The 112,982-nt window shown below is 61.6% G+C and carries 107 protein-coding genes, 2 tRNA genes and 5 pseudogenes (1 of these 114 only partly in view); 65 read left to right on the forward strand and 49 right to left on the reverse strand.

Annotated features, from left to right (window positions below):
* The 4 genes from NDO75_RS07140 to NDO75_RS07155 form a co-directional block, all read right to left on the reverse strand.
* Positions 1-758, reverse strand: the 5' portion of a protein-coding gene (locus NDO75_RS07140; RefSeq protein ID WP_310905466.1) for a sugar phosphate isomerase/epimerase family protein. 91 nt of this gene lie to the left of the window's left edge; only the first 758 of its 849 coding nucleotides appear in the window; it begins with the start codon at positions 756-758; its stop codon lies beyond the left edge, outside the window.
* 416 nt (positions 759-1,174) lie between these two features.
* Positions 1,175-2,074 carry a UbiA family prenyltransferase gene (locus NDO75_RS07145; RefSeq protein ID WP_345784895.1) on the reverse strand — a complete coding sequence of 300 codons (900 nt, stop codon included), beginning with the start codon at positions 2,072-2,074 and terminating at the stop codon, positions 1,175-1,177.
* A gap of 79 nt (positions 2,075-2,153) precedes the next feature.
* Positions 2,154-2,984 (reverse strand): sugar phosphate isomerase/epimerase family protein, encoded by an 831-nt coding sequence (locus tag NDO75_RS07150; protein WP_310905468.1) that lies wholly within the window; start codon positions 2,982-2,984, stop codon positions 2,154-2,156.
* 1 nt (position 2,985) lies between these two features.
* Entirely contained in the window at positions 2,986-3,786 is an 801-nt protein-coding gene (locus NDO75_RS07155; protein WP_310905469.1) for a TatD family hydrolase, read from the reverse strand.
* Between the two features lie 300 nt (positions 3,787-4,086).
* Here NDO75_RS07155 and NDO75_RS07160 point away from each other — a divergent pair, with 300 nt between their 5' ends.
* The 3 genes from NDO75_RS07160 (at position 4,087) to NDO75_RS07170 (ending at position 7,004) form a co-directional block, all read left to right on the forward strand.
* Entirely contained in the window at positions 4,087-5,301 is a 1,215-nt protein-coding gene (locus NDO75_RS07160; protein WP_310905470.1) for an inositol-3-phosphate synthase, read from the forward strand.
* Between the two features lie 35 nt (positions 5,302-5,336).
* Complete coding sequence (locus NDO75_RS07165; RefSeq protein ID WP_310905471.1) at positions 5,337-6,728, forward strand: alkaline phosphatase family protein; 1,392 nt, start codon at positions 5,337-5,339, stop codon at positions 6,726-6,728.
* Between the two features lie 201 nt (positions 6,729-6,929).
* Positions 6,930-7,004, forward strand: a tRNA-Glu gene (locus tag NDO75_RS07170).
* Positions 7,005-7,110: 106 nt separating this feature from the next.
* Here the strand turns inward: NDO75_RS07170 and NDO75_RS07175 are convergent.
* Positions 7,111-7,845 (reverse strand): MBL fold metallo-hydrolase, encoded by a 735-nt coding sequence (locus NDO75_RS07175; protein ID WP_310905472.1) that lies wholly within the window; start codon positions 7,843-7,845, stop codon positions 7,111-7,113.
* A 1,102-nt stretch (positions 7,846-8,947) separates the two neighbouring features.
* Between NDO75_RS07175 and NDO75_RS07180 the strand changes: the two genes are divergently transcribed.
* Together NDO75_RS07180 and NDO75_RS07185 are read left to right on the forward strand one after the other, a co-directional pair.
* Positions 8,948-9,886: a twin-arginine translocation signal domain-containing protein gene (locus tag NDO75_RS07180; protein WP_310905473.1), complete on the forward strand. Its 939-nt coding sequence runs from the start codon at positions 8,948-8,950 to the stop codon at positions 9,884-9,886.
* A gap of 15 nt (positions 9,887-9,901) precedes the next feature.
* Entirely contained in the window at positions 9,902-11,899 is a 1,998-nt protein-coding gene (locus NDO75_RS07185; RefSeq protein WP_310905474.1) for a PQQ-binding-like beta-propeller repeat protein, read from the forward strand.
* 110 nt (positions 11,900-12,009) lie between these two features.
* Here the strand turns inward: NDO75_RS07185 and NDO75_RS07190 are convergent, their stop codons facing one another.
* The 3 genes from NDO75_RS07190 to NDO75_RS07200 form a co-directional block, all read right to left on the reverse strand.
* Positions 12,010-14,256, reverse strand: coding sequence for a PQQ-dependent sugar dehydrogenase (locus NDO75_RS07190; protein WP_310905475.1), 2,247 nt, complete (start codon positions 14,254-14,256; stop codon positions 12,010-12,012).
* A 281-nt stretch (positions 14,257-14,537) separates the two neighbouring features.
* Complete coding sequence (locus NDO75_RS07195) at positions 14,538-15,620, reverse strand: sodium:calcium antiporter (protein WP_310905476.1); 1,083 nt, start codon at positions 15,618-15,620, stop codon at positions 14,538-14,540.
* 59 nt (positions 15,621-15,679) lie between these two features.
* Positions 15,680-16,918: a sodium:proton exchanger gene (locus NDO75_RS07200; RefSeq protein WP_310905477.1), complete on the reverse strand. Its 1,239-nt coding sequence runs from the start codon at positions 16,916-16,918 to the stop codon at positions 15,680-15,682.
* Positions 16,919-17,121: 203 nt separating this feature from the next.
* On the opposite strand from NDO75_RS07200, the gene NDO75_RS07205 reads away from it, so the two are divergent.
* Positions 17,122-17,277, forward strand: coding sequence for a DUF2080 family transposase-associated protein (locus NDO75_RS07205; RefSeq protein WP_007540613.1), 156 nt, complete (start codon positions 17,122-17,124; stop codon positions 17,275-17,277).
* Between the two features lie 45 nt (positions 17,278-17,322).
* Positions 17,323-17,688, forward strand: a pseudogene (locus NDO75_RS07210) (zinc ribbon domain-containing protein); the annotation flags it as partial.
* Positions 17,689-17,766: 78 nt separating this feature from the next.
* Here the strand turns inward: NDO75_RS07210 and NDO75_RS07215 are convergent.
* On the reverse strand, positions 17,767-18,054 hold the full coding sequence (locus NDO75_RS07215) for a winged helix-turn-helix domain-containing protein (RefSeq protein ID WP_310905478.1): 288 nt from the start codon (positions 18,052-18,054) through the stop codon (positions 17,767-17,769).
* Between the two features lie 171 nt (positions 18,055-18,225).
* On the opposite strand from NDO75_RS07215, the gene NDO75_RS07220 reads away from it, so the two are divergent.
* Entirely contained in the window at positions 18,226-18,531 is a 306-nt protein-coding gene (locus NDO75_RS07220) for an amphi-Trp domain-containing protein (protein ID WP_310905479.1), read from the forward strand.
* Positions 18,532-18,536: 5 nt separating this feature from the next.
* Here NDO75_RS07220 and NDO75_RS07225 read toward each other — a convergent pair whose 3' ends face one another.
* Positions 18,537-19,853, reverse strand: coding sequence for an ABC transporter substrate-binding protein (locus NDO75_RS07225; protein ID WP_310905480.1), 1,317 nt, complete (start codon positions 19,851-19,853; stop codon positions 18,537-18,539).
* 254 nt (positions 19,854-20,107) lie between these two features.
* On the opposite strand from NDO75_RS07225, the gene NDO75_RS07230 reads away from it, so the two are divergent.
* The 3 genes from NDO75_RS07230 to NDO75_RS07240 all read left to right on the forward strand — a co-directional run bounded on the left by NDO75_RS07230 (position 20,108) and on the right by NDO75_RS07240 (position 22,555).
* A complete protein-coding gene (locus NDO75_RS07230) occupies positions 20,108-21,223 on the forward strand; it encodes an SMP-30/gluconolactonase/LRE family protein (protein ID WP_310905481.1) in 1,116 nt (371 codons plus the stop codon).
* A gap of 218 nt (positions 21,224-21,441) precedes the next feature.
* The gene (locus NDO75_RS07235) at positions 21,442-21,696 is read left to right on the forward strand and encodes a HalOD1 output domain-containing protein (protein WP_310905482.1); all 255 of its coding nucleotides are present in this window, start codon (positions 21,442-21,444) and stop codon (positions 21,694-21,696) included.
* An 85-nt stretch (positions 21,697-21,781) separates the two neighbouring features.
* Positions 21,782-22,555: an MOSC N-terminal beta barrel domain-containing protein gene (locus tag NDO75_RS07240; RefSeq protein ID WP_310905483.1), complete on the forward strand. Its 774-nt coding sequence runs from the start codon at positions 21,782-21,784 to the stop codon at positions 22,553-22,555.
* A gap of 3 nt (positions 22,556-22,558) precedes the next feature.
* Here the strand turns inward: NDO75_RS07240 and NDO75_RS07245 are convergent, their stop codons facing one another.
* Positions 22,559-22,888 carry a hypothetical protein gene (locus tag NDO75_RS07245; protein ID WP_310905484.1) on the reverse strand — a complete coding sequence of 110 codons (330 nt, stop codon included), beginning with the start codon at positions 22,886-22,888 and terminating at the stop codon, positions 22,559-22,561.
* 147 nt (positions 22,889-23,035) lie between these two features.
* Here NDO75_RS07245 and NDO75_RS07250 point away from each other — a divergent pair, with 147 nt between their 5' ends.
* From NDO75_RS07250 to NDO75_RS07260, 3 genes are all read left to right on the forward strand, one after another.
* Positions 23,036-23,833, forward strand: coding sequence for a transcriptional regulator (locus tag NDO75_RS07250; protein WP_310905485.1), 798 nt, complete (start codon positions 23,036-23,038; stop codon positions 23,831-23,833).
* 309 nt (positions 23,834-24,142) lie between these two features.
* On the forward strand, positions 24,143-24,370 hold the full coding sequence (locus NDO75_RS07255; protein WP_310905486.1) for a DUF5795 family protein: 228 nt from the start codon (positions 24,143-24,145) through the stop codon (positions 24,368-24,370).
* A gap of 117 nt (positions 24,371-24,487) precedes the next feature.
* On the forward strand, positions 24,488-25,477 hold the full coding sequence (locus NDO75_RS07260) for a hypothetical protein (protein ID WP_310905487.1): 990 nt from the start codon (positions 24,488-24,490) through the stop codon (positions 25,475-25,477).
* A gap of 111 nt (positions 25,478-25,588) precedes the next feature.
* Here NDO75_RS07260 and NDO75_RS07265 read toward each other — a convergent pair whose 3' ends face one another.
* The gene (locus NDO75_RS07265) at positions 25,589-26,461 is read right to left on the reverse strand and encodes a UbiA family prenyltransferase (RefSeq protein ID WP_310905488.1); all 873 of its coding nucleotides are present in this window, start codon (positions 26,459-26,461) and stop codon (positions 25,589-25,591) included.
* Between the two features lie 382 nt (positions 26,462-26,843).
* Here NDO75_RS07265 and sucC point away from each other — a divergent pair, with 382 nt between their 5' ends.
* The 3 genes from sucC (at position 26,844) to NDO75_RS07280 (ending at position 29,199) form a co-directional block, all read left to right on the forward strand.
* Positions 26,844-27,992, forward strand: a complete 1,149-nt coding sequence (gene sucC, locus NDO75_RS07270; protein ID WP_310905489.1) for an ADP-forming succinate--CoA ligase subunit beta — start codon at positions 26,844-26,846, stop codon at positions 27,990-27,992.
* Positions 27,989-28,861, forward strand: coding sequence for a succinate--CoA ligase subunit alpha (sucD, locus tag NDO75_RS07275; protein WP_310905490.1), 873 nt, complete (start codon positions 27,989-27,991; stop codon positions 28,859-28,861). Before sucC ends, sucD begins: the two co-directional genes overlap by 4 nt.
* A gap of 185 nt (positions 28,862-29,046) precedes the next feature.
* Positions 29,047-29,199 (forward strand): hypothetical protein, encoded by a 153-nt coding sequence (locus tag NDO75_RS07280; protein ID WP_310905491.1) that lies wholly within the window; start codon positions 29,047-29,049, stop codon positions 29,197-29,199.
* A gap of 111 nt (positions 29,200-29,310) precedes the next feature.
* On the opposite strand, the gene NDO75_RS07285 is transcribed toward NDO75_RS07280, so the two are convergent.
* Positions 29,311-30,153, reverse strand: a complete 843-nt coding sequence (locus NDO75_RS07285; protein ID WP_310905492.1) for a hypothetical protein — start codon at positions 30,151-30,153, stop codon at positions 29,311-29,313.
* Positions 30,154-30,427: 274 nt separating this feature from the next.
* Between NDO75_RS07285 and rbcL the strand changes: the two genes are divergently transcribed.
* Together rbcL and NDO75_RS07295 are read left to right on the forward strand one after the other, a co-directional pair.
* On the forward strand, positions 30,428-31,678 hold the full coding sequence (gene rbcL / locus NDO75_RS07290; RefSeq protein ID WP_310905493.1) for a type III ribulose-bisphosphate carboxylase: 1,251 nt from the start codon (positions 30,428-30,430) through the stop codon (positions 31,676-31,678).
* 161 nt (positions 31,679-31,839) lie between these two features.
* Complete coding sequence (locus NDO75_RS07295; protein ID WP_310905494.1) at positions 31,840-32,295, forward strand: hypothetical protein; 456 nt, start codon at positions 31,840-31,842, stop codon at positions 32,293-32,295.
* A 42-nt stretch (positions 32,296-32,337) separates the two neighbouring features.
* Here NDO75_RS07295 and NDO75_RS07300 read toward each other — a convergent pair whose 3' ends face one another.
* Positions 32,338-33,249 carry a haloalkane dehalogenase gene (locus tag NDO75_RS07300; protein ID WP_310905495.1) on the reverse strand — a complete coding sequence of 304 codons (912 nt, stop codon included), beginning with the start codon at positions 33,247-33,249 and terminating at the stop codon, positions 32,338-32,340.
* A 194-nt stretch (positions 33,250-33,443) separates the two neighbouring features.
* Between NDO75_RS07300 and bioB the strand changes: the two genes are divergently transcribed.
* The 4 genes from bioB to bioD all read left to right on the forward strand — a co-directional run bounded on the left by bioB (position 33,444) and on the right by bioD (position 37,745).
* Positions 33,444-34,547 carry a biotin synthase BioB gene (bioB, locus tag NDO75_RS07305; RefSeq protein WP_310905496.1) on the forward strand — a complete coding sequence of 368 codons (1,104 nt, stop codon included), beginning with the start codon at positions 33,444-33,446 and terminating at the stop codon, positions 34,545-34,547.
* Positions 34,548-34,572: 25 nt separating this feature from the next.
* Positions 34,573-35,676, forward strand: a complete 1,104-nt coding sequence (locus tag NDO75_RS07310) for a transcriptional regulator (protein ID WP_310905497.1) — start codon at positions 34,573-34,575, stop codon at positions 35,674-35,676.
* A gap of 150 nt (positions 35,677-35,826) precedes the next feature.
* A complete protein-coding gene (locus tag NDO75_RS07315; RefSeq protein ID WP_310905498.1) occupies positions 35,827-37,050 on the forward strand; it encodes an 8-amino-7-oxononanoate synthase in 1,224 nt (407 codons plus the stop codon).
* Positions 37,047-37,745, forward strand: coding sequence for a dethiobiotin synthase (gene bioD, locus NDO75_RS07320; protein ID WP_310905499.1), 699 nt, complete (start codon positions 37,047-37,049; stop codon positions 37,743-37,745). Before NDO75_RS07315 ends, bioD begins: the two co-directional genes overlap by 4 nt.
* A 15-nt stretch (positions 37,746-37,760) precedes the next feature.
* Here bioD and NDO75_RS07325 read toward each other — a convergent pair whose 3' ends face one another.
* Both NDO75_RS07325 and NDO75_RS07330 read right to left on the reverse strand, forming a co-directional pair.
* Positions 37,761-37,958 carry a hypothetical protein gene (locus tag NDO75_RS07325; protein ID WP_310905500.1) on the reverse strand — a complete coding sequence of 66 codons (198 nt, stop codon included), beginning with the start codon at positions 37,956-37,958 and terminating at the stop codon, positions 37,761-37,763.
* A 126-nt stretch (positions 37,959-38,084) separates the two neighbouring features.
* Entirely contained in the window at positions 38,085-39,587 is a 1,503-nt protein-coding gene (locus tag NDO75_RS07330) for a replication factor C large subunit (protein WP_310905501.1), read from the reverse strand.
* A gap of 53 nt (positions 39,588-39,640) precedes the next feature.
* Between NDO75_RS07330 and NDO75_RS07335 the strand changes: the two genes are divergently transcribed.
* The 8 genes from NDO75_RS07335 to NDO75_RS07370 all read left to right on the forward strand — a co-directional run bounded on the left by NDO75_RS07335 (position 39,641) and on the right by NDO75_RS07370 (position 45,376).
* Complete coding sequence (locus NDO75_RS07335) at positions 39,641-40,006, forward strand: hypothetical protein (protein WP_310905502.1); 366 nt, start codon at positions 39,641-39,643, stop codon at positions 40,004-40,006.
* Positions 39,993-41,003 carry a tyrosine-type recombinase/integrase gene (locus NDO75_RS07340; protein WP_310905503.1) on the forward strand — a complete coding sequence of 337 codons (1,011 nt, stop codon included), beginning with the start codon at positions 39,993-39,995 and terminating at the stop codon, positions 41,001-41,003. Before NDO75_RS07335 ends, NDO75_RS07340 begins: the two co-directional genes overlap by 14 nt.
* 373 nt (positions 41,004-41,376) lie before the next feature.
* Positions 41,377-41,580, forward strand: coding sequence for a hypothetical protein (locus tag NDO75_RS07345; RefSeq protein WP_310905504.1), 204 nt, complete (start codon positions 41,377-41,379; stop codon positions 41,578-41,580).
* Entirely contained in the window at positions 41,573-41,800 is a 228-nt protein-coding gene (locus NDO75_RS07350; protein ID WP_310905505.1) for a hypothetical protein, read from the forward strand. The genes NDO75_RS07345 and NDO75_RS07350 overlap by 8 nt, the downstream gene beginning before the upstream one ends.
* A gap of 1,368 nt (positions 41,801-43,168) precedes the next feature.
* Positions 43,169-43,342 carry a hypothetical protein gene (locus tag NDO75_RS07355; RefSeq protein WP_310905506.1) on the forward strand — a complete coding sequence of 58 codons (174 nt, stop codon included), beginning with the start codon at positions 43,169-43,171 and terminating at the stop codon, positions 43,340-43,342.
* A 289-nt stretch (positions 43,343-43,631) separates the two neighbouring features.
* On the forward strand, positions 43,632-44,237 hold the full coding sequence (locus NDO75_RS07360; protein ID WP_310905507.1) for a hypothetical protein: 606 nt from the start codon (positions 43,632-43,634) through the stop codon (positions 44,235-44,237).
* Between the two features lie 194 nt (positions 44,238-44,431).
* Positions 44,432-45,070, forward strand: coding sequence for a site-specific integrase (locus NDO75_RS07365; protein WP_310905508.1), 639 nt, complete (start codon positions 44,432-44,434; stop codon positions 45,068-45,070).
* Positions 45,071-45,238: 168 nt separating this feature from the next.
* The gene (locus tag NDO75_RS07370) at positions 45,239-45,376 is read left to right on the forward strand and encodes a hypothetical protein (protein ID WP_310905509.1); all 138 of its coding nucleotides are present in this window, start codon (positions 45,239-45,241) and stop codon (positions 45,374-45,376) included.
* A gap of 95 nt (positions 45,377-45,471) precedes the next feature.
* On the opposite strand, the gene NDO75_RS07375 is transcribed toward NDO75_RS07370, so the two are convergent.
* From NDO75_RS07375 to NDO75_RS07385, 3 genes are all read right to left on the reverse strand, one after another.
* A complete protein-coding gene (locus tag NDO75_RS07375; protein WP_310905510.1) occupies positions 45,472-47,727 on the reverse strand; it encodes a DUF262 domain-containing HNH endonuclease family protein in 2,256 nt (751 codons plus the stop codon).
* Positions 47,728-47,799: 72 nt separating this feature from the next.
* Positions 47,800-48,249, reverse strand: coding sequence for a hypothetical protein (locus tag NDO75_RS07380; RefSeq protein ID WP_310905511.1), 450 nt, complete (start codon positions 48,247-48,249; stop codon positions 47,800-47,802).
* Between the two features lie 91 nt (positions 48,250-48,340).
* Positions 48,341-48,652, reverse strand: a complete 312-nt coding sequence (locus tag NDO75_RS07385) for a hypothetical protein (protein WP_310905512.1) — start codon at positions 48,650-48,652, stop codon at positions 48,341-48,343.
* Positions 48,653-49,674: 1,022 nt separating this feature from the next.
* Here NDO75_RS07385 and NDO75_RS07390 point away from each other — a divergent pair.
* Positions 49,675-50,889 carry a hypothetical protein gene (locus tag NDO75_RS07390; RefSeq protein ID WP_310905513.1) on the forward strand — a complete coding sequence of 405 codons (1,215 nt, stop codon included), beginning with the start codon at positions 49,675-49,677 and terminating at the stop codon, positions 50,887-50,889.
* A gap of 288 nt (positions 50,890-51,177) precedes the next feature.
* On the opposite strand, the gene NDO75_RS07395 is transcribed toward NDO75_RS07390, so the two are convergent.
* The 3 genes and pseudogenes from NDO75_RS07395 to NDO75_RS07405 all read right to left on the reverse strand — a co-directional run bounded on the left by NDO75_RS07395 (position 51,178) and on the right by NDO75_RS07405 (position 52,353).
* On the reverse strand, positions 51,178-51,378 hold the full coding sequence (locus NDO75_RS07395; RefSeq protein WP_310905514.1) for a hypothetical protein: 201 nt from the start codon (positions 51,376-51,378) through the stop codon (positions 51,178-51,180).
* A gap of 371 nt (positions 51,379-51,749) precedes the next feature.
* A pseudogene (locus NDO75_RS07400) lies at positions 51,750-52,122 on the reverse strand (hypothetical protein).
* Positions 52,123-52,353, reverse strand: coding sequence for an AbrB/MazE/SpoVT family DNA-binding domain-containing protein (locus NDO75_RS07405; protein ID WP_310905515.1), 231 nt, complete (start codon positions 52,351-52,353; stop codon positions 52,123-52,125). It abuts the pseudogene before it with no gap.
* 161 nt (positions 52,354-52,514) lie between these two features.
* Between NDO75_RS07405 and NDO75_RS07410 the strand changes: the two genes are divergently transcribed.
* Entirely contained in the window at positions 52,515-54,029 is a 1,515-nt protein-coding gene (locus tag NDO75_RS07410) for a hypothetical protein (protein WP_310905516.1), read from the forward strand.
* A 51-nt stretch (positions 54,030-54,080) separates the two neighbouring features.
* Here the strand turns inward: NDO75_RS07410 and NDO75_RS07415 are convergent, their stop codons facing one another.
* Both NDO75_RS07415 and NDO75_RS07420 read right to left on the reverse strand, forming a co-directional pair.
* Positions 54,081-55,442 carry a hemolysin family protein gene (locus NDO75_RS07415; protein WP_310905517.1) on the reverse strand — a complete coding sequence of 454 codons (1,362 nt, stop codon included), beginning with the start codon at positions 55,440-55,442 and terminating at the stop codon, positions 54,081-54,083.
* Positions 55,436-55,609: a hypothetical protein gene (locus tag NDO75_RS07420; protein ID WP_310905518.1), complete on the reverse strand. Its 174-nt coding sequence runs from the start codon at positions 55,607-55,609 to the stop codon at positions 55,436-55,438. Before NDO75_RS07420 ends, NDO75_RS07415 begins: the two co-directional genes overlap by 7 nt.
* A gap of 170 nt (positions 55,610-55,779) precedes the next feature.
* Here NDO75_RS07420 and NDO75_RS07425 point away from each other — a divergent pair, with 170 nt between their 5' ends.
* Complete coding sequence (locus NDO75_RS07425) at positions 55,780-56,541, forward strand: molybdopterin-binding protein (RefSeq protein ID WP_310905519.1); 762 nt, start codon at positions 55,780-55,782, stop codon at positions 56,539-56,541.
* Positions 56,542-56,734: 193 nt separating this feature from the next.
* A complete protein-coding gene (locus NDO75_RS07430) occupies positions 56,735-57,700 on the forward strand; it encodes a M48 family metalloprotease (protein ID WP_310905520.1) in 966 nt (321 codons plus the stop codon).
* Positions 57,701-57,760: 60 nt separating this feature from the next.
* Here NDO75_RS07430 and NDO75_RS07435 read toward each other — a convergent pair whose 3' ends face one another.
* Together NDO75_RS07435 and NDO75_RS07440 are read right to left on the reverse strand one after the other, a co-directional pair.
* Entirely contained in the window at positions 57,761-58,405 is a 645-nt protein-coding gene (locus NDO75_RS07435; RefSeq protein ID WP_310905521.1) for a metal-dependent hydrolase, read from the reverse strand.
* A gap of 59 nt (positions 58,406-58,464) precedes the next feature.
* Positions 58,465-60,033, reverse strand: coding sequence for an AarF/UbiB family protein (locus NDO75_RS07440; RefSeq protein WP_310905522.1), 1,569 nt, complete (start codon positions 60,031-60,033; stop codon positions 58,465-58,467).
* Between the two features lie 184 nt (positions 60,034-60,217).
* Between NDO75_RS07440 and NDO75_RS07445 the strand changes: the two genes are divergently transcribed.
* Positions 60,218-60,928 carry a helix-turn-helix domain-containing protein gene (locus tag NDO75_RS07445; protein WP_310905523.1) on the forward strand — a complete coding sequence of 237 codons (711 nt, stop codon included), beginning with the start codon at positions 60,218-60,220 and terminating at the stop codon, positions 60,926-60,928.
* A gap of 52 nt (positions 60,929-60,980) precedes the next feature.
* Here NDO75_RS07445 and gcvH read toward each other — a convergent pair whose 3' ends face one another.
* Both gcvH and gcvT read right to left on the reverse strand, forming a co-directional pair.
* A complete protein-coding gene (gene gcvH, locus NDO75_RS07450; RefSeq protein ID WP_310905524.1) occupies positions 60,981-61,367 on the reverse strand; it encodes a glycine cleavage system protein GcvH in 387 nt (128 codons plus the stop codon).
* The gene (gene gcvT / locus NDO75_RS07455; protein WP_310905525.1) at positions 61,367-62,464 is read right to left on the reverse strand and encodes a glycine cleavage system aminomethyltransferase GcvT; all 1,098 of its coding nucleotides are present in this window, start codon (positions 62,462-62,464) and stop codon (positions 61,367-61,369) included. Before gcvT ends, gcvH begins: the two co-directional genes overlap by 1 nt.
* Positions 62,465-62,680: 216 nt before the next feature.
* Between gcvT and NDO75_RS07460 the strand changes: the two genes are divergently transcribed.
* Positions 62,681-64,162, forward strand: a complete 1,482-nt coding sequence (locus NDO75_RS07460) for an aldehyde dehydrogenase family protein (RefSeq protein ID WP_310905526.1) — start codon at positions 62,681-62,683, stop codon at positions 64,160-64,162.
* Between the two features lie 54 nt (positions 64,163-64,216).
* On the opposite strand, the gene NDO75_RS07465 is transcribed toward NDO75_RS07460, so the two are convergent.
* Positions 64,217-65,842, reverse strand: coding sequence for a S8 family serine peptidase (locus NDO75_RS07465; RefSeq protein WP_310905527.1), 1,626 nt, complete (start codon positions 65,840-65,842; stop codon positions 64,217-64,219).
* A gap of 273 nt (positions 65,843-66,115) precedes the next feature.
* On the opposite strand from NDO75_RS07465, the gene NDO75_RS07470 reads away from it, so the two are divergent.
* Entirely contained in the window at positions 66,116-66,592 is a 477-nt protein-coding gene (locus NDO75_RS07470) for an NYN domain-containing protein (RefSeq protein ID WP_310905528.1), read from the forward strand.
* On the opposite strand, the gene NDO75_RS07475 is transcribed toward NDO75_RS07470, so the two are convergent.
* Together NDO75_RS07475 and NDO75_RS07480 are read right to left on the reverse strand one after the other, a co-directional pair.
* A complete protein-coding gene (locus NDO75_RS07475) occupies positions 66,589-66,861 on the reverse strand; it encodes a TRAM domain-containing protein (RefSeq protein ID WP_310905529.1) in 273 nt (90 codons plus the stop codon). The two genes, NDO75_RS07470 and NDO75_RS07475, sit on opposite strands and share 4 nt — an antisense overlap.
* Positions 66,858-68,411: a Na+/H+ antiporter NhaC family protein gene (locus NDO75_RS07480; RefSeq protein ID WP_310905530.1), complete on the reverse strand. Its 1,554-nt coding sequence runs from the start codon at positions 68,409-68,411 to the stop codon at positions 66,858-66,860. The genes NDO75_RS07475 and NDO75_RS07480 overlap by 4 nt, the downstream gene beginning before the upstream one ends.
* A gap of 249 nt (positions 68,412-68,660) precedes the next feature.
* Here NDO75_RS07480 and NDO75_RS07485 point away from each other — a divergent pair, with 249 nt between their 5' ends.
* From NDO75_RS07485 to NDO75_RS07520, 8 genes are all read left to right on the forward strand, one after another.
* On the forward strand, positions 68,661-69,512 hold the full coding sequence (locus NDO75_RS07485; protein ID WP_310905531.1) for a TatD family hydrolase: 852 nt from the start codon (positions 68,661-68,663) through the stop codon (positions 69,510-69,512).
* Positions 69,513-69,701: 189 nt separating this feature from the next.
* A complete protein-coding gene (locus NDO75_RS07490) occupies positions 69,702-70,280 on the forward strand; it encodes a DUF2150 family protein (protein WP_310905532.1) in 579 nt (192 codons plus the stop codon).
* A gap of 78 nt (positions 70,281-70,358) precedes the next feature.
* On the forward strand, positions 70,359-71,912 hold the full coding sequence (locus tag NDO75_RS07495; protein ID WP_310905533.1) for a hypothetical protein: 1,554 nt from the start codon (positions 70,359-70,361) through the stop codon (positions 71,910-71,912).
* A 120-nt stretch (positions 71,913-72,032) separates the two neighbouring features.
* Positions 72,033-73,370 (forward strand): hydroxymethylglutaryl-CoA synthase, encoded by a 1,338-nt coding sequence (gene hmgB, locus NDO75_RS07500; protein ID WP_310905534.1) that lies wholly within the window; start codon positions 72,033-72,035, stop codon positions 73,368-73,370.
* Positions 73,371-73,536: 166 nt separating this feature from the next.
* Positions 73,537-74,769, forward strand: coding sequence for an AI-2E family transporter (locus NDO75_RS07505; protein ID WP_310905535.1), 1,233 nt, complete (start codon positions 73,537-73,539; stop codon positions 74,767-74,769).
* A gap of 156 nt (positions 74,770-74,925) precedes the next feature.
* Positions 74,926-76,263, forward strand: coding sequence for an aminomethyl-transferring glycine dehydrogenase subunit GcvPA (gene gcvPA / locus NDO75_RS07510; RefSeq protein ID WP_310905536.1), 1,338 nt, complete (start codon positions 74,926-74,928; stop codon positions 76,261-76,263).
* Positions 76,260-77,795: an aminomethyl-transferring glycine dehydrogenase subunit GcvPB gene (gcvPB, locus tag NDO75_RS07515; protein ID WP_310905537.1), complete on the forward strand. Its 1,536-nt coding sequence runs from the start codon at positions 76,260-76,262 to the stop codon at positions 77,793-77,795. The genes gcvPA and gcvPB overlap by 4 nt, the downstream gene beginning before the upstream one ends.
* 130 nt (positions 77,796-77,925) lie before the next feature.
* Positions 77,926-78,390 carry a hypothetical protein gene (locus tag NDO75_RS07520; protein WP_310905538.1) on the forward strand — a complete coding sequence of 155 codons (465 nt, stop codon included), beginning with the start codon at positions 77,926-77,928 and terminating at the stop codon, positions 78,388-78,390.
* Between the two features lie 97 nt (positions 78,391-78,487).
* On the opposite strand, the gene NDO75_RS07525 is transcribed toward NDO75_RS07520, so the two are convergent.
* Positions 78,488-78,664, reverse strand: coding sequence for a hypothetical protein (locus NDO75_RS07525; protein ID WP_310905539.1), 177 nt, complete (start codon positions 78,662-78,664; stop codon positions 78,488-78,490).
* 138 nt (positions 78,665-78,802) lie between these two features.
* Here NDO75_RS07525 and NDO75_RS07530 point away from each other — a divergent pair, with 138 nt between their 5' ends.
* Positions 78,803-79,336 carry a cob(I)yrinic acid a,c-diamide adenosyltransferase gene (locus tag NDO75_RS07530; RefSeq protein WP_310905540.1) on the forward strand — a complete coding sequence of 178 codons (534 nt, stop codon included), beginning with the start codon at positions 78,803-78,805 and terminating at the stop codon, positions 79,334-79,336.
* Here NDO75_RS07530 and NDO75_RS07535 read toward each other — a convergent pair.
* Positions 79,333-81,093: an adenine deaminase C-terminal domain-containing protein gene (locus NDO75_RS07535; protein WP_310905541.1), complete on the reverse strand. Its 1,761-nt coding sequence runs from the start codon at positions 81,091-81,093 to the stop codon at positions 79,333-79,335. The genes NDO75_RS07530 and NDO75_RS07535 overlap by 4 nt on opposite strands.
* 149 nt (positions 81,094-81,242) lie before the next feature.
* Here NDO75_RS07535 and NDO75_RS07540 point away from each other — a divergent pair, with 149 nt between their 5' ends.
* The 3 genes from NDO75_RS07540 to NDO75_RS07550 all read left to right on the forward strand — a co-directional run bounded on the left by NDO75_RS07540 (position 81,243) and on the right by NDO75_RS07550 (position 82,929).
* Positions 81,243-81,521 (forward strand): hypothetical protein, encoded by a 279-nt coding sequence (locus NDO75_RS07540; RefSeq protein WP_310905542.1) that lies wholly within the window; start codon positions 81,243-81,245, stop codon positions 81,519-81,521.
* Between the two features lie 40 nt (positions 81,522-81,561).
* Positions 81,562-81,636: transfer RNA gene (locus NDO75_RS07545), tRNA-Val, on the forward strand.
* Between the two features lie 495 nt (positions 81,637-82,131).
* Positions 82,132-82,929 (forward strand): hypothetical protein, encoded by a 798-nt coding sequence (locus NDO75_RS07550; RefSeq protein WP_310905543.1) that lies wholly within the window; start codon positions 82,132-82,134, stop codon positions 82,927-82,929.
* 4 nt (positions 82,930-82,933) lie between these two features.
* Here the strand turns inward: NDO75_RS07550 and NDO75_RS07555 are convergent, their stop codons facing one another.
* Positions 82,934-83,209 (reverse strand): PadR family transcriptional regulator, encoded by a 276-nt coding sequence (locus NDO75_RS07555; protein WP_310905544.1) that lies wholly within the window; start codon positions 83,207-83,209, stop codon positions 82,934-82,936.
* A 189-nt stretch (positions 83,210-83,398) separates the two neighbouring features.
* Between NDO75_RS07555 and NDO75_RS07560 the strand changes: the two genes are divergently transcribed.
* On the forward strand, positions 83,399-83,719 hold the full coding sequence (locus tag NDO75_RS07560; RefSeq protein WP_310905545.1) for a hypothetical protein: 321 nt from the start codon (positions 83,399-83,401) through the stop codon (positions 83,717-83,719).
* Between the two features lie 200 nt (positions 83,720-83,919).
* Here NDO75_RS07560 and NDO75_RS07565 read toward each other — a convergent pair whose 3' ends face one another.
* A complete protein-coding gene (locus tag NDO75_RS07565; protein WP_310905546.1) occupies positions 83,920-84,354 on the reverse strand; it encodes a TRAM domain-containing protein in 435 nt (144 codons plus the stop codon).
* 100 nt (positions 84,355-84,454) lie between these two features.
* The gene (locus NDO75_RS07570; RefSeq protein WP_310905547.1) at positions 84,455-84,730 is read right to left on the reverse strand and encodes a PadR family transcriptional regulator; all 276 of its coding nucleotides are present in this window, start codon (positions 84,728-84,730) and stop codon (positions 84,455-84,457) included.
* A 602-nt stretch (positions 84,731-85,332) separates the two neighbouring features.
* On the opposite strand from NDO75_RS07570, the gene NDO75_RS07575 reads away from it, so the two are divergent.
* Entirely contained in the window at positions 85,333-86,229 is an 897-nt protein-coding gene (locus NDO75_RS07575) for an SDR family NAD(P)-dependent oxidoreductase (RefSeq protein WP_310905887.1), read from the forward strand.
* Between the two features lie 25 nt (positions 86,230-86,254).
* Here NDO75_RS07575 and NDO75_RS07580 read toward each other — a convergent pair whose 3' ends face one another.
* Positions 86,255-87,628 (reverse strand): S8 family serine peptidase, encoded by a 1,374-nt coding sequence (locus NDO75_RS07580; protein WP_345784891.1) that lies wholly within the window; start codon positions 87,626-87,628, stop codon positions 86,255-86,257.
* 351 nt (positions 87,629-87,979) lie between these two features.
* On the opposite strand from NDO75_RS07580, the gene NDO75_RS07585 reads away from it, so the two are divergent.
* A complete protein-coding gene (locus NDO75_RS07585) occupies positions 87,980-89,197 on the forward strand; it encodes an MFS transporter (protein ID WP_310905549.1) in 1,218 nt (405 codons plus the stop codon).
* A gap of 263 nt (positions 89,198-89,460) precedes the next feature.
* Here NDO75_RS07585 and NDO75_RS07590 read toward each other — a convergent pair whose 3' ends face one another.
* Both NDO75_RS07590 and NDO75_RS07595 read right to left on the reverse strand, forming a co-directional pair.
* Positions 89,461-89,766 carry a hypothetical protein gene (locus NDO75_RS07590; RefSeq protein WP_310905550.1) on the reverse strand — a complete coding sequence of 102 codons (306 nt, stop codon included), beginning with the start codon at positions 89,764-89,766 and terminating at the stop codon, positions 89,461-89,463.
* 95 nt (positions 89,767-89,861) lie between these two features.
* Entirely contained in the window at positions 89,862-90,137 is a 276-nt protein-coding gene (locus NDO75_RS07595; protein WP_310905551.1) for a PadR family transcriptional regulator, read from the reverse strand.
* Between the two features lie 591 nt (positions 90,138-90,728).
* Between NDO75_RS07595 and NDO75_RS07600 the strand changes: the two genes are divergently transcribed.
* The 3 genes and pseudogenes from NDO75_RS07600 to NDO75_RS27740 all read left to right on the forward strand — a co-directional run.
* A complete protein-coding gene (locus NDO75_RS07600; RefSeq protein ID WP_310905552.1) occupies positions 90,729-91,196 on the forward strand; it encodes a calcium-binding protein in 468 nt (155 codons plus the stop codon).
* The gene (locus NDO75_RS07605; protein WP_310905553.1) at positions 91,196-91,522 is read left to right on the forward strand and encodes a hypothetical protein; all 327 of its coding nucleotides are present in this window, start codon (positions 91,196-91,198) and stop codon (positions 91,520-91,522) included. Before NDO75_RS07600 ends, NDO75_RS07605 begins: the two co-directional genes overlap by 1 nt.
* Before the next feature lie 28 nt (positions 91,523-91,550).
* A pseudogene (locus NDO75_RS27740) lies at positions 91,551-91,757 on the forward strand (oxidoreductase); the annotation flags it as partial.
* 405 nt (positions 91,758-92,162) lie between these two features.
* Here NDO75_RS27740 and NDO75_RS07610 read toward each other — a convergent pair.
* Together NDO75_RS07610 and NDO75_RS07615 are read right to left on the reverse strand one after the other, a co-directional pair.
* Positions 92,163-92,492, reverse strand: a complete 330-nt coding sequence (locus NDO75_RS07610; RefSeq protein WP_310905554.1) for a HalOD1 output domain-containing protein — start codon at positions 92,490-92,492, stop codon at positions 92,163-92,165.
* A 183-nt stretch (positions 92,493-92,675) separates the two neighbouring features.
* Positions 92,676-93,098 (reverse strand): annotated as a pseudogene (locus NDO75_RS07615) (response regulator).
* On the opposite strand from NDO75_RS07615, the gene NDO75_RS07620 reads away from it, so the two are divergent.
* Positions 93,015-93,206: a hypothetical protein gene (locus NDO75_RS07620; RefSeq protein ID WP_310905555.1), complete on the forward strand. Its 192-nt coding sequence runs from the start codon at positions 93,015-93,017 to the stop codon at positions 93,204-93,206. The pseudogene NDO75_RS07615 and the gene NDO75_RS07620 sit on opposite strands and share 84 nt — an antisense overlap.
* Positions 93,207-93,213: 7 nt before the next feature.
* Positions 93,214-93,564 (forward strand): annotated as a pseudogene (locus tag NDO75_RS07625) (site-specific integrase); the annotation flags it as partial.
* Between the two features lie 50 nt (positions 93,565-93,614).
* On the opposite strand, the gene NDO75_RS07630 reads toward NDO75_RS07625, so the two are convergent.
* From NDO75_RS07630 to NDO75_RS07640, 3 genes are all read right to left on the reverse strand, one after another.
* Positions 93,615-95,018 carry a carotenoid oxygenase family protein gene (locus tag NDO75_RS07630; RefSeq protein WP_310905557.1) on the reverse strand — a complete coding sequence of 468 codons (1,404 nt, stop codon included), beginning with the start codon at positions 95,016-95,018 and terminating at the stop codon, positions 93,615-93,617.
* A gap of 355 nt (positions 95,019-95,373) precedes the next feature.
* A complete protein-coding gene (locus NDO75_RS07635) occupies positions 95,374-95,667 on the reverse strand; it encodes an amphi-Trp domain-containing protein (RefSeq protein ID WP_310905558.1) in 294 nt (97 codons plus the stop codon).
* Positions 95,668-95,994: 327 nt separating this feature from the next.
* Positions 95,995-96,468 carry a transcriptional regulator gene (locus NDO75_RS07640; protein WP_310905559.1) on the reverse strand — a complete coding sequence of 158 codons (474 nt, stop codon included), beginning with the start codon at positions 96,466-96,468 and terminating at the stop codon, positions 95,995-95,997.
* Positions 96,469-96,829: 361 nt separating this feature from the next.
* Here NDO75_RS07640 and NDO75_RS07645 point away from each other — a divergent pair, with 361 nt between their 5' ends.
* The 6 genes from NDO75_RS07645 to NDO75_RS07670 all read left to right on the forward strand — a co-directional run bounded on the left by NDO75_RS07645 (position 96,830) and on the right by NDO75_RS07670 (position 103,745).
* Positions 96,830-97,837: a DMT family transporter gene (locus tag NDO75_RS07645; protein WP_310905560.1), complete on the forward strand. Its 1,008-nt coding sequence runs from the start codon at positions 96,830-96,832 to the stop codon at positions 97,835-97,837.
* Positions 97,838-98,791: 954 nt separating this feature from the next.
* Complete coding sequence (locus tag NDO75_RS07650) at positions 98,792-100,090, forward strand: ABA4-like family protein (RefSeq protein ID WP_310905561.1); 1,299 nt, start codon at positions 98,792-98,794, stop codon at positions 100,088-100,090.
* 157 nt (positions 100,091-100,247) lie between these two features.
* Entirely contained in the window at positions 100,248-100,874 is a 627-nt protein-coding gene (locus tag NDO75_RS07655; protein ID WP_310905562.1) for a helix-turn-helix domain-containing protein, read from the forward strand.
* 349 nt (positions 100,875-101,223) lie between these two features.
* Positions 101,224-102,390 carry an MFS transporter gene (locus NDO75_RS07660; protein WP_310905563.1) on the forward strand — a complete coding sequence of 389 codons (1,167 nt, stop codon included), beginning with the start codon at positions 101,224-101,226 and terminating at the stop codon, positions 102,388-102,390.
* A 363-nt stretch (positions 102,391-102,753) separates the two neighbouring features.
* Positions 102,754-103,095 carry a 2Fe-2S iron-sulfur cluster binding domain-containing protein gene (locus tag NDO75_RS07665; protein ID WP_310905564.1) on the forward strand — a complete coding sequence of 114 codons (342 nt, stop codon included), beginning with the start codon at positions 102,754-102,756 and terminating at the stop codon, positions 103,093-103,095.
* Between the two features lie 518 nt (positions 103,096-103,613).
* The gene (locus NDO75_RS07670; protein ID WP_345784896.1) at positions 103,614-103,745 is read left to right on the forward strand and encodes a tetratricopeptide repeat protein; all 132 of its coding nucleotides are present in this window, start codon (positions 103,614-103,616) and stop codon (positions 103,743-103,745) included.
* A 1,053-nt stretch (positions 103,746-104,798) separates the two neighbouring features.
* Here NDO75_RS07670 and NDO75_RS07675 read toward each other — a convergent pair.
* Both NDO75_RS07675 and NDO75_RS07680 read right to left on the reverse strand, forming a co-directional pair.
* A complete protein-coding gene (locus NDO75_RS07675; protein ID WP_310905565.1) occupies positions 104,799-105,374 on the reverse strand; it encodes a hypothetical protein in 576 nt (191 codons plus the stop codon).
* 321 nt (positions 105,375-105,695) lie between these two features.
* Complete coding sequence (locus NDO75_RS07680; protein WP_310905566.1) at positions 105,696-107,066, reverse strand: aryl-sulfate sulfotransferase; 1,371 nt, start codon at positions 107,064-107,066, stop codon at positions 105,696-105,698.
* An 859-nt stretch (positions 107,067-107,925) separates the two neighbouring features.
* On the opposite strand from NDO75_RS07680, the gene NDO75_RS07685 reads away from it, so the two are divergent.
* A complete protein-coding gene (locus NDO75_RS07685; RefSeq protein ID WP_310905567.1) occupies positions 107,926-108,735 on the forward strand; it encodes a thermonuclease family protein in 810 nt (269 codons plus the stop codon).
* A gap of 51 nt (positions 108,736-108,786) precedes the next feature.
* On the opposite strand, the gene NDO75_RS07690 is transcribed toward NDO75_RS07685, so the two are convergent.
* From NDO75_RS07690 to rdfA, 3 genes are all read right to left on the reverse strand, one after another.
* On the reverse strand, positions 108,787-109,203 hold the full coding sequence (locus NDO75_RS07690) for a hypothetical protein (RefSeq protein WP_310905568.1): 417 nt from the start codon (positions 109,201-109,203) through the stop codon (positions 108,787-108,789).
* A 473-nt stretch (positions 109,204-109,676) separates the two neighbouring features.
* Positions 109,677-111,638 carry an archaea-specific SMC-related protein gene (locus NDO75_RS07695; protein WP_310905569.1) on the reverse strand — a complete coding sequence of 654 codons (1,962 nt, stop codon included), beginning with the start codon at positions 111,636-111,638 and terminating at the stop codon, positions 109,677-109,679.
* Between the two features lie 65 nt (positions 111,639-111,703).
* Positions 111,704-112,327, reverse strand: a complete 624-nt coding sequence (rdfA, locus tag NDO75_RS07700; protein WP_310905570.1) for a rod-determining factor RdfA — start codon at positions 112,325-112,327, stop codon at positions 111,704-111,706.
* Between the last annotated feature and the right edge of the window lie 655 nt (positions 112,328-112,982).

Below are 112,982 nucleotides of genomic sequence, written 5' to 3' on the forward strand. Positions count from 1 at the left end.
TCGTAGCCGATCTCCTCGAGGGCGTCGAAGATCGGCTCGAACTCGAGGTCGCCCTCGCCGGGGATCCGGTGATAGTGTTTCCCCCGCCGGCCGCCGACGATGTCCTCGACGTGGACGCCCGTGATCGAGCCCGCACAGCGGCGGACGCTCTCCGCGACGTCCTCGCCGTAGACCGCCGCGTGACCCACGTCGAGGTTGACCCCCAGCGAATCGCGGCCTATGTCGTCGATCAACGCGAGGGTCTCGTCGGTGTTCTCGACCAGCAGTTCGGGCTCGAACTCGATGCCCACGTCGACCCCGCGGGGCTCGGCGTAGTCGAGGATTTCGTGCAGCGACTCGCGGAGGTACCCGTGGGCTGCCTCGGGCGGCGTCCCCGGTAGCGGGCGGCCGGTCGCCAGACAGACCGCCGGCGAGTCGACCGTCTCGGCGAGGTCAATCGCCCGCTTGGTGTAGTCGACCCGCCACTCGCGGGCCGCGTCGTCCGCGCGGATCACGCTCGGCTCGAAGAAGGCCGAGGGCGGCGCGTCGTCGTAATAGCCCATCGCCGTGTTGGCGTTGATATTGGAGACGGCGAGGTCGGTGTCGGCGATGGCCTCGAGCACGGCGTCGCGCTCGTCGTCGCCGAACTCGGGGAAGTAGGCGTGGGGGTCGTCGCCGAGCAGTTCGACGCCGGCGTAGCCGTGGTCGGCGATCCGGTACACCGCCTCCGGCAGGCCGTATTCGGTGTAGGCGTTCGTCGAGAAAGCGAGGTCGACCATCGATCTGTGCCCCGTACACCGGAGCGTAACTAATTCGTTTGCCCGTCACGCTCGACGGCGACCGAAAACGTCGACCAGTGGGCGGGGGCCACAGGTAACGCCAACGAGGTAACCGCTACTGTGGTGCCACTGGACCGCGGCGAACCGACGTGTGAGCTGCGGTCCGACCGTGTGCGAGGCCGTCGCGAGTGAAACGAGCGACTGCATGGAAGATGCGAGGCGTCTTCCAGTGGATGAGGGAGGAGCGTCGCGACGACCGAATCGGCTGGGGAGGACGTGGAAAACCCAGTTGCCATGCGGGCAGGGGCACGCTCATCGATCGTCTCTCGACGCACGCGTCACACCGCGATCTCGATACGCGCCCGCGCCGCGACAGACGGAGCCGATCTGACGGAGCGATCTCCTCACCGGCGGAATCACGTCACGTCGAACGCGCGTGAGAGACCTACCGCCGGAACGAGGAAAACGCCGGCAGCCACTCCCCAGCCGACCCCGACCACCGAGGCGAACGCCGCATCGAGCAAGACGAGCCCCAGAACGCACGCGCCGACCGCCGGCCCGACGGTGCTCGGAACGGGATCGGCGTACGCCGCTCGCAGGGGTCGCCCGACCCACCAGCCGAACGCAGCGACGAACGCGATCGCGAGTACCGCCTCGAGCCCCGACGGCTCACCGCCCACGAGAGACCAGCCGACGGCGAGGACAGCCGCGATCGCACCGCCAGCGGCGACCGCGACGGCACCCCGGCTCCCGCCCTCGGTCTCTCGAGCCGCCATGAACGTGACCGCGGCGATGTAGCCGGTGACGACGGCCGGAACGGGAAGTATCCGAATCGGCGACTCGAGTACGACGCTCCCGGCCGCGGTCGTCCCGAGAACGACGTTCAGGCCCCGCGTTGCGCCCATCGCGAGGAAACCCGCGGCCGATCCCTTCAGGAGGCCGTCGTAAGCGACGATCGCGGCGGCGACCAGCCCGGCAGCCACGGCCGCGGGGCGGCCCGCGACGACGAATGCGACCCCGACGGGGACGAGCAAGAACGCGGCTCCGAGCTCGAACGCCGCGCGCCGGGAGACCCGGCCGGAGGGAATCGGCCGATCGGGACGCTCTCGAGCGTCGATCGGCGCGTCGAAGGCGTCGTTGAGCGTCGTGCCGCCGGCGTAGAGGAGGGTGGAGGCGGCCGCCAGGCCGCCAACGCGGAGAGGCGACGGCTCGGCACCGATACCCGCGGCGGCCGCCAGCGCGGCTCCGAGGATCACGTCCGGCGGCGCGGTAAAGAGGTTTGGGACGCGGACCAGTTCGGCGTACGCGCCGGCCATCGTCCTCAGTCCAGACGCCGACCCGGCGGTAGCCGCGTCCGCTGTTTCGCCGCGATCCGACGACGTGCCGCCGGCCACCCTACGCCCACCCGCGTTCCTCGAGGAATTCCATCGCTCCGTTCGCGGTTTCGATCGGCGTCTCCTCGTAGGGGTAGAGTTCGACGGTGACGAAGCCGTCGTAGCCCCGATCCGCGAGTTCGCCGAGGAAGGCGTCGATGTCCATCGCCCCGTCGCCCAGTTGCGTGTGTTCGTGGGTCCGATCGGCAGGGATGTCCTCGAGGTGATAGTGGCTCGTATGCTTCCAGAGCGTCCCGACCAGTTCCGCGGGGCTCTCGCCGACGCAGTAGAAGTGGCCGGCGTCGAAGTTGCACTTCACGCGATCAGAGTCGACGCGCTCGAGCAGCGCGAGGAACTGGTCGCTCGTCTCGATCAGCAGGTCGGGCTCGGGCTCGACGAGGAGGTCGACGCCGACGTCCTCGGCAGTGGGGATCACCTGCTCGAGGCTGTCGACGAAGGCGTCCATCGCCCACTCGCGCGATTTCCCCTCGGGGATCGGCCCGCCGGGTTCGATCGAGATGTAGGGCAGGCCGAGATCGGCTGCTGTCTCGAGCGCCGCGAGGGTGTAGTCGATGCGCTGCTGTCGGTAATCCTCGTCCGGTTCGACGTACGAGGGGTGGTGGAAGTCCTCGATCGCGGTCAGCATGAAGGCGTTGCCGTTGCTGACCGCGATATCGTGTCGCTCGAGGACGTCTTCGACGCGGTCGCGCTCCTCGCCGGTCGCGTTCGGCGGGTAGAGGTGGGGCTCGTCGAACAGCAGTTCGACGCCGTCGTAGCCGGCGTCGGCGATCGCCTCGATGGCGTCCTCGAGTTGGTACTCGCGAAAGGCGTTGGTGGAGAAGCCGAACTGCATCTCAGACCTCGTAGTCGAAGTTCGGCGACTGGTCGAAGAACTCGTAGGGGTTCTCGAAGACGACTTTCCGGACCTCCTCGCGGTCCCAGCCCCGGTCGATCATCCGGTCGCGCGCTTTCGGTACCGCGAGCGGATCCGAGGGGTCCCAGTCCGCCGCGCTGTTGAAGATCATGTTGTCGGTGCCGTACTCCTCCAGGAGGTCGATCGCCGACGCGGCCTCGATCTTGCCGGGATAGAGGGTGAAGCCGATCCAGCAGTCGGTTCGCGTCGAGATATCGATCGTGTTCTCGGTGTTGTGGTCGATGATGATCCGGTCCTGCGTGACGCCCATCTCCTCGATGATCTCGACGATGCGCTCGGTACCCGACGGCTTGTCGGTGTGGGGCGTGTGGATGATGACCGGAAGCTCGCGGTCCTCGGCGATCTCGAGCTGTCGGCGGAAGGCCCACTCCTCGTCGTCGGTGACCTGGTCGAACCCGATCTCGCCGACGCCGACGACGGGATCGCGGTCTAGGTACTCCGGGATCCGGTCGACGACCTCCTCGGCCATCTCGCGGTAGTTGGCCTCCTTTGGCTCGAGGCCGATCGTCACGTAGTGGTCTACGTTCGCGGCCCGATCGGCACGATCGGTCTCGTGCTCGATAATCTGCTCGAAGTAGTCGAAGAACGACCCCGCGTTGCGTTTGTCCTGTCCGCTCCAGAACGCGGGCTCGATGCAGCACTCGACGCCCGCTCGTCGCGCTCGCCGGTAGTCCTCGGCCGAGCGCGATACCATGTGCATGTGAGGATCGATAATCCGCATACCGGCAGTCCGACGACGAAACGGTTTGGTGCTACTGGTCGTTCGATGGGCAAATCCGAGGTTGATACTGGTAGCCCGACCGGATCGGGCGGTAGAATACGGGGTCACAACGGCGCAAAACCGTATTACTCCCGCTACGGAAGCCATAACGAAAGTCGTCCGGTCTCGACATCCGTGAGATGCACTCCAGCGAACGAGTGACGGCAGTGGTGTGTCCACGTGCCACCAGCCACGCCGGCAGCGAGGGCGACGCACGTTGGCAGGACACCGCGACCCCACAACGCGAAGGACCGATTCCCGATGACTCAGGGGACTGAACCCGCGTCCGACGAGCGGACCGGTGTCTGGTTAGTGGGTGCGCGCGGGAACGTCGCGACGATGTCGATCGTCGGTGCCCGCGCCATCGCACAGGGAGCGAGCGACACGACCGGCATGGTCACCGAACGCGAGCCGGTCTCGAGCCTCGACCTGCCGCCGGTCGACGGACTCGTCTTCGGCGGCCACGACATCGAACCCGAACCGCTCGTTGCTCAGGCCGAGCGCCAGCGCGACCGCAACGGCGTCCCCGACGAGGAGACGCTCGCAGCGGTCCGGGACGATCTGGTCGCCATCGACGAGCGGATCGAGGTCGGCACGGCCGTCAACTGCGGTGCCGCTGTCTCCGAGGAGAGCGTGCACCTCGACGAGCGCCTCGCCGTCCGTGACGTCGTCGACCAGATCCGGGACGACTACGAGACGTTCCGCGACCGTCACGACCTCGAGCGACTGGTAGTCGTCAACGTCGCCTCGACCGAGCCCGAACTCGCAGAGCCGGAACGGTACGAGAGCCGAGAGGCCCTCGACCGCGCGATCGACGAGGACGACCGCGACCTGCCCGCGAGCGTGCTGTACGCCTACACCGCCATCGACGCCGGCCACCCGTTCGTCAACTTCACGCCGAGCACGGCAAACGCCCTCGGCGGGATCCGCGAACTCGCGGCCGACAACGGCGTTCCGCATATGGGCCGCGACGCCAAGACCGGCGAGACACTCGTCAAGTCCGCGCTCGCACCGATGTTCGCCGGTCGCAACCTGCGCGTCATGAGCTGGGAGGGTCACAACATCCTCGGCAACAAGGACGGTCTCGTCCTCGAGGACGAGGCGAACGCCGCGGGCAAACTCGCGAGCAAGGGCGACGTGCTCGACTCGATCCTTCCAGAGATCGGTCACAACCGGGTCCGGATCGACTACACCCCGTCGCTGGCCGACTGGAAGACCGCCTGGGACTACATCCACTTCGAGGGGTTCCTCGAGACCGAGATGAAGATGCAGTTCACCTGGGAGGGGTCGGATTCAGCGCTGGCCGCGCCGCTGGTCCTCGATCTCGTGCGACTGATCGCCCACGCCGACGAGCGCGGCGACGGCGGGCTCCAGCCACACCTCGCCTCGTTCTTCAAGGCCCCGCTCGGGGTCGACGAGCACGACCTCTCCCTGCAACTGAATCGACTGTACGACTACGCCGAGCAGCATCGCTGACGCCGACGTCTGCTTCCACGCGCCCCCGCAAACCAATGAGCGAACCCACGATTTCCGAGTCGACCGACCCCGGCCGAACGATCGTCCTCGACGTCGTCGGCCTCCAGCCAGAACACATCGACGCAGAGCGGACCCCGACGCTCGCGTCGCACTTTCCGACCGCCTCCCTGACCGACCTCCGGCCGCCGTTCCCCGCCGTGACGGTCCCGGCCCAGACGACGCTAGCGACGGGACAGGGACCGTCGGCTCACGGCGACGTCTCGAGCGGCGAGTACGACCGCGAACGTCAAACCGCCGAGTTCTGGGAGCGCGACCGCGACGGCCGCGACCGCGTCTGGGAGACCGCCAGCGACGACGCGGGAGTGACCACCGGCGTGTTGAACTTCCAGCACCTGATCGGGACCAGCGCCGACGTGGCGGTCACCCCCTCGCCGATCGAGGACGAGAACAACGATCTGATCGAGATGAACTGCTGGACGAACCCCGACGGCTTCTACGACGACCTCTACGAGGAACTGGGACACTTCCCGCTGCACAACTACTGGGGGCCCGGCGCGAACGAAGCGGGAAGCCGCTGGATTCTCGCGGCCGCCCGCGAGGCGATCGACCGGTTCGATCCCGACTTGCTCTGGATCTACGTCCCGCACCTCGATTACGTCGGCCAGAGTGACGGCCCCGACAGCGACGCTTTCGACGAGGAACTGGCGGTCGTCGACGACCTGCTCTCCGAGTTCCTCGCTCACCTCTCCGGGACCGACCGCTGGGACGAGACGCTGCTGGCCCTCGTCAGCGAGTACGGCTTTCACGAGGTGGATCGGCCGGTCTTTCCGAACCGCGCACTCCGCGAGGCCGGCCTGCTCGAGACCGACGCCGACGGCGACGCCGACATCGCCGGCTCGGACGCGTTCGCGATGGTCGACCACCAGATCGCACACGTCTACGCCGACGAGCGATCGCTCGACGCCGCCCGCGACGGGCTCGCGGGGCTCGAGGAGATCGACGACGTGCTCGACGAGGCGGGGAAGGCCGAGTACGGCATCGATCACCCGAACGCGGGCGACCTCGTCCTCGTCGCGGAGCCCGACGCCTGGTTCCAGTACTACTGGTGGGACGACCGCGGGGATGCGCCGCCGTACGCGGACGAGATGGACATTCACGCCAAGCCCGGCTTCGATCCCTGCGAACTGTTCTTCGGCGACCAGGGCCTCGTCTCGCTCGACCCCTCGAAGGTCAGCGGCTCCCACGGCCGCGTCGACGAGTCGGCCTTCGGCTGTTTCGGCCTCGGCGGCCCGGCAGCACCCAGCCTCGAGGGCGACGGGCCGGTCGACGCGACCGACGTGACGCCGACGTTCGTGGATCTGCTGGGGCTCGAGGGGGAACTCGAGATGGCGTTCGATGGCGAATCGCTTCGGCGGTCCGGGGAGTGAACGGTTGGGTAGCGGCGTTCTCGAGGCGTCGATTCCCGTTGCTGTCGGTGAAATAACCGGTCAGCGTGCGTGATATCGTGGCACTGCTGCCGCGGAACGGAACGTTTTTCATTAGCCCTCGGCAAGGTGCAGTTGCGAGATACGCTCCCGTTGGCGAGACGGACGGTGTCCGTCGAGGCCTGGAGCGTAAACGCAGTGAACGCTCCGTTGGTGTAGTCCGGCCAATCATTTCGGCCTTTCGAGCCGATGACCTGGGTTCAAATCCCAGACGGAGCATTTCTGTCGTATCCATCCGAGTGCCAGCGGTAGCGCAGTCGATTCCGGTTTTGTGGCCGACCGAGCACCGAGAAAAGGGCGACCGCCGAAAACAGTTCGCCCGCGATCAGACGGCATTTTCGACGACATCGGCCATCCGTCCGGTCCACGGGTTACCGTGGCCCGGCAACAGGGCAACCTCGCCGAGCGACTCGAGTCTCGAGAGCGAACGCCGCGCTTGCTGATGGTCGCGATTCAGCCACGCTGGCAGGAGTCGTGGTGAACGGCCGCGCCACGTCTCGAAGTCGACCGTGGCGAGGGCGTCGCCACAGAGGAGAACGTCGCGATCGGGCAGCCAGAACGCCGCTTCGCCCTCGGTGTGACCGGGGACGTGTACGACCCGCGGCTGTCCGGGGACGTCCAGTTCGTCGCCGTCGGAGAACGTTTCGACTCCCGTAACCGGCGGGACGGCAGTCCCGTCCGATCGGACGACCTCGACGAGATACCGCGCGACCGCCGGCCGCCAGAGGTGCTTCGCGAATTCGCCGAGCGGCGGGTCGCCGCCGTCGCGCGCTCGCTGGACGTCCGCCTCGTGGAGCCAGACCGGGACGCCCGCCTCCCGTAACCGCTCTGCGAACCCGATATGGTCGGGATGGGCGTGAGTCAGGATGCAGGCGTCGATAGCCGTCACGTCGCGTCCCATCGAATCGAGGCGCTCGAGCAGCTGGCTCCAGTGGGTTGGAAAACCCGTATCGACGACGGTCAGGCCGTCGTTCCCCTCGACGAGATACCAGTTGACGCGGTCGCTGCCACACCGATGGACGCCGTCGACGGCGTCGAGTTGCGTTTCGAGTAGTGCCATGTTCGTCTCACCTCGGTCGCGTTCGGCGAAGCCGTTACTACCCCGCGACGAACGCTCGTGTCCGCTCGACAATTACTGTGGGAGTCGGTGTCTCCGCGGCCGTCCCCGCTGACCGGACGCCTCCGGCCGCGACGATCGCCGTGACCGGGCCCCGCTAGCCGGGTCGATAGCGGAGTTCTCTCCGGTTCGAGACTCGACGGGTCCGCGTCGGCGTCCGGCGTCGCGTATCCGTACAGCCGGCCGAGGGATCGGCCGGTAGTTCCGTCCCCTTCATGGCCGCCGTCTTCCGTTCCGGCCCCGTCGCCGGACGCTCCGACGGTGCCGTTTCCTAGCGAGAGCGCGGCGCTGGCCCCGAGTGCCTTCAGTAGCGGTCGCCGCTCGAAACCGAGCGAGTCGCCTCTCGTTTCGTCGGACGATTCCTCGGTGGTATTTTCGTTCGTCGCTGACGTTGAATCGTGCTCCCTCCTCGCTCAGCATTCAGTCTGCGGCACCGCGTCCGTGACATCGGTACGAGAGCCGATGAAATTCCGTCACCGTTCCGCGAGACAAATCGACGGCTAAAGCCACTCAGCGAATCGATCGGCGCTCCAAGTTCTGATTAGGCACCCGACCCGCAGGGCCGCGGCTCCGGGCGGATCGCCTCCTCCACGACGGTATCCATAGTGCGTGCCCAGAACTTGCCGCTGTCGCGCGTCCGAAGCGGTCGTCCGGACGAGTCTCACGAGGAGCGAACCGCGCTCCATCGCAGTCGGCCGTTCGAGGGCCTCTCCTCGAGTGGCACACACCGTCTCTTTGAACGTCGCGCTGTGGTCGAACGGCATTCGGTCGTTCGGAACCAGACGATCAGACGCTCTTCGCTGCGTCGAAGACCGATAACTGACTTCCGGCCGGTAAACCCGCGGAACGACACAGGGCGGCGAATTCGATCGAAACGTTCTGTTGAACGATCGAGAGCTGTTCTAACTAGATATTATGCATTCGCACCACATTCTACACCTAGTATTGATTGGTCGGGCGGGATCGAGCTGACGAAGAAATACGCGCTAAACACTGCAACTGTGGGAACTGCTAATGGCGATAATGTTGTTGGCCAACAAGTGTCATGGCATACGGTATCAACCCAGAAGAACGATACAGTTACGGGGAGGTCAGCGACGAGAACCGTCGCGAGTTCCTGAAGGCGCTCGGCGTCGTCGCCGGCGGTGCCGTCGCCGGTGCAACGCTCGACGATCTCCGGACGGAGGTCTCGAGCGGCGCGACCGAGGGCCTCGCCGAAATGGGGCAGGCGGTCCAGGAGGGCTTGACCGGGACGCTCGACGAGGCGCTGCTAACCGAGCAGTTGGCGGCGCTCGAGGGGAGCTTCGGAATGCTCTCGGAGCTCGAGGCGATGGGTGTGCCCGAACAGGACGCGTCGGCCTACCAGGAACTGACGACGGCGGCGTGGGCGATCAACGATCACCTGTCGGAGGTGGGTTTCTTCGCGAGTGCTGAGGCGAACCTGCCGGCGTTCACGGCCGACCACATCGAGCAGACGACGCGACAGCTGTTGCACATCAACGCCTTGCCGGCGACGCTGTCGGAGGTCGGGTTCTCCGAGCAGGAACAGACGGCGCTGGTGGTGAACATCGTCAACGCGCGCGAGCAACTCTCGTGGTGGATGAAGACGCCGGCCTATCCGCCGGCGGACGCTGTCGACGACGGCGTCGTCCACGAGTACGTCGCGCCGCTGCACCAGCGGGCGGCCGAAGGGTCACTGCTGTGGATCGATGGGCTCGATCACTTCCTCTGGCAGCGCGAACCGCTGATCACCGGCGAGATGATCGACCGCGGGCTCTGGGACGTCAAGTCGATGCTCGGCGGGTACTACCTGCTGGCGTCGGCCGCGCGCGACCTCGCGGCCGGCGACATCGCCGACGACCATCTCACGACGCTGACGACCGCCAGCACCGCGCTCATGATCATCGCCCAGGAGTTCCTGATCGGCGACGTCGTCCGGATCACGGACGAGAAGCGGGCGCCGAGGACTCCGGCGAGCGACTAACGAGGGTGACCAGCAATGACCTACGAATCCCACCTCATCGAACTACCGGAAGACGCACCGTGGAACGAAAAACCGGGCGAATCGATCGTCAGACAGGGCGACACGGATCAGATCCCCGAAGTAGACGTCACCGAACAGGACCTCGCCGAAACGGGCGAGAACCCCGAGAACTGGCTCATTATGGGCGGTTCGTACCAGTCCCAGCGCCACACGACCGCCGACGTCATCACGCCGGAGAACGTCGGCGATCTCGAGACCGAGTATCGACTCGAGGTCGCGGACCATCCGAACGACTTCCAGGGGTCGCCGATCCTCGTCGACGGCGATCCGCCGATCATGTACGTCACGGTCGGGCCGGATCTGCTGTACGCGATCAACGCCCGGTCAGGCGAGATCCTCTGGCGACACTTCTATCGACCTCTCGTCGGCGCGTCCGACACGACACCACCGGCCGAGCGGGGGGCCGCGGTCCTCGGTGACACGGTCTACAAGAGCACGCTCGATCTGGGCGTCATCGCGATCGACCGCTACACCGGCGAGGAGCAGTGGTACTACAACGGCGCAGCTGCCTACCGCGGCGAGGTCGCCGACGACCTCATGCACGAGGAACTGAAGTGGGAACGCTCCCGCGGGACCACGTCCTCGTTCCCGCCGCTGATCTATAACGGCATGCTGATGAAGGGCAGCTTCGGCGGCGAGTTCGGCGTCAGCGGCTTCTTCGACGGCATCAGCCTCGAGGACGGCAGTCCGCAGTGGCGCGTCAACATGACGCCGCCCCACGAGTGGGTCGGCGAGTCCTGGCAACACGGCGGCGCGACCGCCTGGGCGTCGGGGGCGCTCGAGCCCGATTCGGGATCGGTCGTCATTCCGTCGGCGAACCCGGGGCCGTGGTACGGCACCGTGCGGCCGGGCTGGAACCCCTACTCCTGCGGGAAAGTCGCGGTCAACGCCGAGGACGGCGAGTACCAGTGGCACCATCAGGACTCGCCCCACGACTGGTGGGACTACGACTCGCCGAGCCCGCCGGTCGTTTTCGAGGCGGAGGTCGACGGCGAGACGAAGAACTTCGCGACCTGGCCCGGCAAGACCGGCTGGGTGTACACGGTCGACATGGAGACCGGCCAACTCGAACAGCGCAGCGACGAGTTCGTCCAGCACCTCAACACGTTCAACCTCCCGCCCTACGACGACCTCGACAGCGCGCCCTGGATCATGCCGGACCTCATCGGCGGCACGAATCCCCAGCCGAGCGCGTACGACCCCGAGACGCAGACGCTGGTCGTCAAGGGGACCAACTACCCGATCAAGTTCTCCTGGTTCGAAACGGAGTACCAGCCAGGCGAGATCTACATCGGGATGGACACCGTGCGCCGGACGGAGCCGGTCAACGTCGAGGAGGAAGAGGAGCAAGTGACCGGCGAAGAGGTGGAAGAGGGCGAACAGCGCGAGGGCGACGAGGTCGGCAACGAGACCGCCGGTAACGAAACGGCCATGGGCAACGAGACCATCGGCAACGAAACCGTCGGCAACGAGACTGCCGGTAACGAGACTGCCGGTAACGAGACGGACGGCGGCGATCTCCACGAGGAAGCGGGAGACGAAGGAGAAGAAGAGGAGGAGGAAGAAGAGGAAGAAGGGACGCAGTTCGCCGACGAACCGGTCGAGGAGTGGAACCAGAACGCCGGCGTGATCGCCGGTATCGATCCGCTCACCGGCGAGGTGAAGTGGCAGAACTGGTTCAGCTGGCGAGTCGGGCCGCCGTGGGGCGGCTCGCTGACGACCGCAACGGGCGTGACCTTGGCCGGCGGTCCCGGCGGCTACCTCCACGCCTTCGACACCGAGTCGGGCGAACGCCTATCGACCAACGTGGTCGGCAATCACGGCGTCGACGGCGCACCGATCAGCTGGTACGACCCGAACGAAGGGAAACAGTACGTCGCGATCACCGGCGGCGGCGGCAACCAGGTCGAGGAAGAAGGCAACACGATCGCCGTCTACTCGCTGCAGGAGTAACGCCGCTGAACCGGATCGCCGACGGAGTTTTTTCGCGTCGAAAACAGGAAGCCGCGAACAGCGGTCGGTACGTCGGGACGGGACGACTCGAGAGGACGGGAGTCGTCGAGCTATCCGTCCGTTTCGTTGCCGGCCGCGGTCTCGTTGCCCCCACCAGCGTCGTCGCCTGCCATATCGCCACCGGCTCCGTCTTCGCCGTCGGCGGGCACGAGCCGGTGGACCGCGCCGTCGCCTTCGACCGTCGCAGTGGACGTGGTGAGAACGTATATCTCGCCGTCGGCACCCTCGCCGAAGGCGTACACGAAGCCGTTCGGTCTCCCGTCCTGGGCGGCTTCGCCCTGGAGCTGTATCTGGGCGATCGGCCACAGGCCTGCGGATTCCTCCTCCCCGCCGTCGTTCACTCTGCCCTCTCCGGTCGGGTGAAGTCCCTCGCCACCGCCGCCCGTCTCGTTGCCGGCGGTCTCGTTACCACCTGTCTCGTTGCCGCCGTCTTCCTCCGTCGGCGGCTCGAGGAACATGTCCTCGAGACCGCCCCCACCGGCGTCCTGCCAGTTCTCCGGCGGGCGAGCCAGAAAGACGGTACCCGGACTCTCGCCGTCGAGGCTCCAGTCGCCGAAGACGTACGCGCCCTCGAGTTCGCCGATCTGGCCGCCTTCGTAGAGGTAGCCGCCGATGATCGAGACACCGATCTGATCGCCGACGACGCCGCCGCCCTGGCGCGTTCCGCCGGCCGCGGTTTCGCCGCCAGCGCCACCGTTCTCGGTCGCGTTGCCGGTGGTATTTCCGCCGGCATCGGTCGTGTTAGCGGTGGCGTTTCCGCCGTCTTCGGTCATATTGGCCGTAGCGTTACCGCCGGTATCGGTCTCGTTGGCAGTGGTGTTTCCGCCGTTGCCGCCGTTTCCAGCGGCGTCGGTCGGTGACTGGATGACCCCGAGTTCGTGGGGATACTCGAGCACCGGATCGAGTAGTTCCTCGCCGCCCCGAACGTCGTCGGGGGTGGTCTCCGGACACTCGTCCGGTGGCGTATTCGGCGACTCCGTGCTGAAGCAGTAGGTCCCTTCCTTGACGTTCCAGCTGTAGTTGCCGCCGGCCTGCACGTGGTTGACGCTCTCGATCAGATTCTGGCCGACGTCCGCGGCGAGGAGCTCGCCGCCCGAGGTGAACGACATTCCCCAGGGGTTGCGAAAGCCCCAGGCGTAGTATTCGGGGAGCTGGCCCTCCATATCGACGAGCGGGTTGTCGTCGGGGACGCCGTACGGTCGCCCCTCCGACTCCCCATCAACGTCGATCCGCAGGATCCCGCCGAGGAGGTTCTCCTCGGTGTCCTGACCGTTGCCGCCCTCGTTGTCTTCGTACCAATCCGAGACGTGGCCGAGGCCGACGTCGTTGGCCGCGCCGCCGTCGCCGGTGCCGACGTGGAGGTAGCCGTCCGGACCGAAGGCCAGCGCACCGGAGTTGTGGTTGAACTGGGGCTCCGGCAGCTCGAGGAGTCGGCGCTCCGACTCGGGATCGGCGGTCGCGTTGTCGTCGCCCGCAGTCTGGAACTCCGCGAGGACGAACGTGTGATCGTAGTCCTCGGGCATGTCGTCCTGCAACGGCGCACTATATCGGATATAGAACCGCCCGTTTTCGGAAAAGTCGGGATGGAACGCGAGCCCGAGCAGGCCGCGCTCGTCGAAATCCATGAACTCGACGAGGCGGTCCGAGACGTCGAGGAACGGCTCTTCCTGGAGCCCGTCCGGGCCGTGAACGTAGATCTGGCCCGTCTGATCGGTGATGAACCGTCGATCGGCGTCCTCGTCGGCCACCGTCAGGCTCGTCGGCGTTGTCAGCGGGTCTTGAGCGACCGTCTCGAGGCCGACGGTCGGCCCCTCGCCGATGTACTGTCCGGGCTGTTCGGCCGTAGCCCCGCCGTCGGCCCCCTCCTCGGCGAACTCGATGTCACCGCGCATGGAGACCGGGTGCGGGCCGCAGTAGTACTCTGCCATCCCTTCCTGAGCGGTGAACTCGACCGTCTGGGTCGTGCCGGTTCCCGCGACGATCTCCGTGGAGACGAACTGTTCGTCGCCGTCTTCGCTCTCGATGTTGAAGTTGTGCCCCGCGCCATCGAGGTTCTCCCAGGTGAGCGTATAGGTTTCACCCTGTACGAGGGTGAGGGTGGGATTCCGTTCCTCCGCGATCGCCTCCGGTTGCATACCGATCCAGCCGCTGATCCGCCCGCCGATCCTGATCTCGTTGGGGAGGGGCTCCTCTTGAGCCGCCCCCGGCAGCGCGAGCCCTGCAACGGAAAGCGCCGCGGACGACCGGAGAACGTTTCGCCTCGAAATCGCCGATTTGTCGTCGTCGTTTCGTGTCATGATCTCTCGGTACGCCGCGCCGGATATCGATCCGAGTCACCCTGCGTACCGGGTAGCATAGTGCCGATATCGAGCAATAAACCGTCTCGATCGTTCCCCGCTCAAGATCGACTTATCAGAATTTCACATGACCAATACGCACTTATCGTCTCCTAACCCCCTTTTTCGGCAGATAATATCTCACACACGTCCACCGTCTCCGTCCTCACCTCCCGGGAATCGAACGCAGTCCGGCGGTGGACGGCGGCGCTTCGTCTCGCCGAGACCCACTCGCGACCGAGCTACAGGTAGTTCGCGACCCAGTAGGCGATGTACCAGCCGAGCAGGACGACGCCGCCGATCCGCGTGACGCGCCCCCGCTCGAGCAGGATCGAGACGACGAGCAGACTACCGACGAAGAACGGCCAGTGAAGCGTCAGCACGTCGCCGCCGGTGGCGACGGGGTGGAGCAACGCGATGAGCCCGACGTTGGCCGTCATGTAGAACACCGTGCTCCCGACGACGTTTCCGACGGCGAGTTCCGGTCGCCCCTGACGGACGGGTTCGACGGTGAGGGCGAGTTCCTCGAGCGAGGCGATGAAGCTCAGCACCGTCGCGCCGAAGGCGAGCCCCGAGATGCCGAAGGCAACGAAGATCCCCTCGGCGCTGTACACCGTCAGGCCGGAGCCGATCGTCATTCCGACCGCCGCGAGCACGGCGACGCCGAGGGTGACGTAGCCGCTTCGGCCCTCGAGCGAGGGGACGAACTCGTCGAGATCGAGGTCGAGGTCGAGATCTGGACCACCCTCTCGCGCCGGCCGGCCTGCCCCCTCGCCGCCGTCGGTCGCCTCCGCGGTCGGGTCCGCACCCGGTTCGGCCTCGAGATCGACGACCTCCTGGACCTCGTCGGAGAGCAGATACGTGGTTTCGGTGCGGCGCTCGTACCAGAAAATGAAGCCCAGCAGTGGGACGAACAGGACGACGAGGGCGACGCCCTCGAGGAGGTCGATCGTCCCGCTCACCGAGAGCGCCAACGCCGGGAGGGGCGCGAGCACGAGCAGGAGCAGGTACGCGCGTGGAACGTCCATCCGGAACGGCACGAGGAGTCCCGCGAGCCCGACCGCGACGGTGAGGACGAACAGGGACTCCCCGAAGACGGTGCCGAGTGCGAGCCCCGGCAGATCGACGACTGCCGCGGTCACGCCGAGGACCGCGTTCTCGAGGTCGACCCCGGCCAGCACGACCGCGAGGAAGAAGCCCGAGATCCCGAGCGAGACGGCGCTCTGGGCGACCGCCTCGATGAAGACTTCGACGCACCAGATCACCAGCACGACGCCGACGAGGAACACGCCGGCGAGCACGAGCGGCGAACTCGGACCGACCATGTCCGCGAGCTACCCCGGCAACGTACTTAATTCCCGACTGTTGTCACGTCGAGCGGGCGTTAGCCGCCGATGGGGACGCCGCCGAAGACGACGATCGCGACGACCCAATAGACGACGTAACAGCCCCCGAGCACCACGCCGTGCCACCGCTTTAACTCCCCTTCAGAGAGGAAGTAGGCAGCGAGCGCCGTCACGACGATCACAGACGGGAGGTGAAACACCAGCACGGACCGGGAGACCGTGAGATCGCTCAGGAGCATGATCACGCCGACGTTGCCGGTCACCGAAAAGAGGACGCTCCCGATGACGTTGCCGACGCCGATTTCGGGGACGCCGCGTCGAACCGGCTCGATCGTGAGCATCACGTCCTCGAAGGTGAGGATCACCGTGAGGACGGTCGCACCGAAGACGGTCTCGTCGATACCGAAACCGGTGACGACGGCCTCCGAACCCGCCTCGAGTAGCATCGACGCGAAGACGATGCCGACCAGCGCGAGGACGGCGAGGCCGAGCCAGAGCCACCCGGCGCGCCCGTCGGCGAAGCGGTCCTCGGGAATCTCGGAGAGCGACGCCGGGACTGCGATCCCGCCGTCCGCCATCCCACCATCGGCCTGTATCTCTTCGCCGAGTTCGGTGTTCCGGAAGACCGGCGTTTCGCGCTGGGATTCGCGAACTATGACGTAGCCGAACGACAGGACGAAGAAACCGAACAACAGGAGGCCGTGAACGAGCGTCAGCGTTCCGGCGAGGGCAAACGGGATCAGGAGAAGCGGCGCCAGCGCGAACAGGACGACGTAATCGGTCGGCAAATCGACCGGGAACGGCCTGATGATCGCGGCGAGCGCGAGCGTCACCCCGATGATCGCCAGTCCGGTTCCGAGCGCCGTCCCGAGAGCCGCACCCTCTAAATCGCCGGCCGACAGGACGAGTGCGAGCACCGTGTCGTCGAACTCGAATCCCGTGAACACGATCGCGAGCGCGAATAGCGACACTTTCAGTCCGAACGCTGCGCGGGTGAGGTAGCTGATTAACTTCTCGACACAGACCGTGAGAATGAGAGCCCCCAACACGATGACGAGTACCGCACCCACCAGCCCCTGGCCCTCGACGAAGCCCTCGATGAGTCCCTCGAGCCCGCCTTCGCTTTCGGCAGCTTCACCCTCCACAGTACCGTCGCCGTCACCCTGAGCGAGGGCTGGCACGGTGAGAATCGAGACGACGAGCATCGCGACGAACAGCACGACGAGGAGACGCCGAGACGGTCGGCGAACGGCGGTCCCGATGCGAGATCGAACCATGTGGCTGATGCATGATAACCACTGCCATATAGCTAACAGGCTGGGGAGGGGCGTTCATGGGAAATCTATACACGCACGTCGTGGGCGAGTTCTACATTAGTTAGCAAGGGCGAGTGCCCCGCGCCACCGTGCGCGGGGGTGAAGCCCGACACTATCCCCGACAATCCACCGCGCTTAAGTATATCCAAAGGATATATCCCGGTATGGCGAACCGCTTTGAAATCGACGGCGAAGAAGTTCTCGACGGCGAGGTCAAGCCGTTCGGGAACAGCGCCCACGTCACCGTTCCCAAACGCTGGCGTGGAGCTGACGTGAAAGTCGTCCGCACCTCAGAACCCACCGAACAAGACGAAGAATGACCAACGAACCGGCTCTCGTCAAGACGCTGGACTTCCAACTCCACCCGCGCCCTCCAATACTATACGTCGTACAAGGCGTCGTTCGAGGGTATCCCGACTGGATGGATTGACCCGTACAAGACGAGTCAGCGGTGTCCGCTGTGCGGGCACGCCGAGCGAGCGAACCGCAACGAGAAGCGGTTCAAATGTCAGTCGTGCGGGCATCAAGACCATAGCGACCGTGGTGCAAGCGTCAACATCGCCGTGAAAGGCATCAAGAAGCATCAGGATTGGAATGTGCCTGCTCTCAACAGCCTTCCCGTTGTTCGGACGGTGCGACGGCAGGCATCGGGGGCCGTGGACGCCCCGACCGTGACCCACGACACCGCTACAGGCCACCACGCCGATGGTGTCGCGGGAGTGTCCGACTAACCCACGGGAAGCCACGGGCCACCGCGCCCGTGGCGGTTCACACGGACGACTCGAGAGTCGCCAGCGAGTCGATCCGACCTATCCGTCGTCCGACTCCTCGAGGTCGTCGGCCTGTAGCACGAACGTCCGCTCCGGTGGCGGGGCGATCCGCAACTCGATCGCCGCATCGAGCTCGTAGTACTTCCGGTTTCCCCGTCTGTAATGGGTGACCAGCCCCTCCTCCTCGAGCGTCGAGAGGTGGTGGACGGCGGTCTTGCCGTCCATACCGACGGCCTCCGCGAGTTCCGACACGTACATCGGCTCCCGCGAGAGTTCCCTGAGAATTTCCAGCCGCGTTCCGTTTCCCAGGGCATCGATGAGGCTCATGAGGGTCGGGTTTGCGGTCCGGCTCAAGAAGGGTTTCGCCGATTTTCACCACGGTCGTCTCAGGAGTGACGAATTTCGCCGACGGGCACGGAAACAGGACGCTCGGCGATCGGCGGACGTATCGCGTTCCGTGAACGCAGCTTTATCGGCACCGGTGTGGCACTGATACGCATGGGTGACCGCGTCAACGTTCCCGACGATCGAACCAGCGACCGCCGGACGATCACGAGCGGGTTCTTCGAGCAGGAGGTCTACCTCTCGAGCGAGGAAACCGCGGCCTTCCTCCACGATCTCGCCGACCAACTCGAGGGCGGGTCGTTCACGATCTCCGCCTCCGAGTGGGAGATTCCCTTCGACTACAGCGACCCGGTCGAGGTCGAGATCGAGTTCTCCCAGCAGCGCGAACGTGAACTCGAGATCGAACTCGAGTTCACCGAGCCGAGCGGCGGCGAGGAACTGTCCGTCCGAGAGGGGTAAGCGCGTCAGCCGTCGGCGACGATCCCGCCCTGTGCGAGTGCATCACGGAGGTTCCGCCAGTCGTCCGGCGAGTGCCACCCCCATCCTCGCCGCCGGACCGCGTCGCCGCCGAACCGATCGACCGCCGCCTCGAACGTCCGCGCGATCTGGTCGGGGGACTCGTCCGTCTCGGTCGCGAACTCGCTCGCGGCCGCCTCCGTCGCGCGAACCGCGTTCGCCCAGCCGGCCATCGTCGCGACGAGAAACGACGCGACGCGCTGGCGTCGCTGGCGAAGCGTCTCCTCGGCCGTGATCAATGCCGGTCCGTACGCGGGGTACGCGTCCGAGACGGCGACGACCTCGACGTGCTGCTCGGCGAGGTCGAGCCGATCCGGGTCCGGGACCATCCCCGTTACGGCGTCGACCTCCCCCGTCTCCAGCGCCGATCGTTCTTCACCGCCGACGTCGACGAGGTTGACGCTCTCGCGGATCCCGGCCTGCTCGAGGAGCAGCAGACCGAGCAGTTCCGTTTCGGTGCCCGTCCGCATTCCGACGCGTCGGCCCTCCAGTTGCTCGAGTCGCTCGAACGGGCCGCCGAAGGCCGCCCGCGTCGTGTAGAGGACGACCATCGAGCGCTGGAAGCAGACCGCGATCGGGACGATCGGCTGGCCCCGTGCTCGTTCTCGAAGGATCGTCGCCGCGCCGGCGAGGCCGACGTCACAGTCTCCCGACGCGACGGCGTTCGTGGCCGCGCGCGACCCGTCGTACTCGTCGAACGTGAGCGAGACGTCGCTCTCGTCGGCCGACCGCGCGGCGAACAGGGGGAGGTGGAGCGCGTTCGAACGCCAGTTGAGCGCGACGGAGACGCGCCCGTGGTCCGATCGCTCGGCGCTTGGCCGTTCGGCGTGCGCTTCGCTCGCCGAATCACGGCCGTCGGTGGCTGTGGACTCGGACGGTCCCGTCTCGAGGATCGCCGCGGTGCGCTCGCCTTGCTCGAGCAGGCGCTCGGCGTGGCGCGCGTACGTCCGGCGGATGGTTTCGGACTGGGGTGCGACCGCGTGCCAGGCTTTCGGCGGCCGACCGGGGTCGGCGGTCGACGCCGTCGTCTCGGCGATCAGTTCCGCGGCGACCAGTTCGTCGAGCGCCGCTGCCGCCGCGTTCTTGCTCACCCCCGCGCCGATGTGGACGGCCGTCCGGGTCGCCGCGTCGTCCAGATCGGGATCGCCCAGTCGACACAGCAGATACGCGAGGACGCGGGCCGCGTTCTCGCCGGTCCCCACCGACAGCCGTTCGACGAGCGCCTCGTCCTCGTCGGTCAGGACCGGAAACGTCCGAACGTCCATCGGCGAAATCGTACCCCGCCGAGCATCATAAAGCAGCGGTAGCCTCCGTTCGCACTCGACCGGGACCTCGCTTCCACCGGCAATCGAGCCCGTACAGGCCCGAATTGCACCGTCACCGTCCTGGCCGGCGATAATCACTCGTGAAATACTTCTAACACGAATTTGTCACCGTGCAACGATCGGTAACAGGTCGATTTGGCGGGAAACGATCTGCGTCCTTTACCCGATTTCGGATGGTGTCTCCGCCGTCGACTATGACAAACGATAGCACAAACCGCCGGGGAGGGGGTCGCGATGCTCGAGGCCGCCCATCCAGACGCTCGCTCCTGAGAGGGGTCGCCGCGGCCGGCGCGCTCGCCGGAATTCCGAGTGGCGTCCTCGGGCGACAGGACGCTGGAGCAGCGAAGAGCCTCGAGATCGTGACCGAGTTCGAACCGCCGGCACTGCCCGAGAACCTCGCGATCGACGACGGAGGAACGGTCTACGGGAGTATGGGCCCGGCGGGCCAGATTCTGGCGATCGACTCGCAGGGGAACCAGTCGTCCGTTGCGACGATCGAAACCGGCGAACAGGGGCTCTTGCTCGGGGTAACGATTCTCGACAGCGTCCTCTACGTCGCAAACGCGTCCGGCCAGCCAGAGACGCACGGTATCTGGCGCGTCGACCCGGAGAGCGGCGAGTCCGAACGGGTCGCGGCGCTGTCGCCCGAGGACTCGACGCCGAACGGGATCATACCGGACCCGACAACGTCGGACGCGTTGCTCGTCTCCGATCACCTGGCCGGCGCGATCTGGCGGGTGACGACCGACGGGCAGGCCGAGGTCTGGGTCGAGGATCCGTTGCTGGAGCCGAGTATGGAGGCCCAGACGCCGGTCGGCGCGGACGGGCTGGCGGCCCACCCGGACGGCGGCGTCTACGTCGACAACCTCAACGCGGGCTCGGTCATTCGGGTCCCCGTCAACGAGGACGGAAGTGCCGGACAACTCGAGCAGATCGTACAGGACCAGGCACTGGTCGGTGCGGACGGGATGACGATCGATCAGGACGGGAGCGTGTACGTCGCGGTGAACTCTCAGAACAAAATTTCTCGCGTGACGAGCGACGGAGCGATCCAGACTGTCGTCAGCGGTTCGCCGCTCGATTTCCCCGCTGACGTTCACTTCGGCACGACCGAGGAGACGGCGACGACGCTCTACGTCGCCAACTTCGCGTACGGGACCTTCCTGCAGGATCCCGAGGCCGCGGCACCGAGCCTCGCACGGTTAGACGTCGACGCACGCGGATACTTCCCCCAGTCGGCCGGCGACGGTGATGGAACGAGCGCCGGCAACGAGACCGAAACCGGCGACGCTGTCGAGGACGACGAATAAGTATCGCCGGACGGGCCACCGACGACTCCCTGAATCAGCCCGCTACCGAACCGTCTTTTCGATCCGCTCTGCGCAGCCGTCTCGCCCCCTCGAGCGGCCCGAATAGGCGTCCGCGCCGTCGCACGTCATCGATACAGGCCCTCGATAACCGCTTATGATATCCATAAGACACGACCGTTTCGAAAGTTATTAATAGAGTAGTGTGGCGGTAGATAGCAATGGGACAGACCCTCGCGGTCGACACCGACGAGGTGTCAGAACGGATCGTTACAGGGGTAGCAGCGCTCGAGGGGATCGATCCGATGGAGCTACCGCCGCTGTTCGAAGCGGTCGATCCCGATGCATTGACGGCGATCTTCGCGACCACGGAAACCGGCGGTCTCCGGAGTGGCAACGTCGGGTTTACGTACGCCGATCACCGGATAACCGTCGAGTTCGACGAGGACGGCGAGCCGGTCGTGACGATCGATTGAGCGCGGTGGCGATCGACGACCCGTCGTTCCGATCCGATTCCGTTCGAACGAAAACTAATACCCCGGCGACCGGTAGGTAGCGTCAATGGCACGACTCAGCCGACTCCGGGCGTATCCGATCAAGGGGCTCGACGGCATCGACCTCGAGACGGCCGCGATACTCGAGGGGGGGACGATCGCTCACGACAGGGAGTTCGCCCTGTTCGACGCCGACGGAGAGGTCGTCAACGGCAAACGGACCGATCGCGTCCACGAACTCGACACCGAATTCGATCCCGACACCGGCGAGCTCGCGGTCGAGACGCCCGACGGCGAGTATCGGCGGTTCGATCTCGAGGCCGACCGCGCGGCCGCCGAGAACTGGTTCAGCGAGTTCTTCGACGCGGAGCTAGCACTCGAGCGCGATACAGCGCTCGGATTCGTTGACCGGCGCGAGATGGGACCGTCGGTGATCAGCACGGCGACGCTCGAGACCGTCGCCTCGTGGTTCGACGAACTGACCGTCGACGGCGCGCGGCGACGGCTGCGGGCGAACGTCGAAGTGAGCGGCGTCGAACCCTTCTGGGAGGATCGGTTCGTCGGAACGGATGCGGCCGCGTTCGAAATCGGCGACGTTCGACTCGAAGGGGTGACTCCCTGCGGTCGCTGCGTCGTTCCCCAGCGCGATCCCGACACCGGCGAGCCGACACCGGAGTTCCGGGAACGGTTCATCACGAAGCGCGAGGAAACGTTCCCCGAGTGGGCCGACGCGGACGCGTTCGACCATTACTACACGGTCATGCTCATCGCGCGCGTTGCCGAGCGCGATCGGGGCGGAACGCTTCGCGTCGACGATCCGGTCGAGATCGTCGAACGCTGATTCTCAGTGGTCGATCCCCGGTCGCTGGAACGTAGTCTCGGCTCCGCTTCGTTCGTCGGACGGCCCCGAAAGCGCCGCCTCGAGTTCCGGCGCTGCCAGCACCTCGTTTCGCTCGGGTTCGTCCGGCCGACGGAAGTAGTAGGTATCCGCACAGCCGGCGACCAGTTCCGAGAGGGGTCGGTCTTCGTCGTGGACGACCGAGACGAGGTCACCCGTTACCCCGATCAGGACCGCGTCGTCGGGTTTGTAGAGAGCGTCTCTGAGTTCGCAGACGGTACTGTCCGCGGGTAGCTCGAGGGTGACGCCGTCGACGGTCGCCCATCGCGTCTCCATGGACGATCGTTCGTGGCTAACGGGTTATACGGTTGTGCCCGCAAACACAGGCCGGTCAGGTCGCAGTCGCGAAGCCGCCCCACGCGTTGCCACTGCGGGACAGGGGCCGATGAGATAAAGTAGCGGCGCCCGGACATTTCAAACTGGATGAGTGAGTGGGGACGCGACGCGATCGAGACGCTCGAGTTCGTAACGCGGTCGCCGTGCAGAATCCGGATCCTCGAAACGCTCCGCGATGGGGACCCCGTCTCGAGGGACACCCTGCAGGACGAGGTCGACGTCGTCCGGACCACGCTGCAACGGAACCTGACGGGACTCATCGAACGTGGTCTGATCCGCGAACGCGACCGTCGTTACGAGATCACGCCGGCGGGATCGCTCGCTGCCGCCGGCGTGTCGACGGCCCTCGAACGAGTCGGCGCGGCGGACCGACTGCGGCCGGTCCTCGAACGGCTGCCGGCGACCGAATTCGGATTCGATATCGAACGACTGGTCGACGCGACGGTGATCGAAGCCACGACGGCCAACCCGTACGCGCCGGTCAACTACCACGCGGACAGCCTGACCGACGTGGACCACGTCAGAATGCTGTTACCGGCGACTGGCGCGAACTCGCTCGAGTCGTCCCGCGGCTCGATCGACGCGGGGGCGACGTTCGACGTGATCGCGACGACATCGGTCGCCGAAACCCTACAAACGGAACCCTCGGTCGCGGACGAGTTTGCGACGATCGCCGACGACGACGGGGTCTCTCTGTCGGTCGTCGAGGACGAGATTTCGTTCTTCCTGGGGGTCATCGACGACGCCGTCCAGATCGGCGTCCACAACGATAGCGGCATGCCGACGGCGCTCCTCGAGACGACCGACGACGATGTGCGTGAGTGGGCGATCGACCGATTCGAGGCGATCAAGCGGCGATCGACCCCGATCGGCGACTACGGCTGACGGCTGCCGGTCACCAGGTGTGCATACCGTGCACACCGTGTGCGGGATACACTGATATCATCTCGGGGCGGCAGTGACCATGCGGTAGGTGGTGAAACGGCAACCGCACGACGCCGTGGCGCTCACAGTCGCCGGATGGGGGAGGTGGTCGGACATCGATCACACACTGCACGGCGAACGCCACTCTCCGGTCCCGGTTCGTCGGGCCGGACCCGACTTTTCATCGTCGACGGGCTCTCGAGCCACGCGTCTACCAGCGGCGCGTCCGATTCAGGAAACGCTTAGGGCATCGCATCCGGTACTGCGAGTGTGAGCGAGAATCGCGTCGTTCAGGGACGAATGGTCACGGCCGAAAAGCTCGCCGAGCTGGTCGAAGGCGATTCGGTGATGGAAGTCGACTCGATCGAGGAGGCCGACGAGGCGTGTCCGGACTGTGGCGGGAACGTTTTGAAGGTGGTGTACATGCCGTCGGTCACCGAACTCGTCACCGGCTGGAAGTGCCAGGACTGCGACTGGAGCGAGGCCGACCGCGACTGATCGCGCCCGCTCGAGTGCCGATTGCGGCCGACAGCCGCTGCTATACAGGCGTAACGCTCCGAACGCTGGCATTGCTCGGCGACAATTTAACCCCCGTCGTGGAGTAACGAGAGTGCAATGAGCTCGTCGTGGGCCACGGACAGTGACAACCCAGTGACCCGGTGGCTCCTCATCACGGGAAATCGCCTCGGCGTCGCCGCCGTACTGTCACTGTTCTTCGTTCTCTCGGCGGCGCTGACGATCGAGTTCGGACTCGTCTACGTCAGGTCCGGCAGCAACCTCTCGACCGCGCTCTCGAGCGGGCTGCTGTCCGGACTGCTGACGCTGCTGACGGTCGCGCTGTCGATCAACCAGCTCATCCTCTCGCGACTGTTCGGCTCGGCGGGGAGTCTCTCGGACCAGCTCGAGGGGACCCTCGACTATCGGCGTACCGTCGAGGAGATCGCGGGGGTTCACGTGAGCCCGAACGAACCCAGTGCGTTCATCGGTCTCATCGCCGAGACTCTGACGCGGTGCGTCGGAGACTTCCGCCGCGAAGTCGAACGGTCAGCCGGTGGACTCGACGGCAGAGACGGCCTCGAGACGTACGCGTCGGCGATCACCGACTACGGCGACCACCTTTCGACGGCGGACGACCTCGACGATCCGTTCGAGGTGCTGCTGATCACGCTCGGGACCGACTATGCGGACCACCTCCAGACGACGCGGAAGTTCCGGAGCAAGTACGGCGAGGACCTCTCCGACGAGGCCGTTGAGGCCCTCGACGATGTCTTCGAACTGCTGAAGGCCACCGCGACGATGCGGCAGTTCTTCAAGACGCTCGTCCTGCAACAGGAACTCGCTATGCTCTCTCGACGGTTGATCTACACCGGCGTCCCGGCGATACTCGTGACGTACTTCCTCTCGCAGACCTATACCGCCGCTTCGGACCTGCCGACGGCGATCGATCCGTCGTTCATGCCGATCGCGGTCGTGGCCGCGACAGGGGTGATCCTCTCACCGCTGGCGGTGTTGGTCGCCTCCCTGGTGCGAGTGGCGACGGTGTCGCTGTACACGGTATCGATCGGACCGTACATCCCGCCCGAAGAAACGTTCAAGAGCAAATGAACGTGGTCAGTGACGGAGCTGTCGCCGTTCCGACGTGGGCAAAAGCGGTGCATCTCGGCGAACGGCGATCGCGCGTGTCCGTCGACGGACGTGGGGATTTCGGAAGGTCGGTCACCAGACCAGCCACTCGAGTGCGAGGACGACGGCAGCGAGAAAGACGTGTTCGCCGTCGACGACGAAGCCGTAGTACAGCGGGCCGCGGTCGGGGGTCGCGAAGGGGATGTAGGCGCAGACGTAGGCGTTCATCGCGAGGACGACGAGGAACTCGGTCGGAACGATGCCGCTCGCGACGAGGACGACGACCGCGGCGGCGACCGCGACGGTGGCGACGAGCGAGGCGAGTCGGGTCGCTCGCGGGCCGAACAGGTTGGGGACGGTCGGAATGTTCTCCGCGCGATCGCCCTCGATGTCCTTCACGTCGAAGATCACCGCGGCGATGGTGATCATCACCGTCACGTACGCGAACAGGAACAGGATCTCGACGGACGCGAGCCGATCGTAGTAGTAGCCGACGCCAAGCGGGATCGCGCCCCAGGCGAAGCCGACCACGAGGTTCTTCACGAGGAAGACCCGCTTGACGCCGCCGACGGAGTACAGGAGGACCACTGCGAGCGGGAGAAACATGTACACCGCGCCCGGCAGCCCAAGCGCGACGGCGATCGCGATCGCGGCGACGTAGAGGGCGACGCCCGCCGCCAGCCAGAGCCGCCCGTATCGCTTCGTAAATGCCGCCCGCCGCGGGACGTTCTGCTCGTCCTCCTCGAGGTCGGTGAACCGGTTGACGGTGTAGACGAACATCGTGACCGCGAAGACGATGAACAGCGGCAGGGGCTCGAGCGGGAACTCGGCGAGCCGAACCGTCGTGACGACGACGCTGACCGTCGACAGCGAAATGAAGAGGTTGCTGTGGACCAGAAACCGGAGGACGGCCGCTATCGACGACGCCCACGCCGGCGTGCGGTGCGTCGTAGCTTGGTTCGTCACGGGGATGGCCTCGTGTGAGAGCTAGGGACAGACAGGGTTTGAATGCTGTGTTGGTCCCACTATCCGGGCCGGTACTGGCGGTGCAGCTGTCGTTAGACGTTCGACCAAACAGGAACGAGTAGAGCGAGAAGAGAGGCTCGAGCACAGTTGACGAACCGGAGTCGATCTGGAAAATCCCCCACTCGTGACGACCGTTCGCGCTCGAGTCCGAACGTGTGGTTGCGTCCCGTCCGGCTTCAGTTGAAGATCCACACAAAGAAGGCCGAAGCGGAAACGGTACGGCGGCTGCTGACCCGGTGTCGTTGATACACGTCGATGGAATTCCCGTGGCGAGTGGAAACTGGCAGGATTTAAGCAAGGCCGGAACGGCCGTTCGAATGGTATGAAATTACACGAGTACCAGGCGAAGCAGGTCTTCGCCGATGCCGGGGTGCCGACGCCGGATTCCCAGCTCGCGGACGACGTCGACGGCGTCGTCGCCGCGGCCGAGGAGATCGGGTATCCGGTAGCGGTCAAGGCGCAGGTACAGGTCGGCGGCCGCGGGAAGGCCGGCGGGATCAAGCTGGTCGAGAACGAGGACGAGGCCCGCGAAGCGGCCGAATCCATCCTCGGAATGGACCTGAAGGGGTACCACGTGGACCGGGTCCTCGTCGAGGAGGCCGTCGACTTCGTGAACGAACTCTACGTCGGGATCACGATGGACCGCGGCGAGGGCAAGCCCGTCGCGATGGTCTCGACCAAGGGCGGGGTCAACATCGAGGAGGTCGCCGAGGAGGACCCCGACGCGATCGCCCGGGAACACATCGACCCCTCCTTCGGAATGCATCCCTACCAGGCCCGCAAGGCCGTCTACGACGCCGGCGTCGACCAGTCGGTCGCGCGCGACGTCTCGAGCGTTCTCACCACGCTCTACCAGCTCTGGGACGACAAGGACGGCGCCGACGCCGAGATCAACCCGCTGATGGTCACCAGCGACGACGAGGTCATCGCGGCCGACGCCGTGATGAACATCGACGAGGACGCGTTGTTCCGCCAGCCCGAACTCGCCGAGATGGAGGAGGAAGCGGCGGGCGGCGACGAACTCGAGCAGAAGGCCGACGAGTACGGCTTCGACTACGTCCGGCTGGACGGTAACGTCGGCATCATCGGCAACGGTGCCGGTCTCGTGATGACGACGCTCGACCTCGTCGACTACTACGGCGGCCAGCCCGCCAACTTCCTCGACGTGGGTGGCGGTGCGAAGGCCGCCCGTATCGCGAACGCGCTCGACATGGTGTTCTCCGACGACAACGTCGATAGCGTCGTCTTCAACATCTTCGGCGGGATCACGCGCGGCGACGAGGTCGCTCGCGGGATCAACGAGGCGCTCGAGCAGTTCGACGAGATCCCCAAACCGGTCGTCGTCCGATTGGCCGGGACGAACTGGGAGGAAGGCATGGAGATTCTGAACGAGGACCTCGTGACGGTCGAACAGACCCTCGAGGACGCGGTTCAGCGTGCCGTCGAGTACGCTGGGGAGGTGGAAGCATGAGTGTACTAGTCGACGACGACACGCGCGTCGTGGTACAGGGCATCACCGGCGGAGAAGGCAAGTTCCACGCCGAACAGATGATGGAGTACGGCACCAACGTCGTTGCCGGCGCGGTCCCTGGCAAGGGCGGCCAGGAGGTCAGCGGCGTCCCCGTCTACGACACGGTCCACGAAGCTGTCGACGAGGAGAACGCCGATACGTCGGTCATCTTCGTCCCGCCGGCCTTCGCCGGCGACGCGATCTTCGAATCGCTCGACTCCGATCTGGATCTCGCTGTCGCGATCACGGAGGGGATCCCGACCCAGGACATGGCGCGGGTCAACAAACGTCTCTCCGAGACCGACACCCGACTCATCGGACCGAACTGTCCCGGTCTCATTACGCCCGGCGAGGCCAAACTGGGCATTCTCCCCGGCAACATCTTCTCGGAGGGGAACGTCGGCCTCGTCTCCCGGTCGGGCACCCTGACCTACCAGGTCGTCGACAGCCTGACCAACCGCGGCATCGGCCAGACCACCGCCATCGGCATCGGCGGTGACCCGATTATCGGGACCGACTTCGTCGACGCCCTCGAGCTGTTCGAGGACGATCCCGACACCGACGCGATCGTCATGTGCGGCGAGATCGGCGGCGAGGACGAGGAGGAAGCGGCCGCGTTCATCGACGACTACGTCGACACGCCGGTCGCCGGCTTCATCGCCGGCCGAACGGCGCCGCCGGGCAAGCGGATGGGTCACGCCGGCGCGATCGTCTCCGGCTCCGGTACCGGCACCGCGGAGAGCAAGATTTCGGCGCTGAACGACGCCGGCGTCCCCGTCGGCGACACGCCCGAGGAAGTCGCCGACCACATCGAGGAGTTCCTCGGCTAACGCAGTCGTCTGGCACTCGCGTCGGTCCGTGATCGGAGCCGCGGGCTGACACGGTTCTTTTTCGCGTGGAGCGCCGGGCTGAGAACGCAGGGCAGACGCCACCGGTTCCTGCCGTCGTCGACTCCCGTATCGACCCGTCACTCTCCCGCAGTACTGTCATGCGGCCTCGCTTCGTATCGTGTCGTATGCCGGTCTGGCTCGAGTGCGACGCCTGCGGGGACGAACACACGATTCCGGAGCGGGCAGACGGCCCCGACGGTGGCACGGACTGCCCGGCGTGTGGCGAGCGGGCGTACACGGTCCGACGACGCGGACTCGAGTGGCATCCCGATTCGTAAGCCGTCCACGGTCGAGAGAGAACAGCAGCGTCGATCGGCGTCCGGCGGGGGTGAGAGTGCGGGCCGACACGCCACGATCGTCTTGTCGGTGCTGACGGGGAGACGGGTGGATCAGCCGACGAACGGCAGAAGCCGACCGAAGAAGCCCGACGACTCGTCGCTCTCGTTCTCGTCTTCGGTCGCACCGTCGTCGTTCGTATCCTCGGCCGCAGCGTCGTCTGCGTCGGTCTCGCCGTCCGAATTCGTCGCGCCGTTCCGAGTCGAAACGGCGATGCTCGAGTTCGACGGTGAGTCGCTCTCTGTCTCGGTATCGGGCGCCGAACCGGCGTCGGGGTCGAAATCGGGCGCGTCCTCGTCGCCGAAGAGCCGCTCGACGAGTTCGTCCTCGGGTTCGTCGGCGTCGGCGTCGGCTTCGGTCTCGTCAGCGGGGTCGTCTGCGCCGGGTTCCTCGGCCGGCGCCTCGAGGTCCGCATCGGTCTCGCCGTCCGTCTCGGTGGTCTCGTCGGCGTCGTCGACGGCATCGGTTTCGCTCGGCTCATCGGCGTCGCTCGAGTCGTCCGTCTCGACCCAGAGGAACTCCTGTTCTTTCGTGCGGCCGGTCAACAGGAGATCCGCGAGCTCGTCATCGTCGGCTAGCAGGTCGTCGTCGACCGGCGCCTCGGGCTCGGGATCCGGTTCGTCCGCGCTCGCGATGATGTCTTCCGGGCTCTCGTCGGCAAGCACGTCGTCGGCGCCGTCCTCGTCGTCGGTGTCGGCCTGCAGCTGTTCGAAGACGGCGGCCGCCGTCTGGTCTTCGACATCGTCGGGCTCCTCCCGTTCGCCGGCCTCGTCGTCCGCCGTCCGACTACCGGCCCCCCAGTCGTCGGTCTCGAGGTCTCCGAAGAGTTCGTCGACGCTCGAGCCCACATCGAACGCGCCGTCACCCGAACTGGTGTCTGTCGTACTATCTGTCATGAACCCGTTCACTCCTAGTGGATTATCACATGACTTTAATTTTTGGAATTTTTTCAGTCCCGATAGATGAAATTGATGACGTATTAGTGTGATGGCCGTCGGGGGGTGGTGAGGGACACGATAGTTGACAAACATACACCGAATCGATGTCTCGGACCTCGTTCGGGAAAATCACGGCTCGAGACAGGTTCGGTGCGTGGATCCGCGGCGAGATACATGGAGTGAGTGCCGGGATAAACGCTATGAGTCAACGCATTGAACGTGGTCTGTTACCATGACTGGGATCGAGTACGACGACTTTCTGGACCTCGCGTACCAACCCGCCGATTCGGAACTCGTCTGCGAGTTCGTGATCGAACCCGCCGCGGACATGTCGATGGAGGCCGCGGCGAGCCGCGTCGCCTCGGAGTCTTCGAACGGGACGTGGGCGGCTCTGCACGTCGACGAGAACGAACTCACCGACCTCGGCGCGGTGGCCTGCGGGATCGACGGAAGCGACGTAACCGTCGCCTACCCGCCCGAACTGTTCGAGGCCGGCAGCATCCCCCAGATCCTCTCGTGCATCGCCGGCAACATCCTCGGGATGAAGGCCGTCGACTCGATCCGCCTCGAGGACTGCCACTGGCCCGAATCGATCGTCCGCGGCTTCCCGGGGCCGCAGTTCGGCACGAGCGTCGCCCGCGAAAAGCTCGACGCCGGCGAGCGGCCGGTGCTGGCGACGGTACCGAAACCAAAAGTCGGCCTTTCGACCGACGCTCACGCCCGGATCGGCGAGGACGCCTGGCGCGGCGGGGTCGACCTGCTGAAAGACGACGAGAACCTCACCGACCAGGCGTTCAATCCGTTCGAAGACCGACTCGCGGAGAGCCTCGCGGCCCGCGACCGCGCCCAGGAGGATACGGGCGAGCGAAAGGACTACCTGGTGAACGTGACCGCGGAGACGAACGCGATGCTCGAGCGGGTCGACCGCGTCGCCGAACACGGCGGCGGCTTCGTCATGGTCGACGTGATCACCTGTGGTTGGGCGGCCGTCCAGAGCGTCCGCGAGCGCTGCGAGGACCACGGGCTGGCGATTCACGCCCACCGCGCGATGCACGCGGCCTTCGACCGGCTCGACCACCACGGCGTCTCGATGCGGGTCATCGCCCAGATCGCCCGGCTCTGCGGCGTCGACCACATCCACACCGGCACTGCGGGGTTAGGCAAACTCGCGAACGAGGATACGCCGGGGATCAACGCCTGGCTCACGGGAGACTGTCACGGCCTGAATCCCGTCCTCCCGGTCGCCTCGGGCGGGCTCCATCCCGGCGTGGTAGATCAACTGCTCGAGGCGCTTGGAACCGACATCATCGTACAGGCCGGCGGCGGGATCCACGGCCACCCCGACGGCACGAACGCCGGTGCGAAGGCGCTCCGACAATCGGTCGAGGCGTCGATGGCCGGCGACGATCTCGAGGCGTACGCCGACGATCACCCGGAGCTGGCGACGGCCCTCGAAAAATGGGGGGCGGAGACGCCGCGGTGACCTCGATTCCACCGTCGATATCACGCTGCCTCGACCGATTAGCACCGAGACTCTCTGAAAACTAGACATTCGTCTAGAAGTCAGATAGATATTTATAAATGTGGCTGAGATATTCGTTAATGGCTTATGGACAGTCACGCAGGAGGGACAGTCCGTCGCCGGTGACTCTCCTCACCACGGTGGCGGCCGCTCTGATTGCCGGGGCGGCCCTCGGTGGCGCGTTACACGCGACGGGTAACCTCCGGACGGTGGCCGGCGTCTACGGGCTCGAGGGAGTGGTAAACGAGTGGACCCTGGTCTTCTGTCACAGTCTCGTCGCGGGCGGGCCGTTCGTCGCGATCGTCACCCGATTGTCGCGGGGGCGACGCGTCCCACGCCCCCTCGCGGAGAGCTATCGAAGCCCGTTCCTCTGTGCCTGCCTGGGGCTTTCCTACGGTGCCCTGCTCTGGGCCACCGTCGTCGCCTACGCGGCCCCGTTCGCGTTCGGTTTCGTCACCGGCGACGCGTATCCGGTACCGTTCCACCACTGGGGGAGTTTCTACGCCCTGTTACTGTTCGGGGCCGTCTTCGGAGCGTGGTATCCGCTGCTCCGGTCGTTCTTCGCCGGGCAACGCTGAGTCGTGGTCGAAGGAGAGCCCTCTTACGCCGTGGCCGGTTCGTTACTCGGACGGCGACGTCCGATCGACGAACTCGACGATGTGCTCGGCGATCACCTCGCCCGCATCTTCTTGCAGGAAGTGTGCGGCCTCGTCGATCCAGATGTCGGGTTGCTCGGTCGCGGTCGGGATGAGCCCGCGCAGCGGATCGCGATTGTCTGACGTGATCGGATCCTCTCTGGCGAACAGGACGAACGCGGGTTTCTCCCACTCGGCGAGTCGGTCCTGCGCGTCCGCGAAGCGATCCGCGCCGGGATCGTCGGGCGACTGCGGGACGAGCCCGGGGAACGTGCGAGCGCCGGCCATGTGCCGTTCGTCGGGGAAGGGTGCGCGGTAGGCGTCGACGACTTCCTCGGAGAGGTCACGGTAACAGCCGTTCGCGACCAGTTCGCCGATATCCAGGTCCTCGGCGGTCGCGACCATCTCGGCGAACGCCTGCCACGTCTCGGTCATCTCCTGGGTCCCGTCGGGAAGACCGGTGTTCATCGGCACGAGGCGGGCGAACCGCTCGGGTTGTTCGGCCGCCAGCGAGAGTCCGAGCAGTCCGCCCCAGTCCTGGCAGACCAGCGTGATGTTCGTCAGGTCGAGTTCCTCGACGAACGTCTCGAGTGCGTCGTAGTGCATCTCGACGGAGTACTCGTCGCGGTCCTCGTACCGGTCGGAGCGCCCGCAGCCGATCAGATCCGGGACGACGACGCGGCCGCGCTCGGCTAGCGTGGGCATCATCTTCCGGTAGAGGAACGACCAGGTCGGTTCGCCGTGCAGACAGAGGAACGTCTCCTCGGCGTCGCCGCCGTCTGCGCCCCCACCGGTTTCCACGTACGCCATGTCTAGCCCGCCGACGTCGACGTACTGCGGTTCGTAGTCGAAATTCGGTACGTCCTCGAATCGCTCCTCCGGGACACTAACAACCATACCTCGTGGTACCTTACACCACTATTCAAAGGTTGGGGAACCGACGTCAACCGGTTTCTCGTTGCCCGAGGCCGGAACTCCGGTCGTAACCGCACCTCGGTGCTCCACGACGCAACCGTCGATCGAGTCGGCGTATCTCACAACCGTCGCGACTATCCAAAAATATTATACCCTCGTTAACCACGTCTATAATCGTGGTTTACGAGACTGGAAACGAGACGGTCGACGACGCACTCGAGCGGGTGCTGGCTGGCGAGCGCCTCGACCGAACCGACGGGCTGGCGCTGATCGCCCAGCCGGTCGACGCGCTCGCGGAGGCCGGCGCAGCCGTCCGCGACCGCTTCGGCGACGGCACGGTCGACGCCTGCTCGATCGTCAACGCGAAGGCGGGCAACTGCGCGGAGGACTGCGGGTTCTGCGCGCAGTCGATCCACTTCGACACCGGCATCGACACCTACGGGTTCCTCGGCCCCGAGAAGATCCTTGAGGCGGCCAAACGCGCCGAACGCGACGGCGCCCAGCGATTCGGGATCGTCGTCGCCGAAAAGGGCGTCTCGAAGGAACACCGCCCGGAGGAGTGGGCGGAAGTCCTCGAGTCGATACGGCTCGTGCGCGACGAGTGCGACCTCGAGGTCGACGCTTCGCTGGGGATCCTCACCGAGGAGGAGGCCGCGATCCTCGCCGACGAGGGGATCAATCACTACAATCACAACATCGAGACCTCCCCGAACTACTTCCCCGAGATCGTCGACTCCCACAGCTTCGAGGACCGCGTGCAAACCCTCGAGGTAGCCAAGGAGGCCGGCATGGATCTCTGTGCCGGCGTCATCCTCGGCATGGGCGAGACGCCGACCGACCGCGTCGAGGCGGCGATCGCCTTGCAGGACATCGGGATCTCGTCGCTGCCGGTCAACGTATTGAATCCCGTCGCGGGAACGCCGCTGGCCGAGCAGGGCGTCGACATCACGACTGAAGAAATCGTCAAGACGGTCGCGGTGTACAAGCTGCTCCACCCCGAGTCCCGGGTCCGGCTCACCGGCGGCCGCGAGGTCAACCTCGCGCCCAACGAGCAGCATCTGCCGCTCGAGGCCGGCGCGGACGGCATCCTCACCGGTGACTACCTCACGACCGAGGGCCAATCGCCCGGCGAAGATATCGAGATCATCGAGCGCGCGGGGCTCGAGCCCAATCGGGAGGCGAACGATTTCGATCCCGAGGCGGTCAAGGCCCGCCACAGCGGGGCCGCGGAGTCGTCGACCGAGACGGCGAGTACAGGCGTAGAACCGAGCGACGACTGACGATACGCGATTCACCACCGAACCTATGGACGACATCACGTTTGCGGTACTCGGAACCGGAGGCATCGGCCGACGAGCACTCGAAGTGAGCCAGCACAAAGACGCCCTGACGCCAGTCGCGGCGTGTGACCGCCACGGCGTCGCGTTCGACTTCGACGGCCTCGACGTTGACGAACTGCTGGCGGCGACCGAGGGTAACATCGACAGCGAGCCGCGAAGCGGCTCGGACGAGTCGAACGGCGATGAGCCGCGAGACAATGAGGTCGCGACCGATGGGGGAACGACGGCTGCCGAAGGCGGCGTCAAACAGCACGGCGAGGACAAGGGCGTCGTCGCCTCGAGCCAGGCCCGACCCAGCGACGACCCCATCCAGGAGGTCATCGACCACGGCGACCGGATCGACGCGGTCCTGCTCGCGCTGCCGAACTACGAGCACGACTTCATCCCGCGGACGGCAGACCGGTTCGCCGAGGGCGGCTACTCCGGGGTCATGATCGACGTGCTGAAACGCTCGCGCGTGATCGACATGCTCGACGACCGTAGCGAGGAGTTCGAGGAGGCCGGAATTACGTTCATCTGCGGTGCGGGCGCGACACCCGGCCTGCTGACCGGCGCGGCCGCACTCGCCGCCCAGTCGTTCGTCGAGGTCACGGACGTCGACATCCACTGGGGCGTCGGCCTCAAATCGGGTTACGAGGACAACCGCGGCACCGTCCGCGAGGACATCGCACACCTCCCCGAGTACGACATCGAGACCGCCCGGAACCTCTCCGACGAGGAGATCGAGGCGATCATCGACGACCACGACGGCGTCATCGAGTTCGAGGACATGGAACACGCAGACGACGTGCTCCTCGAGCGCGCCGGCGTCTGCGACGCCGAGGACGTTTCCGTCGGCGGGATTCTCGACGTGCGCAACGACGAGAAGCCGACGACGACCACGGTCCGGGTGACCGGCCGGACCTTCGACGGCGAGACCGCGACGAACACGTTCCAGCTCGGCGACGAAACGAGCATGGAGGCCAACGTCAACGGGCCCGCGCTGGGCTACCTGAAAGCCGGCGTCCGACGCAACCGCGCCGGAGAGTACGGTGTCTTCGGCCCCGCCGACCTCATGCCCGGCTTCTGACCGCAACGCCCGTTCGTCTTTTCAATGAACGCGAATATTTATGGAACCGATACTGCCCCCTACCGATCGTCTCGAGCCATCTCCGGGCCGAACTGTCCGAGAGAACCGAACCGTGAGAGTGAAACCGTGGCGCTGAGTCCGTCTAGCCGAATGGCCGACCGCGGGTTCGACCTCGAAGACCGACTTCGGACGCTCGAGGAGAACGACTTGAAACGCGCACTCTCGCCCGTCGATCGGGTCGCCGAGCGCGGCTACTTCGCCGAGCCCTCGGGCGGTGACCTGCCGGTGCTCGATTCGGCTGAGGCGTTGGTCTTCGCGTCGAACAACTATCTGGGATTGACTGACGACCAGCGGATACAGGACGCGGCGCGACAGGCGGCCGCCACCGTCGGCACCGGCGCGGGCGCGAGCCGACTCGTCACCGGCGACACGTTGGTCCACCGGGACTTAGAGCGTGTCCTCGCCGAAACCAAGGGAACGGAGCGTGCGCTGACCTTTTCGTCGGGCTACGCCGCGAACGTCGGGACGATCGCGGCCCTCGAGCCGGACGTCGTCTTCTCCGACGAACTCAATCACGCGAGTATCATCGACGGCTGCCGACTCGCGGACGCCGAGACCGTCGTTTACGACCACTGCGACGCGGCGAGCCTGGGTGCGAAGCTCGAGGAACAGGCGGAGCGCGCAGCGAACGAGGGGCGAGAGCCAGTCGACGAGTCCTGGCTGATCGTCACCGATTCGGTGTTCAGCATGGACGGCACCGTCGCCCCGCTCGAGACGATCTGCGACGCCGCCGAGGAGTTCGGCGCGTGGGTGATGGTCGACGAAGCCCATGCGACGGGCCTGTACGCCAACGGCGGCGGCATCGTGCAGGCGGAGGGCCTCGAAGATCGCATCCAGATACAGATGGGGACGCTCTCGAAGGCGCTGGCCAGCCAGGGCGGCTACGTCGCGGGAAGTTCGGAGCTGATCGAGTGCTTGCTCAACGACGCCCACTCGTTCGTCTTCTCGACCGGGCTCGCACCGCCGGCCGCCGCGGCCGCCAGCGAGGCGTTGCACGTCGCCCGCCACGACGACGCGCGCGAGCGGCTCTGGGAGAACGTCGCCCACCTCCGCGACGGCCTCGAGTCGATGGGATTCGAGGTCTGGGGCGACTCCCAGATCCTGCCCGTCGTCGTCGGCGACCGACGGGACGCGATCGACCTGGCCGACGGCATCCGCGAGCGCGACGTCGTCGCGCCGGCGATCCGGCCGCCGACGGTTCCGGAGGGAACCAGTCGCATCCGCGTCGTCCCGATGGCGACCCACGAGCAGGGCGATATCGTCACCTGTCTCGAGGCGTTCCGCGCCGCGGGCGAGGAGGTGGGCCTGCTGTGAGCCGACCGATCGCCGTCGTCGGCACCGGAACGGGCGTCGGGAAGACGGTCATCACGGCCGGACTGACGCGCCTGCTCCGCGAGGCCGGTCACGAGGCTCGTGCGATCAAGCCCGCACAGACGGGCCATCCGCCCGACGACGACGCCGGCTTCGTCGCAGCGGGCTGTGAGGACCCCGACGCCGCGACCTGCCCGCGCTATCTCGAGCCGGCGCTGGCTCCCCGCGTCGCGGCCGAAGTCGCCGACGAAGACCTCGCGTACGAGTCGATCCGCGCGGCCTGCGAGCGCGAGATCGAATCGACGCCGGTCCCGATCGTCGAGGGGATCGGCGGGCTGCGCGTGCCGCTAGCTGGCGACCGCGAGGTAATCGACCTCGTGGCCGACCTCGAGGCGACGGCGGTCGTCGTCACGCGATCGGGACTCGGCACGCTCAACCACACCGCGCTCTCGATCGACGCACTCGAGGCCCGCGGTATCGACGTCTGCGGGATCGTCGTCAACGAGTACGCCGGCGACACCGTCGCGGAACGGACCAATCCCGACGAACTCGAGCGGATGACCGGCTACGCGGTCGAGACGGTGCCGCCGCTGGGGGAGGAGGACGACGACGAAACCGACCCGCGCGAACTGGCTGCCGGCGTCAGCGACGCGTTCTCGCCGACGTTTCGCGAGCGACTGCCGATAGAAGACTGCTGATCGTTCGCGCCGCTTTCAGACCGACGGTGCCGGTCGCTCTTCCTCGGCCGTCGGCTGCTCGCCGTCCGACGAAACGACCGTCGACTCGGCGTCGAACTCGACGAGATAGGAGACGACTTCGGATTTCCGGTGTTCCACCTCGAGATGGATCCGGAGCCCGTTGCGGTCGTCGTACGTTTCGGTGCAAAGCGGGCAGCTATGTGGATTCGTCATTCGGCCAGTCACCATGTGATGGTCTCACCGTTCATCGACGTAATAGTGTCGATTATTCAATAAATAGATATATCGAGAGAGAATACAACTCGGTAGCGATCCGACGGTGGACGTTGGATACGGTTCTCACATGAAGTCGCTCAGTCCCGACTGATCGTCGTCAGGTTCATCGGCCGCCGAACTGTCGTCGTCCGACGCCGACTCCGAGGACTGCCCGTCGTCCGTCTCCGAGGCCACGAGCGTCTGTTGGTCGTTCCCGTCGTCACTCGCATCCGCATCGACGGTGGGTTCGTCGGTGTCGTCGCCGCTCGAGCGTTCCGCCTCGAAGAAGGCGTTGCCCGAGTGTTCGACCGCTTCTTCGGCCCTGCGTTCCTCGGCGTCTTGGACGATCGACTGGACCTTGTTGGTATCCTTCCCGCTGCCAGTGACGAACGAGACCTCGGATTCGTCGAGGTCGTAGGCGGCGGCCATGCGAACGGTGAGGTCGCGGTTCTTGCAGTGGTGAGTCATCGCCGAGAGGAACGGGAGGATCTCGCGGCGAGCGGTGGCGACGCTCGCGCCCTCGCGCTCGGCGATACGCTCGGCGATCGAGTCGCGGGTGTTCCGGGTGCCCTTCGTACGGCCGAGTTTCGACCAGTAGCTCGGCGGGCCGTAGCGAGTCCAGCCGCCCTTGTCTCCCCGCCGTGAGGCGGCGACGCCGGCGGTCATGTTGTCCGTCGCGTACCGCCAGAACGAGTAGTCCTGCGTGGCCCGCACCCGGCCGAGCCAGCGGTCGGCGTTCGAGAGGAACTCGTAGGCGTCGGCCAGTTCAGCGCCCTCGTAGTCCTTCGGCACGTTGTCCTCGATCCAGTTGAGCAGGTCGTCCGGCGTCTCGTCGACGTCGTAGGAGGCCCGCAGCGCGCCCTCGGCGTCCTCCTCCTTGATGAGTTCGTCGAGGAAGTCGAAGATCCCCTCGGTGGTGTCGCGCTCGCCGGTGACCACGTCCTCGACGGTCAGCCGTTCAGTCTCCTCGGCGACCGCCTGCAGGTCGTTGACTGCCGACCGCAGGTCGCCGCTGGTCGACTCGGCGATCTTCTCCAAGGCCTCCTCCTCGAACTCGACGCCCTCGCGGCGACAGATGTCCCGGAGGACGGGCACGATCGAGCGCTTCGAAACGTCGCGGAACTCGATGGTCTCGCAGGCGTTGCGCAGCGACTGGCTCATGTCGTAGAACTCGTTGGCCACGAGGACGATCGGCTGGTTCGCCTCCTTGACGACGCGGGTGACCTCCCGCGAGCCGCCGTAGTCGGCGTTCCCGTGGAAGTTGTCCGCCTCGTCCAGGATGACCAGCCTGCGGCCCGCCCCGCCGGCGGTGAGCGTCCCACTCTTCGCGGCCTCGCCGGCGACGCGTTCGATCACGTCGGCGCCGCGGCTGTCGCTGGCGTTGAGTTCCATCACCGGCCAGCCCATGTCCTTGGCCAACGCGTGGGCGGCGGAGGTCTTCCCGACCCCGGGACTGCCGTGGACGATCACCGATTTGCGGTGGTCGTCCCAGCTCTCGGCCCACTCCTCGAGTTGGTCGCGGGCCTTGTTGTTGCCGCGCACCTCCGACAGCGTCGTCGGGCGGTACTTCTCCGTCCAGTCAGTCATACTGTAATGATATCGTAATGGTTTTTGGTTGGAACACTGTACTGTTGTTTAGAATGGCTCTGGTCCAATTACGCGTACCTGATGAGCGCGTGGAGGCGTGGGATGAGTTTGTTGAGGACGAACCTGAATACGACGATAGGTCCGACCTTATCCGCAAGTCTGTCGAGCGTACCATCTCTACTGATACTGAGGGACCAGGGAGTAATGATGGTGTTGATGAGCAAGTAGTCCTGGAGAGATTTGACCGCTTAGAGTCTCTGATGCAGGATGTCGAGCAAGAAATCGGTCTTGTCCAAGCAGACCTCGTCAATGAGGATGAGATGAGTGATATCGTATCCAATCGGTCGTACAGAGCTGTCAAACACGCCCTTGAGACTTATGATGTAATTACTGAGGAGGGAAAAGATGACCGCGAGTAAAATTAAAGAGTGGGTCAAAAACGACGGCGAGACTCCTGACTGGGTCGCCTCACAACCAGACGACGTACAAGCTCGGTTGAAGTCGTATTTCAGAGCTACAATTGCGAATAACAAACCGAATACGCTCAAAAACCGCGCTACACCACTCAAGCAGTTCTCGCAGTGGTATCATGGGAACTTGCTTGAGGTTGACTCTAATGTTGTTGAGGATTGGCGTGATGACTTAGTCGTTCGAGATTACGGATATCGGACGGTCCGCCAGAAAATCTACGCTATTAGCTCCTTTTATTCGCGGCTGGAAGATAGAGACCATATCCAATCGAACCCTGTTGATGCAGTTGATATTGACCACTACGAAAAAACTCGTCAATCAGAGCATCTCGAACAGGAATACGTATCGAAAGACCAATTCCAAGATATGCTTGATGCGTGCGAAACAACTCGTGAGTGCGTGTGCTGTCTGATTTTTTGGGATTGTGGTCTTCGGGTTGGAGAAGCTGTGGATGTGAAATTAGGTGATATCAATCGAAGAAAGAAATCAATCGAGATTGAGACAGGTAAAACGCGCAAGATGGAAGAAGATGATGAACGTACTGTCTATTATAGTCAAAAATTCGAGAACGTGTTAACGGAATGGTTGGATAATGGGAAACGGAATTCCTATTTCGGGTCATCTGGACCGTATCTGCTCGTATCAGAGGAAGCTGAGCAGATGTATCCTGGGACAGTTAGTGACATCTTGCGTGACGTAGCAGACCGTGCTGACGTACTCAAGGAGATGTACACGGACAAGTCTAATCGAACACGTTATTGGCCACATCCACACGCCCTGCGAAAATCCTATGGAGTGTATCGGACGAAACGAGGAATGCCGATTGCATATTTGTCTACTCTGATGGGGCATTCAGATTTGCAGGTCACCCGTGATAAGTATCTCATTTTCCGAGATGACGATATTCGGGATGCAGACCGCCGATATCGACCAAACCTGTCCTAAGTTCGGCCCCTATTCTAACAGGTTTCTAGTATAGTATTTATTATACAATGGATGCTGTAATTGCATTACTCGCAATTACGATTGGAGCATTGGTTGTAATCACATATCCGTGGGTCGAACACGTCTATATGGTCACATACGACGGAGAGGAGATTGAGACGACACGTGATATCGACCGATTGGAGATATACGACAGAGAGGTAGTCGAAGTTGAGGTCGCAGAACCGTTCGACAAAACGTGGCGTTCGCAAATCCAAAACGCACGCGAGCGTGTTGTGAACAAGCTACCTGTACGCCCGCGCGTTTACTACGTATCCAGAGTGAGTGAGTGAGACCGAAGGAATGAATGGTTTTGCTCACGAGTTAGTCTCGCATGGATGAGAACCGAGTAGAGGACATGGCTCGTCGGGCAGGGATGACACCTCGTGAGTACTGTCTCTCACGTATCGCCCACTGGCAGTCAATGCTCCGAGAGGTCTCGGACGACTATCGCGGTCTCGACGACGAGGAATTCGAGGAACTGGTTGAACGTGAAGTAGACGGCTACACTAAGAACAGAAGTGAGAAAAATGACTGACGGCGAGGACCTTGATTACGAGACAGACTCGATAGCGCCCGACGAGGATATTGACCTGATGTATGATGTAGACTATCTCAGAATCGAGCGGATGAGTGACGACTCGCTCTGGTTTGCTGGATTCGCGGATGGTGAGGATGCACTTGAATGCATGTTCTGGGCGACCTGTACGGATGATGGCTTGCGCATTGATACTGAGATTCACCCTGACGGGATGTGACCATGACTATAGAATTCGAATGTGAGCAGTGTAGTGAGACGACGAGCTTGGATGACGACGTACTACGTTCTGGTCAATTTCTGGAGTGTAACAACTGCAGGAGTGAGTTCATTGTCGAGCTTACGCCGATTGACCATTCTGCAGAGCAGATGACACTCCAAGTCGCGGGCACAGATACGTACACGTGTCCTGATTGCAGCGGTCGCGTGAGAGACGGTCCTCGACGGGGAGAGGGAGGACAGATAATCGAGTGTCCTGATTGCGGGTCTCAGTTTGTCCTCAGGTCGGTCTCGTATCTAGAGAGAGCTGAATCCAATGATGGATGAAGACGATATCTTAGCTTTGCTTGACGAGCGAGACGGCGAGCTACATTGTCCAGTCTCGACTTGTGACGTGTGGTATCCTGACGGGATGCAATACGGGTTTCTAGAGCATTACGGAGAGCACGACGTGTGCTTGATTTGCGAGACGGAATTAGAGCATCCAGGTAATGAATTCCTGTGTCTCGACTGTGCAGCAGAGTAGCGTGTCGTACTTTCTTTGAACGGTCAGAAATCAGGATTTCGGGTCAATATCAATAATACGGTCAAGATATACTTCTTGTACTCCGTCGATAATAACAGTGTCTCGGTTTAGATGCATATCTGTAATGGTCCCGTGGTATGTATTTGGACCGTTAATGAGAAATCCATTATCATCACCTAGATAGGTGATACGCCGTCCTACGGCGAGTTGGTCAGTCTCGGTCGTGATATGTATGATATTGGCTGTGACTAATAATGTTACCTCTGGACTTGCGGGTTATAGTAAACGGACTGAATCCTGTCGTACTTTCCTTGATTGTTAGACAAACCTCACTCAAAGTCAGGGGTTCGAGGGACTCTGAGCGCTGTCTCGGCGTTCAGGAGAGGTTGATTATCGAGTGAGCAAAATCGTCAGCTCAAACTGTCAGTCACTTAATTCTGAAATTACTCTTGTTAATAGAAGTGGTCTAGATAGCCATATGACGTAATACTCTTCCTGTCAAGTAATTCGTGAAATGGTCATTAGAATCGACATTCTTACAAGACATCACTATAGTCCTGACTATATGGACGTTGATTTCGAACGACTGGTTGAGCAAGCAGATAGTAATAAAGTTACAGTTGATAAATTAACGGGTGGGAGAGATATTTTCCCGATGCTAGTAAGATATTCGAATGGCCACATCGAATCGATGGTGAAGTCCCTCACTACGTTGTTCTACTGACCAAAAAGGCACATTATGAACGTACAGACCCGATTACAGGTGAAGGATTTGAGAGAAAAAGAGACGAAGCAGCGCTCATTCTAACGAATCGAGCGTTGCATTTTTATGCGGGAATTGATATGGAAATCCCCTATGAGATAATAACCCGAACTAATGCAGAAATCGATGGACTGGGTACTATTACTGTATATGCTGAAGGAATTAAACATGAATTCACCTTAGCTGCCACTGGTGATGAGGAGAATGCGCGCGAAGCATATGCGTACTTGAGAGAGCAGGTATTCGAGGACTGAGTTTGTCGCATCGATGCCAAATTTTGGTATATCTTGTTCGTCAGATTATTTTTGAGGATTTGATAAGTTGTATTGTATTAAAGCAGATATTATATTGGGAGTTTACGGCGAAGAAGAAAGTACCACCAGGACGTAGTACCTGCTCGGTTTTTTGGAGATAACTCAGCCTCGAATATAGACTGGTTGCCCTCATCGGACCCGATGCTCAAATATCCTAAGCAATATTGACAGTCTGTATTCTAAACTATATCGTTTCTATTATTATCTTCAAACACTCTCCTCAGCACATATGGATAGACGAAAGTTCATGTTGGTCGCATCGACTATCACTCTTACAGGATTTGCAGGATGTACGAGTGATAGCAACCAAACAGATGACCCGAAAACGGATGGGTCTAATGACGGGTCAGAGAATAATGACTCGAACACAAATGAATCGAACTCAGATGAAAGCGGAAATGGAAGTGTAGACCTAAATGAGGTCCCGACGGCGGGCGAGAGTGACCTAAAAGACTCTGTCGATGTGCGAGATTTTGTATCCCACGCACAAAGCTCTGCGAATTGGGACGACAATGGACGCCCCATCTATGATTTCAGTGGGTATGATGAGGTAACCGTGACTGTGGGGGCTGAACACAATGGAGAGTTTGTCTTTGAGCCTGTTGCCATCAATATTGAGCCAGGAACAACAGTGAAATGGGACTGGGTTGGTGGCAGCGAACACGGTATCTTGACAGCCGATTACCCTGATTTCTCAAACGAGGAGTATCACGCTGAAGAGGGTGTGAATCAGGAACAGACGTTTAGTGGCGATGACCAGATGATGAAACAGTACAGTTGTGGAAATCACACTTCGATGGCGGGTGTCATCCTCATTGAGGGTCTGAAGGAATAGATAACACCACAATTTTTGTCGGCCCCGACTTGAAGGAGGAATTCCTGGACTCTTGGTGTACCAGTTTCGGATTCTGTTAGTAGACTCCGAAACTCAATCCTAAAATCACCCCTATATCGAACCTATATCGACCTGCATTGGGGTGTCTCAATAAATTCCGAAACTAGTTTAGTGCTAGTTCTAGATATATCTATATGACCAATGATAGCATTCACCAATACGTCGTCGAGGAACAGCTTGACGAACTCCGCGAAGCATCCTACCGACTTAACGTCGAACAGCATGGCCGTCTACTCGGTCGCCAACTCAGGGATGAGGTTATCGTGTCATTCGAATATGATACGGGTCTTCGAGTGGACGAGTTGCTGGATATCAAGCCAGATGGGATGCTGCGTCTGAACGAAGGTGAATTGGTTATCCCAGGACCTATCCAAAAGGACTATCCAAACGAGAATTCCCCGTCGACACGAACACTCACTCTCGACCGCTCAGATATCGGTTTGGTTCGACTGCTGCGACAGTACCTCAATTCCGAGTGGTATCAGAGTCAAGATACAGATTATCTGCTCCCCACTCGGCAGTCAAACCAAATGACGCCACGAGCTGTGAATCAAACAATCAAGCGACTGGCTGCGGAAGCTGATGTCCGTCCCTACAGGACAGATGGCACACGTGGAGAACCTCAGGGCCTTTCTGCTCACGACTTCAGACACTCAGTCGCGAACTGGATGCTGCAAGATGAAGAAAACCGTCTCGTCGACGTTCGAAATAGGTTGCGACACAGTAGTATTCTCACTACGGAACAAATCTACGAGCACTTCATCCGTGCTTGACGGTCTCGAATCCGAGGGTTGACGCGATTTTTAGACAATTCACGCGCGTATTATGTGCGACATAGAACTAGACAAGTCACTCCCAAGATTGTATCCCCGTTAAGTACTGGGCAGTACGATAAGGTCTACTCCGATACAGAGATTATTAACTTACTCTCGGATACACGTATGGCCACGAGCGAGGTTGCAGAAGCACTAGGCTGTCACAGGACAACTGCGCATGAGAAGTTACGAAACCTCGAAGAAGACGGGGAAATCGAATCTACTGAGGCAGGAAACACGCTCATCTGGGAGTTGGATGAGTAACAATCAGTCCTGAGACCACGTCTCAAACCGAATCCACTCATATCCACCAAATCCACTAGCTGATAGATAAAGCTCTCCTACGCGGCGGTCATTTTTTAAGTGGCTTTGATGTAGTCGCTCTCTCGGAACTTGTATACTGGGTCTGGAAGGTCAGCTTCACAACCACTACAAGTTGCATCCCACTCCTCCAAGGAGTTGAGGTCTACAATGATACCCTCACAAGAGTCGCAGTGGTTCATAGTCTCCCACTCGCTTCCAGTAACATTCTCTCGTTTAAATCGGATAGACGGGATGACGAAGTTGTCGTCACTTGCTTTTTTATGGTACTCCCGTACGCTATGAGCAATATTACGGATTTCCAATGGGGAAACCTCTGTATCACTTGGCTGCTTATTGAATCGGATGTGTGCTTTGCTTAGGCCACCCCATTCTTCTAACGCAAAGCGAACAATCCTCCAAGCACGGGTATTTGCAGCTTCTTTCGACCAACCATCTTCAGGAGAAGGAAGCTCTTCACACATCTTCATGGATGACTCAGCATAAGTGTCATCATACTTCTGCGCGTAATTGAGGTTGCTTAGCCCAGAATTGTCTCTCTGACCAATGATGAGTAGATTTCCGAGTGTATCGGTAATATCATCTAGTTCACTATCACCTTCTGCGTTCTGTGGGTGGATGTGTTCAATACTGATTCCCTCAGATTTCCAGGTTTCGAATGAAGGCATCTGAGTCATAGCATCTCGCCCAGGCTCTGTCCGTAGATGACGTTCATATCTGTATAACAGATATTGAACTACAGTCTTATCACGAACTCCAGTCCAACCGTCGTTACGGTCAGTACCGTCGAAGAGGTCGTCTCTAAGCAAACAATCCATGAAGTACGTATCTGGACAGTTGCTGCCAATCTCGGATTCGAGCCGACGACAGGTAGCAGGGATTGCCTCAGAGAGTGCGTCAAACTGTAATGCTGCCTGTCCTCCGTCGAAAATCTTGTTCGCTCTATTTCGCCGACCTGCCCACTCTATCCAGTATCCATGTCTTTGGAGAGCAGCACGTCCTGCATCAGTTCGCCGTCCTGCTACGTTATACACACGGAAAGATAGCTTCTCACAGAGACTCACAACTCGTCGGAATTCATCACCAATCCCAAACCGATTATGAGTAGCCATCAGTAGAGGAAGGAAGTTATTCGAGACAGGGAGGCGGTTCAACCCATGCAAGTCCTGAATTATCTCGTTCACTCTATCGTAATCCGACTCAATCTCCTCTGGATTCTTGATTACGAGATAGGCTTTCGAGCATGCTAAGATACTCTCTAGGTAGTCGTCAATCCAATCACGAACAGACCTCTCTCCTTGGTTCAGTGAGGCGTGTTTCTCTAGGTGCTTGATTCGTCTGTGTACTGTCGTATACTCGGAATTCGTCTGACGAGCTAGAACAAGTTCTCCTGAAAAGAGCCTCCAATGATAGCGGACGAACGTTTCAATATCAGAGTCAGTACCGCCATATTTGGTTATATTCTCAAGAACCTCCCCAATCTGTGTGTATATTTCCCGAGACATATCATTGTCATTGTATCGGGCAGAGCAGTATACCAAGTAGCTCTTTATACGGTCCAGATTGGTTAGGTCCTTACCTCGGTCATTGATGACTTCGAATAGACGACCACTTTCGGTCTCGTCCTCTACAACATACTGTGTGACCTCAAGACCAGTCCGAACTATCTTCTGCACTTCTCGTAAAAATGCATAGTAATCATCATGGCTATCTTCAGTAATATATTCCTCTCGTTTCTCTTCTAACCAAGTCCGTATTACCCGTTTTGCATTCACTAACCGCCTCTGAGAGACTGTCTCTGCAGGAATATTATCTAAATCTTGGTTCTGAACGACAAGCTTTCTGAAAATATCACTATTATTACTATCTAGTTCAATACGTTCTGTTTCTAGTTCAACAATGAAATCCTCCCTATTATCTTTATACAGTTTTTCAAGTGTTCCTGCATTATTCTCGTTCAGTTTCTCCTCATCTATATCTCTCAACTGCTCATTGAGACAATTTATGAGAATACAGATGGTCGTCATTCTTTGCTGACCATCAATCACGTCATACGCCTCAAAATCATTGCTCGCCGTTCTCTCCAGACCTTTATCCAGCATAACCAAGGTGCCGAAATAGTGCGTGAAGTCTGGCGATTCTTCAGATTGTCGCTCTTCATACGAATACTCAATATCCTCAAGAAGGTCGTAGACTTGTTGGTCTTCCCATGCATACCCTCTCTGGTATCGAGGAATTTTGAAAACCGAACTTTGGAAAAGGTCCCCCAGTTTAGTCTGACGTACGTCGGCCATATGCGAACCGAATTGTCACTCGCTCCATATAGTCCTAATGTTATGACTATGGGCTTACTTTAGATATTGATACTACTCATCTGGCGACCACGTTTCGATATCGTATCCTCTCATCTCAGCAAACTCGACCAACTGTCGGATATAGTGTTCCTGCGCCTCGGTCTGCTGCTTGAGATACCTAACCTCAGCTTGTAGCTCTGCTATCTTCCGTTCTTGCTCATCCAGAGACTCAAGCACACTTGAATTCGAATCCGAAACGGAGACCTCGTGAGCGAATTCACTGCCCTTGCTGGTGAGTGAATAGACGTTTGCAGGGTTCGCAGCCCCGCCGACGCCCTCTTGCGATATCTCTACGTACCCCGCGTCGGCGAGACCGTCGAGGTCCCGACGCAAGGTATCTGGATGTGCGTCAAAATCATCCTCAAATTCTGATATCCGTGATTCCCCATGCACGAATAATGCGATAAGCAATCTCTCCTGCCGCCGAGTGAGCCGTGGCTCTAGATTTATATTCTGTGACATATACCATGGAACTCATACCACGGTTATAAGAGTTATCCGCAGCACGCGCCGCGGACGACAAGTACACGCATAATACGCGCGTACAGGGAATTCACCAGTCCTCCCAATGCACTATCAGTGCCTCTGAATCTCGGATATCATCTGCATCTAGGAACACGGCCATGCTGTCATCATCCGAGTACACCATCTCTATCGGACCGACCGCCGAGACCTCGCCTCGAAGGTATGCCTCCTTCAGTTCGGGGAAGTCAATCACCAGTACCTCCACGAGTTCCTCTGGAACAGTCTTCAATTCGCTATCTTCAGTGAACGCCGCTCCATCAATACCACGAACATCTGCTTCATGAGGTCCATCTCTGTGTTCAAACGATTGCCAAGTATCCACGTCGACGACCGATTCCAAGTGCTGCACGACTTGTTCCTGCCTCGTTAGCGCTCTCGAATTGTTCGAATCAAAGCTCGCAGGAGCTGTCAGACCAGGCCAAGAAGTACTACTTGACGGATTTGGTCGTCGAAGTTCACAAGCAAATGCGGCGCGAGAAACTGCGAGAGAAGATTATTCGAGAAGGTTTCGGAGTTGAGGATGGGGACCTCGTAGAGATTCTCATGCAGCCAAGCGACGACAGCTACGGATTTTCCACACCTGACCACGGAACCGTGCGCTTCTTTTCCATTGACTACTGATTCGTCGTAAGTCGAGAACTGAGGTTTAAGTACGATATCGAGCCCAGCACGGGCTGTGACTCGCTACAAACTCGGCGACCGTGTGAGAATCGACATTCCAGACGAACTCGACCCTGATTTTGAGTGGCACGGAGAGCACGGACTTATTACCGATGTCATAAAAATTCCGACAGGACTAGTGTACGTCATCGGTCTCGAAGACCAGCACGTGACAATCGGCGCTCGGCCACAAGATATCCGACCTCCTATCTCCTCACAGAGATTGTAACTCTGCTGTAGAAGGGGCGTGATTAGGCACGGAATCCTCTTCATAGTCCTCCCGTGCCTGAATTTTCCCTTCCCAATCTGGTCTCGTACATTCTCTTCTTTTTGCGGATTAAAATGCATACACGGGAGAGTGTCAGACCGAGGTCGTGGAAAGGATGGCCACTGGTCGCTCGCCTGGCGGCTCGCTTCGTTACCAGACCGTGGTGAGAGCCGTTTTTTCTTTTTTCCCGTCTCAGGGTAGGGAGAAGAGAGTCTGTAGTATACGACGGGTTGAAAGAGGATACCGAGGTAGAGCGCCTACAACAACCGATTGGTTAACAGTTCGACCTCAACTCACCTTGATTCTCCTGGCGACTAAGGTATTGCTATTATTCTAACTAAGCATTTATTAGCATTATTTATAGCACTTCTTTTTCTAACTAGTGCTATAATCACCAGTAAGAATATATGGCAGTCTGAGAAATATATTAACAAATGAGTTTAATGAAAACATTGCTGCGGTCAGAGGAATCGGGTAAAACACAACCAATACTGCATGAATGGGTCTATGAACACTTACGAGATAGAGCAGGCGAACTTGCTCGTGGGTGGAGTAAGGGTACAGTCCTCTACGAGTACATCATGCTCACTACAGATGCTCACGAGGACGATATCACCCGTTATGAACAGAGGGTAGATGCGGAGCTTGTTGAGTTAGTTGGTGACACTGATATCATACCTGAACTCGGAAAAATAAAAATATCGTCTATACCGTCACAGTATGTGTCTGCCAGTGACGAGATGACGGATAACGGCGTCGAGTTATGGCTCCCAGAGAGTTTGTTAGACGACATCTCTACGTCAGAATACTGGGGTGAGCGTTACTGGGCACAGAATATAGAGGATACGGTACGTGATAGCATTGATTCGGCGTACTCTGACCGTCTGGACCGTATTCAAGCTAAGCAAGAGATAATCAATTACTTAGATTCTGGTGATGAGCCTGAGCACGAGGTGGCACAGGCTGTTGTGACTGGAGAATCAGACAATTACACTGGTTACAACCAAGCTCACGAGATACTCGAAAACCGTGAAATTGAGTTACATGAGCGTACGGAGATACCGATAGACAAGTTCCTTGAACGTGGTAGCGAGATACCGCAGAAACCGAGACGCAAGAGAGAACAAGCGTTGGAAACGGCACTCTGTACGTATTTTGAGCGAACGAACTATGGTATGTCCGAAGGTAAAGCGTATTCCTTTGCTGAGCGAGCATTTGACGACGTGCGTGAGGAGACGGCTCACGACTATGTGGACTCAATAACACTCCCCGAGAATGAGGCCGAGTCCAACCAGAAGAATGAGACCTCAGAAACGAGCACCATGGTTAACGCACAAGAGCAGGAGGTCTCTGCCTGGGAGGCATGCCAAACTGCCAAGGAGAGTGTCATAGAAATTCTGGATGAGAATGATATGGAAAAGAAGGCCCGTCGTGTTGAGCGTATGGCCGCACCACACGTGTGCTTGGTAGACCGTGATATCGTGGAGGATATTGATGATACAGCCGACTCTGAAAAAGAGGCGGAATTGATTGACCAAGTATTGGATGCTGGTACTCTGAGTAGATATTTAGTGGTTAGTCCACAAAATGAAGCTAATGATAAGCTGATGACGTACCTTCATAGCCGCAAAGAGGATTTGTTAGGGTAGGTAGGTGACTAGTTCTAGTTGTGACAGTATTTTCAGTGTTCGAACCACTAGAATAAAGTGGTACGTTATAAGCGAGCGCGCCCGTCAGTTGTGTCTGATGCTCCTTTCGGAGCCTTGCCGAATCATATCGTCTATTTTCCTTTTGCTTTTCAGAATCATGAGAACACAGCTAGAATCGATTAGATAGATGGGTAGTATTGTGAGGTGTTTAGCTCTCGCGTCGATTTGAGACACCATCTGATGATTGAGAGGATAATCTCACGCATTATGCGCGTATGTTAGGAGAGGTTAGGACAGTGACCACGCCATGAACGCCATTGGGATGACTACGAGGGAGACTGTGAAAATAATAGCTGCGAGCGGGATACCAATGATAAACAGCACTAGAGGTGACAGAATCCAGTGGATATCTTGTTTATGGTGGATGTAGGCTGTGACAATCAGACCGCCGACCAACAAGAGCATTTCAAAGGCGAGTCCGACGCTCACTGGTCGACCCTCACGTTACGCAGGTCTCGCTCAAGACGCTCGACGTGGTCTTCCAAGCGGTCTTCGTTCCAATCGAGAAACTGTCTATATTGAGTTGGAATTCGCGTCTCGTGTACGTCTTGATATCTGAAGTTCTGATTTTGCTCGACGGCCAGAGCTTCCTTCGCCCACTTCAGTTCCTCTTCAACCTCACTGTGCACGTCATAATAGAATGAGAATGTCGAACCTAGTTTTTACGATTTGATTGAGTAGCGAGTAGGTCAGCAGAGAGTGAGTTGTGTGGATATCATAATGACAGAGTTTATTATTTCTCCGTCCAGTCGGTCATTGGATACCGATTGGGGTGAGCCGCGTTTAGTGGTTGCGGAGCGTCACTCCTCGTCGACCGTTTTCAGGTCGAGGCGGGCTGTAACGTCTTCGTACGTGTCGTCGCTCGAGACGATGGTGTCGCCGTTCGATTCGACGAGGTGGAGCGCGTCGAAGGGCGTGAAACCGTGATCTTCGACGTAGGTCGCCGCGGCGACGACGGTGTCTACGTCACCCCGTACTTCGACGAGGTCGGCGGCGTTCGTGACGACTCGTTCCGTATCGCGATCCTCCGGTAGACGACCACGAGTAGTTCGATGAGCGTGAACTGTGAGTCCACAGTTCGTCTCGATGGGCGCGGTAGACGGTTTCGGCAGCATCACCGAGCCAGTCTTCGTCCTTGATGAGCGCGAGGAGAAAGTCCGTTTCCGCGTACATTCAGCGTCCTGCCTCGTCCAGTGTCGATCTGCACGCCTCGTCGCGGAGTCCGTCGGCCGTCTTTTCGACGTCGTCGAACTCGTCACGGAGCGCGTCCAGCGGATCGTCCGCGACCGGAACCAGCTCGATTCCGTCGTAAAGCTCGACGATGTGATCGCGGTCGCCGTATCGCTCTCGCAACTCCTTGGGAAGCGTCAGGCGGCCACGGTCATCGAGCGTGGCATCGGACATACCCGGACACCGGTGGGCGGAATGACGAATCTTCCCCACTATCGGAAAGATACCCACGGTCGGGCTGCCAACAACCGGCCACAGGCCGTCAGTAGATCGACCCCCGCTCGAGCCGCCGTCTACACCCCACTTCTATGCGACTGGCCCGCTTTGATCCGGTAATGGCGGATCTGGTCGACCTCGTTCACCGTTCGCTCCGCGACGAGACGTACCGCGAGTTCGACGACCGCGTCGACGAGCAGGCCTCGCGGCTCGCCAACGCCCTCCGCGACGGTCGACTCGACAGTCCAGGCTTCGGACTGGGGATCGAACTCGAGGCCTATGCGGTCGACGGGGGCGGCGAACTCGCTCGAGTGCCAGACGCCGTGCTCGAGAGCGACTGCGAAAAGGAACTCGGGCGGCAGAACGTCGAGTTCCACACCGAGCCGTCGTCGTTCGACGACGACGGAATCGCCGAGCAGGCGGCGGCGCTCCGCCGTCGCTATCGACGCGTGCAACGCGTTGCCGACCGGGAGGGGATCGAAATCGCCCTCGACGCCATGTGGACGATGCCGCCCGCGAAGGGAAGCGACGCCTACCTCGCCGATGTCACCGAACGCGAGGGCGTCACGATCGCCGCAAACATGACGCCATCGCCGCGGTACTGCGCGATCGACAACGACATTCTGGCACGAACGGGAGGTGCGGTCGCCCTCGAGGTGCCGGGAGTCGAGCAGCGCTTTCCCTCGATTCTGTTCGAATCGCTCGCCAGTTCGATCCAGCCCCACGTCCAGATCCCCGACGCCGAGGCGTTTCCGCGCTACTACAATACCGCCATCCGGACGCTCGGGCCGGTGCTCGCGCTGGCGACGAACTCGCCGCTCTTACCGCCCGATCTGTACGACGTCGACGAGCCGTCCCGCCTGCTCGAGGAGACCTACCACGAACTCCGGATTCCGGTGTTCGAGCAGTCGATCAATCGGGCGTGGGAGAAGGTTCGCTTCCCCGGCGACATCGAGGACGCGACCGACACCCTCGAGCGACTCGCCGCCGATCCGACGTGCGCGCCGTTTCTCCGCGAGTGGCTCGCGGACGGCGACCGCGAGGCGTTCTCGGATCGGTTCTGGGAACTCGACCACAAGCGCGGGACCTACTGGCGGTGGCTCCGGGCCGTCATCGGCGGTGAGCCGGTCGGCCGGGGCGACCGGTGGTCGATCCGCATCGAGTACCGCCCGCTGCCGACCCAGCCCACGATCGCGGAGAACATCGGTTTTCAATGTCTGGTCGCCGGCCTGCTCCGCGGATTGGACGTGACCGACCATCCGCTCGCGGATCTCGAGCACGAGGCGGCCGAACGGAGCTTCTACGCGGCGGTCGAAGACGGTCTCGAGGCTGATCTCGCGTGGCTCACCGCCGACGGCGACCGGACGACCGACTCGAGCGTGATCTACGACGAACTCTTCGCGTTCGCCCGGCGCGGTCTCCGCGAACAGGGCGTCTCCCCGGAGACGATCGAGGAGTACCTCGCGCCGCTCGAGGCGCGCTGGGCCCAGCGGACGACGCCGAGCCGGTGGAAACTCGAGCGAGTCGCCGACGGACTCGAGGCGGGGAAATCGTTCGACGAAGCGGTTCAGGAGATGCAACGGGAGTACCTCGAGCGGTCGGCGCGCGACGAGCCGATCACGCAGTGGTCTTGAACCGTTCGCGGCCGACGGTCTCGAACGCAGCCGCGTCAGTTCCGACTGTCATCAGTCGGACGTCTCATCGGCCTCGGCCTCCGGAACGGCCTCGCTGACGATCACCCGCGAGACCCGCGTCCCTTCCACCGCCTCGACGGTCACCTCGTAGCCGCCGGCCTCGACCGCGTCGCCGACCTCGGGCGGTCGACCCAGTCGGCTCAGGACCAGTCCGCCGATGGTGTCGAACGCCTCGCTCTCGAAGGCCGTCTCGAGCGTGGCGTTTACGTCCTGAAGCGAGACGCCGCCGTCCATGGCGTAGCGGCCGTCGGTCAGTTCGTCGATCGAGGGCTCCATATCGGCGACGTCGAACTCGTCTTGGATCTCGCCGATCACGACCTCGATGACGTCTTCGATCGTGAGGATCCCCTCGAACGCTCCCCACTCGTCGATGACGACCGCCAGTTGGACGTTCCGTGCGCGAAACTCCGTGAGGATCTCGTCGATCCGGCGGGTCTCGGGGACGATGAGCACGTCTCGAGCGAGGTCGCGCGCGGTCGGTTCCTCGGCCGACGATCCGTCGTCCTCGTCCGCCGTCTCGATCGCGTGGAGAACGTCCTTGGCGTGAACGAAGCCGATGACGGGTTCGTCGGCGTCCTCGTCGACGATTGGGAACCGGGTATAGCTCCCGCTCCCGGCGACGGTCCGGAGTTCCGAGAGCGGCATGTCGGCGCGGACGGTGACCACGTCCGGGCGGGGAACCATCACCTCGCGGGCGATCGTGTCACTCAGGTCGAAGACGGCCTCGATCATCTCGACTTCGTCCGTTCCGACGGCGCCCTGTTCACCGGACTGCGAGACGATGCGCACGATCTCCTCCGGACTGTGGCTCTCGTCGCGCTCCGACGCCGGCGCGACCCCGATCAGGCGCGTGAAGAAGTTCGCCGTCCCGTTGAAGACGACGATACCGGGGATGAAAATGTAGTAGAAGAACTTCATCGGCGCAGCGACCAGCAGCGCGATCCGCTCGGCCTCCGCGATGGCGAGCGTCTTCGGCGCGAGTTCGCCGAAGACGACGTGGAGGAACGTGATGACGCTGAACCCGATCGCGATGGAGACCAGGTGAAGCGTGCCAGCCGGCAGCACCGGCCCTAATACGGGCTCGAGCAACGAGGCGATGGCCGGTTCGCCGACCCACCCGAGCCCCAGCGAGGCGATCGTGATCCCCAGCTGGGTTGTCGCCAGATAGTCGTCCAAGTTCTCCTCGGCCTCCTGGACCAGCTTCGCTGACGACTTCCCCTCCTCCACGAGCGTCTGGATCTGGGTCGATCGAATCCGGACGTAGGCGAACTCCGCCGCGACGAAGAAGCCGTTCAGGAAGACCAGGAAGAGTGCGAAGAGGAGCCGACCGATCGAGAAAGCGAGGTCTACCATCGGTCCCACCTCGTCGACCGCGAGCGGTTCGTCGGCGTCGCTCTCACGGCGATTCCTCGGCGCACTCGACGACCGATCCGTCGACCCCGTTCGCTCGAGCGAACGGGCTGACGGACGACGTTCGGCGGCGAACTCGCTGTGTCCTCGCCGCCGGTAGAGACGACCATACGGGCACTTGGCACACGACTTACAAAACCGTAGCGCTGGCGATCTGCCGCAGCGGCGTCGCACAATCGTCTGAAGCCGCGGTCGACATCAACCGTCGACGGCAACGCTGATTCGTCCGATCGATAGCCGGGTCCGGAGCCGATAACTGCCTGTACCTCCAACGCCGCCCATGAACGTCGCGATCGTCACCGTCGGCGACGAGATCCTCGCGGGGTCGACCACCAACACCAACGCGTCGTGGCTGGCCGAGCGGATCACCGAACGCGGCAGCACCGTCGGTCGGATCCTGACGATCCCCGACGACTGCGACCTCATCGCCGACTACGTCGCCCGCTGGAGCGACGAGTTCGACGCCGTCATCGTCACCGGCGGCATCGGCGGCACGCCCGACGACGTGACCGTCGAAGCCGTCGCCGACGGCCTCGAGCGAGACTTCATCGTGCACGGCGAGATCCGCGAGCGCCTCCTCGAGAAGGCCGCCGCCTTCCGCGACGAGAATCCGGAGATGGTCGAGGAGTACGACCTCCAACTGGACATCGACGCGGCCGCCTCGATCCCCGAGGGTGCGACCCCGATCGTCATCGACGAGGGGTGGGCACCCGGCTGCGTCGTCGAGAACGTCTACGTCTTCGCCGGCATCCCCAACGAGATGCAGGCCATGTTCGAGCAGGTAGCCGACGAGTTTCAGGGCGACGCCGTCGCTCGGACGATCTACACGCCCGCCCCCGAAGGGTCGCTCCACGAGGCGCTCGAGGCTGTGAGCCAGCGGTTCGACGTTTCCGTCGGCAGCTATCCCCGAAGCGAGCACCGACCGGGCCGGATTCGGGTCTCGAGTACCGACCCCGAGACGGTCGACGAGGCGATAGACTGGCTTCGGGAGCGCGTCGAGACGACCGAGCAGCCGTCGGCCGATATGGACACCACGGATTGACGGATGGCAGTCCCTTCTCGAGCAGTCGAGTCCGCTATCCGCTTCCGGAGCCCACTAACCCGCGAAGTACGCGACCGGATCCGTCGTGGCTCTGGTGACAATGGCGACCCGCTGGCCACGGCGAGCGGCTGAGAACGCACCGTCGACGTGACCAATAAAAATATTTGCTGGCGAGGGTGAAATAACGTCGGCAATGCGACTGACGAGGAAGGCCGGACTCGCGACTCGCGCTGCTCTTTCGGCGTCGATCAGTGGAGCAGTGCTCGCTGGCAGCCTCGCTATCGTGCTGGCGATCGCGGTCGTCAGTGGAATGGTGTTTTCCGCGTATGCGTCCGATCTGCTCCGTTTCGCTCATATTTCTCTTCCCGACGTGGTATGGTCAGCAGTCTGGTCGCTCTGTGGTCTCTGCGCCTTCGGCTGGTTCGCTCGAGCGATTGTAAACGCCGTTCGAACTGAACGTGCCGACTCATTCCAGCGAACGACGCCGCTCTCGAAGTCAACGGTAGACGAACCGGCGAACGTCGAGTACACAGTCGGTCGTCTGGCGAGACAAACAGATGTCCCAAAACCGCCGATACGAGTCAATCCGACGGCGACGCCGCTCGCCTTCACGACCTATCGACCGGACGATCCGATTGTCAGAACCAGTCACGACGCGACGCCAGTTATCGTCGTCTCGCAAGGACTCATAGAGACGCTATCCGAGTCGGAGCTATCGGCAGTCCTCGCACACGAACTCGCCCACATTTCCAGCGACGATCTTCGACTGCTCACGGTGGTACTCGTCCCCCTTATCGCCGCTGAAACGCTTACACCGGACGAGGGGAGTACGTCGAACGTCTTCGAAGTTTGCGGGCACTACCTCAGTTTTATCGCACTGATCGGAGTCAGCGTTTTCTCCCGAGGTCGAGAACTGGCCGCCGACCGCGCCGCTGCAGAGTTGACCGGTGATCCGACTGCACTTGCGACTGCGCTCGAGAAACTCGACGACACAGCGCCTGTCAAACCGACAGCGGATCTTCGCGAGCACGCCCGATCGGCGAACGCGATCGCTATTCTTCCGACGCTCGGCAACGAACGCCCCAGTTCGGGGCTTCGTTCGACGCATCCGCCGCTCGAGACGCGTCTCGAGCGGCTTCGCTCGCTGGCAGCCAACTGATCTGCGAAACACCGTACCAGCCGAGCGTCGCTGTCGCTCCGTGTTAGAAGCTTTCCGAGGTCACGCCGAGCGGCGGTCCTCGAGGATCCGCACGCCCACCGCGGTCAGGCCGGCGACGGTGAGCACGAACCGCTCGCCGGTCGCCGCGATGGGGAAGATTCGCTCGACGCCCGTCGCGGGTTCGCCGCGCGTCGGATCGAACCCGGTTCTGTAGTGGGTGTTCTCGGTCGTCCCGCGGGCCGTCGCCTCGGCGAGTCCGCTCCCCTCGAGTTCGACGAACGTCTGGACGAGTCCGCGCTGGTCGGTGACGAGCAGCGACCCCGAGAGGTCGTAAAACCGGTCGTGCATCGGCCAGAGGAGGTTGACACCGTTGAAGAAAGCGTCGAACAGAATATGCGCGAACAGCAACGCGGCGAGCGTGGTCCACGCGACTCGAGGGGCCGCCTCGCCCCACCGCTCCCGAACCAGCGACTCCTCGCGGATCGCGCCGTCCCACAGCAGGACGGCGGCGGGGACGAGAACGATCCAGAGGTTGTGGAACGCCGCGCGGTGCGTTCCGGGGACGACGACTCCGATCAGGGTATCGAGATCGAGCAGGGCGCTCGCCCCCATCACGAGCAGGATCTTGCGGGTGTCGAATGCGTCGCCGAGCAGCGCGACGCCGAGCAGACCCGCGAACGCGACGTGGACGACGGTCGATGGCACGTCTCGCCGACTCGAACTGCGAGGGCTTGACTGTTGGGGAGCAGTCGGCGACCGCGGTCTCAGCCGCGCCGCCGACGGCGAACGTACTGGCCGAGAAAGAGGAGGCCGAACAGCGCGCTCACGGTACCGAGCGGCTCCGCGCGGAACGCGAGGACCGAGGCGGCGACGAACAGGGAGCCGGCGACGATCGCGTAGCCGACCGCCGGGTCCCCGCCGGCGGTCGGTTCGACCGGCTCGGTCCGGACGACGAGCTCGCCGCGCTCGAGCTGGCCGAAGACGGTATCGAACCGCGCCGGGGCCCGCGCCAGGACGGGTACCGACGCGCGGAGGTCGTCGCGAACGTCCTTGAGCAGGGCTTCGAATTCGCTCTCGATGAACCCGCGGTCGACGAGGAACGAGCGCGTGACCGCGATGAAGTCGAAGTCGGGGTCGAGAGTTCGGCAGACGCCCTCGCCGACCGTCCCGACCCGCACGAGCAGCATCACGTTCGGCGGGATGCGGAACGGAAACTCGTGCAGCCTCGCGAACAGCTGAGTGATGATCTGTTGCCAGGAGACGTCCGACTGGCCCTCGAGGTTCTCGATCACCAGTTCGAGCACCCGCCGCACCTCGGTCCGATCGACCGAGGGATCGAGCACCTCGAGCGCGACGAGCGCGTTCAGGAGGCCGTCGACGTCGCGGCGGACGAGGGTCCGGTAGAGGGTCGTAATGTCTTCCTGTTCCCCCGGCGTGAGCCGCTGGCTCATCCCGTAGTCGTAGATGGCGAGCCGGCCGTCGTCGGTCACCGAGAGGTTGCCGGGGTGTGGATCCGCGTGGAAGACACCGTCGACGAGGCCCATCTGCAGGTACGTGCGGGCGATCACCGTCGCCATCTCGGTCGGCTCGACGCCGGCGTCCGCGAGGGCCCGGTCGTCGGTGACCTTCCGCCCCTCGACGTACTCCATGGCCACGACGCGGTCCGAACACAGGTCGGGGTAGATGTCGGGAATGACGATCCGGTCGTCGTCCGCGAAGTTGTCCCTGATCTCCGCCATGATCGACGCTTCGCGCTCGAAGTCCAGTTCCTCGAGGACGATCTCCTCGAAGTCGTCGGCGATGTTCTCGATCGAGTACCGCTGGCGCTCGTCGGCGACGGTCGCGAGCAGCGGGACGAACCCCCGAATGACGCGGAGGTCACGCTCGATCAGCGACGCCAGCCCCGGTCGGCGGACCTTCAGGGCGATCCGTTCGCCCTCGTACTCGACGGTGTAGACGAACGCGAGCGAGCCGCCCGCGACCGGCTCGAGCGTCTCGAGGTCGAGGGCGTCGCCGAGTTCGGACTCGACAACGGTCAGCGGATCGCCGCCCGCGTCCTCGGGGACCTCGTCCTGCAGCGTCGCGAACGCCTCGACGTACGTCGGCGGGACGATGTCCGGCCGCGTCGACAGCACCTGACCGACCTTGATGAACGCGGGGCCGAGCTCGAGCATCGTCTCCGTGATCCGCTCGGCCCGCTCCCGGTGGGTAGCGGTCGAAACCCGTCTCGATGGGCCGAACAACAGGAATCGCCGACGATCCCGGAGAAACGCGATCGCGAGGGGGAGAAACCGAACGAGGACCTGCAGGTAGCGGAGATAGTAGCCCCTCATCGGTCGTCGGCGGCGTGCTCGGTCGGAAACCCGTCCATACGTCGCCTTCGAACACCGAGCACAAATACATCGGTGATCCGACGGGCGATACGGGCCGCGAACTCGGCGATCGCTCTTGGGTCGACCCGCGCGGCCGGCGTCTCGGCTCCGGTAGGTACTTGAGTCGACCGGGCGACCGACGGGTATGGGCGGGCGCGGACCGAAACGGGAACTCGCGGAGAAGATCGCCGGGGAGATCACGCTGAGCGACGATCCCGGCGCGACGCTACGGAAGTGGCGCACCGACTTCGACGTCTCGCAGACCGACCTCGCGGCCGAACTCGACGTCTCGTCGTCGGTCATCTCCGACTACGAGAGCGGCCGCCGGGAGAGCCCCGGCATCGGCGTCGTCGGTCGCCTCGTCGAGGGACTACTCGCGATCGACGAGCGCCGCGGCGGCGAGCGTATCCGCCAGTACGGCCGGGTGCTCTCGGCGGGCTTCGAGAGCGACGTGGTCTACGACCTGCGAGAGTACGCCACCTCGATCCCCCTCGCACAGCTCTACGACGACCTCGAGGCCACGGAAGTCGCTTCGAGCGGTACCGACCGCGTCAGCGGCCACACCGTCATCGACAGTATCGAGGCGATCACCCGCCTCTCGAGCGAGGAGTTCTTCCGGCTCTACGGGCAGAGCACGAACCGCGTCCTCGTCTTTACAGGCGTGACGCGGGGCGAGTCCCCGCTGGTCGCGCTGCGCGTCGTCAACCCGACGCCGAACGCGGTCATCCTCCACGGCATCGACGAGGCCGACCTCTGGGACCACGCGGCCGATCTGGCGCGGATCGACGGCTACTCGCTGGCCGTCACGAACGCGCCGCTGGACGAGATGCTCGAGCATCTCGTGACCCTCGAGTGAGGGACGATGTGAATACGCCGTAGACGACGAAGCCGAGCGGCCGAAAAGCCGTTTACGCGATCTGGTTCTCGTATTCGTCGGCGGTCAGGCAGTCCTCGAGTTCGTCGGGATCGTCGGGCTCGAGCTCGAGCATCCAGCCCTCGCCGAAGGGATCCTCGTTGACGAGTTCGGGTGCGTCGAACAGGTCGTCGTTGATCGCGACGACCTCGCCGCCGACCGGCGCGTAGAGGTCGGAGACGGCCTTGATCGACTCGACGACGCCGAACTCGGCTTCCTGTTCGAGGTCGTCGCCCGTATCGGGGAGTTCGACGAAGACCACGTCGCCGAGTTCGTCCTGTGCGAAGTCGGAGATGCCGACCCGAACGGTGCCGTCGTCCGTCTCGAGTGCCCACTCGTGCGATTCCAGATACCGTCTGTCGTCGGGAACGTCGAAGCTCATTATACTGTGTCGATGAAGGGGGTCGTTTCAACTCTTGCCTTTTTGGACTGCCCGCGGACGATCACCTGCAGCGTCGTCCCCGGTTCCGCGTATTCGACCGGAACGTAGCCCAGCCCGATCGCTCGCTCGAGCGTGGGACTCATCGTCCCGCTCGTAACGGTGCCGATGACCCGGCTCTCGACGTTCGTGATGTCGTAGCCGTGCCGGGGGACGCCGCGGTCGATCAGCTGGAAGCCGACCAATCGTTCGCCGACGCCCGTGTTCTCGATTTCGGCGAGTGCGTCCCGGCCGACGAACTCGGTCTCGAGCGCGACGGTGAAGCCGATGCCGGCCTCGTAGGGCGTCCGCGGATCGGTCTCGGGGTCGAAGTCCTGTCCGGCGAGCAACAGCCCGGCCTCGATGCGGAGCGTGTCGCGCGCGCCGAGCCCGCAGGGCTGGCAGTCGAACGCCGCCCAGATTTCCTCGGCCGCCGTCCAGGGGACGATCAGTTCGAAGCCGTCTTCGCCGGTGTAGCCCGTTCGAGCGGTCCAGCACTCGATGCCGTCGATCGTCGCGTAGCGGGCCTCGAAGCGCTCGAGGTCGTCGACGGACCCCTCGGCGGCGCTCTCGACCAGATCGACCGCGTTCGGCCCCTGTACCGCGAACATCGCGTACTCGTCGGTCCGGTTGTCGACGGTCGCCTCGAGGTCCCACTCGTTGCGGTAGCGGATCCACCGCTCGTGGGTCGCTTCGTCGGTGCCGGCGTTGGGGACGAACAGATAGGTCGGCTGGCCGTTCTCATCGGGGAGCCGGTAGACCACGGTATCGTCGAGGATGATCCCCTCCTCGTCGGTGATGGCGGCGTACTGGGAGTCGCCGACCGAGAGCCGGGAGACGTCGTTCGACGTGAGCCGTTGCATCAGTTCCGTCGCGTCCGGGCCGGAGACGTGAATCTGGCCCATGTGCGAGACGTCGAAGATACCCGCGTTCTCCCTGACGGCCGCGTGCTCGGTCTGGATCGAATCGAACTCGACCGCCATATCCCAGCCGCCAAACTCCGTGAACTTCGCCCCGCGCTCGTCGTGAATCCCACGTAACGGCGGCGTCTGAAGCGGCATACCCGGAACGTCATCCGCGGAGTAGTAATGTCTTTTCGTCGGTCGAACGCGCGGACCGTTGCCGGATTCGACGCCGATTCCCGCGGACCTCGAGTCGACTTCTCACACGTTCGGTCCGACGGATCAGGGCCGAAACCTGATGCGGTTAACAACGCAGCGAACTATCGTCTCCGGTTGCCGAAACTATTTGCCTAAAAACAACGAACAGACCCCCGTATGAGCGCACCGAAACTCGAGCCACAGGCGGAGTGGGATCGGATTTACATCAACGGCGAGTGGCGCGAGGCCGCGAGCGGTGAGACGCTTCCCGTCGAAAATCCGGCGAAACAGGAAGTGTTTACGGAAGTACCGGCCGCGACGGAAGACGACGTAGACGACGCCTACGAAGCGGCCGAGGCCGCCCAGCCGGACTGGGAAGACACGCCCCGCGAGGAGCGAAACGAGATCGTCCAGAACCTGCTGGACGAACTCAACGCCCGCTTCGAGGAGATCGCGGGTCTGCTCGCGACGGAAGCCGGCACGCCCGGCTACCGCGCGATGGGGGAGTTCGCCACCGCAACGGGCGACGTGGAGATGGCCCTGGAACTCGAGGCGCCAGACGAGGAGGTCCGTCCTTCGTCGTCGATCGACGACAAGGAAAACCACATCGTCTACGAGCCGGTCGGCGTCGTCGGCGTCATCTCGCCGTGGAACTTCCCGCTGCACCTCTCTCTGCGAGCGGTCGCGCCCGCAATCGCGTTGGGGAACACCGTCGTCCTGAAGCCGGCCACCGATACCCCGATCACGGGCGGGTTGCTGATCGCGAAGCTCTGCGAGGCCGCGGGCGTCCCCGACGGCGTCGTCAACGTCGTCACCGGTCGCGGCTCCGACATCGGCGACCGGATGACGAACCATCCGACGCCGCGGGTCATCTCCTTTACCGGCTCGACGGCCGTCGGCAAGGGCGTCGCCGAGAACGCCGGCGGGAGCCTCGCGCTGCCCGCCCTCGAACTCGGCGGCAACGCGCCGTTCATCGTCACCGACGAGGCCGACCTCGAGCGGGCCGCCCGCGCCGGCGCGTTCGGGTCGTTCTTCCACCAGGGGCAGGTCTGCATCTCGATCAACCGCCACCTCGTCCACGAGTCGCTGTACGACGAGTACGTCGACCTGCTGGTCGACCACGCCGAATCACTCATCATGGGCGACCCCTCCGAGAACGAGAACGTCACCTTCGGCCCGGTCCAGAACGAGACCCAGCGCGACGACCTGGTCGAGTTCATCGAGGAGACGGTCGACGCCGGTGCGACTCTCGAGACGGGCGGCGAGGCCGACGGCCTGTTCGTCGAGCCGACGGTGCTCTCGGACTGCACCAACGACATGCCGACGGCCTGCAACGAGCACTTCGGCCCCGTCGCACCCGTGATCCCGTTCTCGGACGACGAGGAAGCCATCGAACTGGCCAACGACACCGAGTACGGCCTCTCGGCGGCGGTCTTCTGCGAGGACGAAGACCGCGCCCGCGACCTCGCCGACCGCGTCGAAGCCGGCATGGTCCACATCAACGACCAGCCGATCAACGAGGATCACAACGCGCCCTTCGGCGGCGTCAAGCAGTCCGGCCTCGGCCGCTACCACGGCGAGTGGATCGTGCAGGAGCTGACCGAGCCCAAGTGGATCTCGGTACAGGGCGAGGAGCGCGATTACTTCATCTTCGAGTAGAGCGACGGTCGACCGGGCCGACGGCCACCGAATCGCCCGCGCTCGAGCCGTCGATTACCGCCCGCGTTCCTCGAGCTTCAACGTGTACTCACCGGACCCGCTTTTCGCGTGCACCTGTAGCCCCAGGTCCTCGCCGCCCTCGAGCGAGAGCGTGACCGACTCGGTCGTGCCCGACCCGGTCGAGGACTCGTCGTGGTTCCACCGGCTGGGTGAGCGGCCGTCGGTGGTCACGTAGAGATCGAAGTCACCGGCCGCCGGCCCCTCGAGCGAGACCGTGATCGAGCAGGGGTCGGCCGTCTGCAGCGCGTAGCCGTATCGGTCGCTCTCGCCCCACCAGCCGCTGCCGTCGAGCGAGCCACTGACGGTGGCGGTGATCGTCTCGTCGCCACAGTGGCCCGGCGAGCCCTCGTTCGCATCGCCACCGTCGGTCTCGCCGTCGCCGAACGGGTCCGTCTCGACCGCCGCAGCGGCGTCGACACGGCCGTACCCCTGCTCGGTTTCGCCGAGGCCGACGTCGACGGCGGTCTCGCGGAGGTGGCGGCGGAGTTCCGACTGCGTGAGGTCGGGGTATGCCGAGAGCGCGAGGCCAGCGACGCCGACCACGACCGGAGACGCCATCGACGTGCCCGACATCCGGGCGTAGCCGTCGCCGGTGACGCTCGAGACGAGGCGGCTGCCCGGGGCGGCGAGTTCGATCTCCGGGCCGGTGTTCGAGAAGGAAGCGAGGGAACCGTCTTCCTCGAGCGCCGAGACGGCGACGACGGTGTCCTCGGACGCGGGCGAAAAGACCCGATCCGTTCCCGAGTTGCCGGCCGCCGCGACGAGGAGGACGCCGCGGTCGGCGGCGTACTCGCAGGCCGAGCGCATGGTTTCGTAGGAGCCGTCGACGCCCAGCGAGAGGTTGACGATATCCGCGCCGACGTCGGCGGACCACTGGATCGCGTCGACGATGTCGGAGAGCGCCCCCTGGCCGGTCTCGTCTAAGGCGCGGGCCGAAAGCAGCGAGCAGTCGCTGATACCTGCGTGGCCGGTGCCGTCGTCGGTCCCGCCGGCGGCGATACCGCCGACGTGGGTACCGTGGTTCTCGTCGGCCGTCGGATAGGGGTCGCCGTCGTCGTCGGCGAAGTCCTCGCCGATTCGATCGTCGACGACCGACTCGAGCGCGGGGTGGTCGTACTGGATCCCTTGGTCGATGACGGAGATGACGACGTCCGAACTGCCGCGCGTGGTCTCCCAGGCGCGCTCGCAGCCGATCTGCTGAGGTACGTACTGGTAGTCGTAATAGGGGTCGTCGGGCGAGAGCAGCGATTGGACGGTGACGTTCGGCTCCGCGTACTCGACCGCGGGCGAGCGCGTGATCGCCTCGATGAACTCCTCGCGGGCCTGATCGGGAGCCTCAGAAGGGAAGGAGACGACGGCGTAGCGGATCGTCTCGTTCGCGTGGACGACCTCGGCGTCACCGGGGACGGCGGCCCGCGCTTCCGCGGCCACGTCGGCGTCCGGTTCGATACCGACGATGATTTCGTCTTTCTTCGGGCCGGGTTCGCGGCTGGGCGTCGCGCTCGCGACGCCGCTCGAGCCGATCAGCCCGCCGAGCGCGACCGAGCCGGCACCGGTCAGGATCGTCCGGCGGTCGTACGTTCGGTCGGGGGATTCGTCGGGGGGACCGTTCTGTGTCATGGGACGACAGTCACCATTCTCTGAAATTAGTAAACTCTTATCGAACTCAGGATTGTTTATTTCCGATCTTTCCAGGTTCGAGGGCGGAGTACGAAATCTGGCCGTGACTTAAACCGAGAATCTGTGCAGCCGGCCGCTGAAGGGGCGATTTCGAACGGAAGAAACGATGGCAGCGTTTTCGACTACAGACCCAGCGATCGGCCGTCCGCGGGTTCGAAGCGACCGCCGGGTCGATTCGCCACACCTATTTCGGGGCCGCGGCAACCCTCGGGCATGTTCGACCGCGTTCGTGCCCGTCTCGGCCGTCTCGGTGCTCCACAGCCCCCCGCGGAGCCGTCGGTGGGGCTGTTCGTCGACGGGCCGAACGTCCTCCGCGACGAGTTCGACGTGGATCTGGACGATCTACGCGACGCGGCCCGCGATCTCGGCCGGGTCGGCGTCATTCGCCTCTATCTCGACGAACACGCCACGCCCGGCCTCATTCAGGCCGCCGAGGCCCGCGGCTTCGAGGTCGTCGTCACCAGCGGCGACGTCGACGTGAAGCTCGCCGTCGACGCGACCGCACTCGCCGGCGACGGCACGATCGATCGACTCGCGATCGCCTCGCGCGATACGGACTTCAAACCCGTCCTCGAGCACGCCGGGACCCTCGGCGTCGAGACGGTCGCGATCGCACCGGGCTCGTACGGCCGCTCGGACGCGTTACGGAACGCGGCCGACGAGGCGATGACGCTCGAGGCCCAGAACTAGCCGCTGTAAGAGCTCTCGCCCACGATCTCGACCAGTTCGCCGCGGCCTGAGGCGGTCGTCTCGTCGAACTCGGTCACGCGAACCCGAACCTGTTTCTCGACCGCCTCCGGACCGGCGCCCTCGACGATCAGTTCGGTGTCGCCGATGTACGCCCGGCCGCTGGTGCCGTTGGTCTCCGCGACGAAGACGTCGATCTCGCTTCCCACTTCGAGGGTCGGACGGTTGGCTCGAAGCCGCCAGCCCTTGAGGTACTTGCCGAGAAGGCTCATACGCGAGCCACCTCCTCGCTCTCGCGATCGATGACGTACTCGCGGCCGAAGCCGGTCAGCGCCGCGACGACGAACACCGCGACGAGCAGCCAGCCCTGGAAGACGAACGGGACCACGTCGATCGGCGTGACGAGCATCGACTGGTCGAACCACTCGTACTCGCCCGGCAAGTTCTGCATCGCGCTGTAGCCGGCCAGCACGCCGCCGGACCACGGGAAGATGTAGCCCAGCGCGGCGGTCTGTCCGTCCAGAATGTTGGCGCGGCGGTAGCCGTTCAGGTTGAACCGTTCACCGATCTTCGAAATGTAGGGGCCGATCGCGACCTCGGCGGCGGTGTTGATCGTGATGATCGCGTTGATCAGCGCCGTCGAGGCGACCATGGTGAGTTCGGCGTTGCGGACGTTCGTCGCGAGGTTCTCGATCGACCACTCGAGCAAGACCTCGAAGGCTCCGCCGCGGATCATGATCTGGGCCGCGCCGATGATCAACAGGACGAGGATCGACAGCTCGAGGAACCCGGCGACGCCGGTCATGAGGCTCCCGGTGACACCGACCGCGTCGGGGTTGTCGACGACCGTGAGGAAAGGCAGGCCGGCGAGGGGCTCGGCCAGCGGAGCGTCCGGCGGCGCGTTGAACATGACCATATCCCCGATACTCGCGAGGCCGAAGGCGAGGTTGAAGACGACGGCGATGACGATCCCCCACGAGATCGCCTCGACGATGTGTCGGCCGGCGATCGCCGCGCCGATGACGGCGAGCATCGAGATCACGTGGACGAGCCCGATCGCCTCGCTGCCCGAGAGGAAGACCTCCTGGGCCTCAGCACCGATCTCGAGGCCGTCCATCGCCCCGCCGGCGACGACGTAGCCGACGAAGGCGATCACTGCAGCGATGATCACGTACTTGAATCGGGAGGCGACGACGCCGCCGATGTCGGCGTCCTGCGTGACGGCGCTGACGATCGTCGTGTCGCTGACGGGCGCGAGGTTGTCGCCGAAGATCGCGCCCGAGAGGATCGCCCCGAACAGCAGAACGGGATTCGCGCCGAGCAGGACGCCAGCCGGGAAGAAGAGACCGACGAAGGCGACGCTCGCACCGTAGCCGGTGCCGATCCCGGTCGTGAAGACGGCCGCAAGGACGAACGTGATCGCCGGGAACAGCGCCGCGCCGACGCCCGCGGTGTCGGCCAGCCAGACGAGGCCGCCGACGAAGCCGCCGTCCTGCAGGAGCTGGGCGAACATGCCTGCCCAGATCCACGCCACGATCGCCGTCACGGCGACGGGCTGAGTCATCCCCTCGAAGATCGTGTTGGCGTAGGTCCGCCAGTTTCCGCGGACGAAGAACATCCCGACGATGAGCCCGATCAGGATGCCGACGATGAGCCCGCCGGTGTCGCCGATCCGCCAGAGAGCGGTCTGGACGATGGCCCAGACGATGAAGAAGGCGATCGGGAGCGCGCTCGTTCCGCGGCCGCCATAGAACTCGACGGTCGGGCCGTCGCTGTCCGGTTGCCTGAACTGATCGGTCGGTTCGTCGCCAACGTCACTCATATTCGATCACTCATTTTTCACCACGGACGTACGCACTATACCCGACATAATAACTATTTCTGACAGTACTGTATTCTCGGTTATCATCGGTCGTTATCGGTCCTTCCTTCAATACGGACGACGCCTATCATTTGTCCATCGATTTCGACCGACGACGGGGCCGCCGTGGTCGAATATCGCCAGACGAACGTTCCGCGACGGTCGAGCGAAGCCGGTGACTTTTCGAGCGCGGCACGCCCACACCCACGTATGATCGACGATCGGCCGGTGCTGGACGACCACCTCCACCTCGATCCGGATCACCATCGGGGCATCGACGCCGTCAAAGACTTCGCCCGCGTCGGCGGCACTCACCTTCTCGTGGTGAACAAACCCTCGTGGCACCTCGGCGTCGAGGCCGAGACCGGCGAGGACTTCCGCGAGGTCTTCGAGCGGACCATCGAGATCGTCGACGACGCCTCGAGGGAACTCGAGGGCCGGGCCTGGCCCGTACTGGGCGTCCATCCGGGCCTGATCTCGCGGCTGGTCGACGACCGCGGGTTCTCACCCGAGGAGGCCCGCGATCTCATGCAGGGCGGGATCGACGTCGCGGCCGAGTACGTCGCGGCCGGCGACGCGCTGGCACTGAAATCCGGCAGACCGCATTACGAGGTCGACGACGACGTGTGGGCGGCCTCGAACGCGGTCATGCGCCGGGCGTTCGAGCACGGGGCCGACCTCGAGTGCGCCGTCCAACTCCACGCCGAGGCCAGCGAGGATATGACAGAAGTGGCAGATTGGGCCGAAGACGCCGGCATGCCCGCCCATCGCGTCGTCAAACACTACGCGGGTGGTCGCCTCGAGGGACCGACCCCGAGCGTGATGAGCGATAAGGAGCGCCTCGAGACGGCCGCCGAGCGCGGTGAGCCGTTCCTCATGGAGACCGACTACATCGACGATCCCGACCGGCCAGGGGCGGTGCTGGGGCCCAAGACGGTTCCTCGGAGAGTCCGGTGGCTACTCGAGAACGGCCACGAGGAGGCGGTCGAACTCGCCCACGTCGAGACGCCGAAGGCAGTTTACGGGATCGACACCGAGGCGACGCTCGAGTCGGAGCGATAGGACGGAAACTCGTACCGAACGCGTCTCACCGATCGGTACGCGAGGCGGGTCTCGAGAGCCGTCGACGCGCGGTCGAACTCCTGAATCGTCATTTCAGCGTCTGTTTCGCCACTGTATGGAGAATAGAACATTCAGGGAGACTGGCTCATGTAGAGAAAGGCATTTCAAGCGGCCGGTGTAGGTGTCTGTATGAGCAATCCCCCGACCGAGTTCTACTCGGAGGAACGCTGGCAGAACTGGATCGATCGCATCAAAGACGAAGACATCGATCCGGAAGACGAAGACTCGGCTCGACTCCTGCTCAATCTGCAGGACGACACGGCGATCGCCATCGCGAAGATCGTCGCCGCCTACGACGACGGGGAGCTCGATCAGGAGGAAGCGCTCGAGGAGATCAACGACGTTCGCGAGATCGTTCTCAGCGAGGTCGACATCGAAGACGAGGAGAAACTGATCCTCGTCGACGGCGTTCAGACCAGTCTCGTCTGCGTCTTCTTCGCCGCCGAAGAGTACATCGCCAACGGACCAGCAGAGGACGGCAGCGTCGCCGACTACCTCGGCGCTGCCGCCGACGCCGAAGCCGAGGAGGATCTCGACGCCGCGCTGGGCTACGCGGCCCGGGCAGGGACGCTCATCATCGACGAGGAGGAACTCGACATGACCGTCGCCGAAGACTTAGAGTACGGACTGGTCACCGAGTGGATCAACGGCCTCGACAGCCTCCAGAGCGCGATGAGCGACCCCGAAGTCGTCGAAGAGGACGAGTAAGGACCGTTTTTGGACCCGTTCCGATTTCCGTGACTCGAGAGCCATCAGACGTTTAAGCGGCGGCGACTATCCTCGCCTATGTCACGGTGGCGAGACGACCGGGCGGTGACCGTCCAGATCGGGGCGGTGCTTCTGCTCGCGATCGTCTTCGCCGCGCTCGCGCTGTATCAGGTCAACGCCGTCCCGGCGGAGAATCGGGCGATCGAGAGCGAGCACAACGGGCAGGTTCAGAACGAACTCCAGGAGTTGCGAAATGCGATCCGAAACGTCGGCACCGACGGCGGCTCCGCGTCGGTGTCCGTCACGCTCGGTACCCAGTACCCGTCGCGAACGTTTCTGACGAATCCGATCGATCCGACGGGGAGCCTCGAGACGACGGGGACGGCGAACGTGTCGCTCGAAAACGCCACCTTTGCGGGCGACTCCAGCGATTACGACGGGGACCCGTCGACTCTCGTCCAGGGCAATCACTCGACGACGTCGCTCGTCTACCACCCGGATTACAACGAGTATCGGACCGCCCCGACGACCCGGATCGAACACGGCTTCGCGTACAACGAGTTCGAGAACGCGACCGTCTCGCTGACGAAGCAGGGACTGGTCAGCGACGGGACGATCAGGCTGGTCCTCCTGAACGGCACCCTCTCGAAATCCGGGCGCGACGCCGTCTCGCTCGATCCGACGGTTCTGAGCGGTCCGAGCGATCCGGTTCCGGTCACCGGAGACGCCAGTGGAAACATCACGCTCACGATTCCGACGCGAGCACCCAGCGCGTGGAACGAGACGATCGGACCGACGTTCGATACCGGCGAATCGAACGCTCGAGTCGTCTCCCACGCCGACGGCTCGCTTCGGATCGAACTCGCCCAGCGGGGCGAACCCTACGACATGCAGATGACACGCGTCGGCATCGGCGATTCCGGTGAGCCGAGCGACGAGTTCGACGTCCACAGGCGGCAGGGTGGCAACGGGACCGGGGCGAGTCCGGCCTACTACGTCGACTGGCAGGACCCGTCGGGCCAGTCGAGCGTCGACGACGGCAACTGTAGCGCCGATTCCTGTGTCGTCAACGGCTCGTCGGTCGATCTGACGATGGCGACTGACGGCGTCGTCGACGGGGCGACCGTCGAGTACGCAGTGAGCAACCAGAGCGTCGGGACCGTATCGCCCAGTTCGGGCACGACGGCGAGCGATGGGACCAACACGACCACCTTTAGCGTCGATTCGACCGCCCAGGACGGGCACACGGTGACCGTCTACACCTCGAGCGGGAGCGACGGCGACGCGATCGACCTCACGATCTCCCGGACGGGTGGGGGCGGAGGCGGGGGTGGCTCTGGACCGTCGGTCGACTCGTTTACGACGCAGCAGCGGCCCGGTAACAACGTCGGGATTCGATACAGCTGGTCCGTCTCGTCGACGGCTTCGGAACTCGACACCGTTGTCGTGGAACTCTATCGGGACGGCACGTACGTTGACCAGAACGGAAACACGGTCAGCGGATACAGCGCCAGCAAGAACAACGCGGAGTTCAACAACCTCGGAAGCGGACAGGAGTACACGCTGGAGTTGACCGTCACGACCGTCAACGGCGACAGCACGACCGCGACTCGGACGCGGGTCGCCGGGTAACGCCGTTCGCCGGTCCGACACCCTGTCGTCTACAACACGTCCTGGCCGTAACGCGGAGGTTCGTCGATCGACGAAATGTCGAACGACAATATCATATATCAGCACCTGTATGTAGACAGTATGACTGCAGTCGGCATCGACGCCGTCGAGATCTGGACCGGAAATCTCAAACTCGATCTTCCTGGAACGTTCGCCCCACAGAAGGGCGAAGACCCGGCAAAGTACACGAAGGGGCTCGGCCTCAACGCCAGCTCGTTCCCCGACAGCTACGAGGACATCGTCACGATGGGGGCAAACGCCGCCCACCGACTGATGGAACGGAAAGGCCTCGAGCCCGACGATATCGGCCGGATCGACGTCGCGACCGAGAGCGCGTTCGACAATTCGAAACCGGTTTCGACGTACGTCGCCGGCTGCCTCGAGCAGGTCTACGACGGCGACTTCCACCACGCCAACAAGGGCGAGCGGAAGTTCGCCTGCATCGCGGGGACCCAGAGCTTAGACGACGCCTACAACTGGATCCGCGCGGGCCGCAACCGCGGCCGATCGGCACTGGTCATCGCGACCGACACCGCCCTGTACGCGCGCGGCGACGACGGCGAGGCGACCCAGGGTGCCGGTGCCGTCGCGATGCTCATCAGCGAGGATCCGAACCTGGTCGAACTCTCCGCCGAGCAGGGGTACGGCTCGGCCGACGAGACCGACTTCCTCAAACCCAACCAGCAGTTCCCCTCCGTCGACGGCAAACGCTCCGTCCAGGTCTACCTCGCACGGATGCGCGAAGCTCTCGAGGACTTCGAGAGCGTCGCAGGCGAGGTCCACGAAGACGATTTCGTCTACGCGCCGTTCCACACGCCGTTCCCGGGCATGGTCCGGAAGGCCGCGCTGCTGGCCTACCGCCACGTCATCCGCGACACGCCGATCGAAGACGACCTCGCGGAGGAGATCGGCCGCCAACCCCGTCCCGAGGCGTTCGACGACGACGGGGCCTACCGCGACGCGCTCCGGGAGTACATGGACGCGCTCAAGGACACCGACCGCTACGCCGAGTGGTACGACGCGACGATCGACCCGACGCTGACGATCTCTCGCGAGGTCGGTAACTGGTACACCGGCTCCGTTCACGTCGCCCGCGCGAGCGCGTTGAAACACGCCCTCGAGAACGGCCGCGACCTGACCGGCGAAAAGCTGCTCATCGGTTCCTATGGGAGCGGGGCGCAGGCGGAGATCCACTCGGAGACGATTCAGGAGGGCTGGGAGGACGAGATTGCGGCGCTGAACGTCGACGAACAGCTCGCGGACCGCTACGAGATGACGTGGGAGGATTACGAGGAGATCCACGACGTCCACAACCACGAGATGGACGTCGACGTCGAGGAGTTCACGACGCCCAACGCGGAGTTCGTGTTCGACGGCTGGGGCCGGATGGGCGAGCGGAAGTACCGGTACGTCGAGTAGCGGTTTTTAGTGGAGGTTTTGCGAGCGAGCGCGCCAGCGCGAGCGAGGAAAACGTCCGTCGGCGTGGGCGAGCGGAAGTACCGGTACGTCGAGTAGCGATCGTAACCGATCCCTACCGGTCGGTCGTATCAGTGGACTAATTTATCGGGCGCTCCCATGACGGAGTATGGTAGATCGCCCCAGTCCGCCGGACTGGATCGTCGAGCAGCCGGGCTTGACCACGCTCGCCCTGTTGAGCGGCATCCTCGCGCTTTTCGTCGTCCTGCCGTACCTGCAGTACGTCCTCTTCGGCGTCGTGCTCGCCTACATTCTCATGCCCGTCCAGCGGCGGCTCGAGGCGTTCGTCAGACCGACGTTCGCTGCAATCGGCGTCGTCATCGGAACGTTGCTCGTCGTCTTGCTCCCGCTCATCTACGTCGCTTTCGTCGCCTTCGAGCAGTCGCTTCGCGTCGTCCGCGCCATCAGACAGGGCGAACTCGACGTGGCGTCGATCGAAGAAGTGCTGGCGACCAACGGGTACGCCGTCGATTTCGCCGATCTGTACGCGGAGAATCAGGGGCGGATCGCGACGGGGTTGCAGGGGCTCTCGACGGGCGCGATCGATATCGTCGGCGGCCTCCCAGGGATTTTCATCGGCATGACGGTCACGCTGTTCGTCCTCTTCGCGCTGTTGCGCGACGGCGACCGGCTCGTCGCGTGGTTCCAGTGGGTGTTGCCGATCGAGGACGAGGTCCTAGAGGAACTCCGCGTCGGGCTGGATCGGCTCATGTGGGCCTCGGTCGTCGGCAACGTCGCCGTCGCGGCCGTGCAGGCGGTGATGCTCGGAGTCGGCCTGGCGATCGCTGGCGTCCCCGCCGTGACCTTCCTTACCGTGGCGACGTTCGTCCTCACGCTGCTCCCGTTGGTCGGCGCGTTCGGCGTCTGGATCCCGGTAGCGGTCTATCTCGTTGCGGTCGGTCGTCCCACCACCGCCGCGGCGTTCACCGTCTACGGGCTGGTCGTCAGCTTCTCGGACTCGTATCTCCGGCCCGCGATGATCGGCCGGACGAGCGCGTTCAACTCCGCGATCGTCGTCGTCGGTATCTTCGGCGGACTCGTCGTCTTCGGTGCCGTCGGGCTGTTCATCGGCCCCGTCGTTCTCGGCGGCGCGAAGCTCACCCTCGATTGCTTCGCGCGCGAGCGCGCCGGCGAGCCCCCAGCGGCGGCCGATGTCGAGGGGACCATGACCGAGTCCGTACCGTCGGACACACTCGAGGAGGGAGAGGGGACAGCCGAGACGGACGCTGAAGCGGGGCCGGCGACCGAGGGGGACACGGAAACGGGGACGGCCGAGGCAACCACCGAAACGGAGTCTGCGACCGACGGCGACGCGGACACCGGCACCGACTCGGACGGGTGATCGGACGCCCCGTTCGCAGCGCCGACAGCGGAGACCCGAAACGGGTGCGTTCATAATCCCCTGCCCGCTAGAGGCGTGTATCGTGTCTCGGATCGAACGCCGCGGTCGACGCGGGAGGGGATCAAACGACTCGATCGACCGGGACCACGTCTAGTCATGCACGGATCACACGCAACGGGGAGTCCGTACGCTCCCCACACGGCGGAGGACCGTACGGCGATGCTCGAGGCGGTCGGCGCGGACACCGTCGAGGAACTCTTCGACATTCCGGCCGACGTTCGGTTCGACGGCCGCTTCGAGATCGACGCGCGAACGGAGCGGGAGACGCGCCGGTTGGTACGCTCGATACTCGGCCGGAACGACGATCTGACCGAACTGCTCGGTCGCGGTCACTACGGCTACTACGTGCCGTCGGTGGTCGACCACCTCGCCGACCGCTCGGAGTTTCTCACCTCCTACACGCAGTATCAGCCCGAAATCTCGCAGGGATTCCTGCAGGCGCTGTTCGAGTACCAGTCCCTGCTGGTCGAACTGACCGGCCTCGAGGTCGCGAACTGCTCGATGTACGACGCGGCGACGGCGCTCGGCGAGGCCGCCACGCTGGCCGATCGCGTCCGCGACACCACGGGCCACCGCGTGTTAGTGCCCGATCTGCTACGCGAGGAGCGGCGGAGCACGCTGGAAAACTACGTCGCCGGCACCGACCTCGCCGTCGAAACGTATCCGATGGACGACGGCAACGTCGATCTCGAGGGTCTCGAGGAGCGCGTCGATGAGGAGGTCGTCATGTGCTACGCCGAGAACCCGACCGTCCGGGGGACGATCGAGGAGAACCTGACGGCGGTCGGTGACCTCGCCGACGACAACGACGCGCTGTTCGCGCTCGGTACCGATCCGATCGCGCTGTCGCTGCTCGAGCGGCCCGCCGACGTCGGTGCCGACGTCGTCGTCGGCGACGCGAGCGTCCTCGGATTGCCGACGAGCTACGGAATGGGGCTCGGCCTCTTCGCGACCCGCGAGGATTACCTCCGGCAGGTTCCCGGCCGGCTGGTCGGGGCCAGCGAGGACGCGACCGACCGACGCGCGTTCACGCTCACGCTCCAGACGCGCGAACAGCACATCCGCCGAGAGCGCGCGACGAGCAACATCTGTACGAATCAGGCGTGGGTCGCGCTCCGGACCGCCATGCACGCCGCTGCACTCGGGCCGAGCGGGATGGTCGACCTCGCGAACCGCGCCGTCACGCGCGCGGAAGACCTCGCCCAGCGGGTCGACGACCTCGTCGGCGTGAAAGCGCCGGTCCACGATCGTCACCACTTCCGCGAGTTCGTCGCCCGCGTCGATCAGCCCGCCGGAGCCGTCGCCGACGACCTCGAGCGCCGCGGCTTCGCGGTCCACGTCGTCGGCAACCACGAGATTCAGGTCTGCGTCGCCGGCGTCCCTGACGAGCGACTCGATCGGTTCGTCACCGTCCTCGAGGAGGTGGCGCGATGACCGACGACCGAGCCGGAGACGGCGACACGCCGCACTCGCGGTACGATCAGGCCCGCTACGTCGAGAACGGCGAGTACGAGCCGCTGCTCTCGGAGAAGGATCTGACCCAGGTCGAAATCGGCAGCGGCAGCGATGGGGGAAGCGGTGACGGCAGCGGGGACGACGGCGGCTCGCCCCTCCCCGACGACCTGACGCGCGACTCGCTCGAGCTCCCGGAGCTCTCCGAGCCCGAACTCGCGCGCCACTACACGCGGCTCTCCCAGATGATCTACGGGATCGACAGCGGCCCTTACCCGCTGGGCTCCTGCACGATGAAGTACAACCCCAAGTTCACCGAGGACGTGGCAGCGCTGCCGTCGGCGGCCGTCCATCCCGACCGCTCCGAGGAGTCGGTCCAGGGAACGCTCGATCTCCTCTACCGGCTGCAGGACTACCTCGCCCGAATCGGTGGCATGGACGCGGTGACGCTCCAGCCGCCAGCCGGTGCGGCCGGCGAGTTCGTCGGCATCCGCGTCGCCGCGGCCTACCACGAGCACAACGGCGAGGGCCACCGGGACGAGGTCATCGTCCCCGAGAGCGCCCACGGGACGAACTTCGCGACCGCCGCGCTCGGCGGCTACGACGTGGTTTCCCTCCCCAGCGACGACGAGGGCCGGGTCGACCTCGAGGCGCTCGAGGCCGCCCTCTCCGAGGACACCGCGGCGCTCATGCTGACCAACCCGAACACGCTGGGGCTGTTCGAGCGCGACATCGCGGAGATCGCGGAGATGGTCCACGACGTGGGCGGGCTGCTCTATTACGACGGGGCGAACCTGAACGCCCTGCTCGGCCGCGCGCGGCCCGGCGACATGGGCTTCGACGTGATGCATTACAACGTTCACAAGACGTTCGCCACGCCCCACGGCGGCGGCGGACCGGGGGCCGGGCCGGTCGGCGTCGTCGAGGACCTCGCTCCGTTCCTGCCTGCACCGCGCGTTCGCGAGCGCGACGCCCGGTCGAAGGCGGGTGAGCCGCTCTACGAACGGTTCGACCCCGAGCACACCATCGGCAAGGTCCACGGCTTCGACGGCAACTGGCTGGTGCTGATCAAGACCTTCGCCTACATCGCTCGGCTGGGCGACGAGGGCCTCGCGGACGCCAGCGCCTCTGCAGTGTTGAACGCGAACTACCTCGCCCAGCAGATCGAGTACGACGTGCCCTACGGCCCGTTCCACCACGAGTTCGTCGCCAGCGCCGGCGAGCAGGACGCCGCCGACGTAGCCAAGCGGATGCTCGACCACGGCGTTCACCCGCCGACGACCAAGTGGCCCGAGATCGTCCCCGAGGCCCTGATGACCGAGCCGACCGAAGTCGAGAGCAAAGCTACCCTCGATCGGCTCGCCGCCGCGTTCAACGCCGTTGCGAGCGAGGATAGCGAGACCCTCGAGACCGCGCCCGAGCGAACGACCGCACGCCGGATCGATCAGACCAGCGCCGCGCGGAACCCGCGGCTGTCGTGGCAGGCGCTCGAGGACGACTCCGGCAGTAGTTAGCGAGACGGTCGTTTTATCAGGCCCCGTTTCAACCCCCGAATCGATCGATACGTTCCGTACGGCTACGCACCGGACGGAGATCGGCAGTGAGATCCACAACGAATTTGTCGTTTCGATGAACAGTGGGTGTATGGAACGACGGACATTCCTGGTATCCGTCACCGCGTCCGGTGTTGCGACTTCGTCGGGTTGTCTCAGTTCGAACGAGTGCGGCGAATCGTCGAACCACCTGTATATCGAGAACCAGCGCCCGAACGCCAAGGAGGTCGACATCCGCGTTTTGAGAGAGTCGGACGGAATATTCAACGACGGTGACTGGGAGGATGTCTTTCTCGAGACTGTGGAGATTCCCGGTGAGGCACACAGCATCATCGAGAGCGTATACGATGCGTACGGGACGTATCGAACCGAGGCCGAATGCCAGTTCGACCATACCGTCAGATCCGATCGACAGATTTCAGAAATCGACGACTGCGACGATCAGGTCGTGACTATCGGCATCGGTGACGAGATCGTCACCATTCTCAGCGGGAGACCGGACCATCTCTCGTCCGAAAACGGATCCGATCCGGAGTCTCCCTCTCTGGTGCGTTGATCGGTCGGAGTCACCGAGCATTCCTCCGAACAAAGCGCCTGTCTCACCGACGACTACCGGGTCTATCGTCAGAGAACCGAGAAATCTGATCGTTGGGTTACGCGGCGCTCGAATCGATGACGGTTCCGTTGTCGCGGATCTGGACGAAACCGTAGTCGCAGTCGGGGCAGTGCCACTTGATCTTCTCGCCGAGGTGAAGCTCCGTGCTGGCGGCGCGGTAGAACGTCTTCTCGCCGCCGCACTCGGGACACTCGTGGTCGAGTTCCATGGCCATACGCAGAGGTAGCGAACGGAGCGAGTTTAACGTACTGATTGCGGTGGCCCCGAGATGGGGCGGGGTCGCCGTCGCCGCTGGACCGTCCGCATCTCGAGTGACGCGAAAGTTAAGTGAACGCCGTCCGTCGATTCGGCCATGTCCATCTACACCGGACGCGGCGACGAGGGCGAGACGGACCTTCGGGACATGACGCGCGTCTCGAAGGCCAGCGCTCGGATCGAGGCCTACGGCACCGTCGACGAACTCAATGCCCTCATCGGCACCGTTCGGCCGACCGACTACGACGACGTGAACGAGCGGCTGACGGAGATCCAGAACCACCTCCACGTCGTCCAGGCCGACTTCGCGAACCCCGATCCGGACGAGGACGACCCCGCGATCCGAACGGACCACGTCGAGACCGTCGAGGACTGGATCGACGAGTACGACGAGGAACTCGAGCCACTGACCTCCTTCGTTCTGCCGACCGGCAGCGAACACGGTGCGGCGCTGCACCACGCCCGAACGGTCTGCCGGCGCGCCGAACGACGCGCCGTCGCGCTCGCTCGCGAGGAGGAGATCAACGAGGACGCGGTCCAGTACCTCAACCGGCTCTCGGACGGCCTCTTCACGCTCGCGCGCGTCGTCAATGCTCGAGACGGGGAGCCCGAAGACTCACCTGAGTACTAGTTGTCAGTCTCGAGCCCCTCGACAGAGCGACCGAGCACGTCGGCGTAGCCCGACGGCGTCAGCTTCAGCGCAGGGACGCCGGGGAACGTGAGCGTCTGGACGGTCAGCAGCGGTAGCTCGACATCGACGCCGCTCTCGCGAAGCGAGTCGACGACCGCGCTTCTCGCCGTTTCGAACGTCTCGGGAGACAGCTCGGCGGCGGTCGCGGCGATCGGCGTCGCGAGGTCGGCGACGATTTCCCCGTCGCGGGCGACCGCGAACCCACCGCCCAGCGACGCGACGTGCTCGGCGGCGACGACGGCGTCGTCGGTGTCCGCCGCGACGGTCACCAGCCCGGTCGATTCCCAGGTGCCAGTCGTGGCGACGGCACCCGACTCGAGGCCGTAGCCGGTCAGAAAGCCGGTAAAGCCGCGCTCGTCGGTCGCCGGATCGCGGTCCAGCAGCGTCGCGGTGAGGGCATCGGTCTCGGGGGCGGGCCCGAGCCGCCGACCCGATTCGTCGCCGTCGTCACCGACGGTGCCGGCCTCGGCGGTCGTTTCGGTCGTCACGAGCCCGCGGCCGACGTCCATCGCGCGGACGGTACCGTCGGGTGCCGCCTCGAGCGGCGCGGTGAACCGATCGCGGTCGATCGCGACCGAGACGGTGTCGTAGACGTAGTCCGGGTAGGGATCCGTTCTGGCGTCGACCGTCGGCTCGCCGTCGGCCACGACGAGCGCGCCGTCGGACACGACGGTCTCGACGCCCATCGTCTCGAGGTCGTCGACGACGAGCAGGTCAGCCGCGGCACCGGGTGCGACGACGCCACGGTCCGCGAGCCCGAAGTGGTCGGCGGGGTTTCGCGTCGCCGCGTCGATCGCGTCTGCAGGCCGGATTCCGGCGTCGATCAGCCGACGGACGACCTCGGCCATCCCGAATCCCTCGAGGAGGTCGGCCGGCGCGACGCCGTCGGTCGACAGCGAGACGCTCCCGCGGTCGAGGTCGGGGAACGCTTCGATCAGCGCCCCGAGGTCGTCCCTGTTGGAGCCACAGCGGCCGACGACGTGGATACCGTTGTCGGCCCGCTTGCGGATTCCGTCGGCCGAAATGGCCTCGTGATCGTTGTCGACCACGGTCCCGAACGCCCGGAGCGAGTCGCCGCGACAGCCCGCGCCGTGGCCGACGATCGTCGCGTCTGCCTCGCGTGCGCGCTCGTAGAGATCCTCGATCGGCGCATCACGGCCGACGACGTGGACCCAGTCGATCTCCCCGACACCGATGACCCGCTCGCGGGCGAGCAGGTCGGAGAGCGCCTCGAGTTCGGCGGGCGATCCGGTGGCAGGCTCGAAGGTGTCGACGAACGCCTGCGGCGGGAGCGCGAGGTACGTCGAAACCGGACAGTCGGCAGTTCGCTCGAGGAACGTTTCGACGCCGCGGCTGCCGAACAGCAACCCGAGCCCGGAGCTTTCGGTGACGATCGAGGTGGTCCCGGTCGCGAGCAGTTCGGGAACCGTCCGATCGAGAATCAGTTCGATGTCGGCGTGCGTGTGGGCATCGATCAGGCCGGGGAGCACAACCTCATCCGCGGCCGAAACGACCGTCGTCTCCGGACCGATGACGGAATCGGCGTCCTCGAGCAGCGCGGCGATCCTGTCGCCGACGACTGCGACATCGCGCTCGAGGAACTCCCTGCGGTTCGAACAGTAGACGCGTCCGTCTTCGATAACCAGATCCGCGGTCGCCCCCTCGGACTCGAGGGCGATCGGCTGTAACTCGTTCATGTCCGGTGATTCACGGGCCGATACCTAAATCGATCGTGTACACGGAGCGATGGGCGTCCTCACTATTTCGCTGGCGCGAGCCGACGCGCAATTCTGACCTTCGCGAAAGAACTATATTCTCGGCCACCCTCATCTTGGGATAGAGTCCCATGAACAAACACTTCCACGACAGTCGGTACTACCTCTCGCGAGCCGTCGAACACGCTCGACTCGGCGTGACGGAGTCCCTCGAGCCCCTCGTTACCCGCGTTCGCTCGCGGGTCGGTCGAGACGCCGAGGTCGAACCGAAATCCACTCGCGTCGACCGCGTTCGCGAGGACGTGACCGCCCTCGAGAGAAGCGCGGAGACGCGCGTCCGGCAGGCGGTCGGGGCCGCGCGAGCCCGAGTCGACCGCGATGGCTCGAGCGAGGCCGACAGCGAGCGCTGAAAGGAAGCCTTAAGTTGAACGCACGGGTATCGCCTCGTGCGGGTTGGTGATCTAGTCCGGTTATGATACCTCCTTCACACGGAGGAAGTCGGCAGTTCAAATCTGCCCCAACCCATACGAACTACGTACGGATTGTAACCGTACTTCTCCTGGCGCCTCAGGCCTTGTACCGACGGGATCGGCATTTTGGGTAGGATTTCGGATTAGATGACGGGGCCGAAATCTGGCGTATCAAGGTTGGTGATGTAGAAGAATACGAACACCTTTCAATGGATATAAGTGGAAATGACAAGGGTGTAGCTGAACGATCTCTCTTCGTTCAAATCGGAAATAGAAAACTCCACAGGATAAACTCGGAAGGCGAAGTAACCCATACACTGACTCCTGAGAAAGCGTTACATGACGTTGCTGTCGATGATCACATTCTTATCTCGACCGACTCTGGAATCTACGCATTGGATTCGTTGTAGCTGTCTCTACTGTAGTGATTTGCTAGAACTGGTGGGTCTATCGCCCACTATATGAATACCAGAGCGAATCAAGAATATAGAAATAGTTTACGTTACTTTCAGATCCCTGTCCATCCAAATGTAGAATATCACCTCGATATATGACTGATTCTAATCAGTACAGGTTCCATGATGGAGAGCTAGTTTTGGATAGGCGAACCGCTGGTTCAGACGATAAAGCGGCACTCGTGGAACCAGGTGATGAAACAGGCTATCGGATTGCGGTCAAACCCGGCGCTCTCGATGCGAATGCGACACTGCGAGACATCGTTCAGGAGCAGGGTCGAACACTCGAATTCGGGACCAAATCACAAGCAGAACGCTATGCGGAGAAGTTATCAGTGATAGATGGCGGGCTGCGAGTCCAGGTGGTCGCTCCCAACGATTCGGACGAGGTCGATGCGTATCTCCTTGCAGAGCACAATCCCTCGATCAACGAACCAGCCTCAATCGGCGGAAAAACGTGGACGTTCGACATCGGTGCGAATCTCTACGGCATGCTCGGTGAAGCAATTTTGACAACAGCGCCAAAGCCGCACGCGTTGATATATTTCGTTGAGCGGGATCTGGACGTCACCGAAGCCGAATTGGAAAATGAACTGAAAGTCACCGTAGAAACGGATTGCTTTGTTTCATTCGACGCTGATTCGAGGGGTGAGCGAATTTCCTGGCATCCTGATTGCAAAATTCTGGCAAGAGATGGGTGGAACGGCGGCGTGCTCGAACGGTACTACTGTGAGATCAAAACGGGAAACGCGTCGTTCGAACGGTCGCAGCTGGCCGCGATGCGAGAACTCGCAACCGAGGAACGAGTGCTGAAAATCAGGGTACTGATCGACGAGTTGCCCGACCAGTATTCACTTCGGGTTCAGGAAGTCGAACTAACGGCCGGCGAGTAGCGGTTCAGAAGTCGATGTACTGTGATTCCCATTCTCGCCGTTCTTCCAGTTGCTCGAGGCCGTCATCTGTGATATCATAGTAGTTGGTTCGGCGGTCCAGTTGCCCTTTCTCGACTAATTCCTTGTTGACGACTGTGTCGAGATTCGGGTAGAGCCGGCCATGATTGATGTCTGATGAATAGTGTGATTCTATTTCATCTTTCACATCTTGCCCGGAAGGTTGTTCGGCGCCTGCAATGACGTACAGGAGGTCTCGCTGGAAGCCGGTCAGGTCGTCCATATGCTGTATATACTATATTGACTATTTGTTATCATGCTTGTACATTCGTTTGCCGGGTCTTATATCGGGGTATACATGTTCTATAAAGATATCCCACAGGGACTCCTATTGTGAGATCACAGAGTTTCTCATGTACCTACCGTTATCCCGACAAGAAAGCTTATACTGAGATGCTCGAGACGACGAAGTATGACTCAAGATACGACAGTTGAGAAGCAGTCCAGTGGCAGTCAACTTCCAAATCTTGTGACGATTGTTGGACGCGGTGTTCCCTCGAACTTCGAGATCACAGTTTCAGGTGAAATCGAAATGATGGCTGATGACCCCGTTGAACAGGCTGTAATCGTTTCTGGAGGAGTAGCAGAAGGTTCGATTGAAGCCGGTGTGCAGCGATTCCGGTTCTCTGGTGACTGTGCGAGTATTCGAGCTGTGGATTGGAACGGTGTTGAGGCCCCTGAGTCAGCGAGTACGCCGACCATTCACGTCACTTACGGTGCCTCTGAACGCTAAACAGACCCAGGGCTGAGGATTATTGTCTCAGAGAGGACGACTGAACAGCGATAGGATTTCTTCCGACCATCTGTTACTACGGTAGCGTAATCTGGTGAGGGCCCCAGCTCATAAGCGAGTACTCACGCATTCTCAGGCAGAAGACGCGGTGTATCTCAAACATGATCTCTCCAACCTACATCTAGAACAGTTTTCGGAGCTTACTCGTAGTGGTCGTGTCGCTTATGGACCTCACCAAAGGCCACGTTCGGGCTGACGTTGGTGATTTCGATCGTCACTCGTTCATGGACATCGGTGTCCGGGACGATGATTACGTACCCCCGTTCAACCCGGGCAACCCCGTCACCTTGTTCACCGATATTTTCGATTTCGACGGTCCGCTTCTCCCCTATCTCGACGGGCGGTTCAGGGTCTCTGGTTTCCTGACCCTGGGTTCGGTCTTTTCGTGGAGAGATCGCGGCCTGCTCCTCCGATGAGGACGATTCAGTCTGGAGGAGCGCTGCGCGATATATCTCATCTGTCATCACTTGGCCGTTCGTCACTTCCGAGGCAGGTACCTCGATAACATAGCTCCCGTCCTCCGTTTCTTCCAGGTGTGCGGTAAACAGGCAGAGCAAGTTGTCTGGGATATCCATAAGAACACCCTCTTTTCTGGATGAAGGGGTACGAGCATCTTGATTCTACCGGCGATGATTCGATCAGCGGATTGATCTCGTACTGGTCGGCTTTCAGTACTCAGAGATCGACGTATTGATCTTCCCAGTCCCGCCGAGCCTCAAGTTCACGACGACCCCGGCTTGTGGTGGCATATACGTTTGTCCGGCGATCTTTCTCACTTTTGTCGATCAACCCCTTATCAACAAGTTCGTCTAAATTGGGATACAGGCGTCCGTGATGGACTTCTTTCTCGTAGTATTCTTCCATCTCCTCTTTGATTGCGAGGCCGTGCGGTTCCTCGAGTCCGCTTACAACGTAGAGTAGATCACGCTGGAATCCAGTTAAGTCATGCATGGTATCTTATCTGTTGTCATCCATATCTATAATACCTCCACTATCTCATTCGAGAAAACCGTGAATGATGGTATAGTTCTATCAGCCACTGGGTGATGTCTGGTTATCAAACTCGGTCGGTAAGGGGGACTCAGAGACTGATCGAGTCTCTGTGACGCTCTCGTTCCCAAGCAGTACTTTTACTTCGAGGAGAACGAGTACGACGCGTACACGATTAACAACGTGACCGCAGAGCCAAACGACGGCAGTATCACGATCCACTTTGGCGGTAACCCCGACCAGCCGAACTTCCTCTACACGCCAGAGGGGGTGGAACTATACGGTCCGGTTCTACGGTCCGCGCGAGTAGATTCTCCTAATGATCAGGGCCGCTAACTGCTTCGGGCTATTCACGATCGCTTCAATTCAGTCCCTCCGCAGTTCTTCAACCAGTACATAGGCCTCAGGTGTCCCCTCAGCGTCTCGGAAGTGCTTCGCGTTCGGAGTGGTAACTGCTGTCTCGATCGTCACTGGACAACAAGGTGAGGGAGTGCCGTTTTGATAGCGCACCTCGTTGCAAGGGTATGAGAGATTCTCCAGAGGAACTCGCGGGCGTGAGTCACATGACTTGTACCGGGAAAACCGCGCTGATTACGGGTTCGACGAGCGGAATCGGGCGTGCTACTGCACTCGCGCTCGGTCGACTCGGCGCTGATGTGATCGTCCACGGGCGAGATGTGAGCGCTGGCGAGTCCGTCGTCAACGAACTGGAGACGATCGGTGCCGAGGCGACGTTCATCCCGGCTGATTTCGCGAATCGCAATGCCATTCAAGAACTCGCTATGACGGTTCGGACGGAAACCGATGGCCTCGATTTCCTGTTCAACAACGCTGGCGGGTACTTCCGCACGGGTCGGCTCACGGACCTGGGTGTTGAGTATACGTTTCACATCAACCATCTCGCACCGTATCAGCTGACCACGGACCTAATCGACCACCTCACCGACGATGCCTGCGTCGTGACGACATCTTCGGCAGCACACCGCGGCGTATCACTCGACCTAGAACGTGTCGAAACCGTCGAGTCGTATTCCTCGATGTGGGCCTACAGCCACTCGAAACTCGCGAATATTCTTTTTTCGCGGGAACTCGCACGCCGGGTAGCAGCTATGGACCAATCGATTAGATCGAATAGCGTCCATCCAGGAGCGATTCCGGGAAGCAACTTCAGCCGGTTCCTGCCACGGCCGCTTCCAGCGCTCATCTCTACGCTTGATATGGTTCCCGGTATTACATCGGTTGCCGACGGCGCTGCAGAACTGCTGTACGTCGCTCTATCGCCCGAAGCCACGACTGTCACCGGCCAATATTTTGCGAACCAGTCGTCCAGGACACCTTCGCGTCCGGCTAGGAACGACGACTCTGCACGCCGTCTTTGGGAACGAAGTGCGACCCTCCTCGACGTCGATGAACCGCTTGCGGAGTTCGGCGAGAGCATCAGCTCTCATCAGGTTGAATAGCAAACGAAATCAAATCAGGTAGATTTCACTGGTCAACAGCTGCTGCTGGATTTAGGAAGCCAGCCCCGTAGTACGTCTTATCATACTCCTCGATAGACTCAGCCGTATTTTCCAACGTCTGACGGACCTGGTTCGCGTTGAACTCCGGGTTCTGGCTCTTCACAAGCGCCGCAGCCCCCACTACCTGTGGACAAGCCATTGACGTCCCGGCAGCCCACCCATAGTCGTAGTCTGCACCCTGATAATCATCATCATCGAACATAGGTTCGGCGATAGTGTTGTAGACGAGGTCACGATACCATGGGACGCCGGTACCAATAGCCCCGAGGTCAGCGTCGCCGCCGGGCGCAGCGATGTTGATAGCGTTCGTTCCATAATTGGTGTAGACCGTTGGACTATCGAAGTCCTCTACAAGCCCCTCATCGCCCCACTGATAGCCAATTGGTCCGGTAGCACTAACGGACATGACGTTCGCCGCCTCGTTAGGAAGACTGATGGCTGAGATGCATTCGTCCGTGCCATTGTCATCGAAGTCTCCGCAGATACGCCCGTCGTGCTGGAGGTTCGCACTGTCGTTACCTGCAGCTGCGATGAGCAACGTCCCGTGGCTATTGGCGTAGGTCGTGACCCGGTTGAGAGCCATGCCGTAGAATTGGCCGAGCCTCTCGCGCGAGACTGGATACGCTCCAATACTCATATTGGCGGCGTCGGCATCAATGCGGACACTGTAGACGATGGCTGCGAGAATATCTGCGAATGACGCCAGTTCGTCTGGTGAGAACACCCGGCAGTCGACGACCTCCGTCCCAGGGGCAGTACCAACGACACCCTCTTCATTCTGGTCGTTTGCGGCGATAATACCAGCGACGTGGGTACCGTGATAACCACCGTACGGACCACCAGCACCATAGTCATCAGCAGTAAAATTCCGAGACAAGTCTTCGTTCACTGTATGCGCGAGGTCCGGATGACCAGCGGCGACCCCTGTGTCAATAACGGTCACTCGAGTTCCTTCTCCGCGAGTAGTCTCGTGGGCTTCTGGGATGCTCTGGGCCTGCTTGTCCCATTGGTATCCGTATTTGGGCTCGTCAATTGCACTGGCTGTGATAGGTGTATGTTCGCTGAGAGGGCGGTTAAGTGAGTATGTACTATCAGGGGCGTACCGTGCGTTTAGCGACCTAACGTCGGCCTCAGCTCCCTCTACGACCAATAGGTCAATCTCGTCGAGGTCATGAACGATGTCAAGGTCTGCTGCTTTGACTTTTGCTCGGGGGGCTGCCTTAGTATCGACGAGGAATCTGTTGGTTGATGCAGCTACAATAACTGAACTTCCCATCGCAATTCCACCGAGCAGACTGCCACTCACCTTGAGGAACGTTCGACGTGTCCTACTTGGCATACAGCTATAACCATTAGTAACTCTGCTATTGTTATTTACAGTCTTATATTTCTATGCCGCCTGAAAGATAGTGCATGTGGAGGTTACTCAGTGACAACGGGTACGTCTGCCACTGTTCTCTTTCCTCAGGACTATTCACTGAAAGCGGGACATCGAACAATCCTTAGCGAAGTCTCAAACGTCGTCTTGGATGTTCATCACTCCCGCAACGGGTAGATCGTCCTACAATCCGATAGAGTTCTGCGAGATATGCGCCCTGTACTGGTCGACAACTATAGGTTCGACCTGACCAATTGTCGCTGAATCGTTACCCTACTCTTTTATATATTATACAGTGAACACGTCTATCGGATGGCAGCCATCGCTAACGGGAAGTGGCGTGCACTCATTCTGGTCGGGATTGCGGAGTTGTTTGCGATGACTCTGTGGTTTAGCGGGACAGCAGTCGGCCCGGAACTGGCCGAGATGTGGCATCTCTCCGCTGCCGAGACGGCGTGGCTGACCAACGCCGTCCAATTGGGCTTCGTCGTCGGTGCGTTGCTGTCGGCAACGCTCACCATCGCTGATGTCATCCTGCCGAGGTATCTTTTTGCAGGTTCTGCGCTCGCCGGTGCTGGTGCGACGGCACTCATCGCTGGGTTCGTCTCGAGCGGCCTTCCAGCTATCGTCCTCCGTTTCGCCACCGGCGTCGCCCTCGCTGGTGTGTATCCGACGGGGATGAAGATGATGGCCGCATGGTTCGACAAAGGGCGTGGCCTCGCTATCGGCGTCCTCGTCGGCGCACTCACTGTCGGTTCGGCGTCGCCACATCTCATCCGGGCTGTCGGTGGCATCGGCCGACCAGATCTCGTGCTCTACGGGACCGCAGGGCTCGCAGCTCTTGGTGGGCTTCTCGTCCTCGCCTACGAAGATGGGCCGTACCAGCCCGAGACGTCCCCATTCGACCCCAGCGCAATCCAGCGTATCGTCACCGATCGCAGTGTTATCTTAGCAAACACCGGCTATTTCGGTCACATGTGGGAGCTGTACGCGGTCTGGACATGGATACCGATCTATCTTGCAGCCAGCCTCGAAGCCAGTGGGACGGCCAACGCGGAACAACTCGCTGCAGTCTTAGCATTCGGGACGATCGCAATCGGCGGGGTAGGGGCCTGGCTTGCGGGTTCGGCTGCTGATCGGTGGGGACGGTCGCTGGTGACGAGCGTCTCAATGGGTATCTCCGGAACCGCCTGCCTTCTCGCCGGTATCGTCTTCGGCTCATCACTAGTCATCATCGTCCCATTCGTCCTTGTCTGGGGGTTCTTCATCGTCGCGGACTCCGCGCAGTTTTCCGCGGCTGTCTCGGAACTGGCCGATGAGAGTTACGTCGGCTCTGCACTAACGCTTCAGACTGCTATCGGCTTTCTCATCACCATCGCCTCCATCCAGTTGATTCCCATAGCTCAGAACATGGTTGGGTGGCGGTGGGCCTTCATCCCGCTCGTTATCGGCCCACTCGTGGGGACGAGTGCGATGCTGTGGCTGCGGTCGCTCCCCGAGGCCAACCGACTGGCAGGTGGGCGGGGATAATCCGGAACATCCCCATGTTCTACTGCCCCGAGCGCCATGCCAAGGGTGAATTCCGTGAAGGGGACCCGGACGACTGGAAAGAGACAGACGGATAAATCTGTTCTCTATACTGAGCGATTGGGCACCCCTCTGAATGGGCGTCAATCTGTGCTGCATTCGCGCCTTGTATTCAGCAGCGGCTGACTCCATCACCAGATTTCTGCCAGAAACGACCTGCTGAATACAGAGACGGTATGCAGCAGAAGAGTAGACCGCGTCACCGGTTAGCTATCGGCGCTCCGAGCAGGTACGCCGTAATCGATGTTGACTTCCGGCGTGCTCGGGGATTCCGGTGAAGGAGCACCGTTCCAATCGACGACGTGAGCGTTCGCCATTTCGCCGGAGAACTGGAACCGATCAACGCCGGTTTCGATCGCTCCCTCCGCCGTCTGCTCCGAGATGATCACTGCCTCTTCGTCCGGGTCGGCAGCAACCATCTCGATGGTACCGTCGACGCTAATTTCGTAGTTCGCTGGTACTCCCCTGCCAACGATTGTGATGAGATTTGTCAGACTACGCTCAGATGGCATACTCTGAGAACGCGATTCTGCCAGTATAAGCCTTCCTGTCGACGAAACAGTAAGGGTGGTAGACCATGCCGAGCGGACGAATACAGACCTTCTCCTTACGATTCAACGTATTGCTCCTCCCACTCCCGCCGGTCCTCAATTTCTTCCTCACCAGCATCGGTGATGGCGTAGTAGTTCGTCCGGCGATCGAGTTGTCCTTTCTCTACTAGCTCTTTGTTCACGAGCGTGTCGAGGTTGGGGTACAGCCGGCCGTGGTTGATCTCAGAACTGTAGTAGATCTCGACTTCGCCCTTCACTTCTTGGCCGGACGGCTGGTCTGAGCCTGCGATCACGTAGAGGAGGTCGCGCTGGAAGCCAGTGAGGTTATGCATCTCGCCTGAGACTTCACCGAATCTTTATTTGATGTCTTTCCCGCATCTGCGTGTATATTACCACAACAAGAACCTACCGTCTAGTGAACTCTCGCGTACTCCAATTAGATAGGATGGGGAAATATCTACTACTGGCAGTTGTCCGACCGGTAATCATCAGTGGCTCTGTTACCACTTCTTCTTCAGAGCGTGTTGGCCGCAACGTAGAGAAATTGGGCGACTGCTCTGGGATGGACAACCGATACCTGTGAAGTATTAGATCTCACACCGGGCTTCTCGTCATCCAGTAGTGTCCGGTTCTGGCCTAACACAGAATTGGCATTCGATTGAAAATTATCGGACAAAAGTGAGAGACTAGAAACGTATAGTACACATCATTTGTGAAGAGGTATGGGAAATTTCTATAATCAGGCGGCTACTATGCACCAGGATCCATTATCTTCCAACGAACGGCCATTTGTTGAGGGAACGATCGGCGCTTTTTATGCTATTTGCTAGCACACAGAAAGATGCCCCTAGGAAGGAGGGGGGACACCACAGTAAGGGAGAATGAGTGAACAAGAAATGACAAGCGATACGAGGCGGTCGTTCATGGCGAAGAGTGCCCTTGTAACGGGGGCGCTGACGCTTGGAACGGCCGCGTACGGCACGGCGACGGTCGCGGCCCAGCAAGAGCAGGTCGCGGTCTTCGCGGACAATTACTATCCCGGGGCGAACTTCGACGTCGTTGATCCGCTTCAGCAGGGGACGACGGTCGATATCCTGCAGGTCGACGACGAACCAGTTGCGGAGATTTCCCAGCCCGACGAATGGACCGGACATATCATCCGGTACGACATCGGTCAGGGAGCGGGGATCACGACGTTCCTGTTCGTGCGCGGTAGCAGACTCAGCCGCGGTGACAGCGGAACGATCGGGCCAGACGCATCGGTGCTGAGTTCCGACCTGAACCTCCTCGATACGTCACTGGGCAACGGTGGCGGAACAGGAGGCAGCCAAGCGGCCGAAGGGAACCAGGCAGCGAATGAGACACCCAATGAGAACGGGGGTGGAGAATAATGGTGCAAGACGGAGAAGAGCGCGTCCTGCTCTTCACATACGATTACGAGGCTGGTGCGACGTTCGATGTCGTCTCCCAGCTTGAGCAGGGAACGTCGGTGCGACTGCTCCAGACCATCGACGGAGAGACTGTTCCGGAGATTCCGCAACCCGACGAGTACAACGGCTACGTTGTCCGGAATCAGAGCGACAGTGGTCCGCTAGAACCGACGACTGTTCTGTTCGTCCGCGGACAGACACTCAGTGACGGTGACAGTGAAACGCTCAGTGAAGACGCGTCGATGTTCAGTTCCCAACTGAACCTCTTCTCGACGTCGCTCGGGTAATGATCTCAGAATCTATTTTTATGACACGTGCGATATGGTACACATCTACTTGGAGGACAGTCGCGGGAGCGTGAGCGGTGGCACGATGGCCAGTGCAATCGAAGTGTTTCGCGCCGCGTCGACCGACCCGCTGGCCCAGCAGACGCTTCGGAATCCCTACTCGTTGGCACCGAGAGGTGAGCGCGACGGCGTCGATCCGGGCGCACAGTCCGGACCGAAAAGGGACCTACTCCGATCGGCGAGTGCCAGATTTTGTGTATCTGGTTCTCCCACGAAGAAGTGTCTGAATTTTTCTGGCCGGTATCTACTACTCGGTTTCGTGAAATCGATCGTCTTCAGAGAGATCACCACATAGAACGAGTTCTCAAGGAGGGTGACTAATCTGAGGTGGTTTCAGATTCCGAGGGTGAAAGATTGTCCACCGACTCAAATTCCCTTGAGCCACATGGACACCCTTGGCGTCGACCGAGCGGGAGTATCGTCCCCGCTTTCGACTCCATCGCTGCGTATACCGCGCCACATGCTGAACACATGGCCATCATTCGTCTCTGTTTTCTTCCATTCTCGGTCATTGCTCTCGGAGGAGTTCTAAGGTGTTTAACCACTTCTTTAGGGTAATCGAAAGGAGCGGCGTCGATTATCACGTGCGTTGATCGTAGTGGAGAATGAGACGACCTGTATCGCGAACTTCGACAGTGTATGTATTCTCGATTGCGACTTCGAAGGAGATGACCGTGTTGCCATCTCCAGTACTGTTCGCGAGGATTGTATCGAGGGCACTCGGATCGATGTGATCGTGGAGAACAAATCCAGCCTCGGTTGGCATCTCCATCGGATCAATATCTTCAAGCACGCAGATCGCCTGAACCACGGCAAGACTTGGTGGCGTCTCAGTGTCGTACTCGTATTCAACGGCGTGTGGTGGAGCCTCTCTGGTGAGTTTGCTGAGGCGTGAGTTGGACTCGGTCATGCATCAGTCCCAACAGGTTGAACGTGCGTGGCCTAGAATACGGCTTTGCGTGGGCTAGCAAGGCCAAATCATGTAGGAGAAGAGTCTATGAATTCCACCCTCATAGGTCAGAACCTGCCGATTCTGTGGACGACTTTACTCCATATCTTGGGCTAAAATAAATCATCCTCTCAGACATGTAGCCTACTGCTTCCCTTCGAGCGGGTTGCAGAGAATGCTTAGCCAAAAATATTCGAACGAGCGGACAAGACGAATGAATTCGTTAGCATCGACTGGCTTTGTGAGATAGGCGTTCGCAGATGGCTCATGTCCCCGGAGAAAGTCTTCCTCGATATCGGACCCAGTCAATACGATCACAGGAATGTCTTCTAACCGTGAACTGTCCCTCATTTCACGGAGGACCGTTTCGCCAGTCATCTGTGGTAGCCGCTAATCAAGTAAGACGAGATCCGGTTGCGGCACATCCGTAACCTTCCCACGTTGCTGGAGAAAAGCAAGCGCTTCTCGACCACTGGTGGTGGTATGGAGCGAATTCGCTATTCGTGCAACATTGAACGCTTCTTTGATGAGTCGCGCATCGCCGGGGTTATCATCGACAAGCAAGATTTCGGCATGCTCTCTCCGAATAGAGGCTCGGGGTCTCAGCCAGCTATTAGTGCGCGCGAGAAGCGTCTAGGTCGGCGTCTAGAACTCGTTGTCTTCGGCCTTCAGTGAGAGAACCATGACAGACGAACTCGAACCACTCACCCCAGTAGAGGCCATGCAAATGTACCTTCACGAACGGAGCCGCGAACTCGAGGACACTACCATCCAGTCTCACCGGTATCGGCTCACGCAGTTCGTCCAGTGGTGTGAACAGGACGGTATCGATACTCTCAACGAATTCAGCGGACGAGACAGCCATCGCTTTCGTCTCAAACGCAGGAACGAAGATGAACTCGCAACTGTCGGCATGAAGGGACAGTTGGCAACCCTGAGAATGTTCCTCCGCTTCTAGGGGGTAATCGATACAGTGGAACCAGGGCTCAACGAGAAGATAATCCTCCCGACGACGAGCGAAGACGATGCTCGACACGCTAGCGAACCCCGTCACGACAGGGACGCTCGCCGACCTCGCATGAGCTACACGCCCTGGAGGAACCGGCCGTGGAAGCCGAAGGGTTCCGGGTGTGGGAGAACCGCCCGCGCCTGGACAGCGAGCGTCGCTGCATCAAAAATCATAAGCATCGTCCGCTCACGCTGGGAATCCAGCGCCGTCGCGAGCACGACTCCCGCATCCTCGGCGTCGGCATCGGGATGCTGGACGGGAACTGGTTCCTCGACGTAGACCGACCGCTCCCACCACTCCCTGGCGGTGCCCGTCTCACAGTCCACTTTGACCAGTCCGTTCGCCCCTGCGCGATCGGTCGCTTGGCCGTACGCGTAGCGGTGGCGTCGACCGACGACCGAACGAGCGACGCGTGGCATCTCCATCGCGCCATCGTAGAGTCGCGTTCGACTGACCGTGTTCGCATCGGGATCGATACGGTACCGCATCAGGTGAGCGTCGGGCACGGCAGGAAAGCCGTCGCTGTCGAGTTCGGACAGCGCCATCGTGTCGACGATGTCGGCGTCCGGGAACTCCACGAGGTCGAGGACGATCGTTCCGCCGTCGACATAGGCGTTGACGTGATGGAAGGTGAAGGCCGGATCGAGCGTTGGGTCGGCCACGAGGTCACCGGTATCGCGGTCGACCACGAGCACGCGCGTGTCGCGCTCCGGTTGCCAGTCGAGCATGTCGATCGCACCCTCGGTAAACGGATTCAGTGCCCGGAGTACCGAGAGGACGAGCGGCGACTCCACGATGATGACGTGGTCGGCGGTGACGCTGCAGTCGTGGATGTACGCCGGCCCGTTCGCGTCGATGGAGGCGATGACCTCCCGCGTCCGACTCCCCCGTGGGAGACGATAGAGATGATACTGTGGCGTCCGGCCGAACTGCGTAGCGAAGCCGACCAGTTCGTCCCGGTGGGGGTCGTCGACGAGATGCGCAGCCGTGATGTGCTCGGGTAGGTCGTCGTGGAATCGAAAGTGTCCACATGTCTCGAGCGTCTCGGGATCAAAGGCGATCCGGCGCGGGGCCTCCGTGAGCGCGACGTACTCGCCGTCGATGCGGGCGACGTGGACGTTCGCATTGTCTGTCGGCTCGGGGACCCCAAGCGAAGCGACCGTCTCCAGGAGACGACGCCAGCCACGCGTGTCAGTGCCGAACTGGCCGGTCAGCCGCCCGTCCATCGCCTCCTCGTAGGCATCGGTGCGGAGAAACCGGTTCGAGTAGCGGAGTCGGCCGTCGGTGAACGCGTAGCGCCGGAGCATTGCCAGCCCGTCAAACCAGTGGTTGACGCGGCGATCGCCTGTCTCGAAACGGGCGGGCCCGTTGCGAACCAGCGTGCCAGAGAGCCACTCGGGGATGGTGCCCTCGACCGTCGGGTAATGGTCGTGGACTTCGGTAGTCAGCGAGTGAAAGCCGGCGCCGGATGCTGTCACGGCCGTGTATTCGGGTGAGACAGCTATTAATCCACCGTGCCCGTCGACTCGGGCGGTCTGTACGTTGTAGACGCGTCGCCATCCTCGCACTCGTCCCGACGGTCCAGCGACGTGACCATCGACCAGCATCTCGGCCGGCGAACCTGCAAGACTGGCGGTGATTCACTCCCATCTCGTGCAGTGCTCGAGGGCGCGCAAGCCATCGAACAGACTCCGTGCCCAGTCGATGGTGCAGCAGACAGGAGCCGCTACATCCTGATTCGGTTCTTATCAGGTTCGGCTGACACTCCACCGTTCGATTAGTGAACGGATACGGTTCTCCAACGAGTGGCTGCAATAGAGGCCTGCAACCGTATCATTCGTCTGCCGATACCGGTTCGCCGTCTTCCATCTGCCATTCGAGTTCCACTTCGAACTCGGCCTCGTCGTCGGTAACCTCGTATTCGACTTCCAGTTCGAAGTGCTCTGGAACCGCCACCGCGAAGCCGTTCTCTCCTTCGATGTCGATTGTCCCGTTCTCGACACCAGCGGCGACTTCACGGATGATCTCCGCGCCGTCTGCCCGACTCATCACCCGCTCACCTTCACGTTCCGTCTCATCAGCTGCCGATTCCGCCTCAGTCTCGGATTCTTGGTTGTCGTTTCCCATATCAGGCCTACAACGATTGCCAACAAAATATCTCGGCCTTCATATCCGCCCAGTTTGATCGGCAGTAGTCACCACTTCTTTCGAGGCAGCACCGGAAAGAACCGTACTGTAGTGTGTGACACGTATCTCTCCGGTACCGATCAAAAGGGATTGAAAACTGCCAACGGCTAAGGATTTCACCTCCGCCGTCGCAAGCGACTCGATACTGGTGAATAGGTCTCGAATTGCGATCAATGCTGGTCGATCGAACGGTCCACGAAATGACTGCGGTTCCGACTGTCCGCCCGCCCTCGGTCACGGGGACACTGCAGGTTCGGTGTTCGACCGCTAGTCAGTGTCGACAAATTTCTTGGCGTTTGCGAACGCGAGGTTGCGTCGCGTGGTTTTCCATTCGCGGATGGTTTGCTCGTCGGGCTCGTCAACGCGTTCGGATCCGGTGAGCAACTCGTTCGTTCGATCAACGGTCAATTCCGCCGGAGATTCCACGCCGTATTCCTGCCGAAATGCCGCGATCTGGTCTCTCATCTCGGAAATTTGCTCTTGGAGTTCCTCCGGCGAAACCTGAGATAGAATGTCGGCTGCCTGTTTGACGACGAGGGATTCTGCTGATCGGCGGTAGAGCGTGGCACCGTTGGGCCCAGTCACAGTCGTAATGAATCCGTCATCGGCGAGCGTGGCGAGGTGTTTCCGAGCAGTTTTCGGCGACGTAGCAGCACGGTCTGCGACGGTTTCTGCGTCGATAGCGGTGTACACTCGGCTGATGACCTCTCTGATGCGTTCGTACGATGTCGTTTCCGCCACCCATTCCTCACTGACTGCCTGATTGACGTCCTCGTAGGGGTCCGGTTCAGTCGGATCAGCCCTGCGTAGAACGCATCTCTGGAGGAATATAGATCTTCGCTAGAGTAGTATATTTCCGCTCTAAGCAATCCATTTGGATCGAACGGCACTCAGTCGCGCCCAGCTATCCATAGGTAGATTGTGTCACTGGGTATGCGAAAATAGCAATCTCTTGTTCGTGCAAAGAACTGTGTTTGGTGAATGACTAACATAGCTCTATAGCCGTTGAGTTGTGGTATCACGGTCCTCGCAAATCGTTTAGTTGAGCCGCTTATAGGGACTACATCGACTTTGAAGCAATCACATACTACGCAATGGTAACATGACAAAGGTAGAAGACGTGTTGTTGTTTGGTGCGCTCGCACTTGTCTGGGGAACAGCCTTCACAGCGATCGAAATCGGGCTAGAAACACTGCCACCGCTCCTCTTCGCAGCGGCCCGGTTAGATATTGCCGCGGTCATTTTCATCGGAGCGGTGCTACTCAGCCGGCTCCGGTGGCTCCCCCGGACGAAAGCGGATCTCGCTCTCATCCTCTCGAACGGCATCCTCGTCATTGGAGCGCACTTTGCGTTCTCGTTCATCGGCCAGAGTTACGTCACGAGTGGTGTCGCTGCGATCATCCTCAGTTTCACACCGATCATCACGCCGGTCATCGCTATCCGTGTCCTCTCAACAGAACGGATCTACATCACGGATATCATTGGACTAGGTGCTGGGCTCGCTGGCGTGATCGCCATTGCAATTGCTGGTGGATCCTTCGACGGACAACTCCTCGGAATTGGGCTTCTCTTGGCGTCCGCAGTCGTCTTCGCGCTCGGCTCCGTACTCACAGAACGCTGGTCAGCGGGCCTCCCGACGATGGCACTCCACGCGTGGTCGATGGTTACCGGGGCGGTATTCCTTCACGCGACAGCGTACGCCTATTCAGGAGCAACGTTCCGAAACGTGACGTGGACGGCGTCAGCGGCCGCCGCGCTCACATACCTCGGGATTTTCGCAACAGCAGGCGGGTTCCTCCTCTATTTCACGTTGCTGAACAGAATCGGTGCAACGAATATTAGCCTCATCAACTACGCAGCACCCGTTGTGGCGACGGTTTTTGGTGCAGTCCTTCTTGGTGAGCAAATTACCATAGCGACTGTCACCGGATTCGCGCTCATCGTTGTCGGATTCGTGCTTTGCAATATCCGGCCGCTCTGGCGGCTTGTCCAGTCCACTCGGACCATAGCCGGAAGTGACCGAGTGCTTGAACGCGATGAAGTCTGCGTCCAAGGTGATGTCTACAAGACTCAGTCTGACTCACAGAACTACCTGCAGCCAGGTGATTAACCGCTCTTCTCTAGATGGCTGCACATTCATGGACAGGGGTACTGATTTTTCAGGATGTTCTGCGAGATGTACAGTATAACGCGATTGGTGTCAGCATCCGTCAACTGGACGGGTCATCGTGAACCCGACGTGGCCTGACCGACAACGACTGCGAAGAGGGAGGAGTCGCTCGAACGTACTGATCTGTTCTCCGATCGTGACGCTGTCGCTGACTCGGAATTGCCTGCGGATGCTGCGACCGAGAGACCAGGTGGTGAGTCTGCGACGCCGGCACTGGAAGCCAGCCTCGAGCAAGGGGTCGAGGCCTTGCAGGCCGTCGACGAGGCCCTCTGAGTAGTCGTTGCAGAGGAGGGGAGTCCTCCTTCGCAAGCGAGGGGGGTCGGGCCGATCACGAACTCGGCGCGTGGCCGTATCCCGGACGATCCGCGGACGCTGTTACAACGGGCATATGATGAGCGTGTGCGACGGGCCTTAGTGCGTAGCTGTGACCGAAAAACGGTGATGGACGTGTTCGGGATCTCTCGGCGGGCGACGCTGATCTCGCCGATGGCGGAGGGCAGTGACGTGATCGGCTCAGCCCGCGTCGCCGTCCGTAGACCCATCTGCCTTTGTTGAAATTCACACAGCGATAGGATTTAGGAGCCATGCTGAATACAGGGCAAGCGGTTACCGAGGCAGTTATCGATCTATCCGAAATATCCCAAAAATCGACTGCTGAGTAGAGGGGTTGATTCAGCGTTATACGCGTTGTCGGTTCACATCGAAATGGCTGGGATCGGAATAGCGGTGAGGTGACGGCAGTCGATGCTCCCCGGCAGTTCGACCAGCGCAATCGGACAGCTCTGATCGATCGGGGCCGTCGTGACCCGGAACTCGTTGTAGAATCCGAAACAGGCGAAGTGGCCCAACATGTTGGGCAAATTCCCACCCGGCAGCGCAGCAACAGGAGCACGTATGCGACGACTGCGCGAGACTGATTCGGCCGAAGAACGACAGCTGGACGGGACGGACATCCTGTCCGCAGATCGACCGGTAAGGGAAGTAGTGGCGGAGTTCTACGACAGAAACCGGTTCCTGTTCACCGTTTCTCTCTTCAACCTCGGCCTCGTGGTCATCTTCACGGTCCTGATGGTGGTGGACGGACGGATGGTCCTCGGCCGGAACGTCTGGACGAAACCATGGAAGTTCGCTGCTTCGATCGCAATCTTCACCGCGACGCTGGGCTGGCTGCTCCCCTCCCTGTCCCTAACCGACCGCGTCGAACGTCTGGCCACGTATACAATCAGCGTCGCGATGACTGTCGAGATCACCCTCATCTCGACGCAGGCGGCACGTGCGGTGCCCTCGCATTTCAATAGGGGAACCGCGCTTGACACCGCGATATTCGCTCTCATGGGGGTAACCATCACCGTCAGCACACTCGTCGTCGCGTACGTTCTTTTGCGGATCGTCCAGCACCCCCCTGACCTCGCCCCTGCGTACCTATGGGGGATTCGGCTCGGGATGTTCGTCTTCGTCGTGGCGAGTTTAGAGGGGTTCCTCATGATCTCCTACGGCGGTCACGCTGTCGGTGCGCCCGTGGGTGATCCCGGGCTCCCGCTGCTGAACTGGAGTCTCACGGGTGGCGACCTCCGTATCGCACACTTCGTCGGCTTGCACGCTCTGCAAGTCCTGCCGCTCACCGGCTACGTCGCAGCACGCTGGATCGACTCGTCGACCCGCCGGTCCCTCGGCGTCGTCGGTACAGTCGCAGTCCTCTACGGCGGTCTCGTGGGTGGTACGTTCGTCTGGGCGCTGCTCGGGAACCCGCTGCTGTCCTCCCTGCCGGTAGTCTCGATAGCCACGATCTTCAAGGCGAGCTTCCTACTGGTTGCCCCGTTCTGGGTGTTGATGATCGTCGCGCCGGAGTGGGACGTGACCGAACGGATCGTGGATTCTCCGCTCGTCGCTCTCCCAGCGGCACTGCTCTACCTCGTCTTCCTGCTCCCGCAGGCGAGTTCCGTCGCGGTGGCGGTTCTATCACCTTCACTTTCAGGGCTGGCGACGCTGCTCGCCACTGACGCCGGCGCGAAGTTCGCCTGGGCGCACTTTCTCGCGTTCGACTTGCTCGTCGGCCGCTGGATCTACCGCGATGCCAGCAGGCGGGGAATTCCGCCACTCGTCGTCTCACCCCTGCTAGTCCTGACACTGTTGTTCGGTCCCGTCGGTTATCTCAGTTACTGTGCGATCAGACCTGCAGTGACGGATAGGTAATCGCGGGGGCGGGGACAGTTATCATCCACGCCCGCCCTACTGTCTTTCACCTGAAACAGCATATGCTGACTGCCAACGGACCGCCGGTTTTACGCTGCGAGAATATATACAGCAGTATGGCCCTGTCCGAGACCGGACCACCGCGAGAGGTGTAACGATGCTCCGTGCACGCTTCCGAATGAACCTGCCTGAGGACATCTGGGTCGCCGAGGTGTCCACGCAGTTCCCGGACGCGACGTTCCGGCTACTCACCGGCGTCCCGAAGAACGACCGGGCCATAGAACTCGGCGAGATTCGAGCCGACGATCCCGAGGCCGCAGCCGCTGCGCTCCGTGACCACCCGGACACCGTCGCGTACGAGCGCTTGCTTAGCGATGATGAACGTGCCATCGTACAATACGAGGCGGTTGAACAGCGACTCTACGAGTTCCTGTGGGGTTCGTCGCTGCCGCCGGAGTTCCCGCTCATCGTCGAGAACGGGGAAATGGAGTTCGACCTGACCGTCACCCAGGAACAGTTCGATGCATTCGGCGAGGCGCTAGACGAATCGGGCCTCCAGTACGACCTCATCACGGTTGTCCACACCGGCGAGGAGGCCGCCCTCCTAACCCAGCGTCAGCAGGAGTGTCTGGCCACCGCACAACGCCTCGGCTACTTCGACGTGCCCCGGGGGTGTACGCTGGCTGAACTGGCAGACGAACTCGGCGTCGATAAATCCACGGCGAGTGAGACGATCCGACGCGGGACGAGTCGTGTCCTCGGCCAGTTCCTGCTCACCGACTGAGACTCGTCATCCGAACTCATTGACACAAGGTGTTTACCTGCGCAGACTAATCTCCCATGCAAGATACGCGCTCTGTATTCAGCACGACTCTTTGAAGAGATACGTTGATTGGGAGGAATTCCAGCGGTCAGTAAGCATATCTACGGAACGGCTGGTTCATTAGATAGGTCGTGAAACAAACGTGACCATTGTGCGGAACTCGCGCCCTGTGTCTTGCAGAGACTTTGCTGACTACCGAGTTACTGTCAGAAGCGATGTGCGAGATACAGAGGCCCTATGTGACAGACTGAGAGAACATCCCAGTACGTCTGACCGGTATAGCTAATAAACCGTAGTTTGAGTCACCACCATGTTCTCTCGGTTTTGGCGGATCGTACTGACCGTGACTGGCTGGCACATTGTCGCCAGTGTCTGCTATTATGCAATCTACGCTGGCACGCCACTCTTTCGAGACGCATTCAGCTTGTCCAGTTTCGAGGTCGGTCTCGTGATTAGTGCACTGACACTCGGCTACGCGATCTTCTTGTTACCCTTCGGCGTTGCGACCGATCGGTTTGGTGAACGCCGGACGCTAACCGCCGGCTTAGCCGGACTCGCCTCGGGTGTGCTCTTGGTCGCTGTCGCTCCCACCTACTGGCTGTTTCTGGCTGCCGTCTTTCTCCTCGGTTCGATGTATGGCAGTGCCACGCCGGGGACGAACAAGGCGATCTTCGACCAGATCGACGCGGAACGCCATCACCGTGCAATCGGGATCAAACAGATCGGTCCGACCGTCGGAAGCGCCATCGGCGCCGTTCTTATCACGGGGCTCGCCGGCCGATTCTTCTGGCAATTCGGATTCCTCGTCGCTGCGGGGGTCGGGCTGATAACCACTGTCGCATTCTTTTTCGTGTATCGTAGAGCGTCCCGGGCCGATATGACGTCGCCCGGTTTTCGAGGACTGCTATCGAATCGTGCGTATCTCGTTCTATTACCGGCAGGCATGTGTATCGGCGCTGCGTTCTACACGGCGACCGGGTACACCGTCCTCTTTATCGATGAGTCGATCGGAGCGACCGTCGCAACGGGCGGACTCGTTCTCGCGTCGGTGCAGGTCGTCAATAGCGCTGGCAAGATCGGCGTCGGTACGTTGGCGGATATCCTTCCAGGGACGCCGCGATCACGAACGAGCGCGATGTTGGTCGTCCAGGCGGCGAGTGGCGGCGTGTTGTTTTTACTGCTTCCGCTGACCACGACGCCGCTCACAGCGGGTTTGGTGTTTGCTGGCCTCGGCGTGTTCGTCCTCGGTTCAACTGGGCTGTACTACTCCTGTATCTCGATACTTGTCAGCGACGAAAAATTCGGCGCGGCTTCGGCCGCGGGCCAGTTGGCTATGACTGTCAGCGGGCTGTTCGCGCCACCGACGTTCGGATACCTCATCGACGTGAACGGGTACGGAGTCGCTTGGACGTTCTTGGCGGGTCTGTCGTTCGTGGCCGCCGGACTTATCCTATTGGTGGTTTTCGAGATCGTGTAGTGTTCTCACCCGTTCAGTAAGCAGGTCTACTGAACGGCCAGTTCATTGGCTTCTGCGTGAAACAAACGAGGGCGTTATGCTGATCTCATGCTCTGTATCGGTCACGCCAATTCTACCAGTTACTGGATAGATCGAGCGAGACGTGCTGAATACACAGCGCGTGTGTAGCGCTTTTCGAAAACGCGCGTGATGAAGGAAACGGTGATTGCGAAGTATCTGGCTGAACCCGCGCGCCTACACGGGGGCGAAGGCTATGCAGCGCGGTAATTGCTGGGTATAGGGGAGCTCCAGGAAACTTTGTGTTGCGGTCTCTCAGTGCGCCCTCCCGGTAGAATCACGTGATATGAGAACATACTGAAAGATATGGATGAGGGAATTCCGGTGCGAGTCATCACCGGAGGCGAGGAAAGAATTATCGAGGTCGAACCCGGCGCGAACCTCCGGGATTCGTTGCTCGAACACGACCTGCCGGTCTACGGAACGCTGTCACAGTATGCCAACTGCGGTGGACGGGGGCTCTGTTCGACTTGTACCGTTGAGGTCGCTCCCGCACCGGAGCCAACCCACTGGCACGACGCCGCGGCTGTTCGGTTCGGATATCCACGACTCTCCTGTTGTATCGAGGTGAAAGAATCGATGACGGTCAGGCTCTTGGACAAGCACGTCTGGGGACAAGTCTTCCCGCGCCAGCTGTCCCCAGACTAATCACAGACGGTGTTAGCTCACATCTTGTCCTGTGAGATCGCTTCTGCCCGACTTGGCGGGTCCACCATGCTAGACCCTCTATCTTGCCCGCTCCGAGCAATCACAGAGCGAAATAGCGTCCGAGAAGTAGAGTAGAGACGGGCAGACGATCGAGGAGTCGCATTCGCTATAGAGATACTCTACACCACCACTATAATACGCAGAATTTGACTTTCAAACAATCCAGTCGGTTGAATTCACCGGTAAAATATGAAGCTGAAGAGCGTTGTGACTTCAGCTACGAATCCGATGTGGCTGGACAATCCATCGTTTCCCCCTCTGCAACTGCACCTTCTGAGGTGCCCGATGTCACCTCTGCACAGTCGTCAGAATGAGGATAGAGTTTATCGTAGTGTGCAGGATTTCAGTGGGCCGTAGAGCAGTCCGGTGCATGGGGGAGAATCCACGAGGATGGGATCGAGAAGTGCATCGAGTGCTGTAAGAAAGACACCGAGATCGCTAGTGAGCGACTCGCCATCATTTACGAGAAGCAGGACCGGTATGAGGAGGCGCTCGATGTCTGTGATCAGGCGCTTGAAATCGGGCCGACAGACGGGACAAAAGGAAGGTTCGGGGGTCGGAAAGAACGGATTCGGAAGAAGATAGACTAACTCTGTCCGTAGAGTTGGCCTTGACGCCGTTATCTCTGTATGTTGTCAGTCGCCTCGAATTCGGATCGAGCGGTTCGAGATCGTCTTTGTCCGTGGTCATGATTGTCATGGATGCCCGTTAGAAGACGTCTCGCGCGCAGATCTGAAGGGGAAGAATCCCCACGTACTACGTACCTTACCTGCCCCAACCCACTCGCTCACTTCACGCTCGCGAAACAGCAGACGTGAGCCGGTTGTATTTACACATCCAACGTAACGCCGTCCCACGTTCGTGAAGCAGAATGGTCGTGATCCGTGCCGTCTTACGATTGTGGCGAGGTAGACCGAGGAAATAACACCTTCCACCCTCCAATCGTATCGCTGTCTTCGCTTTTTGGCTAATCTTTCCAGTCCGATTTGAGCCGAGTAACAACGGGAAGCCCTCGGTCCCGATCCCTATCCAATCCGAACATGATCAACGCTCAACTTAGACAACCAGTTGTTGTATAGCTCGAGAAGGCACGGTACTACTTTCCCCAGTCAGGGAACCCTTGATCGAGTGTGTACCGGTCACATCGTCGCTGGTATGCCATACGGAACTATTCAACACTACGCTGCTTACCGGTACCTCGGTGGTGCCGGGAGGGGACCGAACTCGTCCGGCCGGCGAGAGAGTCTGGGTGGATAGCGCAAACAGCTATGCTGTGCTAGGTAGTAACAAAGTATATGGAAGCGACCTGTACACTGTGTCGGCATACGATTCCGGACCGATCCCTCCAGCGGTGGTGTGCATGTGGATGGTGTATGGACCCCAACTGTGACCGCAACCATCGCTCGTTCTGCCCCGTTCACGGGAGCGATAACTGGATTGGTGCCGTCGAACTCTAACGACATTGCCGAGTGGAGAAACGGCGTCAGTCAGCCGAAACGCGCGGAGACGCCACGAGCGGACCGATCACCGCTGGCCGGCGCACTCCGCGTCGATGCGAGCACGCAGCACCGCTGGGCCGGCATCACCCACAGAGTAACCGCACCAGACGTCCTCCCACAGTCAGAGCCGTGTAAGGATGTCGACTAGCCGTCCGATAGGACCTGGGAACCGTCATTGGGGGACGTACCCTCATCTCGCCAGTGTCGTTCGGCACGGGTTTTGATTCCGAGCATCATTCCCCGTTCCATGACGAAATGTGGCAGTTCGTACGTCAGATAGCGGAGGACGTATCCGATAGCCGTTCGGTTCTTGGGCTTCCGTCCGCGGACGATGAAACGCGTCGTCTCGTCATCTAGCTGGTCGAGATGGAACGTCCACGTTCCGCCATCATGGCCCTGAAGGACGAGTGTTCGATTGGGATCGACGCGTTCGACTGTCATCGAGGTGACCGGACTTTGGAACCAATAATCCTCCCGGACCATCCGGATCGAATCTCCCGCTTCTAATTTCTGGAGTTCCGGGACGATTCGATCGACGTTGTGGATCTCTGCACCGACCAGATTTTCGAGCCAGGTGTAGCTGTAGAAACCGCCGCGTCCCTGCCCGAGTTGGACCACCCACGGCCATACCCTGTCACTTGGCGCTTCGACCGTGACCGCTCGAGTCGTTTCGTCACCCGGTTCCGGGACGAGATCGTCACCCGGAAGCTGTCGACTCACTTCAGCGTCGCTAGCACCCCACTGACGGTGGCAGGGACGAAGAAATAGATGATATACTCCTAGAAGCACGCCGGCAACGACGGCTGTAAGCCAAAAACGGTCTCTTCGTCTGCTCGATGCCCTCGTTGCATCCGGTCGGGCTTCCGTTCTCATCACTTCAGATGTTCTCCGCTCTACCCTGTGAGCATGTCACAGTACGTCAAAAGATTTGTTCCGTCCCGATTCGCGAGGGATACGAGCGACCGAAGTGAACGGACCGAACCGTTCCCACTAGTCACCAGAGCACAGTCGATTAGTAGTCATCTGTACTATTTGGCTCTGTCATCGCGAACCCCACCAGTGCCGTAATCGTTGCCCGATTCCCGACCAGTATATCTCCGAGATACCGGCCGTCCCCGCTGCGGTAACGAACACGCAAGCGATCACCAGATCCCCGATTGTCATCCACGTCGGTGCGACGTGGAGTATTCCGTTGACGACCGGGCCGGTAATGAATGCGACGAGCCACGAGAAGCCGGTTTTCGAGCGTCGGTCGGTACCGGCGGCCGGCGAGTCGATGGTTCCGTTCGCGAGTGCAACCGTGCTCTTCCCAGTTGCGCTCTCGTCTCCGGTCCCGAGGCGTTCGGCTTCGTAGGGTGTCGAGATAGCCACGCTCCACACGATATCGTCGGTCTCGGAGAGTTCGATCACACGATTTCCTTGGGAGTCAGTCACGAGCGTATGGCCACCGGGAAGCCGGTCAGCGTCGCGTGGCCACCGGAGTCGCTCGTCCTGCCATTCCCAGGTTCGAGTCCACGTGCCGTTTTCACGCTGATACTCGACGACGCGGTTATTCTCCGAGTCGGAAACGACAACCGCCGGGCCGCCACGGGCTGGCGGGATATAATCCGGATTGTGCTGCTCGTAGAGGATCCCGTAAGCGTCCTCGGCCCCGAGCGTCCAGTCACGCTGGACCCCTTCACCCGGCTCGAGAAAGACGACCCGGTCCTGGTTCCGGAGACTGACCATCACCCGACCGTCCTCGAGGAACTCGACGTCGTTGACATGAGTCCAATCACCGGGGTTCCCACCGCTGTCGGGGTCGAGAGCTCCTTCGGCGCGCCATTCCCACGTCACGTTGCCGGTGGTGGTGTTCAGCGTGAACACGCGATCCTGCGCGATATCGGCCACGAGCAATCTGTGTTCGTCGACTCTGTCGACATCGTGCCAGATATCCCAACCCGTAACAGCGGTATGAAGCCGTTCACTTGCGCCTGTGGTGAGGTTGACGCGCTCCAGTACGACCGCCGCACAGCCGTCCTCGACAGTGGCGTCGGTCTGCGCTTGAAGGGTGTCAGGGCACGGATCGTATCGGCTTCCCGCAACGTACAGGACGGTCTTCGAGCCAGGGGGATCGGGATCGACGTCGAAGTAATTGCCGTACGTGTCGTTGTGGTAGAGGGGCCGTCCGTCACCACTGAAGGCGACGATGGCTCCCAGGCCGTCGCTCCCGCCCGGTGGATCGGTCGTGATAACTGTCGCCCCGTCACGGTTCTCGACGACGGGAGTCCGCTCTGCGGGGGGTTTGTCAGTCTGATTCTGCACAGCGGCGACCGCATCCGTCGGTGCGCTGAGCCACGCGACCGTGAGGTTACCGGCGGAGACGATCAAGACGACCAGAAGCACAGCCCGAAGGATATTGCGTCGTTGCATCGTATTCACGGTTCGCTATCTATGCGGGCCTCACCGCCCGTACTCAAGAATGTGGCCAAGACTCATTCACGAGAGCCCGAAGCGGGTGTACGACGAACTGGCGGGCGACAAGGACGACGCTCAGACACCCCCCGTCGACACGACGATCAACGTGGGCAGGCTGTCGGTCGCACCGCCGCTCGAGTTCGCGTCTTCGAAACCGGCTGACAGTTCGAACCGGCCAGCTTTGCGGTTCGAAACCGCGATTTCCGGAGAGATCAACGTCGCTTCGGCCAATCAGTCACTCCACTCTCCATTTCACCGTGAGGGAACACTATAACCCTACTTCGACGCAGTCGATCGGAAGCCGGAGTGGCGGACACACCTCACTCGAGGCTCCGAAGACACCGGCGACAGAACGACGCAACGGAGTCGTTGTTCGCCGCACAGACTGAACACCGACCGTCGTCGGAGGACAGTGATCCGGATGCGGGGGCAGAGGCGAGAAGGTTTTTTCCGGGATCGGTGTACGCGTCGATGACATCGTTCCACGTGACCGTGGGGTCAGTGTCTCCGCTGCGGTTGTCGGTGTACGTGGCGAGAACCCGTCGTTGCATGTTGCAAAGCCCGTGCCAGAATCCGAGGAACAGGAGTGACGGAAGGAGGCAGAGCAGCAGAACTGCTCCGAGAAGTACGAGGGACATAGGCGACGATTCCCGCCACTGTACATAATCCTCATCGTGAACTCGTTCACGAGTGATATCCCTCGAGCCGCCACCGGACGATCGCTACCGTTTCTTCGATCGGTAGCGTGATAGCACTCTCTTCCGAGTTGATCAGTGAAGAGGTTCTTGCAACTCCGCCGCAAAGGCCACTGGCAATGTCTCCCTCGAACCGTCTCGTCACATCGCTGGTGATCGTGCTCGTCCTCCTCGCAGGGTGTAGCACGCTCGAGCACGACGGTGCGACTGGCGATGGACCCGCTGCCGATTCGGTGCTGCAGTCGGACGACGAACTCGAGGGACAGGCGTGGACCGTCACCGTTACTCGAGTGATCGACGGCGATACGGTCGAGGTCCGGTTCCCGAACGGTCAGGTCGATACCCTCCGCCTGCTGGGCGTCGATACGCCGGAAACGACGTTGAGCAGAGTCGATCCGGCGGAGTTCGAGGGGATCCCGAACACGACGGAGGGACGGGACCACCTGTACGAGTGGGGGCAGAACGCGACGAATTACACGAACGAGACGCTGGCCGGTGAAACCGTCCGCATCGTGGTCGATCCGCAGGCCGATCGGCGAGGGACGTTCGGTCGGCTGCTCGTCTACATCTATAACGACGGCGAGAACTTCAACGAGCGGCTGCTCAGCGAGGGGTACGCCCGGCTGTACGAGAGTTCGTTCTCGAAGCGGGACGCGTTCGAAACCGCGGAAGCGAACGCTCGAGCGAACGCCACCGGACTGTGGAACTTTACTGGAACACAGGGGGCCGCGCCGGAGCAGTCAGCAGCGGAGACTCGGCCGACCACGGAGCAGGGCGTCTCCCTTCCGCCGCTGCCACCGGACGGCGACTACGACTGTAGCCATTTCGACAGTCACGCGCAGGCGCAGGCGGTCCTCGAGCGGGAGGCGAGCGATCCGCACCGTCTCGACGCCGACGACGATGGTATCGCCTGTGAATCGCTGCAGTGAATGCGGCCTCGCGGTTTCTGCGGCCTCGAGTCCGTCGGCTCGGTCAGGGCGCTACTCCTCCTCGAGGCCCGCCCTGCGAGCGAGAAACGCCGACAGGATCCCCGTTTGAACCGTCCGGAGGTCCGCGTCCTGAATCGTGGCGGCGGCCTGAAAACGCTCGCGGGCGTCGGCCACCAGCCGCGGATCGGCAGCGAGGTGGGCGAGAACGAACGAATCGGGATCGACTCGCCGTGCAGCCTCGAAGTCGGCCGCGTCGTAGCAGTCGGCGAACGCCGCGACCAGCCTCGAGACGAGTTCGTCGGTCGCGTCGGCACCGGGATCGCCCGCCGGAACCGTCGACGCGGACGGATCGAAGTACTCCCCGTAATCGACGACGCCGGCCTCCTCGTACAGGAAGTCGGCGAGCGAATCGAAGACGTCCGTCGAGACGTAGACCCCGAACAGTTTGTAGTGATCGTCTCGAGTCATCACGTCGGTATTCCATGCCGGCCGCCTCAAAGGTATGGCTTCTCGGACCGGTGGCCAGAGATCGTGCCATCGGGCCAGAATAGTCGCCATACGGACAGTCACTGAAACGCTGTCGCCCGTAACCGAAATATCGTCGCTGACTCGAGCGAGCGACAACAGTCGAACCGATATTATATCTCAGCATACTATTCTAGATTCGTACACTGTTTCTGCGCAGAGGCCGTGAAGGTTGATCTATTGTCTCTTTGCCAACCGTGCGAGCAGATAAGTCCAGGAATTGTATTTTCGTCCCCTATTCACAAATGAATATTGGTGATCTGAACTCCACTCAGAGATCTATAGATACTATTTTTAATACGATTTCTCTGACCCACCATATTTGTTACCTACAGTGTGAGGGGTTTGAACGGCGATCGATAGATCGGGATTCGGTGACAGGGGAACGACCGAGGACGAACTGTCGAACGACGCGTCTAGATCTCGCCGACGTAGGTGTAGTCGTCCGAGAGCGCCTCTGCGTCTTCTCGCAACAACGCGACGACGAGACAGTCGACGTGATCCTCGAAGTAGTCGACGAGTTCGGCGATCCGGTTTGCGTCGATCGCCTCGAGCGAGTCAAGCAGCATGAACGGGACGGCCTCGTGAACGTCGTGGACTAAGTAGCCGGCGAGTGCAAAGACCAGGCCCGTGACCTCACGTTCGCTCTCCGAGAGGTGGTCGACGGTGTCCTCGTAAGAGGTCCCGTCCGCGGCCGTTCGGACGATGTGAAGGTCGAACGCGGGGCGGGTGACCTTCCGGCGGCCCTCCCGGACCGTCTTCTCGCGGCGTTCGATCCAGATCCGGTCGATGTTTCGGTACTCGAGGATCGACAGGATCGACTCCATGTGGTCGTTGAACGCGTCGACGGCGTTTTTCTCGAGTCGGTCGACGCGCGTCCGGAGGTCGGTCAACTCCGACTCGACGGTCTCGCGGCGTTCTTCGAGTTCGCTTCGCTCGGCCAGTTTCCCTTCGATCTCCTCGATTCGGGCGTCGATATCGTCGCGTTCGGCTTCGAGGTCCTCGAGTTCGAGCTCGAGGCGGTTCAGCTCCCGGTGGGTTTCGATAACGTCGTCGTAGGCTGCGTCCTCGACCGATCCGGCGTCTTTCTCGAGGTCGTCGACGCGGGCCTGCTGATCCTCGAGGTCCGCCTCGAGTTCCTCGATGCGCTGGGACCGCCGCTCGAGTTCGTCCTCGATCGCCTCGAGTCGGGTTTCGATCGCCTCGCGCCGCTCGCGTTGCTCGCGTAGTTCCTTCTGTCGGGTCGAGAGGTCGTCGATCTGTGATTGCAGGTCGCTTCGCTCCTCGAGTTTCGACTGGCGGAGCGAGCGCAGACGGTCGAGCGTCGTTTCGATCCGCTCGCGGTCGACCTCCGAACCACACGTCCAGCAGACGACATCGGCCGAGTCGGCGAGCAGTTGGTCAGTAACGTCGCCGCTGGTGTCGTCGGTACCGTCGCCGTCGACCGGACCGTCGAGATCGATATCGAAGCTGTCGTCGGCGAGCCGTTCCTCGTTGAACCGGATTACGCTCTGCAGTTCGCTCACCGTCGTATCGAGCGAGCGCTTCCGGGCGCGGAGCTCCTGAACCCGCCCCTCGAGTCTGTCGGGCGACTCCAGATCACCGTCGATCTCGTCCAAGTCCGCCTCGAGGTCGGCGCGTTCGGCCTCGAGTTCGGCGTGGCTCTCCCGTTCGGTTTCGAGGTCGTACTCGATGGACTCGAGTTCCGTCCGTGCCTCCTGGAGATCGGCGAAGGCCGATTCGATCTCCTCCTTGCGAGCGCGGCTCGCCTCGACGCCGAGGTCGAACTCCTCGAGGTCGGACTCGAGCGCGACGATTTCCTCGCTCGTCGACTCGATTTCGTCCTCGAGTGCGGTCCGTTCGGCCTCGAGATCGGGGAGGTCGTTCCCGAGCTTCGAGAGGCGGTCGAGGCGCTCGTCGAGGTCACGTTTCTCGGCCTCGAGCGTACTGATTTCGGCCTCGATCTCGTCGGTGTCGATCGGCTGCATGATGAGTTCACGGAGGTCGTCACCACGTCTGACGGCCCGGCGGGCCTCGTTGGACTCGAGCAGAAACGCGAAGAGGTCCGCGAGCTCGGGATCCTCGAGATAGGGGTCGCCTTCGAAGGCGATCTCGTCGTTTCGCCGCTCGAGCGTGCGCGTATATCGGTCGCCGTCGAACGTGAGTTCGACCCGACCGGCGTCGGCGTCCCCCTTCAGCGACGATCGATGACTTCCCAGCGCAGCCATGATCGTCTGTAGAAACGAGGTTCGGTTCGTCGCGTTCCGGCCAGTCAGAACGTTCACGCCGGGACGCAGTGTTACCTCGGTCGCATCGATTCCGCCGATGTTCTCCGCCTGGACGGTGATCGACGAGGTGACTGACTCTGGAGATGACACGACGGTTACTTCTCTCCGCTAGCTATAAAATTATTTGGTTGCGGCCGATCTCCTGCCTGCCCTCATTACGCGGCGTCTCCATCACAGTCGCAACCGCCCTGATCGAGCAGTTCGGCGATCGGGTAGTCGGCCCCACAGTTTCCACAGATCGTCCGAACATCGACGAACACCTCGTAGTTTCGGTCCGTGATTTCGCCCGCATTACTCAACTCCGAGAGCGTCGACTCGGTGACAACCTGTGTTCGGCCGGCGAGTCGCTGAACCGTCTCTTTCTTTCGGTCGACCCTCCCCTCGGTGTCTTCTTCCGGGAGGGACGCGTCGCGAACGTTCGTGAGATACGTATAGATCGTCTGATGCGTGACGAAGTCGGATCGAACGGCGTCGATATCGACGCCCGACCGCTCGAGTTCGCGCCGTTTTCGGACCGCATCGGACCGGGAGACGTCGTCGTCGGCCAGCGTCCGGTAGAGGGACTCGATATCGGTATCGAGCACGGATTCTCCCGCGTCGCGGACGGCGGCGCGAAGTACGGCCTGATTGAACTGGGTGGCGAGATCGCGGAGACTCGTCCGATCCGTCCCGTCACCAGTCCACTCGGCCTCCAAGCGATCCCCCCACTCCTCGAGTCCGTACTCGTCGATCACACGCTCGACCTTTGTTCGTCGCCCGCCGCTCGAGTCGGCTGTCATATCGGATGTCTCTGATGCCGACAGTACAAATGTTCCGATTGGACTCGGTCAAAACGCTCGCTGGCGCTACTCGAAGCCAACCGTCGGCGACTCACTCACGGACACAAATGCTCGCACATTTCAGTTACTGGTAACGGATACCAAAATTGTAATATTCCATATCAGAATCACAAATAGTGGAGCAGAACGGCGGAGGATCCCCAATAGCTGATATAAGAAATATTGGAAATAAAATATTTCCGAGAGGAACGATCTATATGTTTGTCTATAGTCATTTTTGTCGGCAGAAAATGATGGTCGGAGCGATGAGTTCGAACCTACTGTTGAGAGAAAAGGTCAGCAGTAGCCGACTCCAGCGCAAGCAAGCGGTCAGTTACACGACCATGCCTGTACACTCTCCCGAGTCACTCGTTCGACGACGTCCAGTTCGTCGACGGATGGCAGTCGGTTCGGGCCGTGAAACCGGGCAATTCGGCTACGCGCGGGGTTGGTGTTCGGCTTCGGGATCGTGGCTCGCACAGTCGCCGGGGGTGCTCCGTTTCCCATCCCCGGACCGTCTGGCAACGTCGTTTCGAGTCCGGGTTCGACGATCGGACTGCTCGAGCAATGAATCGCCGTATCCGACCTATTTCCCGCCGGTTCTCGATCGAACGCA

It is taken from the genome of Natrinema sp. 1APR25-10V2 (genome assembly GCF_031626495.1).
Taxonomy (GTDB): domain Archaea; phylum Halobacteriota; class Halobacteria; order Halobacteriales; family Natrialbaceae; genus Natrinema.

What these genes read in the sequence shown, in the direction of transcription:
- NDO75_RS07600 (WP_310905552.1), top strand. Translation starts at nt 90,729, where the DNA reads ATGGCGAAGAGTGCCCTTGTAACGGGGGCGCTGACGCTTGGAACGGCC.
- NDO75_RS07220 (WP_310905479.1), top strand. Translation starts at nt 18,226, where the DNA reads ATGGGTGACCGCGTCAACGTTCCCGACGATCGAACCAGCGACCGCCGG.
- NDO75_RS07525 (WP_310905539.1), bottom strand. Translation starts at nt 78,664, where the DNA reads ATGGCCATGGAACTCGACCACGAGTGTCCCGAGTGCGGCGGCGAGAAG.
- NDO75_RS07540 (WP_310905542.1), top strand. Translation starts at nt 81,243, where the DNA reads ATGAACAAACACTTCCACGACAGTCGGTACTACCTCTCGCGAGCCGTC.
- NDO75_RS07415 (WP_310905517.1), bottom strand. Translation starts at nt 55,442, where the DNA reads ATGGTAGACCTCGCTTTCTCGATCGGTCGGCTCCTCTTCGCACTCTTC.
- NDO75_RS07215 (WP_310905478.1), bottom strand. Translation starts at nt 18,054, where the DNA reads ATGAGCCTCATCGATGCCCTGGGAAACGGAACGCGGCTGGAAATTCTC.
- NDO75_RS07575 (WP_310905887.1), top strand. Translation starts at nt 85,333, where the DNA reads ATGACTTGTACCGGGAAAACCGCGCTGATTACGGGTTCGACGAGCGGA.
- NDO75_RS07505 (WP_310905535.1), top strand. Translation starts at nt 73,537, where the DNA reads ATGGTAGATCGCCCCAGTCCGCCGGACTGGATCGTCGAGCAGCCGGGC.
- NDO75_RS07690 (WP_310905568.1), bottom strand. Translation starts at nt 109,203, where the DNA reads ATGACTCGAGACGATCACTACAAACTGTTCGGGGTCTACGTCTCGACG.
- NDO75_RS07340 (WP_310905503.1), top strand. Translation starts at nt 39,993, where the DNA reads ATGACCGCGAGTAAAATTAAAGAGTGGGTCAAAAACGACGGCGAGACT.
- NDO75_RS07200 (WP_310905477.1), bottom strand. Translation starts at nt 16,918, where the DNA reads ATGGTTCGATCTCGCATCGGGACCGCCGTTCGCCGACCGTCTCGGCGT.
- NDO75_RS07590 (WP_310905550.1), bottom strand. Translation starts at nt 89,766, where the DNA reads ATGCCATCTGAGCGTAGTCTGACAAATCTCATCACAATCGTTGGCAGG.
- rbcL (WP_310905493.1), top strand. Translation starts at nt 30,428, where the DNA reads ATGACTGGGATCGAGTACGACGACTTTCTGGACCTCGCGTACCAACCC.
- NDO75_RS07250 (WP_310905485.1), top strand. Translation starts at nt 23,036, where the DNA reads ATGAGTGAGTGGGGACGCGACGCGATCGAGACGCTCGAGTTCGTAACG.
- NDO75_RS07310 (WP_310905497.1), top strand. Translation starts at nt 34,573, where the DNA reads ATGGACGACATCACGTTTGCGGTACTCGGAACCGGAGGCATCGGCCGA.
- NDO75_RS07535 (WP_310905541.1), bottom strand. Translation starts at nt 81,093, where the DNA reads ATGAACGAGTTACAGCCGATCGCCCTCGAGTCCGAGGGGGCGACCGCG.
- NDO75_RS07235 (WP_310905482.1), top strand. Translation starts at nt 21,442, where the DNA reads ATGGGACAGACCCTCGCGGTCGACACCGACGAGGTGTCAGAACGGATC.
- hmgB (WP_310905534.1), top strand. Translation starts at nt 72,033, where the DNA reads ATGACTGCAGTCGGCATCGACGCCGTCGAGATCTGGACCGGAAATCTC.
- sucC (WP_310905489.1), top strand. Translation starts at nt 26,844, where the DNA reads ATGAAATTACACGAGTACCAGGCGAAGCAGGTCTTCGCCGATGCCGGG.
- NDO75_RS07165 (WP_310905471.1), top strand. Translation starts at nt 5,337, where the DNA reads ATGAGCGAACCCACGATTTCCGAGTCGACCGACCCCGGCCGAACGATC.
- NDO75_RS07240 (WP_310905483.1), top strand. Translation starts at nt 21,782, where the DNA reads ATGGCACGACTCAGCCGACTCCGGGCGTATCCGATCAAGGGGCTCGAC.
- NDO75_RS07315 (WP_310905498.1), top strand. Translation starts at nt 35,827, where the DNA reads ATGGCCGACCGCGGGTTCGACCTCGAAGACCGACTTCGGACGCTCGAG.
- gcvPB (WP_310905537.1), top strand. Translation starts at nt 76,260, where the DNA reads ATGACCGACGACCGAGCCGGAGACGGCGACACGCCGCACTCGCGGTAC.
- NDO75_RS07465 (WP_310905527.1), bottom strand. Translation starts at nt 65,842, where the DNA reads ATGACACAGAACGGTCCCCCCGACGAATCCCCCGACCGAACGTACGAC.
- NDO75_RS07355 (WP_310905506.1), top strand. Translation starts at nt 43,169, where the DNA reads ATGGAAATCCCCTATGAGATAATAACCCGAACTAATGCAGAAATCGAT.
- NDO75_RS07660 (WP_310905563.1), top strand. Translation starts at nt 101,224, where the DNA reads ATGTTCTCTCGGTTTTGGCGGATCGTACTGACCGTGACTGGCTGGCAC.
- NDO75_RS07490 (WP_310905532.1), top strand. Translation starts at nt 69,702, where the DNA reads ATGAGCAATCCCCCGACCGAGTTCTACTCGGAGGAACGCTGGCAGAAC.
- rdfA (WP_310905570.1), bottom strand. Translation starts at nt 112,327, where the DNA reads ATGACAGCCGACTCGAGCGGCGGGCGACGAACAAAGGTCGAGCGTGTG.
- NDO75_RS07390 (WP_310905513.1), top strand. Translation starts at nt 49,675, where the DNA reads ATGAGTTTAATGAAAACATTGCTGCGGTCAGAGGAATCGGGTAAAACA.
- NDO75_RS07300 (WP_310905495.1), bottom strand. Translation starts at nt 33,249, where the DNA reads ATGGTTGTTAGTGTCCCGGAGGAGCGATTCGAGGACGTACCGAATTTC.
- NDO75_RS07570 (WP_310905547.1), bottom strand. Translation starts at nt 84,730, where the DNA reads ATGCATGACTTAACTGGATTCCAGCGTGATCTACTCTACGTTGTAAGC.
- NDO75_RS07470 (WP_310905528.1), top strand. Translation starts at nt 66,116, where the DNA reads ATGTTCGACCGCGTTCGTGCCCGTCTCGGCCGTCTCGGTGCTCCACAG.
- NDO75_RS07485 (WP_310905531.1), top strand. Translation starts at nt 68,661, where the DNA reads ATGATCGACGATCGGCCGGTGCTGGACGACCACCTCCACCTCGATCCG.
- NDO75_RS07360 (WP_310905507.1), top strand. Translation starts at nt 43,632, where the DNA reads ATGGATAGACGAAAGTTCATGTTGGTCGCATCGACTATCACTCTTACA.
- NDO75_RS07345 (WP_310905504.1), top strand. Translation starts at nt 41,377, where the DNA reads ATGGATGAGAACCGAGTAGAGGACATGGCTCGTCGGGCAGGGATGACA.
- NDO75_RS07185 (WP_310905474.1), top strand. Translation starts at nt 9,902, where the DNA reads ATGACCTACGAATCCCACCTCATCGAACTACCGGAAGACGCACCGTGG.
- NDO75_RS07325 (WP_310905500.1), bottom strand. Translation starts at nt 37,958, where the DNA reads ATGACGAATCCACATAGCTGCCCGCTTTGCACCGAAACGTACGACGAC.
- NDO75_RS07555 (WP_310905544.1), bottom strand. Translation starts at nt 83,209, where the DNA reads ATGGACGACCTGACCGGCTTCCAGCGAGACCTCCTGTACGTCATTGCA.
- NDO75_RS07280 (WP_310905491.1), top strand. Translation starts at nt 29,047, where the DNA reads ATGCCGGTCTGGCTCGAGTGCGACGCCTGCGGGGACGAACACACGATT.
- NDO75_RS07230 (WP_310905481.1), top strand. Translation starts at nt 20,108, where the DNA reads ATGACAAACGATAGCACAAACCGCCGGGGAGGGGGTCGCGATGCTCGA.
- NDO75_RS07580 (WP_345784891.1), bottom strand. Translation starts at nt 87,628, where the DNA reads ATGCCAAGTAGGACACGTCGAACGTTCCTCAAGGTGAGTGGCAGTCTG.
- NDO75_RS07665 (WP_310905564.1), top strand. Translation starts at nt 102,754, where the DNA reads ATGGATGAGGGAATTCCGGTGCGAGTCATCACCGGAGGCGAGGAAAGA.
- NDO75_RS07550 (WP_310905543.1), top strand. Translation starts at nt 82,132, where the DNA reads ATGACTGATTCTAATCAGTACAGGTTCCATGATGGAGAGCTAGTTTTG.
- NDO75_RS07375 (WP_310905510.1), bottom strand. Translation starts at nt 47,727, where the DNA reads ATGGCCGACGTACGTCAGACTAAACTGGGGGACCTTTTCCAAAGTTCG.
- NDO75_RS07655 (WP_310905562.1), top strand. Translation starts at nt 100,248, where the DNA reads ATGCTCCGTGCACGCTTCCGAATGAACCTGCCTGAGGACATCTGGGTC.
- NDO75_RS07650 (WP_310905561.1), top strand. Translation starts at nt 98,792, where the DNA reads ATGCGACGACTGCGCGAGACTGATTCGGCCGAAGAACGACAGCTGGAC.
- NDO75_RS07195 (WP_310905476.1), bottom strand. Translation starts at nt 15,620, where the DNA reads ATGGTCGGTCCGAGTTCGCCGCTCGTGCTCGCCGGCGTGTTCCTCGTC.
- NDO75_RS07635 (WP_310905558.1), bottom strand. Translation starts at nt 95,667, where the DNA reads ATGGGAAACGACAACCAAGAATCCGAGACTGAGGCGGAATCGGCAGCT.
- NDO75_RS07380 (WP_310905511.1), bottom strand. Translation starts at nt 48,249, where the DNA reads ATGTCACAGAATATAAATCTAGAGCCACGGCTCACTCGGCGGCAGGAG.
- NDO75_RS07530 (WP_310905540.1), top strand. Translation starts at nt 78,803, where the DNA reads ATGTCCATCTACACCGGACGCGGCGACGAGGGCGAGACGGACCTTCGG.
- gcvH (WP_310905524.1), bottom strand. Translation starts at nt 61,367, where the DNA reads ATGAGCTTCGACGTTCCCGACGACAGACGGTATCTGGAATCGCACGAG.
- NDO75_RS07520 (WP_310905538.1), top strand. Translation starts at nt 77,926, where the DNA reads ATGGAACGACGGACATTCCTGGTATCCGTCACCGCGTCCGGTGTTGCG.
- NDO75_RS07160 (WP_310905470.1), top strand. Translation starts at nt 4,087, where the DNA reads ATGACTCAGGGGACTGAACCCGCGTCCGACGAGCGGACCGGTGTCTGG.
- NDO75_RS07495 (WP_310905533.1), top strand. Translation starts at nt 70,359, where the DNA reads ATGTCACGGTGGCGAGACGACCGGGCGGTGACCGTCCAGATCGGGGCG.
- NDO75_RS07330 (WP_310905501.1), bottom strand. Translation starts at nt 39,587, where the DNA reads ATGACTGACTGGACGGAGAAGTACCGCCCGACGACGCTGTCGGAGGTG.
- NDO75_RS07205 (WP_007540613.1), top strand. Translation starts at nt 17,122, where the DNA reads ATGGCGAACCGCTTTGAAATCGACGGCGAAGAAGTTCTCGACGGCGAG.
- NDO75_RS07440 (WP_310905522.1), bottom strand. Translation starts at nt 60,033, where the DNA reads ATGAGGGGCTACTATCTCCGCTACCTGCAGGTCCTCGTTCGGTTTCTC.
- NDO75_RS07595 (WP_310905551.1), bottom strand. Translation starts at nt 90,137, where the DNA reads ATGCATAACCTCACTGGCTTCCAGCGCGACCTCCTCTACGTGATCGCA.
- NDO75_RS07155 (WP_310905469.1), bottom strand. Translation starts at nt 3,786, where the DNA reads ATGCGGATTATCGATCCTCACATGCACATGGTATCGCGCTCGGCCGAG.
- NDO75_RS07260 (WP_310905487.1), top strand. Translation starts at nt 24,488, where the DNA reads ATGAGCTCGTCGTGGGCCACGGACAGTGACAACCCAGTGACCCGGTGG.
- NDO75_RS07350 (WP_310905505.1), top strand. Translation starts at nt 41,573, where the DNA reads ATGACTGACGGCGAGGACCTTGATTACGAGACAGACTCGATAGCGCCC.
- NDO75_RS07285 (WP_310905492.1), bottom strand. Translation starts at nt 30,153, where the DNA reads ATGACAGATAGTACGACAGACACCAGTTCGGGTGACGGCGCGTTCGAT.
- NDO75_RS07680 (WP_310905566.1), bottom strand. Translation starts at nt 107,066, where the DNA reads ATGCAACGACGCAATATCCTTCGGGCTGTGCTTCTGGTCGTCTTGATC.
- gcvPA (WP_310905536.1), top strand. Translation starts at nt 74,926, where the DNA reads ATGCACGGATCACACGCAACGGGGAGTCCGTACGCTCCCCACACGGCG.
- NDO75_RS07605 (WP_310905553.1), top strand. Translation starts at nt 91,196, where the DNA reads ATGGTGCAAGACGGAGAAGAGCGCGTCCTGCTCTTCACATACGATTAC.
- NDO75_RS07480 (WP_310905530.1), bottom strand. Translation starts at nt 68,411, where the DNA reads ATGAGTGACGTTGGCGACGAACCGACCGATCAGTTCAGGCAACCGGAC.
- NDO75_RS07460 (WP_310905526.1), top strand. Translation starts at nt 62,681, where the DNA reads ATGAGCGCACCGAAACTCGAGCCACAGGCGGAGTGGGATCGGATTTAC.
- NDO75_RS07410 (WP_310905516.1), top strand. Translation starts at nt 52,515, where the DNA reads ATGGCGGATCTGGTCGACCTCGTTCACCGTTCGCTCCGCGACGAGACG.
- gcvT (WP_310905525.1), bottom strand. Translation starts at nt 62,464, where the DNA reads ATGCCGCTTCAGACGCCGCCGTTACGTGGGATTCACGACGAGCGCGGG.
- NDO75_RS07245 (WP_310905484.1), bottom strand. Translation starts at nt 22,888, where the DNA reads ATGGAGACGCGATGGGCGACCGTCGACGGCGTCACCCTCGAGCTACCC.
- NDO75_RS07335 (WP_310905502.1), top strand. Translation starts at nt 39,641, where the DNA reads ATGGCTCTGGTCCAATTACGCGTACCTGATGAGCGCGTGGAGGCGTGG.
- NDO75_RS07405 (WP_310905515.1), bottom strand. Translation starts at nt 52,353, where the DNA reads ATGTCCGATGCCACGCTCGATGACCGTGGCCGCCTGACGCTTCCCAAG.
- NDO75_RS07565 (WP_310905546.1), bottom strand. Translation starts at nt 84,354, where the DNA reads ATGGATATCCCAGACAACTTGCTCTGCCTGTTTACCGCACACCTGGAA.
- NDO75_RS07620 (WP_310905555.1), top strand. Translation starts at nt 93,015, where the DNA reads ATGGAGCGAATTCGCTATTCGTGCAACATTGAACGCTTCTTTGATGAG.
- NDO75_RS07365 (WP_310905508.1), top strand. Translation starts at nt 44,432, where the DNA reads ATGACCAATGATAGCATTCACCAATACGTCGTCGAGGAACAGCTTGAC.
- NDO75_RS07150 (WP_310905468.1), bottom strand. Translation starts at nt 2,984, where the DNA reads ATGCAGTTCGGCTTCTCCACCAACGCCTTTCGCGAGTACCAACTCGAG.
- NDO75_RS07560 (WP_310905545.1), top strand. Translation starts at nt 83,399, where the DNA reads ATGACTCAAGATACGACAGTTGAGAAGCAGTCCAGTGGCAGTCAACTT.
- NDO75_RS07430 (WP_310905520.1), top strand. Translation starts at nt 56,735, where the DNA reads ATGCGACTGACGAGGAAGGCCGGACTCGCGACTCGCGCTGCTCTTTCG.
- NDO75_RS07175 (WP_310905472.1), bottom strand. Translation starts at nt 7,845, where the DNA reads ATGGCACTACTCGAAACGCAACTCGACGCCGTCGACGGCGTCCATCGG.
- NDO75_RS07685 (WP_310905567.1), top strand. Translation starts at nt 107,926, where the DNA reads ATGTCTCCCTCGAACCGTCTCGTCACATCGCTGGTGATCGTGCTCGTC.
- NDO75_RS07180 (WP_310905473.1), top strand. Translation starts at nt 8,948, where the DNA reads ATGGCATACGGTATCAACCCAGAAGAACGATACAGTTACGGGGAGGTC.
- NDO75_RS07425 (WP_310905519.1), top strand. Translation starts at nt 55,780, where the DNA reads ATGAACGTCGCGATCGTCACCGTCGGCGACGAGATCCTCGCGGGGTCG.
- NDO75_RS07370 (WP_310905509.1), top strand. Translation starts at nt 45,239, where the DNA reads ATGGCCACGAGCGAGGTTGCAGAAGCACTAGGCTGTCACAGGACAACT.
- NDO75_RS07610 (WP_310905554.1), bottom strand. Translation starts at nt 92,492, where the DNA reads ATGACCGAGTCCAACTCACGCCTCAGCAAACTCACCAGAGAGGCTCCA.
- NDO75_RS07445 (WP_310905523.1), top strand. Translation starts at nt 60,218, where the DNA reads ATGGGCGGGCGCGGACCGAAACGGGAACTCGCGGAGAAGATCGCCGGG.
- NDO75_RS07190 (WP_310905475.1), bottom strand. Translation starts at nt 14,256, where the DNA reads ATGACACGAAACGACGACGACAAATCGGCGATTTCGAGGCGAAACGTT.
- NDO75_RS07645 (WP_310905560.1), top strand. Translation starts at nt 96,830, where the DNA reads ATGACAAAGGTAGAAGACGTGTTGTTGTTTGGTGCGCTCGCACTTGTC.
- NDO75_RS07585 (WP_310905549.1), top strand. Translation starts at nt 87,980, where the DNA reads ATGGCAGCCATCGCTAACGGGAAGTGGCGTGCACTCATTCTGGTCGGG.
- NDO75_RS07145 (WP_345784895.1), bottom strand. Translation starts at nt 2,074, where the DNA reads ATGGCCGGCGCGTACGCCGAACTGGTCCGCGTCCCAAACCTCTTTACC.
- NDO75_RS07475 (WP_310905529.1), bottom strand. Translation starts at nt 66,861, where the DNA reads ATGAGCCTTCTCGGCAAGTACCTCAAGGGCTGGCGGCTTCGAGCCAAC.
- NDO75_RS07420 (WP_310905518.1), bottom strand. Translation starts at nt 55,609, where the DNA reads ATGGTCGTCTCTACCGGCGGCGAGGACACAGCGAGTTCGCCGCCGAAC.
- sucD (WP_310905490.1), top strand. Translation starts at nt 27,989, where the DNA reads ATGAGTGTACTAGTCGACGACGACACGCGCGTCGTGGTACAGGGCATC.
- NDO75_RS07225 (WP_310905480.1), bottom strand. Translation starts at nt 19,853, where the DNA reads ATGGACGTTCGGACGTTTCCGGTCCTGACCGACGAGGACGAGGCGCTC.